The following is a 115,343-nucleotide window of genomic DNA, read 5'->3' on the forward strand; positions in this document are numbered from 1 at the left end:
GCTTGGAAATCTTTTCAGCATCTTTGGGATTCATCATGCCGGTAGTGCGCTTTGCTACCAATGAATCGATATCAATCCCATCAATGATGTCGATAGGATCGAGCACGTTACCTTTGGACTTTGACATCTTCTGGCCATGCTCATCACGAATTAGGCCAGTGATATAGATTTCTTTGAAAGGTACTTCGCCCGTGAACTTCAAGCCCATCATAATCATGCGGGCAACCCAGAAGAAAATAATGTCAAAACCTGTTACCAGAACGCTGGTTGGTAAGAAGGTTTTAAGTTCTGGAGTTTCTTGAGGCCAGCCTAATGTAGCAAATGGCCAAAGGGCAGAGGAGAACCAGGTATCCAGTACATCAGGATCACGCGTTAATTCTTGATCACCAAGGTTATGTTTTTCGCGAACCTCTTCTTCGCTACGTCCAACATAGACTTTGCCGTCTTTGTCATACCATGCAGGGATTTGATGGCCCCACCACAGTTGACGACTGATACACCAGTCTTGAATGTTCTCCATCCAGTGATAATAAGTATTGGACCAGTTGTCAGGAACAAATTTTATATCACCGTCTTTAACCGCCTTTAGAGCAGGTTCTGCAAGTGGTGCAATTTTTACGTACCATTGGTCAGTCAAATAAGGCTCAATCACAACACCACTGCGGTCGCCACGGGGTACTTTTAATTTGTGCGGTTCAATTTTTTCTAGTAAACCCAATTGCTCAAAATCTTCAACGATTCTTTTACGCGCTTCATAGCGATCCATGCCGCGATAAGCTTCTGGCGCAGTGTTACTAATGTGAGCGGTTGGTGTCAGGACGTTGATCATTTCAAGGTTATGCCGTTGGCCCATCTCATAATCATTAAAGTCATGAGCAGGCGTAATTTTTACACAACCGGAACCAAAGTCTTTTTCAACGTAATCATCGGCAATGATTGGAATGTCGCGGTCAGTAAGTGGCAGCTTGATGGTTTTGCCGATTAAATGCTGATAGCGTTCATCGTCTGGGTGAACGGCAACGGCTGTATCGCCAAGCATGGTTTCTGGGCGGGTAGTAGCAACTACTAAATGACCTGAACCATCAGTCAGGGGGTATTTAAGGTGCCACAAGTGGCCATCTTCTTCATGTGATTCTACTTCCAGATCGGATACTGCGGTTAGCAGTTTAGGATCCCAGTTGACCAGACGTTGGCCACGATAGATTAAGCCTTCTTCGTGGAGACGAACAAAAACCTCTAAAACCGCATTGGATAGGTCGTCATCCATGGTGAATGCTTCGCGCGACCAATCGCAGGAATCGCCTAAGCGACGCATTTGACGGGAAATAGTGCCGCCGGACTCTTCTTTCCACTCCCAGACTTTATCGATAAAAGCTTCGCGACCTAAGTCATGGCGGCTTTTGCCTTCCTTATCCAGCAAGCGCTCGACTACCATCTGAGTGGCAATACCGGCATGGTCTGAACCTGGCTGCCAAAGGGTGTTATCGCCTTTCATGCGGTGATAGCGAGTTAGCGCATCCATAATCGTATGCTGGAAAGCGTGGCCCATGTGCAAACTACCCGTGACATTGGGCGGTGGGATCATAATACAGTAGCTATCGTCACCACCTTTTGGGGAAAAGTAGTCGTTTTCTTCCCAAGTTTTGTACAAGTTTTGTTCGATCGATTTCGGGTCGTATGCTTTTTCCATGATATTGGTCTTAGCCGGTTGAACGTAATTCGAAGTGAAGCCCTGAATTATAGCGTCTGTAGCTTAGATATCTAGGATTTGTTGAACTTTCGGAGGGTTTTTGTGGCAACAAATCCTGGAATATAGATGTTATTTTGCCGGTTTGGCGATATAGACGAATGAGGGCGGGATATTGAGTGCAGTCCATTTGGATTTTGTCTCGGGAAAATACTCTCTAATCAGCTTCCGATCTTTCGGTAGATACTGATATTGTACAAATAATCCATTCGGTGACAGGACTTGATGAATCTGTTGTAACAGGTCGCGCTTCATTTTTTCATCGAATAAAGCAATCGGCAGGCAGGAAAGCACGAAATCGACGCTGTCAGCGGCAAAGTCATTGGTTAGCTCAAGCGCGGAGTGATTGTTGATGCTAAAGCCAGGATGTTGAATCCCCTGAAGTAGCGGTAGAAGTTGGTCTGATAGCTCATAGGCTGTCAATTGAGCATCAGGATCCATTGCTGCCAGTAAATGTCGGGTAATAACGCCATCGCCAGCACCCAACTCAATCAAGGTCTTAGCAGAAGGAGGGATGTTCTTAGCAATCTTTTTAGCTAGAAAGCGAGAGCTCGGAGCAATGCTTCCTGTGCTTCTTAAATTTTTCAGGGCGTATCGGGTAAACCCATTCATATCAATAATCTCGTTTAAATTATTAGAGTTATTATTTAATTCAGTGACTTATAGAGTCGGAGAGTGAATCACTAATGTTTTTTATGCTGCAAAGGATAGCCGTGGCCGCGATAGTATTTATAACGCTCTCTAGCGCTTTCTTTATGCTCGTCTTCATTCGGAACTATTTCGTAGCACTTGAGAAAATAACTGAAAAAAGGCTGCACGTCACGCGAAAGATTGATCAGGCAGTCATGTTGTTCCTCTGGAGGCTGAGTAAAACCGATCTGAACCGGTGGCGCTTTGGCCGGGCCTTCGCCCACCAAGTTATGAGGAATAAACTCATTCAGATCCAAAGCCCATAAATATTCGTCAACGGCATGTGCCTGTTTTTCATCATGAGCATGGATATAAACTTTGCGTCCTTGTTTATAGAGACTTTTGACGCACTGACCAACCAGACGAAGATAGGCTTCTTCGCCCGGCTGGCTTTCAAGGATATGAAACTCGACCTGTGTCATGGTTTATTTAATACGATTCAAGACGATTTGTGACAACAGCGGAACAGGGCGACCTGTTGCACCTTTTTTCGCACCACTATTCCAGGCAGTACCTGCGATGTCCAAGTGGGCCCAACGATACTTCTTGGTAAATTTAGCCAGGAAACAGGCCGCAGTAATCGAGCCAGCTGCGCGACCACCAAGGTTGGTAAAGTCTGCAACAGGACTCTTAAGCTGCTGGTGGTATTCTTCCCAAATCGGTAAACGCCAAACGCGATCATTAGTCACTTCGCTGGCTGATTCGATTTCATTGGCCAAGCCATTATGATTACTCATCATGCCGGACGCTTCATGGCCCAGTGCAATAATTACAGCGCCAGTTAGTGTGGCGATATCGATGACGATGTCAGGATCATATCGCTCGATGTAAGTGAGTGCGTCGCACAGAACCAGACGACCTTCTGCGTCGGTATTCAGAATTTCGATAGTCTGGCCAGATAATGACGTAACCACATCACCAGGACGAGTCGCGCGACCGCTGGGCATGTTTTCCGCAGCAGCAACCACGCCGACAACATTCACCGGTAGGTTCATTTCGGCAATGGCCTGCATGACTCCAAACACAGAAGCTGCACCACCCATATCAAACTTCATTTCATCCATTGATGCGGATGGCTTGATTGAAATACCACCCGTATCAAAAGTAATCCCTTTACCGACAAATACCACTGGTTTTTCGCCTTTGCCGCCGGCCATATATTCCATGCAAATCAGTTTGCCGGGTTGGTCTGAGCCTTGTGATACCGATACAAAAGCGCCTGCACCCATATCTTCTAATTCAGACTCATCCAAAATTGTAGTTTTCATCGCACTATAGTGCTTGGCTAATTCTTCAGCACGTTTTGCAAGATAGCTTGGGTTACAAATATTGCCGGGCAGGTTAGCCAGATCTTTGGTCAGTGACTGACCAAGACTGATCGCTTGTGCGTGTAAAATGGCTTTTTCGCCTTCAGGCAGATCAGCGCGTGAATCAACAAATAGTGTGATCTTGCGCAGCGGGCGACGGGTTTCGGACTTCTTGCTTTTCAGCTCTTCAAATTGGTACAGGCTGTCGTTAGCTGCTTCGACAGCAAAACGCACTTTCCAGTATAAATCTTGACCTTTAACATTTAATAAAGGTAGGCAGCTGATAGCATCAGTGGTGCCAGTTTCGTGCAAAAACTTGATAGTTTTGCTGGAGAGTTTTTTGTATTGAGAGCCGTCGAACTCGCGCTCTTTGCCACAACCGACTAGCAAAACACGTTCACAACTGGTGTGAGGTACATTGTGCAGTAACAGGGTTTGGCCAAACTTTCCTTCCATGTCGCCACGACGAACGATGGCGCTGATATAGCCGTCACTGATTTCATCAATATGCTGCGCTTGAGCGGATAATTTGCGAGATTCAAACACGCCAACAATAAGACAACCGGTTTTTTGTTTTTCTGGGCTGCCACTTTTTACAAAGAATTCCATAGATCACCTGCAAATCGTTGATTTTGGTTTATAATGCGCCATAGTTTAACCGATATGAGAATTAATACCAGCACAGCATCTTGCTGTTTGGCAGGGTATTAAAACTCCAGCATAGCCAGTAAAACCAAGGATTTCCTTTGATTTTAAGTCGTTATTTAAATCGCGAAGTGTTAACCAGCACCACCGCCATTCTGGGGGTGCTCTTCGCCATTTTTATGAGTCAGCGCATCGTAAAATATCTGGCGCAGGCAGCGGCTGGTGATATTTCCGGTTCAATGGTCTGGCAAATGGTTGGCTTATATAGTCCTATATTGATTGGCTTCTTGTTACCACTGGCCTTTTTCCTCGGTTGCTTATTGGCTTTCAGTCGCTTATACGTTGACAGCGAGATGGCGGTGTTACGTTCGGTGGGTGTTAGCGAGCGCTTTCTAATCAAAATGCTCGCGCCGGTAGCTCTTTTTATTGCGGTTGTTGGCGGCGCTGTTACTTTATGGCTGTCGCCCCAGGCCAATGAGCTGACCTACCAGATTCGTGATGAGCACGCCAGCAAGTTAGAGCTCAGTATGTTGACGCCAGGCCACTTTCAGATGTTCCAGCAAGGTCAAGGGGTGGTGTATGCCGAATCTTCCGAACGCCCAACCAAACTTGGGAACTTCTTTCTGGCGGAAATGCCAAGCGAAACTAATCCCAACACGCGCATTATTTCTGCGCAAAGTGCTGAGCGGTTTTATGATGAGTCTATCGATAAAAACTTTCTGCAACTCAATGATGGACATGTCTATGAGCTTGATGACAACCAGCAAGTCAGCAAGGTCACTCGCTTTGAGCGTTACTTTGCCAGGCTTGATGCTGAGCGCAGTATTGTTTCGCGTCGTAAAATCAGCGCCACCTCATCTCCAGAATTATTGGCCACTGGTGATGGCGCCAGCTGGGCTGAGCTTCATTGGCGTTTGGCGGTTCCCATTTCGGTTCCATTATTTATGTTTCTGGCGATTCCTCTTAGTCGCGTCCGCCCGCGCGAAGGCAAGTTCGCTAAAATGCTCCCCGCATTAATGGTCTACATTGGTTACATCGTTTTGATTGTCGTTTTCAGACGTGCGCTTGAGTCCGAACAAATTCCCGGTTGGCTTGGCTTTATTCCGATTTATATTGTGATGGGGATTTTAGCGGCAAGACTACTTTATTTGCATGGCCGATCTAACTCGCCCAAAGCAAAAAAGCAGACAGCTGATGAAAAGGGGGCGAAGTAAATGAATATTCTTCGTTTTTATATTGGTAAAACCATATTAGCCACCTCCATTATGACCTTGTTCACGCTAGCGATCATTCGAGTATTGTTTGCGTTGATTGATGAAAGCGGCGATTTCGGTAAAGGCAGTTATCAGTTTGTTGATGGGTTAGCCTATTCATTGTTACTTTCCCCCCAGTATATTTATGAATTTTTTCCGATGGCGATTTTGATTGGTTCAATCGCTGGCCTCGGCTTGCTGGCTTCTCATAGCGAGTTAACGGTGATGCGTGCCGCTGGCAAGACTACCATGCAAATTGTCGGTTCTGCTTTGAGCTATGGTTTGATTTTAATCGCTTTTGCAATCTTTCTGGGTGAATACGTGGCACCTAAAACTACCCGTATGGCTGAAGATATTCGTAACCGTGCTATTTTAGGTGACCAGTTACTTAAAGCCGAGCAAGGAGTCTGGGTTAAAGACGGCAGTAAGATGGTTCATATCGATGAAATGTTGGGCAGTGATCGGATGGATGGTGTGTCGATATATCAATTCGATTCTCAACAAAAGCTCGAGTCGATTATCCATGCTCCAAGCGCACTGATTTCGGAAGGTGTGTGGCGACTAAAAAATGGTTACCAGTCCTATCTGACCGACACCGGTATCAACCGTGAGCGTTTTGATGCTATGGAATGGCGTACCAATATTCAAATGGATAACTTATCGGTTCTGAGCGATGACCCGGAAACATTGGATATCATGAGTTTGTATCGTTATCGCGAATATCTGGCTAACAATGGTCTGGATACCCAAAGTTATGATCTGGCTTTTTGGCGCAAGATTATTCAACCCTTAAGCACCGCGATTATGATTATTCTGGCAGCATCGTTTGTGTTTGGGCCAATGCGAAGCGTTTCGATGGGCGCCAGGGTTTTAGTCGGCGTGTTAACCGGAATGGCTTACTTCTTCGCGGTACGAACCTTTGGCCCGGTCAGTCTGGTATTTGGTATGCCCGCCTTTTTCGGGGCTATTTTACCGCCGGCGATATTTGCTGCAGGTGCCTGGTATCTGCTTCGAAAAGCCGGCTAGTTCTGAATTACAGCTTTTTAAGACAAACACTTTTTATCGTTATTCTGTTGGAGATCGGTTAAAGTAACTACAAAGGTCAACGGACCTTCCTACTGAGACCTTACTATGCCTTCCTTACGTTTTCGTTACCAAACGATTGAATTTGGTGATCGCGGTCAAATGGATATCCACTTGCGCACCTTGCGCGATAAACAACAATTTTCCGACCGACAACAAGTTGCTGAAAATCTTGGCATTAGTTCAGCGACCTGGCCAATCTTCGGTGTGGTCTGGGATTCGAGCCGCGTGTTAGCCGATATTATGCATGATTTTGATATTCAGGGTAAACGTATACTGGAAGTGGGCTGTGGGATTGGGCTGGCCAGCTTGGTGCTGAATAAACGTCGCGCTAACATTACCGCAACCGATTATCATCCTGAAGTTGAAAACTTTCTTAATACCAACGCCTTATTGAATAACGACGCAGTGATCCCTTTTGTGCGCACTGGCTGGGCTGATGATGACTGCGGGATAGGGCAGTTTGATCTGATAATTGGCAGTGACTTGTTATACGAAGATGAGCATGTTGATCTTTTGTCCGAGTTTATTGATCAACATACTAAGCCGCAATGCGAAGTGATTCTTATCGATCCGGGCCGCGGCCATCATGCGAAATTTAGTCGCAAAATGGTGGGTCTGGGTTATCAGCATACGCAAACCGCAGCAATTCCTAATGAGGCAGTTGCTAAAGGCTATAAAGGTCAGGTTTTGCGCTACGAGCGTAATTAGTCTTTTTTCTTATCGGGTAGAGATACGACGCGAGTACCGCTGAGCATATCGTGCCAGCCGAGCTTTTTTGAGTTGAAAAGGCTAAACAACATGCCAAGGCCTAATACGGCAGTAATGTCACGAAGCATCGCTTGTCCAAACGTCACCGGCTTGCCATTGTTTTGCACTAGCATCAGTTTCCAGGAGCTCATGCCAACGGTTTGGCCAAAGCGAACGTGCGAACCCACAAAGTAAAATAGAATTAAAAAGGTTGGTAGGATTGAGTAGATTTTATAGGTCAGTGTATCCTGCCAGCCAGTATCAACCTGCATGTCTTCAACGCCCAGCAACCAGCGAATTAATGGGAAAGTAAACAAGCCCCACAAAAACCAGATAGCAATGCAGATTAGCGCATCATAAAGCCAGGCTCCTAATTTCTTGGTCAACGGCGCTGGCGTGGTGACTAATGGTTGAGACATGTTTTTCTCGTTAGTTATACCTATTTAAAGTGGCGCTAGTCTATCAAAAGCTACTCTTTGACTCCATATCTAACATTCGTCGCTGTATCTGCTTTATCCAGCCAGGAAATCTTGCTATAAAAGGTGCACGAACATTTCTTGGTAATGATAATGAAACTAATCAAAACATTCTTTATTTCGAGCATGATTTCCGGCAGCTTGTTGGTCAGCAGCATGGCCGCCAATGCTGGCGAAGATTATACCCAATGGTTGTATGAGTTTTTCGATAAAGTTGAAGAGTACAATCTTAAGCAGAATCCTTTATGGGCAGCCAGTCGTGGCGATGAATCTGCCAAAGGCAAACTGCGCGACGTGAGCTCTGAGGCTTATCAGGCACGCAAGCAGGAACTGCAAGAGTTGATTGACGAACTCAGCAATATCCAGCGTGATGATTTATCGGCGGAGGATCAAATCAGCTACGATATGATGAAGTCGCAACTGGAACAGCAGGTTGCTGAGATTGATTTCAAAACTTATGAAATGCCGTTAAATTCCGAGTGGGGCTTTCATGTTGGAATAGCAGGGTTGGCGCAGAGAGTCAGTTTTCGCACTTATGAAGACTATGAAAATTACCTGACGCTTTTGACTCAAATTCCCGGTCAATTCCAACAGAATATCAGTAACATGAAGGCTGGAATGGCACGTGGTTTTACAGTGCCCAAAGCGGTTCTGGACGGTTACAGCGATGGCATTCAAGCCTATATCAAGGACAATGCCACTGAAACTGCCTGGTTTGAGCCCTTCAATAATTTCCCAAAACATTTTACTGAACAACAGAAGCAAGAGCTGGTAAAGCAGGCGACAACCATTATTGGCAAAGTGGTGGTGCCTGAGTATCAAAACTACCTGAAATTCTTTGAACAAGAGTATTATCCAAATGCCAAGAAAACCATTGCTGCCTATGATTTTCCGGATGGTAAAGCCTATTACCAGAATCAGGTGAAGCTCTATACCACACTGGATATGACACCCGATGAGATCCATAAAATCGGTTTATCAGAAGTTAAACGTATTCGTGCGGAAATGGAGCAGGTTATCGAAGACAGTGATTTCGAAGGAACTTTCCCTGAGTTTCTGGAGTTCTTACGTACCGATCCTCAGTTTTATGCTGAAACTCCCGAAGAGCTTATTAAAGAGGCTTCTTACATAGCTAAAAAAATGGATCATAAGCTGCCACAGTTTTTCGGTAAGCTGCCTCGTCAACCTTATGGTGTTGTCCCGGTACCAGAAGCGATTGCTCCTAAGTACACCACTGGACGTTATTCAGGTGCACCATTAGACAGCACTCGCGCAGGCGAATATTGGGTAAATACCTACGCATTAGATAAACGTCCTTTATATAATCTTGAAGCATTAACTTTGCACGAAGCCGTTCCAGGACATCATCTGCAAACCGCTTTAGCCAAAGAGCTGGAGCATTTGCCTAGCTTTCGCCAGAACACCTATATCTCAGCTTTTGGAGAAGGGTGGGGCTTATACAGTGAAAAGTTAGGACTTGAAGCTGGTTTTTACCAAGACCCTTACAGCAACTTTGGTCGACTCACTTATGAAATGTGGCGTGCCATACGCTTGGTGGTCGATACTGGCATGCACACCAAAGGTTGGACGCGCGAGCAGGCAGTTAAAATGATGGAACAGAACACAGCGCTTTCAACTCACAATGTCCGCACTGAAATCGATCGTTACATAAGTTGGCCTGCGCAAGCTCTATCCTATAAATTAGGCGAGTTGAAAATATTGGAACTTCGTGCCAAAGCTGAAGAAGCGCTAGGTGCGGACTTCGATATTCGTCGTTTCCACGATGCTGTATTAGCTAATGGTTCAATTCCATTGAGCGTTCTAGAAGCTCAAATCGAACAGTTTATTAAAAATGAGAAAGCGTCAATTCAAAAGGACAGTTCGGAATAGTCGACTATCAAATTCCAATAATCTGGACAGTAAGAACCCAGCCGTTGTGCTGGGTTTTTTTATGGATGAGAAAACTCTTGACTTGGGCGTCAAAACTATCATAATGACACCTTAGGGTATCAGGAAGGGTTGCTAGATTGTCTTTTTGGAACTTAATGTTAACTTTACGGAGAAATAAATATATGAAACAAAATAATTGTGCAGAAACGGTTGATAGGATGCAAAGAGGTGTTGCCTGGGGCATGTTGCTATGCGGAATCACCTACTTAGTCATTATTGCAGAAGACTTAACTCCTAAGGGTACACTCAACAATATACTCGACATGGTTACTATGGGAGGTGTTTTCATTACAATGGCGGTAACCTTTGTGGCGATATGGCCCGCTCTAAAACAAAAATTGGATGGGCAACTTATTGGAGCCAAGGAACCAGAAGGCTTTGTGTCAGGGGCAATGCTGGTAAGTTTCAAGAATGGCTGGATAGCGACAACATTGTGTATCACAATTTTGCTCAGTTTCTCCTCCAGACTTGAGTTGCTGGAGCTACCAATAAGGTTCTATTTTACTGGATTATTTGCCATTGCAGTTCTTTCTGTCAGCCTCAGTTTCTTCTGGCTTACTCGTGAGGATGATCTGGAAAACATGGAGGAGTAGCTTATGCATCCCGAACTAGATAATAGAATCCGTGTGTTTAGGGCTGAGCATCGAATGAGCCAGAGCGAATTGGCTGAGGCAATAGGTGTTTCAAGAAAAACTATCAGCACTATTGAGGTTGGCAAATTCGTTCCTTCAACCATAATAGCCCTTAAAATTGCGGGATACTTTAAAGTCCCCGTTGAAGAAGTGTTTAGCCTGATTACATCGGAGCAGCAAACCGCTTAAAAAGGCGAACGCTAGTATTGCAAAAACAGCCTGTTGGTTTATAATGCGCCTCACTTTTGGGGCGTTGCCTCAATAAAAAGTTTAAAGCCAGAGTGGTGAAATTGGTAGACACACGGGATTCAAAATCCCGCGCCCTTAAAAGCGTGCCGGTTCGAGTCCGGCCTCTGGTACCACATCAAAGCCCTTGTTTTTGCAAGGGCTTTTTTTGTTTATGTCCTATCTTCTTATAAATTCCTAAAAACGTATTACAACTGTATGCATTTGTATCCAAGCTTCTGAGTTTGGTAAACCTGCTTGAAGCCTTGGTTAAACTACTTTCTAATACTAAGCTCATTATCACCTGGGTAGACAAATGCGTATATATTTACCGCTATTTTATTCATTGCTAGTCCTGCTCCTTGTGGCTTGCAAAAATGATGTGCAGTCTGAAGTTGAGGTACTTGAAGAGCAGCAAGGTACTGATTCCGATCTGCAATTCAATCCACACAAAGGTCCTGTTAAACCTGTCTGCAGTGCGCCAGCACCCATTCAAGACAGATGGAAGCTTGAGTCTATGTTGATAGATAAGGGCTTAATCACCGAGGATATGGATAAGGAGCAACGGGAAACTGTTATTAGAGATTATATTAAAAAGAAGAATTCAGCATACGATAAATGTTTAAAAGGTAGTTAAGATGAAACATTCAGTTATTTATAGTTTATTAGCGCTTGCACTTGCGACTCCTCTGGCGCAGGCAGCCAATGAATCAGTTACACCAAAAGATCCAGCTTTGGTGAATCAAGAAAGAATCTTATATTGGCTTGAAAAGCGTGGTGAGATTAAAGCCAATGCCAGCGAGTATGAAAAAGAACTAGCAGTAAAGCAGTATTTGGGCAACAGCTTGAGTATTCAGTCCAAGCAGCCAGCTTTGGTGGTTAACAGCCTCAAGCAAAAACATCAGTCGATTATTAAAGGTGTGAGCACAGAACAAAAAACTATCAACAACAAAACCGTTAAAGTTCTTGCTGTATTAATCGATTTTCCTGACTTGGCTCATGATGATAATCAATTAAGCTCTGGCGATACTGAGATGTACTACAGTTCATATCCTGTGTCGCATTATCAAGACTTAATGTTCTCACCATCAGGATTTACTGGTCCTTCAGGTCAAAACCTGGAATCCGGTTACAATTTTTATCAAGATGAATCAGGCGGTACTTTTTTCTTTGAAGGCGAAACATTTGGCTGGGTAACTGCCGATAATAATGCCTCTCATTATGGTGAAAATGATGTAGATACCGAGAACGATAAGAATGTTCCAGCTCTAGTGAAAGAAGCGGTGACCAAGGCTGTGCAAGAGCACGGGATTGATCTTGCTGATTATGATCTTGAAGATCCTTATGACTTAAATGGTAACGGTAATATTGATGAGCCGGATGGCCTTATTGATCACGTTATGATTTATCATTCTAGTGTCGGTGAGGAAGCGGGCGGTGGTGTATTAGGTGATGATGCGATTTGGTCACACCGTTTCTTTGTTGATGGACAGCAAGGTGGCTATACCATTCCTGGCACCGAGCAAAAGCTTTTTGGTTATACTATTCAACCAATTGATGCGGCTACAGGTGTTGTTGTGCATGAGTTTGGCCATGACTTAGGTTTGCCTGATGAATACGATATCAATGGTTCAGAAGAAGGTTCACCTGTTGGAATCTGGTCGGTCATGGCTTCCGGTAGCTGGGTGGGTAGCCCAGCAGGTACTAAGCCAACAGGTTTTAGTCCTTATGCTCGTTCCTTCCTTCAAAACACCTATGGTGGTGACTGGATTGATGAATTAGTGGTGAACCTAGATGACATCATGGGCAATCCGCAAGATGTAGACTTGGTCGAAGCTTCAAATCATTCAGGTACAGTCAACCAAATCAGAGTAAATCTTCCGGATCCGCTAATTGATTTCTTGCCTCCGTACACAGGTTCATATCAGTATTATTCTGGTAAAGGTGATATGAAGTCGAACAGTATGAGTTTTTCTCTTGATTTGCCGGCAACAGGTACTCTTGAACTGAGCATGAAAGCGCATTGGGATATCGAAGTTGACTATGATTATGCGCAAGTTAAAGCAAATGGTGATGCTCTTGCTGGAAATCATACCAAAAGCAATAACCCACAGCATAATGACATTAATAACTTTATTACAGGTAAGTCAGTTGATATTAGTGGTTCCGAAGGTACCGAAGGTTGGGTTGATTTAACTTTTGACTTAACAGCGTATGCAGGGCAAAGCGTAACCTTCAGTTTCGAATATGAAACCGATCAATATGAAGGTGGTTATGGCTTTATCGCGGACGACATCGCTGTTAAACAATCTGGTTCAACTATTTATTCTGATGGTGCTGAAACTGCCGATACAGCAACTTTAGATGGTTTTTCACGAGCTTCTGATAAAGCTCCAGGTTTGCCACAGAACTATTGGATACAGCTTAGAAGTGCTAATGGTCGTGACTCAGGTTTTGCTAACATGTTCAATAGCCCTGGCGTTTTGGTGTGGTTTGGAAATGAAAATTACAGTGACAACAAGGTAGGTGCTGTAGAAGACGGTGGGCACCCAGGTTATGGTTTTACCGGTGTTGTAGATTCTGACCAGAATATCATTATGAATGGCAGTAATCCTGGGAGCACATTAAGTCAAATTCGTGATGCTGCGTTCAGTATCTATAATCAAAAGACATCAAGTGGCGACAATCATTTATCAGCGATTTCGGTATTTGATGACTCAAATGATTACTCATCGCCTGAGCAACCGGCTTCAGGTCTCGTTCTACCTGAGCACGGTTTCAAAATGGAAGTGATTGAGCAAGCGTCTAACTCTAGCACTGCTACGGTTAAACTCAGCGCTACACCTCTTAAGTTAACAGCCAACTTTAGCTTTGCTCGTAACTTCCGTGAAGTGATCTTTTCTAATGACACTGTTGGTGGAACGCCGGGTTATACCTATGTGTGGAACTTTGGTGACGGTTCAGCGGTATCAACAGAAGAATCTCCAGTACACACTTATGCAGCTAGTGGAAGCTATACGGTGACCTTGACCGTAACCGATCAGGACAGCACGGAAAATGTTGTCGAGCAAGAGGTTGTGATTGGCGATGCCTTATCAATCGACTTTAACGAGACAATCAGTGGTGCAAAAGTCGATCTTGAAGCGATGATTACTGGCGGTGTTGAAGCTTATAGTGTTGAGTGGGATATGGGCGATGGTAATCAGATAACTGGCAACAGCGCTAGTCATAATTACAGCCTAACTGGTGATTACACTATAACCATGACGGTTACTAGTGGTGATAATCAGGAAGCTCAAGCGAGTAAGCAGGTTAGCGTGGTTGCGCCATTGAATGTGAACTTCGCTTCAAGTCGCAACAATTTAACGGTAACTTTCTCAAGCACAGCGACAGGTGGTGATGGTAATTATAGTTTTGAATGGGATTTCGGTGACGGAAGTAGCAGTACGGCCAAATCACCTTCGCATACCTACTCAGCCGCAGGTACTTACGAGGTTACTTTTAAAGCCATAGATAGCACCGGTGTTGAAAGAGAAATGACTCAGTCAGTCACTGTTACTGCTCCTCCATCAAGCGATGGTGGTGGTGGTAGCACTAGCTGGTTGCTACTTATGTTGTTAGGTTTTGTCTTATACAGAAGACGTTAATACCACTTAAGTTGTACAGCTCCAACGAAGAAGCCGTGCTTATGCGCGGCTTTTTTGTGCATATAATTAGTGACACAAATCACAAAATTATTAAATTCCTAAGTCATTAATGACTTGCTATAAACGCTTTGCGCACTACTTACTTCTACTAATGACTTGCCCTTTTCGGTCGGCTGTTTGAATGCGTGCATTTATATTTTAATCGCCTGTTTGAAAGTATGTTAAAAAATCTTAAATAACAATTGGTTGCATCTCTTTATTGGTATGAAAATGGCTAAGTTATTTAGCTCTGGTTGTTTAAAACTAGCGTTTTTTACAATTAGTAAAACTGATGCTATAACCTTCTTGCCTTATAAAAACTAATTAGAGGCGAAGAGAGGAATGCTTGTAGCCCTGCACAGACTATAAAAAGGCTATAAGCGTGCAGTCAGCTTAAAACCTAGGGGGTAGCATATGCTGAATAAATCTTTCCTAAACAAGCTCTTGTTGGGGGCGTCTTTGATTGGCGGTTCCTTGATGGCAGCTTCTGCGAGTGCGAATGTTGGTGTGGCTTTTGTTCATGGCACAGGCCAGCAAAGCGATGCTTATAACGATTACTGGACGGGCTCAATGATTCAATCGGTCATTCAAGGTCTTCCAAATTCAAGTAACTACACCGTCATTAACTGTGACTTTACTCAATACATGTGGGACAGCCGTGCATCAGGTTGTTTAGCAGGTCAATTAACTAACTTTATCAATAATAAGGGCATTACGCAGATGACCCTGATTACTCACTCAAACGGTGGTAACGTCGTCCGCTGGATCCTGTCAAACCCAACCTGGGACAGCCGATTTCCGAATATCATCAATAAAACTAAAGAAGTGATTGCCTTAGCTCCATCAAGTGGTGGTACACCGCTAGCACAAGCCGTGTTGAGCGGTAATGCCTTCGAACAATCGCTAGGTTGGTTGCTTGGTTATCAAAACGATGCGGTACGTCAGCAGCAGGAATCTTGGATGGCGAGCTATAACGCAAACTGGTTATACGGCACAGCAGGTCGTCCAAGTTTACCCAAGCCTTTTGTCAATGTTGTGGGTACCGATGTTGAGTCGGCGATTTGGGATGGCGACAGTTATTGCGGAGGCTATTCGCAAAATGTGGGGCTTGAGTTCACACAAAACTGGCTCGACAGCTGTTCCGATGGTTTCTTAAATTGCAGTTCGCAAAGTGCTGCTGGTTCAGTCTGGTTCTATGACAAATGGTATACCAAAGGTGGTGAGCCGCTTAGCCATGCGCAAAGCCGTCGCAACTGTTTCTACCTAGACTCATACCTTCGTAACCGAATTTAAGGAGCCCATCATGAAGAATATCGTATTAATTACTTCTACTACGCTGGCTCTTATGATGAGTTCAGCTGTTAGCGCGAATACTAATACCACAAGGCATGACGCAGCCAGCTATAGTTTTGCTGTTGTCCAGGACAACAAATTTAGCATTACTCAAAGCAACCATATTCCAGCAACACAAAGTCGTGAATACAGCCTGGACGTCAATGGGCAATCACTACAACGTGGTGTCTCATTAACCACCAGTGCACCGGGCGCTTTGGTTCGTATCTCTGCAGCCGATGGCCGTTCAGCCGTTGAGCCACAGATGATGAATATCAGCCAGAAGGGCGGCAAAAGCTTCGCTAAAGGCAGTGGTTTTGACATGTTGGTGGACAGCAATGCTATGCAAGCGCAAGGCGTTGGTTTCCAGCGCGGAACCACCGGCTTTAAGATTGCAGATAATCTGGGCCAAGGTGAATTTACTTTGCAGACCAACCAAAAGCTTAACCCTAACGGCAAATACCGCATCAATGTCTTTGAGAAAAATAGCGACACCGCTTTATATCTTAAATCACAACGTGGCGGCTATTTCAAAGGTGACATGCTGAATGTCGATGCCCATGTCTTCGATCAAGGTCAAGCGCAAACCATCCGCAATATCAAAGGACAGCTAGTATCGCCTTCCGGTCAAAGTTACCCAGTGATTTTCAAAAAATCAGGAGACGGTTATCAGGTTAAAATGCCCATGAAAATGGCGGCTGATAATGTTCCAGGCGCTTTGTGGGAACTACACACTGAAGTTAAAGCTCATGTGAATGGCAAGCTGGTTCAACGCAATGGTCGAGTACCATTTTCCTATGACGAAATGACAGCCTCAATGGGAGCCAATGTGCAAATTGTTGGCGGTGATAAGAACCTAAAAGCCATGGTGCCAGTGAACGTAAGTCAGGACAGCCGTTTTGAAGTGCGCGGTGTTTTATATGGCACAGATAAGGCCGGCAACATGAAACCTGTAATGGTAACTCACACCGCCCAGAAGCTTGGTCGTGGTGCAGGGCAGATCATGATGGAATTTGACTCAAATATCTTAGCGAAGAGTGGCCTAAGCGCACCTTATGAGCTGAGAAATGTAGAGCTGCGAGACCAAAGCCAAATGGCTATTTTAAAATAATCATCAATGTTTTGATTTTTTTCAGGCAGCTTCGGCTGCCTTTTTTATGCTTCAAAAATTTAAAGCGATCAAGTAGACTCCATTTATCACACTAAACAAGGACAGTGATGTGAATTATTTAATTGGGGCATTATTTGGAATTTTATTAGTATTGGTTGTACTTGGCGGCTTCACCTATCTGCATTACCTTGAAGTGGAGTCAATCAAGCAGGAAATTGAGCATAACAGCCAAAATCAACCAGTAAAACCAGTAGAAAAATCTTCTCAAAAACCTGCAAGTCAAAATGTCGTAAATAACAAGCGACAAAGCCTTACTGATCAAAAACAAGAAAACTCTACATCAACAAAACCCGTGATTTACACTTGGACAGACAGTAGCGGCAATAAACACCTTTCAGAAAAGCCACCATCAACAGGCAACTATCAAGTACAGGACCTATCAGGTGAAGGATTTAGCGTTATACCCATGGAGAGCACTAAACCAATCCAGCGAAGCACAGCCAGCAATCGACAAGCGAATAACAGCTATCAGGATCCAGCAATAATTAAGCAGCAACTAATATCCCAAAATCACACGCACTGTCGTTGGGTTGTTGGGCGAGCTTATGAAACTTATCTGAAAATAGAACAGCATGCAGGGCCAAATCGAAGCATTTACTGTGATGAGTATCGAGAGCGCTTAATAGAAATGCGAAAATTAGCCAGAGAAGGTGAAGCTTGTTATTACCCGTATGGGTATACATCCAAGTGTTAGAGAAAAAGTATTAAGTAGCGGTGACGAAAAGGTTAATCAATATTAGACATCTAAAATTCCTGGTCAGTTAGGCAAAAAAGGCCATCAATCGATGGCCTTTAAACTTTTCAGGTTAAACTAGATTCCCCAGCGGGCTTTGGTGCCTCTAACATCCACATGCACGAATGGACCATGAGCTGAGTTTGCGTTGTATACGCCAATGCCGCCGACTAAGTCTTCTCGGTGATCGTGAATGGCGTGATTGCTTGCGAATTGATACAGGTAATGAGCGTCGTTTTTATCCACTTTCCCGTCACCATTAATGTCGTTCATTTGGCCTTTTCCCATTGCATCAATAAAAATGTCTGAGGCATCGCCATAGACATGGCGGCTGTTTGCGACATTACCAATTGCTTTATTGTAAGCCGGTGTGCGATAGCCACTCATCACCACAAAGCTGTCGGTACGAATCCCTTCTTCATTCACACTGGCCAATAAGTTTTCCAGGTTTTCAAGCAGGTTTTGTTTCAGTACCATGTATTTCGGAAAGCCGCCCGCCTGTTTGCAGAGGAATTGGCCCAAGGTGAAGTGTGGTGTAATTTTGGTATTCATGTTTTCGGCTGTGACTTCAATGAAGCCTTTTGGCGCTGCGTAAGTTGGCAAGCCTTTTAGCGGTTGCGGATAGCTACCAATTTTGTAGCCATTAAGTACACCATTTTTCATTTCAGAAGCAGGACGCAACACAAATACGGACAATTGGATTTTATGGCCGCTCGCTTTGTCGGTTGTTTCAAGCGAATACAGCCCCGGCGTTTTCGGCGCTCGCCATTGCAACTGTCCATCCTTCCAGTCTAATGTTTGCCATTGCTGATTTAACCCCACCCGACTCGATAGTTGCGCGCGGCTGGAGGTTAAGCGTAATGTCTGTTCCGGCATTAAGCTGTGAAAAAATATTTCATAAGGAATATTTTTATCATTAGCATTGAGCTCGAATTGAGCCTTGCCACTTTGATAGTCCTGGAACTGGGTAACTGCATGGCTAGGATGCGGAGTTAAGACCCACAAGGTAGCAATCATCAGTAAAGCCCATAGCGATTGCCCTTTATAAAAATCATCTAGTCTAGTCATCGGTCAAAATAACTCCTACACTGAATTCAGTGTATAAAATTAATAGCAAAAATATGCCCTAGACCGTCCAGTTGGCCCGCAGAAGTTGAGTCCTTTGGGAGTTAGCGCAAGAGAAAACTTGCCGCTGGTTGTTGAAGTGCCTGATACAACTTGGAGTCGCGATTATAGATGTCCGCCCGAAACTGAATCGTGTGATTCTGATCTAAGTAAACAGTCCTATATTCCAACCGTATTGGCACGGATGTCTGTAAATATACAGTGTTTGTGTGTTTTTTGTGCAATTGATTTTTTATATCGATGTCGCTTAGTCCATCCGATCTAAGCAGCCACCAGAGTAATTCTATGGGCTCCTGAAGTCGAACACAGCCGGAACTAAAGGCCCTTAACTCATTGTTAAATAGCGACTTAGCTGGGGTGTCATGCAGGTAGACCTGATGGGTATTGGGGAACATGAATTTAACCTGTCCCAGTGCATTATTGAGTCCGGGAGCCTGCACTAATCGGTAAGGAAATCGAGATCTTGAGAACTGATTCCAATCGATATCGGTCGGATTTTCAATTTTCACGTCCTGTAAATAGACACTAAAATGATTATCCAGCAAGTATTGAGGGTTTTCCTGGATGAGCGGAAGTTTATCTTGCGTGGCCAATTTCCAGGGTACTACCCAGGTAGGATTCAAGACCAAATACTGGATTTCATCTTCAAAGATTGGGGTTGGGCGGTTGACCTGACCAACAATTACAGCTGCTCGCAGGCCTACCTCGCCATCCACCAACGCTACCAGTTCGTAGCTGGCTATATTCACCTTAATCAAACGCTTAACCGGTTTACGGTCATACCAACGGATCCGCTCAAGATTAACCGCGAGCTGTTCGATACGTTGCGGAGGAGGGATATTTAAAGTCGTGATAGTGTTTTTTCCCAAAACACCATCCACCTTGAGGCCGTGGCGTAATTGAAAAGTTTCCACCGCACGAATTAAATCATCCCCGTATACCAACTCGTAAGGCGCTTCATTCGTCCAATCTGCTGATAAATCCCCCCAAAACATCAGACGCTCGGCGATGGCGCTCAAGCGTGGGTCACTGGTTTGCGGTTTAATGGCTGGCATTAACGCCAGTTCAGGCCAAGCTGGAGGAGCGCGGCTGGAAAGTGAGGTCAAGTATTCTTTGAGCGCCTGGTACTCGCGCGAATCAGGTTCAACTTGTTTGAAATAGTCGGCAAGGCTTGACGCATTGAGCGCTCTATTTAACCAATGCACAGGATCAACCAACGGCTTAGTCACCTCCGTTTCATTAAAAATTAGGTTTGGATTAACTTTCCCGGATTGCAGATGTTGAGTCAGAGTTAAAAGGGCATCGGTTTGCAGTACATCGCACTCGGCAACCAGGTGTTGCGCCGGTATCAGACATCGGTCCCGCAGCAACCGCAAGTGGTAATCGCTCGCTAACAGACCGTGTAAATGGACTTGCTGCAAATAGGCTATCAGCTCTCGCAAAGGGCTATGCTCTCGATACAGAGGCTGCCAAAGGTGAACAAATCCCTTGGCATCATAAAAGTCATAAAGAGCAGGCGCATTGGCCAGGTAAGTGCCCAGTTGAGGCAAACGGCCAGTTATCAGGTGGTATTGTAAACTGGCTTGGATGGCAGACACAGGCCGCTGAGGATTTTCTGTATCAACAGACTTATTATCAGGAATAAACAACAAGGGAGGCGTTTGAGCCAATAGCTGAGGGCTAAAAACACAAATCGCGGCTAGGGCTGCCACTTTAATATAAAAGTAGCACCACGCAGCGCAAATCTTCAGCCCAAACGGCATATCAAAACTCCAATTTTTGTACCAGCTTCCCAGCTCTATCCAGTATAGACCTTTCCCAGTAGTTTAACGATCAGTCTCAGGAAAAGCTTTGTAAAATTTTTCTAAAATGCACAAGTGGTAGCGTGTTGTTTTGATGGGAAGAAGGGCTGCAAGGGCAGGGGCTGCTTAGTGACGAAACGGTAGAACAAACTTATAGATCATCTGGTGCGTCACGACGCACCCTACAAAGATTACGAACTCTCCAACACTGTCATCTGGCTCACAGGCAGTTTTTTGCTCCTGCAAAACCTCCAAACGCTGCCAGCCTGAATAGTGAACAACGGAAATCACCAAGCAGTTACAAAAAAACATCGACTGATTAAAAGTGTTTACTTGTTAGAGTGGGCACTATTGTATCTGGGACTTCTAAACTCGATAAGCTAATCCAAGCCTTTCAATGCTGATTGTTAACAGCGCATGTCACCAGGGCTTTAAAGATAGCTCGCTGAGATTTCATGTATAGCAAAAATTCGGGATGCCACTGCACTCCTAGCACAAATGGTATCGCTGGAGCTTCAATAGCTTGAACAATCTTATCCGCATCTCTGCCGGTAACTATTAAGTTTTGACCGACTTTATCAATACCCTGATTATGCAGGCTGTTAATTTTAGAAGGATTACTTCCCATAATTGACAGGAGTAAACTGTTACCTGCTTCTGGTGTGTCGGATTTGTAGAGGGTTTTTAACGGAAATATAGTCCACCGGTTTGAGGTTTTTACGCGATGCAGATGAAGCTGCTGAAACAATGTTCCTCCGCAAGCAACATTAAGCAGTTGAGCTCCTCGGCATATTCCTAGTAACGGCAGGTTTCGCTTCAAGGCATCTTTAATAATTTTCATTTCAAAAGCATCGCGAGCGCTATCGTATTTTGGCTCCACTTCCGGCTCTGTAGCATACAACACAGGTTCAACATCATGCCCGCCAGTGATCACCACGCCATCATATTCGTGCTGAAACTGTTCGTCGCCCGGTCGCAATTGTAGCGGGCGCCCACCGTAGAGACGAATGGCCCATGCCACCAATAACCTGGGGCCAAAGGCACCTTTATTGGGTCCAGTAATCGCAATTACGGGTTTAGCCATTGTTTCTCCAATATCTTGCTCCAGTCGGTAAAAAGTCGCTTCAAGGGGCTTCTCAAATATTCTTCATAAGCTTGGCAACAAGCTTGTAAGCGATTTTCATCGGCAGCAAGACGTTCTACCTCAACCCAGTCGTTCCATGCTTTGTATATTCCCCATTTAGGGTTATCAATATCACAATTGGGTAGCCGATAATGAAACGTTGGGCGTGCCTTTATCAGTTCATCATCGGTTTTATCAAGTACTCGCTGTTCATCCAAGTGCTTAAACAGAGGCAGCATATCAAGGGCTCGGTTGCGGGTTGGGTTATCCATCAGGTAGTCATCAATCAGATCTGTCAGCTCAGGCCTGTAATCGGTTTTGATGATCTTCTTAATGTATGCAGTAGGGAAGGGGTCTACATAGCTGGTTATCCGGCGCGTAAGATCAATATCGGCACGCTTATAAAGCCAATCATAAAGACACATGAAAGCCTTCAAACAAGCAGTAATATGGTTTGCTTCATGGCTGGCTAATTCAGGATTAAGTTGCAAGCCGAACGCATTAACAGCTCTGTCAGCCGTACCTTTAGCTCCTTTTTTGCGTAAACATTTAACTAAGCCCTCAACATCCTTCAATCTGTCCAAAGGTAGAGGTGGGCTGATAACTTCTACTGGCACCAGCGCTTTTGCTGCCCACGCCAACAGCTCTTCGCTAGAACGGTTAACCTTATCAGAAAATGTTTTATCTCCCAGCTCCTTGCGACCCATTTTTTTGAGCCGGTCGTAATCTAATTCGACAGTCCATTCTCCCGCATTATCACCTTTCAGTGTTCTAACATAGCGCCCATCAGAGGAAGTCGTGAGGTTAAAATGATTAGCGACCAACGATGCGATCGTATCAAGTTCGAGACCGCTCATTTCAAGCTCCACCCCAATCCGCCGAGTCTTACCATCGGCATTCTTAAGCCAGGGTGGCGATTTTAATTTCAGATCCGCATTAGGCATTTTGTACCCCTTAAACTAAATTCAAAAAGACGGATGGTCTTTACGCGCGATACCTTTCTGCTAAGCATGGGCACCGGTAAAAATTCTACTAGCTTATGGCATTGATACAGCCAAGTTATCCTCATCTATTAGTAACGACTTCATTCATTAAGACTAAATGATTAACCTCAGGGCAACAACCTTAAAACTAACTGAATTAAGATTTAGAACATGCCAATATAGTTGTCTAATGCCTGTATCCTGCTTATCCATGCTGAAACAGCGGGGTAGTGGCTCAGATCGAATCCACCTTCATGAGCGACATGAGTATAACCATAAAGGCTAATATCCGCTGTGGTGAATGATTCGCCGGTCAGATAAGGTGTAGTGGACAGCTGCTTTTCCATGATCGATAAAGCCTTATGGCCACCCGCTTGTTTTGCCTCATACTCATCGCGTCGATCGTCAGGTAACCCGAGATACTTTGCGATAAAGCGGGCAACCGCAATATAAGGCTTATTGATGCACAAGCCTTCTTTTAAAAGCAAAAGGAGCCTTATTATCGCTCACTTATTGAGCTAACTATTGAACATCAGCGCGACTTGGCTCATATGAATCATAGCGGGGCAAATCAGTATCCAGATCATCCCAATTAGCTTTTGATGAAACAAAGTTATGGGAAATCGGACGCTCAACGATGTCTGAATCCAAAATCCCCAATCGTAAACGGAGTCGGTCGGGTGATTGCTCGTTGCTACTGTAAATGGGCGACGCACAGGTCTTGCAAAAGTGGCGTTTTTTACCGGGCGATGTTTCGTAAAACGTTAAAGAATCTTGTCCAGTTTTAATGACGAGATCTTCTGTGTTAATGAAGCCGTTTGTAGCGTAAGCCGTACCGCTATTTTTTCTGCACTTTGAGCAGTGGCAATGAATAATGGACTCTATTTTACCGTGAACTTCTATCGTCACGGCGCTGCATAAACAGCTACCTTGGTACATAATGCTATCTTTAGTCATAACGCAAATTAGGCTTGAATGAATTGTTATGCGCTAAGCCAGAAAGTAAGGCGGAAAGAGTCTAACGAACTCTGTTGAAGGGGTTGGCAGCGATCTTTGTAACTGCTCATTCCGCGTCGTCTGTGTTTGGAGTCTTCTTCTTAAGTAGCCCGCTTATGCCAATAATGCAAAACATAGCGCCAATCCCATAGAAGGAAATGTCGTTTCCGATGTATCCCGCAATTAGAAACAGGATGCCGGCGACCCCAAAAAAAGCTGGGGCATATCGATTCGAAGGGGTAGAACTCATAGCGTTGTTCCTATCAGATTGTGGGCGCATGTCAGAGTGCCCTAACATTATATTACCAGACATCGCTGATAACCTTTTGATTTTAAATTGTTTATTTTAATTCTAGTTTCCCCAGCTAATACCCTATTAAATCGAACATGTCTATTCTGGTATCGCTTACTTTTCTCAGACTGCTTTTTACCGGAGGAGAGTAGATAAGGCTTTATAATAGTTAGGTTTTTTGGTATTGCAATGAGTTTGTGGGATTAGGTGCAAGGGAGCAGTAACAAAATTTCGATAGGGAGAGGCTGAATAACTGGATCTTTTTGGGTTGTAATTTCGATAACAATAATCGATTACCGATGTATAATCGGCAATTATATGTATAATTGACAATATACATCTTAAAGCGTATAAAATAGCTTATGAGTACAAAGAATATACCTACAGTCGCGGTTATTACCGGTGATATTATTAATTCTAGAGCCAAGAAGGATTCTAAGGATTGGCTTGAGCCTTTGAAACAGGCGTTGGCGACTTTGGGTGAGTCTCCTCGTCAGTGGCAGGTTTACCGTGGTGACAGTTTTCAGCTACGGCTGGATAAGCCTGAGTTTGCTTTAGACATTGCGGTCTGGTTGAAAGCGGTGGTGCGTTCGACCAAAGGTCTGGATGTACGTATGGCGGTGGGGATTGGTGATATGTCTTATAAGGCCGATTCGATTCTTGAGTCGAATGGATCGGCTTTTGTTCATTCCGGTGATCTGTTCGACAGCCTTAAAAAGCGGACCTTGGCGATTAAGACGCCTTGGGATGAGGTGGATGAGTTGTTGAACCTGAATCTCAAGCTGGCCTTATTGACGATGGATGGCTGGTCCGCGTCCAGTGCTGAGGTAGTGCGCGCCAGTATGCAAAAGCCGAATGCGACGCAGACAGAAATTGCAGAAGTGTTAGGTATTACTCAAAGTCGAGTCAGTGAGCGACAGAATCGGTCGGGGTTCGATGCTATTATGGAGATGTTGGCTTACAGCCAGAAGCTGATTAAGCAGCACTTATAATTTCACCCTATTCTAAGGATTCAGTGGGTACCCTATGACATTACTCTTCTTAAAATTATTACTGGCGCATCTGGTCGCTGATTTTGTCATTCAACCGTTAAAGTGGATTAAGGATAAGGAGCAGAAGGCGTTTGCTTCGACTGGTTTGATTTATCATGCCGGTGTCCATGCTTTACTTTATGCCATCGCTTTTTCGTTTAATCCGCAATACTGGTTAGGCTTTACTATTCTGGTGGTGACGCACTATCTGATTGATGGTTTTAAGTGTATTGCAGGGCGCTATGCCGATAACTATAGCGGTCCTGATTCTTTGATGAACCGACGGACGTTCTTTGTGATCGATCAGATATTGCATCTGGCGATTATTGCTTTTGTGGTGTCTTTGTATTTCTCAGGCATAAGCGAGTGGGTCATTCCACAGGAAAAGATCTTGGCGTTAGCCATCGCGGTGCTTCTTTTAACCCGTGTCTCTTCGATTATTATCAAAGTGGTTATTTCACGCTGGGCGCCATTGAATGTTTATGATGGTGATCACTCACTGGCCAATGCCGGTAGTTTTATCGGAATGCTGGAGCGCCTGTTTATCTTTGTGTTTATTCTTTCGGGTAACTGGCATGGTATTGGCTTTTTGCTTGCCGCCAAATCGGTGTTCCGCTTTGGCGATTTAAAAGAAGCTCATGATCGAAAACTGACTGAGTATATTTTGATTGGTACTTTAATCAGCTTCGGATTGGCGATAACTGTTGGCCTTGCTTATTTGCACCTGATCTAATCATCGATCAGGTCTTCAAAATCTTCGCGATAGTCTTCAATTTCGCTGATTACGTGACGTTTTTGTTTGGCACTTAATGTGCGGTACATTTTTAGCTGGTATTCTTTATAAATATTACCGTTATAGTCACGTATCGCATTCATCTCTTCGCCGCCGACCTGGTATGGGTCAGTAATCAGGCTTTTAATCGCTGCTTGTCCGGATTCGCTTTTGCGTTCAGCTAGTGCAGTACGGAAGGCATCACGCCATTTTGCTCGATATTGGTGGGTGGCTTCGCCGGAAGATTTAAGCAAGCTGGCCATTTCTTTGATCAATTTTTCTTGTTCATCGGTAAGGCTTCCAATCCATTCATCAAAGCTATCTTCGAGTCGCTCGAGTCTTTCTTCCTGTCGCTCTTCATCGGTGAGTTCTTGGAATTCTTCGTATTGTTCTTTAGCTTCTTTGTCGAGATTATCCATCAACTGCTTAATCTGTTCATCGGTCAGGCTGGCAGTCTGAGCGACTAGATCGTCGCTTAGCTCATCAAGCAGGGTATCATAAAAGCCGCGAATATCTCGGCGGTAGCGGTCATAGGTTTGGTGTATGGCGCCGGACTTAATATCGGCTTCCATGCGGTTGAGCATGGAGACATATTTTGGCAGTTCATTGGAACGATGCCATTCGGTTTTCAACTCTAGCAGTGTTTCGAGTGTGTCTTCCTGCTGACTACTGAGCTCAACGTAATCATCTAAATACCAGGGCACCACCCAGTCCATGCGGTTATACCAGAACTTAATACCACAAGCTTGTAACAAGAATATGGACAGAAGTACTATTAGCAAACGTGAACTTTTATTGTGGATGGTCATGTTTTTCCTTGGTCTAGTTTTATACACTTTGTTTGTGTCGTACGTTAACGCACTTAACTATAAGCGATTCGAGTGAAGAATCTGTCAATTAGTTCCATGTTTCACACTATAGGCCTATAGGGTAGAATAAGCAGGTTTTTTTGAATCATAAATTAAAGACTTAATGACCATAACAAAAGAGGGAATAGAATGAAGCGTTTTGTTGGAGCCTTTGCGGCAAGTTTAGTGCTTTTTGTGGCGGCTTGCTCAGACGATAAAAAAGAGACGGTTAAACCAGCCGACAAACCATTAGTTCAAGCAGCCTGGTTGCAGGCGTCACTTCCGGACAGCACTGTAGCTTATTCGCGTGTGCCAACTGCCTGGTTCCTGTTCACAGGGCAGGAAAATGGTTTCAAATTAGCTCAAAATAACCAAGCTCACAATCAGCAGGTTCAAGCCATTCAAGCTGCGCTGAACCAAAATATCTTGAGTCATCTTGAAGCACCAGTGGATGCCGTGGCGAAACTGTTTGTTGAACATATGACTTCGCCACTTGAAGTCGCCTTTATTCAAGAGTCAGCAGGAAAGCCAATGCCAGTTATGGTGTATGCAACGCGCTTTAACTTTGCAGACAACAAGGCATTTAATGACACTTTGGTAGCGCTAACCACAGACTTAAAGTCTCAGGGAATCCAGCACACGGCTAATGATGATGGTACCGGTTCTTTCTCCATGCCAGGCGCTATGGCACGTTATCAATATGATGCGAAAACTCAGCAGTTTGTTATGGCAACTGGTTTCGCTACCTCATTTACGGTGTTGAGCAACGTGATGGAGTCTCTGAAAGACAATCCGCAACACGCCATGCAGGATATTCATAACCAGATCGATAGTAGCGGCAAAGGCTTATTCGGCTGGGTTAACACCAAGCAGGTGATGCCGATGCTGACCATGAGCTTGCCACCTCAGCAGCTAGAAGAACTTAAGGAGTATGGCCTAGACCAGATGAATGCAATTGGTTTCGGTTATGGCGTCAGCGAAGGCAAAACACGTTTGACCATGCTGGTTGATATGCCAAAGGTGGGGATTCGCGATTTTATTCCTGCGGTTAATAATGATTTCGACATCAAAACAGTGGGAACGCCACGCACCATGGCGATGTTGTCGATTCCAACCTATGAAGAGCAGGTGCGTTTATTCAACAGCATTAATAAAGCCAAAGGCGATAGTGCAAGCCTGGAAGAACTGAACCGGCAGGTAGTTGAGAAACTGGGCTTTAACCTAGAGCAGTTGGGCAGTGTGTTTGGTCCTGAACTGATTTATTTCAGAGATGACGTTGGTGGTTTCACGGCGACTAAAGTGAATGATCCTGAATTGATGCAACAGATGATTGATAGTCTGATCAAAAATGTACAAGGCGACTATCAGGTTACTAAGCATCAAGGCAAAGAAATTCACGGATTAACCTTTAAGGCGATGGCACAGGATGATTTTGCCGATCTGTCTTCGGCAACGCCATTAAGCTTTGAGAAAACTTTTTCCAAGCTTAACTCACGTCTTTACTGGACTATCGAAAACGGTTATCTGATTTACTCATCGGTGCCACAACCACTGATGGAGCGCGCCAAACGTAAGCCAAATATTTCTTTGGCTGAGTGGGTTAAAGAGAAGCAGGGCCAGGATGTGACACATTCACTTTTTGCAGCAACGACTTCGGTCCGTGATTTGTCGCGAAATTCTTACCATTATTATTTAGAAGCCTTGCTGATGGTGGCGGATCTTACCGAAGCTGATTTCGATATCATGGCACTGCCAACTGCTGACCAAATGGATTTTGCTGAATATGGCGCTGTCGGTTTCAAGTTGGATTCGAGCGATAAGTATCTGGGCGTTGAGTTTACTTTTGAGCAAAGTGCCAGTGATATTTTATTTGCCGGTGGTGGTATGCAATCTGCAGCGGTGGTTGGAGTGTTAGCAGCTGTAGCAATTCCTGCTTATCAGGACTATACCAAGCGTGCCAAGTTGGTTCAGGCTACAGCGACTGCCAATAGTTTAAAAAGTCAGGTTGCCTATGCACAAGCGATGGGTGAATCACTTGAAGAGTTGGATTTAGGCAAGCATGGCATTGGTGCTGATTTGTCGTCAGCAGAAGCTATTGAGTATGTTGATGTGGAAGATGGTGTGGTCACTATTTATCTTAATCCCATGACTTTTGGAAATGGTTATTCTGATGTTTATGCAAAATTTGAGCCAATTGTTGAGAAAGATATTATTGTCGGCTGGAATTGCGACTCTAATCTAGACCTCAAATTGCGCGCACGAATTTGTGGGCTTTGATAGGTAAAGCACCAGACTACGAAAGACACACAAAAAAGCCCGCAAAACCTGATGGTCTTGCGGGCTTTCTGCTTTCTCATTAATCAAAAAGCAGAGAGTACTTACTCAAGCTTATGAAACGATATCCATTAATTCAATCTCGAATATCAAAGCCTGGAATGGGCCAATCGCGCCGCCAGCACCTTGTTCGCCATACGCCAACTGATAAGGAACATATAGTTTCCACTTAGAGCCAACAGGCATCATTTGTAAAGCTTCGGTCCAGCCTTTAATCACGCCGCCGACTGGGAATTCCGCTGGTTCGCCACGCTTATATGAGCTGTCGAATTCCTGACCATTAACCAAAGTACCTGCGTAATGTGTACGAACGGTTGAGTCAGCTGTAGGCTTATCGCCAGAACCTTCGGTGATGACTTCGTATTGCAAACCGCTTTCAAGCACAGTCACTTCATCACGCTTGGCATTTTCTGCTAAGAAGGCTTCACCTTCTGCTGCATATTTCTTAGCCATCTCAGCTTGTTCTGCTTGTAGACGCTCTTGCATTGCCATAAAGGCGGCATTGATGTCGTCAGCAGGGATTTGAGGTTCTTGACCAGCGAAAGCATCTTGAATACCGGCAACAACCGCGTCGATTGATACGCCTTCAAAGGCACCTTTCACTTGCTGACCCATTTGTAGACCAATACCGTATGAGGCTTTGGCTTCAGTAGACGAGAAGTCTGGAGTGGACATAAATAATTTCCTAAATTACGAATCAATTAGCTATGTGGGGATGGTTTGTTGAAATTAAAGGCTTTTTGGGCAATTCCTTGATTTGAGACCCCTGAATCAGCAATTTGCTTCTTGCTAGCTATGGCGGACAGGGGCGAATTTCGCCATAATACGCCCCCTAATTCTTGCGCAAATGTAGTCCTCATGTGGTTTCGTAATTGTTATATTTATCACCTCACATCTCCATTTCAACATTCACCCGAAGAGCTGGCAGAGCTTCTTGAAAATCAACGCTTTAGTTCTGTTGGCAGGCAGGATACCGAAACTTTAGGCTGGATTTCTCCATTAAATCGTCAGTTTGAACACCTAGTTCATTCGGCCAATGGCTGCATCTTGCTGTGCCTGCGTAAAGAACAGAAAGTGATTCCGGCCAGTATGGTCAAAGAAACACTGGAAGAACGCGTGTCGACTATTGAAGCCGAAGAAGGCCGCAAGGTGTTTGGCAAAGAAAAAACGGCGCTGAAAGACGATATTCTCAGTTTGTTGAAGCCGAAAGCCTTGAGTAAATCCAGCCACACCTTCGGCTACATCGACCCTCGCCACAAACTGTTAGTCATTAATGCTGGCAGTAATGCCGTTGCGGATAGCTTTATCGAGCTATTGATTGATAGTCTTGGCACGTTGGGTGCCGTTCGATTGATGGGCGAAGAAAGTCCTTCAGCGATTATGAACCGTTGGTTGAAAGAAGGGCTGCCGCATGACTGGACACTAACCGGCCAATATGAATTTAAAGATCCGCAGAATGATCGCGTGGCAAAATTCAAAGACAGCGAAGAATCGAATCCATTGATTGATGATTTACTGGAAGATGGATACTGGGTAGAAAAGCTCGGTATTCGTTATAAAGATCAATTTAATGCAGTGATTCAGTCTGATATGCTGGTAAAAAGCATCAAGTTCGACGATGAGTTGCTCAAAGAAAACGAAGAGATCGACGATATCGAACCGTACGCCAGACTGGACGCCGATTTAGTCTTAATGAGCCAGACGCTGGCAGAATTTATTGCAGAACTGAAAACTGAATTTAAAGTGATTACCGAGAAGGAATAAATTGTGGTTGAACACGATAAAACCCTAACGACCGAACAGAAGGCCCTGGCGGTCAATCTGAATCCTACTCAGTACGGAACCATTGTAGAAATTGGCGCAGGACAAGAAGTCGCGCGCCAGTTCTTCTCAGCAGGCGCTGCCGCCGGAACCATTGCTAAGACCATGTCTGCCTACGACATGCAGGTGAGTGATGATATTTATGGTAAAGCTGGGCGCTACGTTAGCCGTGAGCGCGTTGAGCAGATGCTGGTGCATGAATATGACCTTCTGCATTCGCGACTGGATGAAGTGCGCGCTGAAGATACGCAGTATTTCAGCTATGCAGCAACAGTGACTGCTCGTAGTTACAGTCAGAAGAATGAATGCCATGGCTGGATTGGTATTCGTTTGCAGCTAGATGCCAAAGCACCGCCAAGTGAAATTGTCATGCACGTTCGAATGCTGGATGAAACCAATAAAGAACAATCTGAGGCGCTGGGTATTTTCGGCGTTAACGTGGTTTATGGTGCATTCAATTATCACGAGAATCCAAAAGTTTTTATCGAGTCCTTGCTTGATAATTTGGTCAATGATCTGGGCCAGAAACGCATCGAAGTCGATCTGATTCATTTTGCTGGCCACACCTTTGAAAAAGTCGAAAATCGTCTGATGAATTTGCATCTGGTTCGTTCATGGTGCTGTCGTGCGGTGATGTTCGATGCGAAAGGTAGTTCGGAAGTTCCTGGTAGCATGTTACGTAAAAAGGACGTGCTGGTTATTCGTGGATCCTTCAAGCCACCAACCAAGGTTCACGTCGACATGACCCAGGCCGCTATGAAGCAGTTTCTAGAAGAAGAGGGCGTGCAGGGCGATGAGGTTTTTACGGTAGCTGAAATCACCATGGCAGAACTGGCCAATGATGGTGAGACAGATGATGCAGGTTTTCTGGCGCGTGTCGACTTGCTTAATAAGCTTGGTTACAACGTACTGATTTCCGATTATTTACGTTTCTTCCGTTTGCGTTCCTGGATGCGTCGCTATACACAAAATCGAATTGGTATCGTGCTTAGTATTCTCGACTTCGATCAGCTGTTTAATGAATCCTACTATGACGGCCTTGAAGGTGGCATCTTAGAAGCGATGGGAAAATTGTTTTCCGGCAACACCAATGTTTATGTGTACCCAACTCGAATTGGTGGCCAGTTAGTCACTCTCGACAATGTTGAAGTTGCAGAAAACACCCAGTATTTATTAAAGCACCTGACCGAAAACAAACACCTTGTCGCCACTAAAACCTGGAACGATGAAAACTTACACATTTCCGCGCGCAATATTGCTAAAGAAATACCACTGGGCCAAGGCGACTGGGAAAAGCAGTTACCCGACCCCATACGCGATGAAATCAAAGCCCGCTGCATGTTTGGTTATTGTGAGCTGCCGGAAGAGTAGGGGGTATACGATTAGATAGGTTTGTAGGGTGAGTCATGACGCAGATCCTACCCATAGGGCAACCTCTTTTAGCGCCAATTAATTCAATGGTGCGTCACGACGCACCCTACCAATTATAATAAGCGACTTTATTTTGACCACTCTAAAAACTCTGCTTGGCACAATGCGTTTACCTTTTCTATTACTGACACCCGCGTGTGTGGCGGTTGGTATTGGTACTGCATTTTGGCAAAGCGGTACCCTAAATGGTTTGCACGTATTGCTGATCTTCCTTGGTGCTTTGTCAGGACACATCAGCGTTAATGTTTTCAATGAGTATTTCGATTATAAAAGCGGTTTAGATTCCAAAACACAACGCACGCCTTTCAGTGGTGGTAGCGGTGCTTTGCAGGCTAATCCTGAAGCGGCTAAGGCTACTTTATGGTTTTCCTGGATTACTTTTGCGATTACTGGCTTAATCGGTTTCTACTTCATAGGTGTGCATGGCTGGCAGTTGCTACCGCTTGGTGTGTTTGGCTTGTTATTACTCATCACTTATACCACTTGGTGGGTTTATAATCCTTTGCTGTGTCTTATTGCTCCCGGTCTAGGTTTCGGTATTTTGATGGTTATGGGCACGCACTTTGCTTTAACCGGCGAATATAGCATTACGGCTTTTGTGGCATCATTGCCTGCGACTTTTTTAGTCAGTGGTTTACTGTTGCTGAATCAATTTCCTGATGTGGAAGCTGATCAGTCGATTGGGCGAAAACATTTACCGATAACCATTGGCTTTAGAAAAAGCGCATTCGTCTTGGGTTGCTCCTATCTTTTAACTTACCTGATGATAATCTTAAGCGTGCTAGTGGAAATGCTCCCCATTTATTGCTTGTTGGCATTGACAAGTTCTCCATTGGCTTGGAAAGTATTTCGTGAAGCTAAAGGCTTCAAAGGGGACATTTCTCAATTAATCCCTGCAATGGGGATGAATGTTGCTGTGACTCTTTTAACGCCCGTTTTACTAACTACTGGATTATTTTTAGGATAGATATGAACTCTACCTGCCCCTGTCGCATTAAAGAAAACACTAACCTTCTGGCTTATAGCGATTGCTGTGAGCCTTTTCATTTGGGAAATGCTTTACCCGAAACTCCTGAGCAATTGATGAGATCGCGCTACAGTGCTTATTTCTTGGCGCTGGGTCAGTATATTTTCGACACACATCATGCTGATTACCGAGGTAATGTTTCGGTAGAGGATTTCGAGCACAGTGCTAACTCAACGCAGTGGTGTGGTCTTGAGATTGTTCGAGTGGAGCAGGACGGTGACAGAGGGATGGTCGAGTTTAAAGCCTACTTTCTGGATAAGGAGAAGTTGCATTGCTTACATGAGGCTTCGAACTTTGTACGTGAAAAGGGTCGATGGTTGTATACCGATGGTGAGTTCAAGCCGAAACAGGTAGTTAAAGTATCCAGGAATGATCCTTGCCCATGCGGCAGTGGCAAGAAAGCAAAAAAATGTTGTTTAAATTTATAATTGCACTAAACCTTTTGTGAATTACTTGCATCTAAAGCAAGTTAACGATCAATTAATAAGCTGCTAAAACAATAAGTTAGGAGAAGGGATGATAGAAGTTCGGGGTATTTCTAAACACTACGGTGATCTCAAAGCTGTAGATAATCTTTCGATTACCATTGAGAAGGGACACATTTTTGGTCTGCTAGGGCCCAATGGGGCTGGCAAAAGTACTACTATTTCGATGATGTGTGGCTTGATCAGTCCTGATCAGGGCGCTGTTCAACTCAATGGTGAACAACCTACTGATAAAGCAACGAAACACAAAATTGGTCTGATCCCACAATCGATTGCTCTGTATGAAGAGCTGACGGCGTTGGACAATTTGAGCTTTTTTGCTGACTTATACGGTTTGTCTTCTAGCCTGAAAGCTGAACGTATGGAATGGTCTTTAAAGTTTGTTGGCTTACAGGATCGCGCTAAAGATACTGTGAGCGAATATTCTGGTGGCATGAAACGTCGCTTGAATTTAGCCGCTTCTTTATTGCATGACCCAGAGTATATTTTCATGGATGAACCCACTGCTGGTGTCGATCCTCAATCCCGCAACAAGTTGTTTGAAAGTGTCTTTGAATTAAAAGATTTAGGCAAAACTATTATTTACACCACCCATTACATGGAAGAAGCCGAAAAGCTTTGCGACCGAGTAGGCATTGTCGACAACGGACGCTTGTTGGCGCTGGGAACCGTTGATGAACTGATTGAACAGCATGGTGGTCACTCAAGCGTGAACATTAGTTCTGAGCAGGGAGAAGAAAGCTTTATGACGGCCAATCCGGTGAATGATCTGATGGCTCGCTTAAGAGACTTAAACACGGTGGAGAATTTAAGTTTGCAACGACCAAACCTTGAAACCGTCTTTTTGAATTTAACTGGCAAACAACTGAGGGATTAATGATGAAAGCTGTTATAGCCTTAATGAAGAAAGACTTGAAGTTATTGTTCAAAGATAAAATGGCAGTGTTTTTTACATTTGTTTTCCCTTTACTGTTTGCCTTTTTCTTTGGCTCAATATTCTCTAGTGGTGGTGGTTCGCAGGGTTTGAAAATTGCTGTAGCTGATTTAGATAACACTGAAAAATCACAGGCTTTTGTAGAACAACTCAATGAAGCCAGTGAGTTTGTTGTCACCGAAACGGACGAAGCCAACGCTAAAGAGTTGGTTAGAACCGGTAAGCGGGTAGCCTTTATTATTTTGCCAGAAGGGTTTGGTGAGAATTACGGTGGCATCTTTAGTGGTGAAGCTCCTGAGATCCTGGTTGGCATCGACCCAGCACGCAAAGCTGAAGCGGGTTATCTTGAGGGTTCTTTGATGAAGTTAGGTATTAAGCGCTTCGAGCTTGCCTTTTCAAATGCCAATGAAATGATTAAGCAACTGGATTTCTCGATAGATGATATTCAACAAAGTGATGAAATGCCCGCTGAGTGGAAGTCACTGCTGGGTGATTACTTGCCTAAGTTTAAAGAGCTAACCGAGCAGGAACTTGCTAAGCAATCTGATGGCACTAGTTCGACAGGGTTAAGCTTTGGCGCGGATGGCGACAATCCGATGATGCCGTTGAAGATAACCAAGGAGGAAGTGATGGTGCAGAAGACTGGGCCACGAAATGCTTTCTCCATAACTATTCCGCAAGGCGTTATCTGGGCGATTATGGGCTGTGTCATTGGTTTTGCCATTAGTCTGGTGCGTGAAAAAACGCTCGGGACGTTAGACAGATTAGCGATTGCCCCTATCAGTCGGACTCAGATTTTGGCCGGTAAAGCGTTAGGTTGTTTCGCAGCACAAGCTATGGTGGTGACATTACTGTTTACCATTGCCTATTTCGTGCTCGATGTGCGATTTGATTTTATCAAGCTGTTGCTGGCAGTTCTTGCTGCTGGAATATGTTTCGTCGGCTTCATGATGTTTTTCGCATCGATTACCAAAACAGAACAATCGGTTGCCGGTATGACCAATGCATTCCTGATTATAATGGGGATGATTGGTGGGGCCATGATACCGCTGTTCGCGATGCCAGGCTGGATGCAATCCATCAGTCATATTAGCCCAGTGAAGTGGGCTATTCTGGCGTTTGAAGGAGCCATCTGGCGCGACTTTAGTTATATCGAAATGATGACACCTCTGGCTATTTTGACTGCGATTGGCGTTGTAACCTTCTTTATTGGAACTCGTATGCTAAAATTGAAACAGGCATAAGAGTTAGTACGTCTTATGTGATCTGGATGGTGGGCCAAGGCCCACCCTACGAAAAATCCTTTCAGGGTGCATTATGAGTTCCATTGAAGACTTACAAGAACAAATCCACGAACTGCAAACCAAGCTGGCATTTCAGGACGACACTATTGATCACCTGAATAAGATGGTGACCAAACAGGATGACATTATTCGCGCTCTTGAGCGTCGCTTTATGAGTCTTGGCGAGAAGATCGCTGATATTAGTTCTCAATTACCAGAGAAGCCTTTTAATCCGGCAGATGAAATCCCTCCGCATTACTAGACTTTCTGCCTTGTTACTTAGTTGGTTGAATGTTTGTTGTGTTGCCTGTTACCTTGTAAGTATTGGACTTCAAAGAAAACGAGGTGAGTAATGAGCTTTCGTATCGAAAAGGACAGCATGGGAGAGGTTAAGGTTGCAGAGGATGCGCTGTATGCTGCACAAACTCAGCGTGCGTTGAATAACTTTAATATTAGCGACCTGAAAATGCCGTTGACATTTATCGACAGCATTCTTGAAATCAAACTGATAGCAGCCGAAACCAACCATGAGCTTGGGCTTCTCTCCAAAAATAAATTCCAGGCGATTACTAAAGCCATCAAAAAAATCCGTAAGGATAAATTAGTTAATCACCAGAATTTCCCTCTGGACATATTCCAAACGGGTTCTGGCACCAGCACTAATATGAATGTGAATGAGGTGGTCGCAAACCTGGCTTCAAACTCAAAACTGAAAGTCCATCCTAATGATGATGTCAATATGGGGCAGAGTAGTAATGATGTGATTCCAACGGCCATTTCTGTGTCAGCGACCAAGTCTTTGGTGCATGAATTAATTCCAGCTTTGTTGACTCTGAAATCTACGATTGAAAATAAAGGAAAGCTGCACAAGAAGGTCATTAAAACTGGACGTACGCATTTAATGGACGCCATGCCATTGAGTCTGCAGCAGGAGCTTTCCGGCTGGGCGCACCAGGTTCAAATAAGTGTTGATAACTGCCAAAAAATTGTACCAACCATGGGGCAAGTTGCTCAGGGAGGTACCGCAATTGGAACCGGCATTAACAGTTCAGCAAAGTTCCGCAGTCTTTTTTCGCAAAAACTCAAAGCACATAGCGGATTGCCATTCAGCAAGAGTAAAAACACCTTCGCCAGTATTGCAGGTCAAGATGCTAGTGTGGCGTTATCGGGTGTGTTGAATACGCTGGCAACTGCGTTAATGAAAATCAGCAATGATCTACGCTGGATGAATAGTGGGCCAGTCAGCGGACTAGGAGAAATACAGCTCAAAGCCATTCAACCAGGCAGCAGTATTATGCCGGGTAAAGTTAATCCAGTGATTCCTGAAGCGGTAGCCATGGCGGCTGCGCAAATCATGGGAAATAATACGACCATTACGATCGGTGCTCAGTCCGGAAATTTCCAACTCAATGTGATGCTGCCGGTAATTGCTTACAACCTGCTGCAATCATTACATTTAGCTACTACCTCTGCAGAGCATTTATCAGAGACTATTGCCCACTTTGAAGTTAATGAGAAAGCATTGACTGATAAGCTCGATAAGAATGCTATTTTGGCAACAGCGCTAGCACCGGAAGTTGGTTATGAGAAAGCTTCTGAGATTGTTTACAAAGCAAGACGTGAAGAGCGAAGCATTTTGGATGTGGCAGTAGAGCTAACAACGATTTCAAAAGCCAAACTAAAGAAAATCTTAGACCCGAAAAAGCTGACATAAACTTACTGGAGCAATTGCGGTCTAACTTTAAATTGGTATGCACTTACCAAGGTGAGGTATAGGTATGATAAATATTAAAGCAACTGCGCTCTGTTTTGCTCTAGGCTTAACTTATGGAAGTAGTTTAAGTGCTTATGAGGGTGCTCCTTTGTTAATATCGGAAGTTCCCCACAATCAAGTATATACAGAGGAACATATAGCGCAGGTAAAAAAGCTAAGTGTTGCAGCTCTAAAGGGAGGGGCGGAAGATTCCTTAGTTAACGAATATCTTCTTTTCAAGAAAGTCAGTGACCTGAATTCTGAGGAACTGTCCCAAGATGACATTAATTTTTTAAAGCAGGCCACAATACATAAAGTCACTGCCTATAAGCAACATCCTGAAGGTCCCATTGCCATTCCTATCTTTGATATTTCATCGTTGGCCAGACATAAGCTATTCATGAATGAGGTCCATTCTAAGAAGCCAGAGTTAGCGAGTTTGTTGCAAACCAATTCTGTACTTTTTGCTGAAGCAAGCACAAAGAGTTTGGTTAATCTGCACGCTGCAAAGAGCTTACTGCAAAACTCCCCATCATTGCCGATATCAACAATTGATTTGCTGGTAGCTAATTATAAGGTTCATGACAGTCCCGATAGTTTGAAGTTACTAGAAGTTTTAGTCGAGAACAGTGGTAGTTACAAGGCTGCTCAAGCCTTATTAAATTCACCTTACAACTCTCCAGTGAAGCATCAGCTTTTGATTCGCTTGGGTCAGTATTTTTCAGATCATGAGCGAGAGGCTTTGCTAAAAGAGCTCATTTCGAACCGAACGGCGCTAGCGCCACAGGCGCTTATAGAGTATGGGAAGTTGCCACAAAGCGTACTTAATAGAGATATTCTTTACTCTCACCTCTCCGACGAAACGTTAGGAGCAAGTAGCGCTTTCGCTTTATCACAATTTATTAAAGACAATTCTGACTACTCCAGTATTGTAGATTTTCTAAGGCAACATCCAGCTTCCCGTTATGCGGTTGCAAATTGTTTGCTCGCGCTGAAGCTTGCCAATACTCCCGAGTCAAAAGCTCTGCTTAGGGATATTCTTGAGCAGGGTTATATTCAGTTTGAAGATATTAAGGCCGAGGTGGGCACATGGTTAAATTAACAGCATGTTTGATAACCTCAGCTTTAGCCATTTTCTCAGTGAGTGTCGGAGCAGAGGTCTTAAGCTACACTGAAAATACCAATTCGAGTAATCAATTAGCAATTGGCTATCCCGTTCCTATTCCTGTTGACTCACTGACAGGTGTTGATGGCTTTAGAACTTATGACAGCTTGCATAGCCAACATCAAGCTTTGGCAGTTACTCACGCTGAAGTAAGAAGTAGCGTGGTTGGTCAAACTCATAATAACCGTGATATTTACGCCTATCGTTTCGGTGATAGTGATAATCAAACTAATGATGGACGTACAGAGCCAGCATTTTTAGTTAACGGCACGATTCATGCTCGTGAGTGGCAAAGTCCGGAGGTGGTTACTGAGTTGATGGAGCAGCTGACAGAAAAGAAAAATGATCAGAGTGTGGTTCAATATTTATTAGAGAACACAAACATCGTTATCCTGCCTGTTATGAACATCGATGGTTTTTTGCAGACTCAGCGCTTCCCTACAGAAGTGACCCAATCACCCGGAACGAACTCAGGCTCGTCACCTGGACAGAAGTTCGCAGAGCCAAGAGATGGGCGTATGCGCCGCAAAAACATGCCCAATGTTGATGAGGTGTTATCAACTGAAACTGATCGTTTGCGAGGCGTCGACTTAAATCGGAATGGGCCTGTTTTCTTTGGAGTACAAGCTGGCAATAGTGATCCAAACAGTTTGATCTATGGTGGTGCTTCAACACAGTCTGAGATTGAAACTCAGGCTCTTCTAGCTGCCGCGCAACTGGGTCCAAGAAATCGTCTACGTTTTTATCAGGATACGCATTCTTTTTCACGAGTATTGTTTGTGCCGCAACCCAATAACAACCGCCTCAATGCGATTACCAAAAGTTTAGCTTCAAAATTTCAAAATACGACACAAGCGCAAGGCGCAGATTACGTCCCTGTCTACAATCAGGTAGGGAGCGGGATACCGGCTACCGCGGAGTACTTTGCTTACACCGATTTAATTCCAACCTGGACCTTAGAACTGGAACCACCGCAAGGTTTTGCAAATGAGCCAAGTGGGGGAGCTTTTTATGGTGGCACTGGTGCGAGCCATTCAGGCTTTATTATGCCGGACAGTGAAATTGCACGTACTCGAGATCAACTTGCTCCTGCCCAGATGCTGATGTTTTACCATCAGGCTGGACCGGCTTATGTGACTAAAGTCCAGCTAGTAGATAGTGATGGGAATGATGTTTATGCGGCAGCCTGGACTAGCGGTGCGAGCAGGAGTTTGAATGTTACCGCTAATAATGCGCTAGAAGGCGGGCAGGCCTATTCTTTATATGTCAGTTTCAGTAAGCCAATGCGAGTGAGGAATGCCTCTGGTGTTATTACTCAATACACAGGGCAGTCAGTAACCTTGTCGCCTTCGGTAACTATAAGCGGGAATGGGGGAAGCGGCAATTTTACGCGCACTATTAGTACCAATAGAAGTGTTTGGTTAGACCAGGAAGTTGATGGTTTTACGTTTGATCAATACCATGATGATGCTTTTAAGGTCGATTTTACACTACCGACAGATATTCCTGTCAGTTCGACAACGGGCACAACCAACATCACAATAAATATTTCAGTTCAAGATTTAGCAGGGTTAGCATTGGATGCCAATCCTGCTACAGCAGTTGACTGGAATAATGGAGCATGGACTAATTATGAGAATACTAATGGACAAGCGGGTGACTCCGGGGGTACAGATTCCTCGTACACACTGATAGTGTCGAATCAAAATTTAACACTCTCAGAGCCACAGTCTAGCGGCGGGGGAGGCGGTGCTCTGCACTGGTTCTTATTGCTAGGGTTGAGTGTTTTCGGGTTCGCACGCCGATATAAGACTAAGGGCTTAGCTTAATGATGTATTGCTAAACGAGCTTTCAGGGGGCGGGTCGCACTCGCCCTCAACAAAATTATTGCTTCACCTGACACACCAGTTTCGAGTGAATTTTCAGTTCACCCATTAAGGTTCTATGCACGGGGCACTTGTTGGCTATCTCCAACATTCGCTCCTGTTGCTCTCGATCAAGTTCACCTGTGACCTTGATATGTCGCTCTAAAATATCGATATAGCCTTTGTCGCTTTCGCATTCTTCACAATCTTCAGCTTTAATTTTCTTGTGAATCATATTCACTTTGATTTGTTCAACCGGCCACTTTTTTCGAGTGGCGTACATATTCAGAGTCATGGCGGTACAGGTGCCTAAGGCGGTGGCCAGATAAAGATAAGGGTCGGGACCTTTATCATGGCCGCCAAGATCCTCAGGTTCATCAGCGACCAGCTTATGTCCGCCAGCATCAATATTGCAGAATAATCCATCTTCGAAATTATTGATGATGGTTGCTTTATGCACTTTGTCTTCAAGCATGATAGCTCCTTTATTTCTTCTTGATGTCTTCTCGGTTTATCACAAACACATTTCCCAGTCCAATCAGCAAAATACCGCCGGCGATAATCCAGGTCCAGACAAAGTCTTCAAAGAAAGTTGAGATAATTAAGGCAACAGCGGGGAAGAGAACCACTGCATAAGTTGCTTTATGGATGCCGATGCGTCTGAGTAAGGTCAGATAGGCACCAAAAGCCAACACTGAACCAAACACCGACAGGTAGATTAAGCTAATCGTGTAACCTGGGGTCATGTCGAAGATCAACGTCTTGCCTTGAACTATTCCTACCATCAGACTGAACAGGGAGCCATAACCCATGGCGTAGGCGTTCATTTGAATGACCGGCATATCATACTTTTGAGTCTGTACCGAAACCATATTACCAATCGATGCACAGAGCACACCAAGCAGAGCAATCAACAGGCCATACAGCTTGGCATTTTCCAAGGTGAAGTCGGTTAATTCATTCCAGAAAATCATCACCATACCGAGCAAGCCTAGCGCGGAACCAATAATGACACGGGCAGTAATTTTGGCTTTGAAAAACAGCCATGAGTTGAAGATGTTAACGATCAGGACCGCTGAGAATATAACCGAGGCCATAGCGGAAGTCAGGTATTCCTGAGCTTCGTAAACTAATAAGTAATTAAGGCCGAAGAAGGTGATGCCCATCAGGATAAGCCAGGCATGTTGCAGCAAGCCATAGCGCATGGGAAGTTTTTTAAACCAGCAGAAAGCGAATAATAATAAGGACGCCAGCCCAAAACGATAAAAGGATGAGTATTCGTGCGGCACAACACCGAGCTGAAACTCGATTGCAAACCAGGTGCTGCCCCAAATGAGAACGCAGAGAGCGTACAACACTGGGGTGCTCATAATAAAGGCCATAACGAGGTGTAACTTTTGGATGAAGAATAATGTTGTGATGATGCCACAAATGCTAGAATTGTTCCGCATGATTTTTTCTATGGGCTGATTGGGCTCGCTTGATAAGGTTGGGGAATGCAAAAGAAAGACGTAATTATCATCGGCGCTGGCGCCGCGGGCTTGATGTGTGGCATAACGGCAGGCCAGCGTGGTCGTTCAGTTGCGATCCTTGATCATGCTAATAAAGTCGGCAAGAAAATTCTGATGTCGGGTGGCGGGCGTTGTAACTTTACCAATTATTATACCGAGCCAGCGAATTTTCTTTCGCACAACCAACACTTCTGCAAATCAGCTTTAAGTCGCTATACCCAATGGGATTTTATTGGCTTGGTAGAAAAGCACGGTATTCCTTACCACGAAAAAAAGCTGGGCCAGTTGTTTTGTGACAACAAAGCTAAAGACATTGTGAATATGTTACTTGACGAGTGCGCTCAGGCGGGTGTTGAGGTCAGAACAGAGTGCTCAGTGCGACAGGTCGACAAAGTGGATGACGGCTTTATTATTCAGACCAGTCAGGGCAAGTGGCAATGCCTGTCATTAGTGATTGCCACTGGCGGCCTGTCAATTCCCACTATGGGCGCGACTGGTTTTGGCTATGACATTGCCAAGCAATTTGGACTCAAGTTGTTTCCAACTTACGCTGCGCTGGTGCCTTTTACTCTGACTCCAAAGTTGCTGGAGCAGTTTGCCGGTTTGTCTGGGACATCTGCAGACGCATTAGTTAGCTGCAATGGGCAATCTTTTCGCGAAAATATTCTGTTTACCCACCGGGGCCTAAGCGGGCCATCTATTTTGCAGATATCGTCCTACTGGCAGCCAGGCGACGCCATTTCAATCAATTTATTTCCTGACCTTGAGCTGTACGAACATTTAAAACAGCTGCAACAGGAAAGACCAAAAGCCCATATCAACACAGTGCTTGCTGAGCAACTAACCAAGAAGTTAGCCGATAGATTATGTGAAATCTGGTTTGCCGATTTTGGTCAAAAGCCGTTAGCCGAATTGTCCAACGAGGCTTTGCACAGCATCGCAGAGCAACTGCAGAACTGGCAGCTCAAACCCACTGGCACAGAAGGCTACCGCACAGCTGAAGTGACTATGGGGGGCGTTGATACAGATGAAGTGTCATCGAAAACCTTTGAAGCTAAAAAGGTTAAAGGGTTGTATTTTGTTGGTGAAGTCCTAGATGTCACCGGACATTTAGGCGGCTTTAATTTTCAATGGGCCTGGGCCAGTGGTTATGCCGCCGGACAGTATGTATAAAAAATAGTCCACATCAACAGCAGTATTCATGTGGACTATTTTTTTGTGCTTATTTACTTGCTTTAAGATCTTCAACCGGAATCATGATGTGCGCATAAGGTGTCTCACCCCACATCACATAGGGCCCGCCTTCCGAAGGGTCGTCTGTGATGCCTGCGAGCATTTCTTTCGGTACAATGATCATCAAATGAGGCCCAGTTTCAACATAGTCCTCTGCGTTCATGTGATCGTGATGGTGTGGGTTGGAGTTGCTCACTCCAGAGCCTTGGTCACCCTGTAGCATGTAAGAAATACCAATCTTATCGGCTGTGAACTCTTCTTTTTTGCCCATCGCCTGCATCATTTTCATCCAGACGGAATCAACGCAGATTGGAGCATTGTCGCCAGGGAAAGTATCTGGCATGCAGGTCCAGCCATTATTACCTTCCACCAGTACTTTATCACCATCAACAATAGTTGCCTCGGCGCTCACCGATGGAGGTGCTGCTGAGCGGGCCTGCTTGATTCGTTTCTGGTCGCTAGCGGTAGCTGCGTGACTGAGAATTAAAAGAGTTGAACAGCATGTTAGGGTTAAAGCTTTGTACATTCGAGATCGGGTTTTCATAACATATCTCCCTGATATAAAAAGAAAAAAGAACCGATCTGGCAAGGAAGTGGTGTTAGGTTATAGAGATTCCATTGACAGATTATAAATACCTAATCTGTCAATTCTGTCGCGGTTTGATTTTTATGCCGCTGGCAGGCCCAGATCCTTGTCAGCCCAGCCTGCCATTATAGCAAAACAACCAAAGAATCGGTTAAAAAACAATCAATTTGTTGACTGGTTACCATTCCGCAGGATCGAGGCAGTAGTACTGCCGAAATTCTTGATAGAGCTTTGGATGAAGACTTTTTAGCTCCTGCGGCTTCTCAAAGAAGATTTCGGTAGCAACTGCGAAAAACTCAGCTGGGTTTGTGGCTCCGTATTTATCCAATAGAGTTTGCTCCCCTGTAGAAGCTTTTCGTTGCAGCTCCTGGAATTCCTGAGACATAACCTTGGCCCATTGCTCATAATCCTGTTCGGCGGATAGAGGTGGTGCACCATTGGTTACGCCTGATTCGCCATCAAGTTGATGAGCAAACTCATGAATCACCAGATTATGGCCATCTTCAAAGTCTGCACCGCCATTAGCGGAGTCAGTCCATGACAGAATGACTTGGCCGCGATTCCATGATTCGCCAAGTAATACGCGGGGCTCTTCGCTTTGAATACCTGATGCGTCATAGCGATTATGGCGTGTAATAAAGGCAGCAGGGTAAACCACTATGGTTTTAAGGAAAGGGTAAAAGTCGGTGCCACGATTAAGCAGCAGCATGCAAGCCTGAGCGGCGATAGTGACTTTGACTTCATCGGTAATGTCCTGACCTTTACGACCAACAAAGTCTTTTTCAGCCAGAAAGATCTGCATTTTGTCTTTGAGCTGTAACTGCAGGTCAGTGGGCATCTTATAAAAGAAAGGCAGGTTGTTACGTAGGATCTGGCGCCACTCCTTGGGGAATGGTTGGCTGGCAACCTGTTGTCTCTTGCGTTTTTTCCGGTAATTGGAACTGAGAATCCAGATAATGGCGAAAGCAGAGGCAGTAAGGACTATATAGAGTGCAGTCATAGGTCATTATTCTTGATTGTGTTTAATCAAGATTGGGGTGGTTGTTTAATTTTCAAGCACACTCATACTTTTCAAGCATATAGATGGTTCTAAATGGCTGATAAGACCTGAGTTTGCTTGAATATGGCTTGCTAGATAAGGTATAACTTTGCACTTGGCTTAATTTGAGGAAATGAGAATGGATAATAACAATGGGGCTGCGCCGACTGGGGCTATCGCTCGTTTTTTGAATGGTATCGAGCGAGTCGGTAATAAACTGCCCGATCCGGCAATGATTTTCTTATCAGCAATGCTGATAATCTGGGTGCTTTCATGGATGCTTTCTAGCATCAGCTTTGATGCCATTGACCCACGCACTGGCGAAACAATCATCGTTAATAACCTATTAACCGGTGATGCATTAGCCAGCTTCCTGTCGAATATGGTCGTGACCTTTACCAGCTTTGCACCGCTTGGTGTGGTGTTAGTAGCAATGTTAGGTGTTGGGGTTGCTGAGCATTCTGGCTATATCAATACCGGCATTAAATTGATGCTTAAAAGAACACCACAGTTCTTATTGACGCCAACGATTATCTTGATTGCGATTGTCAGCCACACAGCCACCGATGCCGGTTATGTATTGGTTATTCCATTAGCGGGTGTGATTTATTACGCGATGGGCCGCCATCCATTAGCGGGTATTGCTGCAGCATTTGCCGGCGTCAGCGGTGGTTTCAGCGCTAACTTTATTCCATCTGGTATTGATCCGTTACTGCAAAGTTTTACCCAGTCTGCGGCTCATATTATTGAGCCAGGCATGTCGGTTAACCCTTTGAACAACTGGTTCTTTACCGGTATTTCGAGTGTCTTCATTATTCTTCTGGGTTGGTTTATTACCGCTCGTATTGTTGAGCCGCGCCTGCAAAAAACGCCGGTTGATGGTGATACCGATGACTTGCCGGAATTCCATGAAATTACTCGTAAAGAGAAAAAAGCATTCGTGATTTCAACTTTAGTGATGTTGGTTGGTATTGGTGTACTTATTTATGCATCTTTAGGAACTGACTCTTCACTACGCCACGATGGTTCATTGACTTCCTTCCAGGCTCCGTTGATGAAATCCATTGTGCCTTTGATCTTCTTATTATTCTGGGTTCCGGGTGCTGTTTATGGTTTCACAGCAGGCACCTTTAAAACCACTAAAGACATGATTGATGCCATGAGTAAAGCAATGCACGGCATGGCTTACTACATCGTAATGGCCTTCTTCTGTGCGCTTTTCATCGCAGCTTTCTCGCAATCAAACCTTGGGGCATTACTTGCCATCGAAGGTGCGCAGGTACTTAAAGCTATGGCTCTGCCGAGCGCTGTCACTATTGTCGGTATTATTTTCTTAACCGCCTTCGTGAACTTGTTTGTTGGTTCTGCTTCTGCAAAATGGGCATTATTGGCACCAATTTTTGTACCCATGTTAATGCAGTTAGGTATCTCTCCAGACTTAACTCAAGCAGCCTACCGTGTCGGTGATTCAAGCTCGAATATCATCACGCCATTAATGCCATACTTCCCATTGGTGGTGGTCTACTGTCAGAAATACGTTAAAGGCACTGGTATCGGCACCTTGGTTGCTATGATGCTACCGTTCTCTATTGCATTCCTGATTGGTTGGAGCTTGTTCTTGTTAGCATACTGGTGGATTGGTATTCCGCTAGGCTTACAGGCTAGCTACATTTATCCAGCAGGATAGTTGTTAGTCTGTTGATTAAAATGCCGCATTTAAGCGGCATTTTTTTTGTGGTTCTAAAAAAGCACCAACGCTCATTTCATGTCATTCACCATATAAAAACGGCATCAGGTAACACCATAAAAACCTATAAATGCAGACTTAACCTTGAGTCTATTAGGTTTATAGGATGGGTTGGCGCTAAAGAGCGGAATCCATCAGTTCTATGAGGTTATATCTATTCCGCTGGTTTGTTTTTTCTTGGCAAAAAAATGCCGCCCCTTAGGACGGCATCTAGATTAACTCAATTCATGAGTTGGTTTTATTGCCAGTCAATCTGCAGAGTTACACTTGAATAAGAAGAGTAACCTCGGATGCTGATGTACCAACGATCTTGAGCTGGGTTTGAAAAAGAGCAAGTTTCATTGTTGCCCCATCTGTAAGGACGGCAGTCATAGCTTGAAGTCGTTGGCTGTGCGCCGCGACGAACATACAAGTCGCCGTCACCTGAACCACCGCTCATTTGAACATCCAGGCTGCTCATGCCAGCAGGAATATCAACGTAGAAGTGAGTCCAGCTACCTGAAGCACCTGAAAGGTTCTCATGTGTTTCACTACCGCCTCCTGGTGGAGGGTTTGTGTCATCGCCATCGTGCGTTGCTACCAAGCTTACATTGGAGAAGCTGGTGTAACCACGAACCATCACATAGTAAGTACCGGTTTGTGCTGAGAAGTCACAGCTTTCGTTGTTACCGTTACGGTATGGACGGCAGTCATAGCTAGACGTGGTTGGTTCGCTACCGAACTTAACATACAAGTCAGCATCACCAGTGCCACCAGACATATCGAAGCTCACGTTAGAAGCAGCGGATGGAACTTCAAAAGTGTAATCAGTTTCTGAATACTGAGCACCAGAGAAAGTTACCGACACACCATTTTCTAGCTCGTCACCTGGAGGTGGAGGAGGAGGAGGTGTGCCATCAAACAAGCTATACAACAACAAGTTAGGAGAGCCTGATTTAGCATCTGAAACGACACCCGGTGTTGCAGCGTCTGTGATCGCTGTATCAACCTGGCTTGGTGTCGCGGTTGGGTTGTCTGCTAAATAAAGAGCAGCAACTCCCGCTACGTGTGGAGAAGCCATTGAGGTACCGCTGATAGTGTTAGTACCACCATTTGACCAGGCTGAAGTGATGCTAGAACCTGGAGCATAGATATCCAAGCAAGAACCATAGTTCGAGAAGCTTGAACGTGAGTCGCTTGAGGTAGTTGAGCCTACAGTAATAGCGCTTGGCTCACGCGCAGGCGAATAGTTACAGGCACTGCTGTTATCGTTACCCGCAGCTACCACTACTGTGACACCGGCAGAAACCAGGTTGGCAACGGCGGTATCGATCGATGATGAAGCACCGCCACCTAGGCTCATGTTAGCAACAGCTGGTTTGGTATGGTTGTTAGCCACCCAGTCGATGCCATCGATTACTCCGGATAAGGTACCGCTACCACTACAATTCAATACGCGAACACCAATTAAGTTAACGCTTTTTGCAATACCGTAAGTAGAACCACCTACAGTACCAGCTACATGCGTACCATGACCGTTACAGTCAGTTGCGTCGTTATCATTATCGACAGTATCGATACCGCTGACAGATCGACCACCAAATTCACTATGCGAATTTAGGATACCGGTATCGATAATGTAAGCATTTACGTTACTGGCAGTGGTGTTGTAAGTATAGGTGCCGCTTAACGGTAGGTTACGCTGGTCAACACGGTCAATTCCCCAGGTGGCATTGTTTTGGGTCGCATTAAGACTAATGATTTGGTCTTCTTCAACCAACAATACATTTGGATCCTGAGCAAGCTTTTGTGCTGCTTTCTCAGACAAAGTGAAAGTACCACCCTTTAATGCCCTTGTGTAAGTACGCTGAACTTGTGCCTGATATTTGCGGCTCAAGTTCTCAGTCATCATTTGAATGGCTTGCTCTGAAGCATTACTGGAAAATTGCCCCATGTTTTGAGCTACAGCATCATCCTTTAGGACAACAATGTATTGTCCTTTGATAGCTTTACTTGCTACTGAAGCAGTTTTGAACTCACCAGCATAGACGCCTGTTGCGCCAGTCGCTAGTAGAACTCCTGCAACTATATGGTTTAGTTTCATTAAAAATTCCCCTTAGTATTGTTTTTGAGTTATCCAGATTCAATCTGGACTTAGTAAATTTATAAAAGGGATGTCTTCGCATCAATATTGCTAATGTAAAATCACTCTAATGGATGTGCGAATTAAGAGCTGGGTCAAGTTATTACAAACCGATACAAACCTCCGAAAAAATCAAGTGAGTGTATGCTATCACTCTCTTTGTTGTATCAAGATGCAAATATGGGAAGGCAAATAGTTAGAAAGTGTTTTATGACTAATGATTTTGACAAAAGAAGCTTGTCAACGCTATCTCTCGATAAGAAAAAATAATGGTGTTTGACCTTTTAAGCTATGGCATTCAACATCTTAGAGAGGATTTTTATAGATATTTATGATCGATACAAAGTTAAGTCGTTTTTGAATTAAGCAAGAGTTGGCTTGAGCGTGCCTTAGAAAAGGTGTTCCATATAAAGCAGGAACACCCTTGTAAGAGCAAGTCTTTATGTATTTGCCTTGAGTTCGACAGCCGCTTTGATGATGTCTTCTTTGCTGGGAAGAACGTACTGCCAAGAGGTGCCAATCGGGATAAAGGTGTCATGGCCGGTAATGCGTTTGATTTGTGGTAGTTTGTTCAGGCGTTCGACCAGGCCAGTGATGACTTCTTCGCTGACAGAGCCCGTTTTTCGGCACTCATCAACAATCAATACATTCTTGTATTGGCCGGCAATTTTGGCAATTTGGTCATGGTTAAGTGGTGCTAACCAGCGCAGGTCCATAACGGTGGCGTCTATTTTGTGTTTCTCGCTTAAGTCTTTTTGCGCCTGTGCTGACAGGTAGTAACCATTTCCATAGCTGATGATCAGCATCTCCTTGCTATCGATATCCTTGCCTTTTTTGTTGACCGGTTTGCGAATGCCGGGCTCACCAAAAGTGACGACTTCACTTGGCTCCGGGTATTCAAATAGCCAGCCATTGTCGCCGGCTTCATGCAGGTCTTTGGCGTGATATAGGGCAATCGGTTCCAAGAATATCACCACTCGTTTTTGCTCGTCAGCCAGACGGAAAGCTTCACGCATCATTTTAGCTGCATCCACGCCATTGGAAGGGCACGCCAAAATCACACCTGGAATTTCGCGCAGGAAGCCAATGCTGTTGTCGTTATGGAAGTGACCACCAAAGCCTTTCTGATAGGCTAAACCTGCTACTCGAACCACCATTGGATTGGTGAACTGATTATTTGAGAAGAAGGACAGGGTAGAAGCTTCGCCGCGGATCTGGTCAATCGCATTATGGGTATAAGCTAAAAACTGAATCTCTGGTACGGGTAGATAACCTAAGTGGGCCGCGCCAATGGCAGTGCCTAAAATACTGGTTTCATCTAACAGTGTGTCGAACACTCTATGTTCGCCAAAACGGTTTTGTAAATTGGTCGAAATACTGTAAACACCACCTTTCTTACCAACATCTTCGCCAAACATGATGGAGTTTGGATACTGATCCATCAGATCGGTCAACGCATAGTTGATCAATTGCGCCATGCTGCGAGGCTTGTCCAGAAACTTAAACTGGCGACCAATCTCGAACAACTCCTGACGGCGTGTGATTTTAGCCACTGGCGGCTTATCTTTAGCTGGAAGCTTCGGCGCAATGGAAGCGCAGACTTCTTCGGCAGTAGTGATTTTCGGCAGTGTAATCGCTTGCTCGGCTATTTTTTCTACTTTAAGACGGGTGTTCTCGTACAGGTCGAGCACGTCTTCGGTAGACATGTAGCCTGCTTCAATACAGATTCGAGCCGAATGCAATAAAGGGTCTTGTGCTTCATTTTGCTCAATCTGTTCAATGCTGTGATAAATACTTTCGGTGTCATTGCCGGCATGGCCCATCAGACGCACGGTTTTCATGTGCAGGAACACCGGGCGGCGTTCGTAACGAGCAATTTCTTCGGCTTCTAAAGCGGCCAGGTACACATCAGGCAGGTGCAGGCCATTACAGGGAATATATTCAATGCTATGGCGATTTTTAACGTTGTTTTCGACCCAGTTTGGCGGCGTTGAAACCGAAATGCCGATGCCATTGTCTTCGCAGATAAAAACCAGCGGCAGTGGCTCACCTTTATAGGATAAGTACTGAGCAGTGTTCAATGCAGACTGTGCGGTGGCGTGGTTAAAACTGGCGTCACCAAAGTTACATAGAATGACGCTATCGCCAGGAATAGCCGCATCAAAATCATTACGTTCGGCACGACCCAGTGACCAGGCGGCCCCCATCGCTTTCGGCAGGTGCGAGGCAATGGTGCTGGTTTGCGGTGGCACAAATAATGGCGCACTACCAAAAACCTTGTGGCGGCCTTGTGAAATGGGATCATCTTTGGCTGCTACCAGCGATAACATTTGATCACGGATGGGATCAATGTTCGGTAACTGGCGCGAGCGTTGGGTCATCAGTGCGCCGGAGCGGTAATGCAAAAAGGCCATATCAGTATGACGGAAGACTTTGCCTAAGACCGCATTACCTTCGTGGCCACTACTACCAATGGTGTAGTAGCCAATGCCTTGATCTTTAAGGATCCGGGCACGCAAATCCAGATGACGACTAATGACCTGAGATTCGAATAGCTCGACGAATTCGTTAGGGGAGAGCTGCGTCACTGACGCCTTGATATTACTGACTTTTTCCGGAAATTTGGCTGTTTTCACAGCAATCTGAAAATTGTTATCAATGACACTGGCACGATCTAACATTTTATAGCTTTTATATTCGATGAAAAATTGGCGGTTAGTATGCGTTATGGTTATAAATATGTCACTGATGTGACAACTGGTTGGATCTGATCAAATGGGTTTATTCGATTGTGCAATATGGTAAAGTAGCGGCCATTCTACAAATAACCGGTTGTTATAACCAAACGCGAAGGTTTTATGAAGGTATACAGCAATATTCTTGAGATGATTGGCAATACGCCAATGGTGGAATTCCAGAATCTGGATACGGGCAAATGCCGTCTGTTCGGCAAGATGGAATCGCAAAACCCAGGCGCTTCGATTAAGGATCGCATTGCGGTCAGCATGATTGAAGCCGCTGAAAAAGCGGGCCATATCAAACCGGGCGATACGCTGATTGAAGCGACTGCCGGTAATACCGGTTTAGGCTTGGCTTTGGTGGCATCTCAAAAAGGCTACACCTTGAAGATCGTTATGCCGGACAAGATGAGCATGGAAAAAGAATACAACTTGCGTGCTTTTGGCGCGGAAGTGCTTCGCACTCGCTCCGATGTCGGCAAAGGCCATCCAGAATATTACCAGGATGTTGCTAAGCGTTTATCGGAAGAAAACGGCTGGTTCTTCATCAATCAATTTTCTAACGATGCCAATATTCAGGCGCACTACGAAACTACCGCCCCTGAAATCTGGGAACAGCTGGATGGCAAAGTTGATGCAGTGGTTATCGGGGTCGGTTCTGGCGGTACTATTACCGGTATTGGCCGTTACATGAAAGAAAAGAATCCTGATATTGAAATGGTTTTGGCTGATCCGGAAGGCTCGATTCTGGCGGACTATATGAAAACCGGCGAAATCAAACAAGCCGGTAGCTGGGTGGTAGAAGGTATTGGCGAAGACTTTATTCCAGATATCTGCGATATGAGCCTGTTTGATAAAGCTTATACGGTTAGCGATAAAGAAGGCTTGGACGCTGCACGCGATTTGATGCGTAAAGAAGCAGTGATGGGTGGTTCTTCAACCGGTACTTTGTTAGCAGCTGCTTTGCGTTATTGTCAGGATCAAACGGAACCAAAGAATGTCGTCACTCTGGTCTGCGATACCGGTAATCGTTACTTATCGAAAATGTATAACGACGAGTGGATGAAAGAGAAAGGGTTTTTGTAATGACTCAACCCTCGGAACAAAAAGTGCAACAACCAGAAGTATTCAAACTTTCTCCGATTGCATTGTTACTCGATATTATTGGCATGGCGTTAGTGGTTTTCGCCGGCTATGAAATCTATATGAACAATGAGCAGGGTGGTGGTTTGTTGATGAATGCTATCAGTTGGCCCTATTACCCTTGGGTCATAATGGTGGCAGGTGTCTTATTGATGATCCCATTCCACAAACAAATATTTAAAGCCTATCGTATTGTAAAACAATACAAGAAAGAGCAGGCCAAAGCTGACCGTCCTCGATTTTAAAAGTAATCCTTAAGGTTTAAAGGTAAAGAATTCTATGTCTGATAAAAAATTGAAATTTGGTAGTCGCGTGATTCACGCAGGTCAATCTCCAGAGCCTATTACTGGCGCGGTTATGCCTCCTATTTTTACTACCTCGACTTATGCTCAACCAAGTCCTGGTGAGCACACGGGTTATGAGTATTCTCGTAGTCAAAACCCAACGCGTATGGCGTATGAGCGTTGTGTGGCGGATCTGGAAGATGGTAAGCAGGGTTATGCATTTGCTTCGGGCATGGCGGCTACCAGCACCATTCTTGAGTTACTGGATGCCGGCTCTCACGTTATTGCCATGGACGACCTTTATGGTGGTACTTTCCGTCTGTTCGACAAGGTTCGCAAGCGTACGGCCAACCTTGATTTCACTTTTGTTGATTTGTCTGATTTAAGTAATCTGGAAAAGGCACTCAAACCAAACACCAAAATGATCTGGGTTGAGAGTCCGACTAACCCAATGTTGAAAGTCGTGGATATGAAAGCAATCGCTGATTTTGCTAAGAAGCACAACTTGATTGCTGTAGCTGATAACACTTTTGCCACACCTTACAATCAACAACCTCTGAATTATGGTTTTGACATCGTTATGCATTCGGCGACTAAGTATTTAAACGGCCACTCTGATATGGTAGGCGGTATGGCAGTTGTTGGTGACAATGATGAGCTGCGTGAGCAAATGGCATTCCTGCATAACTCAGTGGGAGCCATTCAGGGACCATTCGATAGCTACCTTGCCTTGCGTGGCCTTAAAACCTTAGCACTACGTATGAAGCAACATAATGCCAGTGGTCAGATTATCGCTGAGCATTTAGCCAAGCACCCACAAATTGATGCGGTTTATTTCCCTGGTCTTGCTTCGCATCCGCAGCATGAACTGGCTAAGAAACAGATGAAAGGTTTCGGCGGTATGATCTCGATTCTGGTCAAAGGTGACACCGAAGAGCAGGCAGCTAAGAACTCATGCACCTTTATGGAGAAGTTGAAGCTATTTACTTTGGCTGAAAGCTTAGGTGGTGTGGAAAGCTTGTCTAATCACCCTGCGATTATGACCCACGCTTCAGTACCTTATGAGATTCGTCAGGAGATCGGCATTCTTGAAAACCTGGTGCGTTTGTCAGTGGGTATTGAAGATGTTGAAGACCTTATTGCTGATATTGATCAGGCGTTAAAGTTTTAACCGAGCCATTATCAGGTAATAACAAAAAGGCGCATTAAGCGCCTTTTTTTTGGTTACAGTTTTTAGCGTTACCAGATTTTATCTTTATCGCCTTTGCGTACTGTCCAGGCACCGAGGTAAGCACTCAGGAAGAGAGCTGGTGTCACCGGCATCAGTTCTGGTTTGAAAAAGCTGCTAATCCAAAACAGGAATCCCAATGCGATACAGATACCTTCTATAACAATTAAGTCTTTACGGCGTTTGATGCCAAACATATTGAATCGCATCCACCATGGCTGTGCTTTCCATTCTTCTGTTTTCTTGTCTATCACGATAATCTCCTTTTGTAATGTTTCGATATTAGTTTCGAAAACAGCAGCGAGAGACTTTAATGATTCCAAACTGGCGCGATTGCCACTTTCAATCCGTTGAATTGTACGGATGCTTAAACCACTTAAGGTGGCTAATTGTTCTTGTGACCATTGTTTTTGTTCGCGTAGTTTTTTGATAACCATTAATATCTCCGTTTGCTGTGTTTTCGATTAGAGATTATCCATAGAAGTGTCACTGGCGGTGACGTCAAAAGCCCGCCAGTGGGGTGACAGCATAAAAATTGACCAGAATATGCTAACTATTTAAGCAAATTAGCAGGTGAATATTGGTCAGTTAAGACTCTAGCCTCAGTATCCCAGTTGACCTCATCACTGATCGCATCAAGCAGGGCGAGGGTGTCTACACCATATATTTGCAATACGCCTTTCATCTGATTGGCTTTCTTCAACAGCTCACGTTTTCCTGGTAGCTCTTTGTTGCTAACCACGATAACGCGGTTAGTTTTCTTATCCTTGAAGTTGATTTGATACATTGGCCCAAAAACTTCAGCATATGTGGCTGACTCGTGATGAAACAGGTCGCTGGTACTGAATGTGTTCGCCATGATGATGCCATCGTCTTTAGCGAGCTCTTTAACTTCTTCCAGATATTCCTTTGTCATCATATGTTCTGGAATATAGTCGCTGTTAAAAGCATCCAGCAAAATCAGGTCATAGCGCTTGTCGTCTTTTAGAGCACGTTTGACAAAGACTCGACCATCACGAATATGAGTTTCGAAGTTTGGCTTGGAGTCGTCATAAGAAAAGTATTTCTTAGCCATTTTGGCGACGACTGGGTCAATTTCCACCGAAGTGATATGAGCTTCAGGATAAAGTTCGCCAAAGGTATTCGCTAACACGCCACCGCCCAGGCCAATAATCAAAATTTCTTTAGGGTCTTCAACAAAAAAGGTGACGCCCATGGCTTGTTTGTAATAATCGAAGACAAAAATTTCGGGTGCATCAAGAAATATGCAGGACTGGCTGAGGTCATTTTTATTTTTCTTGCGAAAGCGCATACAGTGCATGCCATACTCTTCAACCATATAGACATTCTGATAAAGTGAGCGCTCTTGCTCAATAATTTTGGCATCGGCTTTTTGAGCAACGGCGAGCAAAAGGATTGAAGCCGTTAGCGAAGCCAGAATTGTTTTTATGATAAATGATTTCATAAACATCCTATTCGGCCTTTTCGTTAGTGGAAACTGTTCTTGCGGACAGAGGCGGTTGTGGGAAGAAAAAAGCAATCACACCAATAGTAAATAGTATCAGTGCTGAGCCGTACAAAATATGATCAATCTTAAACCATAGTACTAGATAAAATGAGGTGGCTAAAGTGCCACCTGCGCTACCTAGGGTTGAGACAAAGTAAAGAAAGCCTGCAGTTTGGCCACTGCTGTGTGTGGTTCTCACCAGTAATCGGACCGAGTAGGGCGCGATCATGCCTAAAATGATGGTTGGGATTAGAAACAGAATGGTCGAAGCGAGTAAAGAACCGTATCGAGGATCTTCAGTAAAGTCGAACACCCACTCCGAAACAGCCACGTGCCCCATGGTTAAGGGGACAACTGTAAGTGCTGCCAACATGAATATGATGCCATATTTACGTGTGTTTGGATTATTTAATGACAGTTTCCCGCCTAATAGGTAGCCAATGGAAAGAGCCAACATAAAGACGGTAATGATACTTCCCCAGACATAGACGCTACCGCCGAAGTAGGGTGATAGAATTTTGCCCCCAAGCAATTCTATCGTCATAATCAAAAAGCCACACGTGAAGGCGCAAGCCAAGATTAATATTTGCATAGTTGTCTTTTATTATTGATGAAATGAACAATGATAATAAGGGAACGGCGGAGAAAGTCAAAGCCGATTAAAGGACAACAGACTCGACAAATTTGGTCTTACGATAGCTTGGTTCTATTGGGTCGTAGAATTGATCGTGTTAGAATGTATGCCCTTTACAGTGACGTAATAACTAATTTTTTATAACCCATTTTTCAACCCAGGAGAGAAACATGGCAATTGAACTTCCTGCATTACCCTATGACCGTGATGCGTTAGCGCCACATATTTCAGAAGAAACGATCAATTATCACTACGGCAAGCACCATCAAGCCTATGTGACTAACTTGAACAAGATGATTGACGGCACTGACTTTGCTGGTAAATCATTGGAAGATATTATCCGTACGTCTGAAGGTGGTGTTTTCAATAATGCTGCTCAGGTATGGAACCATACCTTCTACTGGAACAGCTTGAGCCCAAATGGTGGTGGTGAACCATCAGGTGCACTAGCTGACGCGATTAACTCAGCATTTGGTTCATTCGCTGACTTTAAAGAGAAATTCACAGCTAGCGCTACTGGCAACTTCGGTTCTGGTTGGACTTGGTTAGTGAAGAACTCAAGCGGCGCTTTAGAAATTGTTAACACTAGCAATGCTGGTACGCCAATCACTGACGCAGGCATGACTCCCTTGTTGACCGTTGACGTCTGGGAACATGCTTACTATGTTGATTACCGAAATGCCCGCCCAGAATACTTGAATCATTTCTGGAAATTAGTTAATTGGGATTTTGCAGCGAAAAACTTCGCGTAAGCTCAATATAGCTAGACATAAAAAAGCCGGCAGTTGCCGGTTTTTTTATGCTTAACAGTGTTTAGTTCGAGTGTGGTTTTATCCAATGCTTTTGCATCTCAATGTAAAGCAGAGACGCCGTCCACGCTATAAAAACTAGCCCTATAACCGCTTCAATACCTGACATAAATCGAATCGGCCCCTCTGGAACGATATCACCAAAACCTAAACTGCTGTATGAAGCAAAGGAAAAGTAGATACAGCTAAAAAAATCATTGATGATTTGCCCATCCACATTAACCAACCGGTCGGGACTTTCGTGGTAATTCCCGAGCAGATAGTAAGCTATCCCAAATATCCATATTTCTATGAAATGTGCCATCAAGGCCAGCAGCACACCCAGCATTACCTTGTAGCGTCCGGCTATTTTAATGCGCTCGAGAAATATTGAAATGCTATATAGGGCCTGGTAGTGGACTCCTACAGTTAGCATGATCAATAAAACCGTTACAACAAGGATAAATATCATGGTTAAAGCCTTTGTTTGTCAGCAACTTACATTACTTTAGCAGAAAAAATAGCCAATAGGCATCCGTTAATCTCAATGCTATAGTGTTGGGTAAACGATAAACGGAAGGACCTCATGGAACCTAAACAGTGTACTAAAAACCAAAAAAACTGGCTTGAGCGCGAATCTGAGGATTGGGTAGAGCAGGGAATTCTTGCGGAAGAACAACAAGCCCAAATATTGAGTCGATATTCCACCAGCCATGTCGACAGTTTTTATTCAAGCTGGAGCAGCTTATTGCTCATCTCGTTGGGCGCCATTTTGATTGGTGGCGGTATTATTTTATTAGTTGCGCACAATTGGGAAAGCTTTGGTAAGGGGACGCGAACTGTTCTATCTATCCTACCATTGCTACTCGCGCAGGCTCTTGCCTGGTATTCTGTACGTTATAAGCCGCAACTAGCGGGGTTAAGAGAAGCTTCAGGTGTTCTGTTATTCTTTGCCGTTGCAGCGAGTATTGCCCTGATCAGTCAGACCTACCACATCTACGGTGATCTTGAACGCTTCTTAGTAACCTGGCTGGTGATGGGGATTCCCATTCTTTATTTAATCGGCTCGGCAGGAGTCCTAATCCTTGTCTGCGCCTTAATATTATGGCTGTGTGGCTTAGAGCGTGAACCTTACTGGCTTTATTATCTGTTGCTTGCCCCTTATTTATATAGCCTTTATAAGCATCAGAGGTATGTCCTATTCCAATGGGCGTTGTGGTTTGTGGTTATTGGTAGTACCTTCTCGATAGTTTATAGCGTTGGCTGGAAATCGCCTATAGACGACTGGATGATATACATCCTACTTGCTCTTTCGGTTTTATATTACTCATTAGGGAAGTGGTTCTTTGGCTTTAAAGAGCAAGGCTTTTGGGCCAATCCTTTGTCATCGGCGGGTGCTTTGGGTATTGCCAGCATCAGTCTAATGCTGACATGGGAAGGCTTTTATCGATACAGCAAGTTCGATACGGACTCAAAGTTTGTATTTAATGATTATTTAATTTTGCTGGTGTTTGCAATATCGGTATTGGCAACAATTGGTTTTGTAGTCGTCAAGTTTAAGCGTCTCGGGATCAATCAGTGGGCCTTAACGACGAGCATGTTGCTAGCAATATTAGGAGTCATCGGCATTCAAATAAAATTGCCAGAACTGGTCTATATCACTCTTGCTAATCTGTATGTCTTGATTGCCTCTGTAGTCATCATGTCGCAAGGTATCAATCAACACAGACTAATGTTGCTTAATGCAGGCCTGCTCTGGTTCTCCTTCCTAGTGTTATTCCGTTTCTTTGATAGTGATATCCCTTTTGTACTCAAAGGGATTGTATTTATCTTTATTGGTAGCGCCTTCCTTGGAGTTAATATTTGGTACAACAAAAAGCTCAAAGGGCATGTATCAGCACAACAGGAGGATGTAGCATGAAACCAACATTGATTCTATTAATTGTACTGTTTGCCATTCAACTTGCTATTCCGGGTTATATGATTTTTGAGCAAAATCAAATTTTGACAGAAGGAGCGGCTTATAAATTTAAAACGCGCCCAATCGACCCCTACGATCCATTTCGCGGGCGCTATGTGACTCTAAGTTATGCTGCTGACCAGGAAGTGATCCCTGTTATGGAAGGATCAAATATTGAAAGTGAAGACTGGGTATACGCATTAGTCGGAGTGGATGATGATGGTTACGCCGTACTGGAAGTTTTAACCGATGTTAAACCGGAAGAGGGGCAGGACTATCTGTACCTTGAAACCTTTTATCGAGGTTATGACGGGGGCTTTTTGGTCAGTTTACCGTTCGATCGCTATTTTGCCTCTGAGGAAAATGCACCAAAGATTGAATCAGCGGTGTGGAGACGACAAAGGGAACAGGTTGAGGATGTTTATGCCAAAATTCGGATACTCAATGGCAAGGGGACGATAGAAGACTTATACGTGAATGATATTCTGATAAGAGAATACATCGAGAAACAGGCAGAGAGTCAATAACCGAAATCTATGAAAGAGTCACAGATTCACAGAAGGATCACCATAGTCCTGCAACTTATTTTGTTGCTTGAGGTGATTGTCGCATTATGGAATCAGCAATGGTTTACAGCAACTATCACCACGGGGATTATACTAGTCACTTTAGCACCCTTTGTGCTGGCAAAGTTTTTTCATGTATACATCCCTCCCATTTTTGCTTTGATGGCCATTGCATTTATTTTTGCAGCATTATTTTTAGGTGAGATTAGAGATTACTACACACGCTTCTGGTGGTGGGATATGGCATTACATACCACATCAGGATTCTTGTTAGGCATCATTGGTTTCCTAATGGTTCATATACTCAATGAAACTGAAGAAATCGGTTTACATATGAAACCTGGTTTTGTCGCCTTCTTTGCTTTTCTTTTTGCAGTGGGGTTCGGTGTCATTTGGGAAATATTTGAATTTACTATGGACAGTCTTTTTGGCATGAATATGCAGAAAGCTATGCTGGGCGATCCATCGGGCTTGACCGATACTATGTGGGACTTGATTGTTGATGCCGTTGGTGCATTAATCATTACTATCATTGGCTATTTTTATATTAAGAAAGGGAAGAAGGCATCCTTTTTAGAACGCTGGGTTACAGTGTTTGTCAGGAGTAATCCTCGAATGTTCAAACGACGTAAAAACCGCAAAAACAGGTTCTAGCTGAGCGGCTTTATGCTATTTCATTTTTTAATTTGTCTTGTAAAAATCAAGAAGTAGCACCATTGATTGGCGCTACTTTGTTTATCTTGAGCAATATAGCTCACACTAACTATTTTGCTTCGGTTGCTTGCTTTAATAGAGTAACCCAACCATCAACCGTGACGATTCCTCTTAGATCATGCTCAAGTAAAATTGCGTCATCATCAGATTGACTCAAAGCTTCCATGACATGGATGAAGGCTTTTCCGTCCTTGTGTTTATTAACCATCTCCAGTACATACTCATCAATATAATTTTCGGCTTTCTTTTGTTGCCTTGCTAGTTCCTTGTTATTTGATTGTACAGCCGGCTGTGAAAAAACTGCTTCATTCGCCGCATACAAAGCTTTCGATACGAATGAGGGTGACTGAGCAATAAACTGTATCATTCTTGGCTGGACTTCCTTAGGAACCGAAGTTAAATAGACCCAGGCATCTTTGTCAGTTTGTGCTAAATAGTCTTCCTGGGCTGACAGAGTTGCTTGTATCAAGGGGCGATAGAGCAGTTCTCCATTTGAGCTGTTGGTTAAAATGACCAGGCCTTCTCCGGTTTCTGTCGATACGGTGGTAAAAGCTCGTACGCCAGGTTCGCGCCCGTCATGCATCAGAAAAGTCTGCCTATTAAATTCAATCAATCGCCAGCCCAAACCATAATACTCGACAGGGTTGTCATGCTGGGATTGCAAGGTTTGAACTTCCGATAAAAGCTCATCAGATAGTCCAGCACCTTGCGCAACCCAGGCAATGAATTTTGAATAGTCTTTAATGGTTGTCAGGGTGCAGCAGGCTGCAGAATGACTGTCTTTATAAAAAGATTTGCGCTCTATTGCTTGAGCTGCTTCATCGTAGCGGTTGGCAATATTAGCATCCATATCCGGCTGCCAGCCAAAGTAAGTATTATCCATTGCTAGCGGTTTAGTGATGTAGTCAGTCATGTGTTGAGGCATTGCCGTTTCAGTTTTTATTTCAATCGCTTTGCGTAAATAATCAAAGCCTTCTCCTGAATACTCATGACGTTGACCTGGACTGAACATGAAAGACAGTGGGTTACTGCCGCGCCAGTTAGTAAAGCCGGCTTGATGGCTGAGCGCCAATCTTGCAGTTAATTGAGTGTGTCTTGGATCGTCTTTAACGTCCGGATCAATCCAGTATGGTGAAAGCGATTCGTCAAGCGATAGTTTGCCTTCATTTACTAACTGCAAAGTCAGCATGCTAAATACCGGCTTGGTTAATGAGGCGACATTAAATAAGGTGCTCTCTGTGACAAGGGATGATTCATTAGCCACACCATAAACGGTTACCCATTGAGTTTTGCCGTCTTTGATATAAGCAACCGCAACGCCAGGGATTTGGGCTTGTTCAGCATAGTGCCTAATGAGCTTTTCAACCTGGGGCGGGGCCGAAAAATGGTCGTCTACTTTATGTTTGTCAGAGATATTACTGCTTGCCGTGCAGGCTGTTGTGCAAATCATGCAGGCGAGCGCGAGCGTATGTTTTATAAACATAGTAAATTCCTTTATGTGGTGGAAGTTAAAGTTTTTTGGAGGTTTTTAAACTAAGTTAAAAATGCTGTGGTTATAGTTACCGCTTGACCCTCAAAAACTGATGGCAAAATAGTAGGGCTAGACCCGCAGCAATAAAGATAATGCCGTAAGCTAGAGGATCATCTGCGCTAAGCTCGAAGATACCGATAACGACCATAGCCATGCCAGCCATTAGGATGGAGAAGCCCCAGCAAAATAATGAGCGCCTGGTTTGTTCTGCCTGGCTGTCGAGCAGTGAATCAACAACCTCTTTTTCGGTTTGTGTTTCTGCAAGGCGTTTTCGTAAACTGGTATCATTAATAATTCGCACAATAATGACGATACATATTGCTAGTATGACTGGGATAAGTATGGCAATAATGTCGAACATAAACGCCTCTCAAAAAGGATTTCGGTGAATTTCTATAACAATAGATACCACATACTCAGATTCGGTTGCACTTTTTTCAATAAGTTGCAACCGATAGACGATTAGTTGCATCTATTTAGGTATGAATGACTTAACTCTTGTCAAAAGAGTTTTGAATAATGAACCCGGAAGCTTTGAAGTTTTGGTTAAGAACTATCAAAAGCTGGTCTGGCACATTATCTCAAGACTGGTGCAAAATTCTGAAGATACCCTTGAGTTAAGTCAGGAGGTGTTCTTGCAGGTGTATAACAAGTTAGGTCAGTACAAAGGCGAGAGTCAATTATCCACCTGGATTGGTCGGATAGCTTATCATTTTGCGGTACGCTTTTTACAAAAGAAGGGTAGGCAGCTTGAAGAATTTTATGTTGAAGCAGAGGCAGCTGAAGACGAGACTGGTCATTCACAGTTTGAAGACCTTCAGAAGCAACAACTACAAAAGCAGATGCAAACTGCCATGAGACAGCTTCCAGTTCTCCAGCAAACCATAGTGAGTCTATATCACCTTGAAGAGCTGACCTTATCCGAAATTTCTGAAATAACCGATTTACCCCAAGGCACCATTAAAAGTCATCTGTTTCGCGCCAGGAAGCGCTTGAAACAAATACTGCATGCCAAGAGAGAGTACTTATGAGTAACGATATCGATAAAAAATTGTGGCGTATCCAGGAACAGGCTATGGATAAAGCTGTAGCCAGTGAATATTCTGATCTTGAAGAGCTCAGGGAGTACCAGAGCCTTTATGAGCTACTGGAGCAGCAACCGGAAGAACAACCATCGCCATTGCTGGTAGAGCGCATCACAAAACACATTAGCCAACGCCATTGTAAGCAGCAGACCAGCAAGTTGCTAACTTATTTACTCTGCTCATTAATTGCTGCTGCTATGATAGTGGGTCTTATTATGTTGTTGCCGCAGTCTGCGCTGTTAAATAAGTTAAGCCAATCGATTCCATTACCGCTTATATTAAGTGCCTTGTTTGCATCAGGCTTAAGTGGTTTTATTTTAAGAAGATTGATAGAGAGAAATATTTCGCCTCAATAAGCTCCTACGAGATAGTGATCGCAGTCGCAACTTATACTCTCCTCTATGCGTGAGATATGTCTCAATTGGTCGTCCGTAATTGGCTATTCACTGTTCTCATATTTGCATTTCAAAAAAGTATATTTATACGCTATTGATGAAGGAACATGCTTATTATATTGAATATAAACATATTCAGAAGAATAATGGCTAGTAGTTATAACTGTATGTTATATATGAGTATTTACCTACTTTATTAAGTAAAGCTTAGCTCCTTCAACAGCAAGCTGGCTATTTACTATCCGCAATAAATTCTAAGAAAGTCTCTCAGGTTTTTGTATAACTTTCAGCACTTACCTCTAATGACACTCCATTAAGGTCTTCTTGTTTATCCATTATAAAAATTTAGTATGAACAACGTAAATGGAACTGCAACTGCAACACAACAAGGAGTCTATATGCATATCAAGTCTGAATATTCAGATCTTAGAAGTTACATCAAAGAAGAGATCGAAATGGAGAGGGTTACCAAGAGAGGTAGCCGAGGTAATGCAGCGAAGCGAGTCCAGGAATGGCTCTGTTATCATAACTTTGGAGTAGTAGTTGACGGTGCCTATGGCTATGTTACTGAAGATGCTGTCATGAACTTCCAATATGCTAATGATATACCTCCTACGGGAGTTGTTGATGAGCACACCTTTAGAACGTTCGTTGCACCAATGGAAGCTGTTCTCGAAAATCAGATCAATCAATCAATGCCTTTTAATCAAGCTGTAGCAGAATTTGCTGTAGCTCATCTAAAAATGCACCCAAGAGAGTTCGGTGGCGATAATAAAGGACCTTGGGTAAGGCTTTATATGAAGGGAGCGGATGGTCCTTATCAATATTGGTGCGCTGGATTTATTAGTTTTTGTATGAAGCAAGCTGCTGAAGCTTTAAATATTGAATTGCCTATACAAACGTCTGGTAGTTGTGACACTCTCGCTGCGCAAGCACAAAGAGAAGGAATATTTGTCTCTGAAAGAGACATTGATCATGAAAATTTACCTGAAGGATCAATCTTTTTGGTACGTAATACTTCTACCGACTGGACTCATACCGGAATTGTTACAACTGCAGGTGAGCGAGTATTTAGGACCATCGAAGGTAATACTAACGACGATGGTGGTAGTAATGGATATGAAGTTTGCGCTCGTAGCAGAGGTTACGGCGATAAAGATTTCATAATATTTAAATAAAATAAACTGTAAAGGAGTTACAACATGCCTAAATTAGCTAAAGACGAAATAAAGAATCTTACCGCTGCAGATATGCGCGACCACATGTATGGTGAAATTCAATCTATGATTGAGGGTAATGCACCAGATAATGCAGCTTTTCACTACTTCATGCCACCGATTCCTTTTGGACCTGAGCTGGCTGCCTTTATGGATATTGGGCCTAAAGCGCAGGAATGGAAGGATAAAGGGTTTACCAATAATGACCTGATGCGTTCTGCAATAAATTTTGCTTCTATTGTTGATTATGTCCCTGAAATTAGTAAAGACCAAAAAGGTGAGATTATTGATATTAATACCCTTATTGCGAGTGGTCAGAAAATATCAAATGCCTACGAATCAGTGCTAAGTAACTGCCGCGTAGTCAATAATTCTCGTTCAGAAGAGGATAAAGAAAAGCTTAGTAAACTTCGTGCTCTATTATACAAAGAGCCTGCCGAAGAAGATAAAGTTGATGCTCCAGTAGCTGAAACCGATGATATCGATTCTCTTCTAAATGACTCATCGTCCTCTGATGATTTGTCTGATGATGAGTTGCTATCTTCTTTAGATGATGAAGACTTTAACCTTGATGATGTTCTATCTGATGGTGCATCTCAAGGAGATTTTGTTACCGACCCTAACACTATCTCCGAAGAGACAACAGCAATGAAGCTTTATGATGCTCTATCAATTAATTATGATACGGTGGTTATGAGCGCTTTGGATGAGCTGAAAAAGATCAGTCCTAATGATCCTAATGCCGGACTGCGTAAAAAGATCTTGATGCGTAAGATCAGAGCGGCAAAACAACGCTGGGAAGCGCAAGGGCGTAAAACTTTAGTGGAAAGCATACTTGCTCGTATCGAGCAACTTTCGCAAGGAGGTATGCCTGAGTATTTATCTGAGTTACGTGAGCGTTTTGAAGGTAACCAAATTTTAGCATCGCTTTTTGCTGATGAAGAATTAGGTTCATCTCTTTTGTCGGAGTCTGCTTACTACACGGCACTACGCCCGAATGGTATTCTTAACTCCAAAGGGATGATGGAAGTTACTATTAGCTCCGATAGTATGAGCAATGAGCGTAAGTTTAAGAATTCTAAGACATCCGGGGGAGTAGATTTACCTTTCAGCTTCGGGACAATCGACGCCAGTGCCTCTCATGAAAAGACGAAACGTAATGCAGAGTTCTTTTCAGAGTACTTTGAAATCAGCTTTGAGATAGTTCAAGGTCTTATTGACCGCCCATGGTTTGCGAAAGACTTTATCGAGTCACGAGCATACACAACAGTTGATCCAAGAACGAATCAACCTATTGATCCAGTGGCTCAAATAACCAAACTATCGGATGGTAAAACCCCACCAGAAGAAGGGCTTTTGAAAGCTATTCCGATGACGGTTTACTTCATTAAAAACCTTGTTGTTCGCTCAAAAGCACTCGCCAGACTATCAGAGAGAGAGCGAGAGGAAATTTCTGGTAAAGCCGGTGTTTCTATTTTTGGTTTTGGCGCAAGTGCGGAGCATGAAAATACTACTATTAATACCAGCTATTCACGAGCAGGAAGTTTCGGAGAGATTCGTGCTGATGGTATCTACCTGGTAGGGATGTCTAGTATTTACCTTAAAAACTCGCCAAACCCTGATTTCGACTCTTTCCCTGAAGAGCAGTGGATATAGGAGCTAAGTATGAGTGATTATATTGAGCTCTCTGGAGCAGGGAGTAAAGTGATAAGAGCCGCCTTTGCGGCGGCTCTTTCCGAGCGAGAAGGGCTTGATATCGCAAGCCACTCAATCGATGAGGTCAAGTTAACATTCCAAAATCAATTTTTAACTTTCATGGATTACAGTCCAATGGGCTATCCGATGGGCGATGAGCTTATCCCTTTAGCTGAGCTGTACTCTAACGGCAATGGAGCAGCACCTTCATCAGATAATGATGACAATGAACCTGATACGACTAATCTTGATATCCAGCTGGATGATACTAAAGCTCACCTGCACGACAAACTACTTAACATCAGTCCAAGATTTAGTCCGACGGTTTCTCTGACGGATGAATATCCTATATTAAATAGGGTTTATGAGAAGGTATTACGTCATTCTGAATTTGCTGGTAAAGTCGGCTCTGATTCAGAGGAGTTGCTGGAGGCCAAGAAGTTTCTATTCCCAGACAATGAGTCGGGCATCCCTGTAGCAAGTGATGCTTATACCTTGTATGAAGAATATGCAAATAAATACTTGGATATGCAGCTAGAAATTTCGCAAGCCCGATCTTCAGGTGACAATACCGTAGTGGAGTTATTGCAGCAAAAGCTGGAGCGTATTCAGGCTGAATGGATTGCAATCGGTAAAAAGAACCAGGTAGAAGCAGCGCTAAAGGTTTTGAATACATCAGATGCCGATGCCGGTTTCGAAGACGAGAGAAATAAGTATCTACACTTACTCCAGTCAAGACTTAGAACAAGGCTAAGTTCAACTGAAGACTATGCCGCAGTTACTTTATCACCTCTTAAACCTCTATTAGAGCCAGAGGAAAAGGGATATTGGCAAAGGTTGGTGTTAACCAAAGAAGATATAGAGGAGTACATTACCCCTGAGATCTGTTTTCTTTTTAAGGTTGATAATGAAGAGCTTGATTATGTATTGAAGAACTTCAGATCAGCATCGATCGAATATGTTCGTGTGCTTGTTACCCGTGAGTGGCTTAGTAAAGACTTCCTGCAGGCAAGATACTGGAGAAGCTTAAACTCTACTTTTTCAAACGGAAAAGGGGATGGGGAAGCTCCAACAGCGATATCCAGTGTTTACTTCATAAAGAATGCACTGTTGAAGATGCATGATGGTGTTGATATTAAAGAAGTTGGACAGGTAGAGTCAAGCGATGAAAAGCAGAGCACAATCATTGCTTATGAAGCTGCCAGAACACCATTAATTCATGCTTTAGTTAAAAAAGAGGCACAGGAAAATGCTAGCAAAATAACCAGTAAGCTCCTGAATGTAAAAACTATTAATAGAATCAAAACCGTTAACCGGCTTCAGACAACTGAAACAAAAAAACTTAAATCAGCAAAGAGAATTAAAGTCTCTCAAGGTTTATTACACAAGAAGTTTAAAGCCCCTGAGAAAAAAAGATCGACTAAACTTATCAAGGCAAAAGTAAGGTTAAATCCAAGATTATCTGTAGTCAGTCGACTTAAAGGCATCAAGTTACATCCTGGGCTTGTCATAAATAAGGATAAGAAAACCAGCAATGAAAAGAAAATTCGTGTCACAGGTAGAATCAAGCACAATAATTACACTTCCAAAGATGACTTATTAATTAGTTATACTTTGTTAGATCACAATGGTGCTGAGTTGGAAACCCAGGGTATAAACATTTCTTCGAGAGCTGATGAACTAGTCTTTAGTACTGAAATAAAGAATATGGTACGGAAGTCAGGTTCTAAAATTCAGGAGGCGAAATCGGTTATTATCTTAATTTCAGATGTTGAGGGTAACCAGCTGCTAACAAAGTCACTAGCATTTGGCAGTAAGGATAAGACTGTTAGTCTTGCTTTAGAAGCTAAGGCAGGATCGGTTGATATGGAACTTTCGAGCCATGTTACCCCAACTTTGTTTGCTTACAGTATTGAGGTATTGCCCAAAGCACCCAACCCTGATCCCTATTTATTTTAAAGCGTCTAGTAATACTGGAGGTTAGCATGAACCTTCAGTATTTTTTACGGCATGATTATAAGTTGCTCAAATTATTTCTATGAATGCGGTTAGTTCTTGCTCCAGCAGGCAGTTTGTTATCTTCAATTTTGCATCTCACTTCAAAGAGTTGACTATCCTTTAATAGTACATCATCAAACCTGCTTATATAGTTATTTAATTGATAATCTCTAATGATATTGGCAGGCAAGCTGGTTTTGAAAGCCGAGTTATCTGCAAAGACAATCACTGAATGAAAATATTGAATGGGTAGTTGCAGAAGGTCTCGAAGTACTTTGATATGTTTGTAGTTTTGGAATAAAGGGTTTTGAAACTTGTTCTTGTTTTTATAAATTACCTGTGTCCAAAAGCGGTCCTTTTCTGAGCCAAATATCCAACCTGAATAGTTTTTGGTCTCAATAACAAAAATACCTTGCCTGGAAATAATGATGTGGTCAATTTGGGTGGTTCCATCGTGGGTCGACAAAGTAACATCGTGGAAAATAGTATAACGGCTAGGGTCTAATCTAGATGAAGCCGACTTTACACGCCTTTCTCCAGCCTTGCCTTTGATGTAGGGCGATTGCAGGAAACCCAGTATAAATAATACAGGAATCAGCCACCAGAGCTGAACTAAGATCTGAAGAAAGTTGTTAAAGAAAACGCTCGGTAAGTCCATTTAATTTTATATCCTATTTTAGCCAATAAAAAAGCCTGACAATTGCTTGCCAGGCTCTTGGAAGAGGAGTTAGACGTCTCTTAGCTCCTCTGTTCCCCCAACTGTTAAATGCGTAAGCCGACACATAAGATGAGATTGCCATTATTTGAATTCAATATGTTATGAGCATCTGCGACAAATAAAGTGAGATTAAGCGACATATAACAAGAGATTTTAAATAGGCAAATATCTTGTTAACCAATTGAATTTTAATAACAATTCAAGATATCAATTTGCTTTATAAAAGTCCACAAAGTATTCCGGTTGGTGATAAGATATTGTGCAATCCAATAGATTTGACTCAGTGTAAATCGTGATGGTTAACAACACTATTATTAATGAAATGGAAATATTGACAACAATAGGTACGAATAATGAGCAAAAAAGATTCATGGAAGCATGTGTTTTGTATTGAAGGGCTTTGGGATTCAGATCTAAGGTCAACCATTACGATTAAACCTGGTTTAGACTTGCTTCAAACAAACGGTCTTAAATACATATATAAGGATGCTGCAACTAAAGAAGAGCTAAAGTTTTATCTTAAGAAGTTTAAGCAAAAGAGGTATAGCAATTATCCTATACTTTATTTGGGGTTTCATGGAAAGGAGCAGTTAATTGAGCTATCAAATGGCGACTTTAGTATTGATGAACTAGGGCAAATACTACAAGGTGCTTGCAAAAACAAGGTGATCATACTTGCATCCTGCAGCACATTAAACACTACGGATAAAGGGATTGAAGCTTTTAGAGAAATAACTCAAGCTTTAGCGGTTATTGGCTATAAATCAGATGTAGACTGGTTTGAGGCCACAGCATTTGAGATTATGCTAATTGATGTCTTATATCATAATGCTTTTGATGGCCGCGGACTAAAGGGCATTGTTAAGAAGTTTAAAGAATTAAACAAAAGGTTTCCTAAGATAGGAGCTACAATACATCCTAACCCAAAAGCCACGCCTTCTAAAAATTAAGTCCAAAGTAGTCAATTAATACTACATAAGGATTACGCATTGAACTGGAATTTTCTAACACAGGCTTTGATTGCACTTCTAGTTGAGGCTGGTGTGTTCTATATCGCTGCTCCGCATAGCTGGGGAATCGGTGTTTTCCTATCAGAACCTTTCTATGGCGCCATATCTCTTGGCATTAATTAAACTATTAACAAGGAGGCAAAACGTTTTAAGCATTAAAGTTGGAGGGGTTTATATAATCAAATCCTGTACGAGCTCTTTAAAAGCTTTAATACTATTAAAGTTATAATGATTGACCACATAAGAAACCTTATCAAACATATCATATTGCTCTTCTGGCTGGATATCTAAACTCTCCAGGAAGCTGATTAGCTGCTTAAAAAAGAAATGAGATTCACAAACTTCTGATAGTAGTCCAATTGGTGACACTAGCTCATTTCCTAGTACTAAGCCGGCAATATTGAGTTGAGCTGTATTTCTCTGTGCATTAATGTCGTACTTGTTAGCAATTATTCTTAACATTCTAGTATGTTTTGTATCTAAAGTGACTTTAATATGCTTATATTTAACTATAGGATCTTTTTTCAGCACTCTTTTCAAGTAATCTAGACTCACAGTGTTATTTACTAAAAGTAGCTTTTCAGCAATATTTCCTTGTTCAAACAAGCTCAAAACTGACAGCTCAGACACTGTCAGTTCACCAAAGAAATTACGCGCAAGCTCAAAATTGTTTCCTCGAAGCTTCGCCTTTAATTTTAAAAATAATGTTTTTATGCGTAGGAGATGGACTGATGACCAAAGACTAATATAAGCAATGATTTCTTGTGTATTATCAAAAAACAAATGCTCTTCTTTTGGTGCTTTGTTTGATAGGTTAAGATTACATGTAAACTTAGTGTCTAACTCTTTTATTTTTTCTATTATTTGATACCTTTCTTTATGTATATAGCTTATCGCTATGTTAATACATACTACTGTTGATATTATTTCTTTATCAGTTAAACCTACTTTCTTGAAAGCTTTATAAGCATTTGTATTTTCTATTCTGTCAACTAGCTCTTTCTGGTAGGTAATAAAAATATAATTGGTTATATATAATATTAAGTTCAAGGATACTGCTGAAACTTCTGGCATCAGGTCTGCAACTTGGCTTTGGGGGGCTATGTCGTGTAGGCCTTCATAGTCAATAGTTAACTCTTGTAAATTGGGGATGTTGGAGTGTATATCTCTCAATAATCTTTCTTGGAGGGTAACACCATTACTATCAGCTTCATTCAACATGCAATATATTAATCGACGCTCAACAGCTCGCCCACAAAAAACTTTCAACTCCTCCTTGACATTAAATGTAGAGCTTATTGATTTATAAGAAAAGTTTAGCCAGTCATACAGCTGCTTTATAACTTTAACCTGTATACGGTAATCATTTCTTATTACTCGTTTCTTAAGCCTGACAGACAGATTTATAACTCCTTGATATACATAGTTTTCTAGTGGCTCTAAAATTGTTTAATAAGATTTTAACCTAGTATAATTCAAATTCGAAACTATTAATTAGGAGATTCTATTATGAACAAATTCAATAAAAAGCTGGCCGGTTTAGTTGGTTCCGTAGTAGGTAGCTGTAGTTCACTTGTTTTGGTATCAAAAGCGGGAATTGTAAGTGGTCTAGGAGCAACAGGAATTACATCAGGGCTTGGGAGTGTTGGGGGAGCTATTGGTGGTGGTATGGCCACTGGGTTGGGTGTAGTGGCTACTGCACCCATACTGATAGGTTGTTTATCTTATGTTGGTTACAAATACTTTGTTGATGATAAGTAATTTACATCAGATTTAAGGCCTTGGTGATTCGGTGGTTGTTATTCATTTAGGGCATCTCCTAGATGCCCTAAGTGTCATTCAATGGATGTTTTCAGGGGTGATAACCTATAGATACTTATTGATTAGAGTACACATCTAATGGATTAAAGAGTCTCGGCACCATTTTCAACGGCCCATTTTGCCTGTTGAAAGGTCAGTCCTTGATACATGAAATCATAAATCTTGAAGTTATCCGTTTCATGGAACTCACCTTCACCTACTAGACCATATAACGTATTTTTGGTCTGGACTATATTCTTATCAAAATTCTCATAAATGATCGGGGTACTGCACACCCAGTATCCCGGTTCAAAGGGGCGCCTGCAGTCATCAATAATAATTCCTCGAACGACTTTGTGTTTGGCATCGTCATGGATAAAGGTCACTACTTGCCAGTGCTTAATACTACAATCTACATTATTCATCTTTGTGCCTCTCTGTGTGGTTTGAATTTACTGCTGTGAAAGAAAATTAATTACCTAGCAAGTTGCCGTCTTTGGCTACCAGCATGGCATTGGTTGCATCATCGGCAGCACTATGGTGCTTGCCGACCATTTCAAGTTCGATGATTTCGCAGGCTTTGAATAAGCCGACGGGTGGAATTTTTACCGGTCGTGATTTTCGGAAGGCTTTTTTGAGGTCAACAAAGGGGATGTTGAAAAAGTCAGTGGCAATGCCGTAGCGTTCAAGTTGGCTTTTGAGATAGGTTTCATCCGAAACGCCCCAGGCCGCTGTTTTAGTGATGGGATATTGCTGCCGCCACTCTTCAAATTGTTCCCAAACTACCGGCAAACTATCGGCTTGTTCAATGTGTTGCTGGATACCGTCTAAGAAGTCATTACACTCGGGTGTTAGCGAGTAAAACTTCAAAGCAACATAAGATTGGAACGAATCAATGAGGTTATAGTCTTCATCCATAATCACTGCGCCAATTTCCAGCAGTTCTCGGAAATCCTTAGGGCTGTCTACATCGTTGCTAAAGCTGCTTTCCAAGTCATAAATTAAGTACATTGGCTACTCCTTCATAAGGTCATTGAGATTCAACGCTGCTAGTTTTGATTTTCGGTACAGGTTAGTGATCCCTCTATCGGTAAACGGTTTTCCTTCGGGGCGAACACCTGCTCTCCTTAGCCTCGCTGCAACTGCTTGTCCGCTTAGGCCAAAGTTTTTAGCCAGTTGTGTAGAAAACACATAAGAGTGAAAGAATCGCTCAACTTGCTCTGGGAGTAGAAAGGTAGCATTGCTAGTGTCTTTAATTTTTATGGGGTTAAATACACCGAGCTTGATGAGCTTTCTCAAAGACTCATATGGAATTTGAGTTTTTTCAGCCAGGTCGAGTAATGCGATATATCCTTTAGTGTCTGGAGTTGTCTTCACTGGCTTAGTGATTTTGGATGATAGAATTCCTTTATCCAGCCGCATTGGTTTCAAGGAAATGGTTTGTGACTTAACTGCCTTTAGGATGTCCGAAACACTCAGTTTAAACTTGGGATGTTTTAGCAAATAACCGACTTCTTCAAAGGCGTTATTTGAATTCTTAGCGGTGCTTTCTTGGCTGAATGCCCACAGCAATTGGTTAATTGGTTTAAAGGTGACAAAAAACTTCGACTCTCCGCGTTTGAGAAAGCCCTGTTCGATTAGCTTTTTTACAATGTGAACGCTACAACCCAGTGTGATGGCTGCCTGCTGTGTTCGCATTTGTGTTACAAGTTGCTTCTTGCCAGAAGAAAGCGCTCTTGTTTGATAGTTCAGTTTGATAGTTGAAAGTAAGCGGCTACAAATATCGTGGGCCAGCGAGCTTTTCATTGTTAGCAGTGGCCATAAACACAGCCTGGGGTGAAGCCCAAGCTCTGCATGATGATTAACAAATTTCTGTAACCGCTTAAATGCGGGAGATTGAATACCGGATGTTGTCAACTGATAAGCGTCAATTGCATATTGATGCTGCATCTCAAGTGACTGGTTATCACCAGTCACTGTCAGCAATGCATTAAACAGGCATTCAATCAATTGAGTGTGTTCGTGCTTGCCTGCCTTCAAAAGGTTGTAGATGTGCTTAGTCTCCTGGGTATCGACTGCTGTTACAGAATTGTTTAAAAAAGCATGCCCACAGCCACATTGATTCAATTTGCCACGATAGTGTTGAATTTTTTCCCCACATTTGGTGCATTGCTCAATCAGCAAGCGGCTATGCTTGGGGCAGGCTGTAATAAATCTTAAGTCCCATCGGTAATCCAGATAACCGTTTTCATCAACGCACTCCGGACATAGGGCGCTGAACTTTTGTCGAATATATGGGAGCCTGGTGAAGTGCCCGCGAACATTAATCGGCGAGAGGTTGTAGTTCTTCTGTTTGTGATAGGGAATACCTTTATCGATTAGATAGTCGGCGTTAAAGCTCGCAACCAAGGCATTCCATTTTTCGTTATCAACGAGCCAGCTAAGAACAGCACCCTTATCGGATTTTCCAAAGCCAATACTGGATAGAAAGTAGCCTAGCTGCTTCCATCCATTTTGCTCGCTGGTTCGAATTAAAATGCTCGATGGGGACTCATCGGCAATAAACTTCGGGGTATGCAATAACTTCATTGGATGGAATCGTGCATTTCAATGATTTCATGCAGTTCTTCAAGGCTGAAATCAAACGCTGAGTCATCCCCGCATAAATCATAAGGTAATTTTAACGACTCATAATTTTCAGCCAAAAACTTCAGTTTGATTGTCCGTTTATTATTTACTATGCATCGATAGAGGCTGGCTTTAAAGATTTGCTCGATATCAGATGGGTTGCCCCCCGTCGCAGCATAAAGCGCTAACAAAGTATGGCTATCCTTCAAGTTGAGCTGGACATCAATGTTTAAAGTATCACTAATGATCTTCATGACGGTAGCCATATAGCTACCAAACTCATTACTGTGTAGTGGCGAAGTAAGGTTGCCTAGGCGGAACCGCCTGACAAATCTTCGTGCATGCTGCTTGTCACTATCAACCACTCTTTCACACTCAGGGGTGCCGACTGCAATGATCGGAATTTGGTAATCGTTGAGCAGGGATTTAATCCATTCAAATACCTCTTTATTGGAACTTTTGGGTTGTAGGAGGTGTTGCAGCTCATCTAATAAAATCACCTGTGTCCGACAGTTTTTCAAAAGTACCCCCAAACGATTCTTGACCTCAACAGAAGTGCCTCTGTGGGCATCTCTAACCCCCAGCGACTTCAACATATTGATCGCCGCCCCCTTGGTCGTTGCTGGCGATGGGATACTCGTGTAAAAAGCTGGCACGATGGTTCTCTCGAATAACCTGTCTTCTTCAACGGTTGGAGGGTATTGTTTGAGGATTGCTGTACAGACTTTGGTTTTACCCGTCCCGGCGGGGCCCGATAAAATCACGCTTTCTGCTTTTCCCGTAGCTTTGGACAGCTCAATTGCATCGATGATGCCTTGCTTTGCCTGTTTAAATTTTGAGTGTGGAATGACAAAGTTTTCAACTTTTTTAAGATCTGCAATTTTCATCAATCTAAGTTCTCCGGATTATGGGCATCAAAATTCATATCAATTTTCAACTCTTTATTGGTTGAGTTAGATAGCGTTTCTGGTTGAGGCACATTAGATAATAGTTTGGCTTTTTGACGTTCGCGTTGTAATTTTTTGCGAACATTCTTCGCCAGACGACGGCTCTGTGGGTCATTCAGTAGCTCAATCTCCATTGACATTTTTTTTCTGAATTTAATTAATTGCTCGGTTGGATATCGCTCCAGATCTGAACTTGTTCTCAATTTCAGTTTCTCTTTCACTTTTTGGTATTCTTCCAAACTTAAAAGCTCAGTAAATTCAGGTCGGGTTGAATCTGCTCGAATAAAGTTATTACGCTTGAGTGGATCCTTAATCAAAACATAACTGAGATTTGTGATATCAATATAAACATCAACTTTACGGGTGACTCTTTTAGCGATTAACTCAGCTTCAACCGCTGCAAGCACGTGTGAATACCAGGTTAGTCCTTGGTAGCGAACTCGCCCTTTGCTGATTTTCCGTCGTTCTACTTTTCTTGCCAGCATGTCGATGTGTTCCATTGGATAAACATGCACTGGGTGCTCACTGGCACTTTCTTGCCACAACGCTGAAGGTGCACGTTCGGTGCCCTCATGAATCCGTTTATGGTAGTCGTTATCAATCCATTTTTTGACGAGAGACTGAAGTTGGTCTAAGGTCACAACAGCTTTTTTCTCAGACGGATAGTTGTCTCTATGCTCAGGGTTAGACCATGTGGTGCCAGGTAAATGGTGAATTAGCCCTGTATTTAAAGACTTAAAAAAGCGTTCAATTTGCGCCTTCAAATTAGGTTCATTGGGTGCTGCATAGTCGATCTGAATGCCCAAATTATTGGCAAGATTTTTCATTGATTGCGAGGTATAGTCAGCACCATTATCAACATGTAATGTTTCAATGTGCCCGCCGAAGCCAGAGTAGCTACCTGTCAGAGCCAACTTTAATGCCTGAAGCACGCTGCCGGCACTAAATCCTCGCATACTGATGACCACGGAAATAATGCAGCGGGTATAGACATCAATCAAAATGGTTGCATTTGGACGCCCAAGGATTTCCCCTGTTTGGTCATCAACAATCAAGATGTCCATTACTTGCCCATCCGCCTGTACAGCTTCTAAAGGTCTTGAATAAAAAGGGCTGGCACCAGCGGCTCTAAGAAGCTTGCTGGCTTTGAGCGAACCGTAGCGTGCCCGGATCTTTTGGTGTTCGCTGATATTTTTTACATAACGCTCAAATGTCCGCAATGAAGGTACCCTAGAAATCTCACCATTCAAATATAAGTTGCACATTTCATTGTATGCGTAGCTAACTGAATGTCGCTGCTTACTCAGGTAGATATTTTTCACGACCTCGTGCATGGCGACCTGGGCCTGGTGGCATAGCTTTTTGATTCTGTTGCCCTTTAAGTGATTGTTATCGACTAAAGAGTTAGGCCGGTAACCCGAGCTAGTGTACCTTTTGATCCATTTACCGACGGTTGAAAAACCAGGTGCTGCTTCTTGGCGTTCATCCGCAATGCTTTTAATCAGTGGATTGACGACAGATCTTTTGGTGGGCTTGCTGGTCGAATTTAGAATTTTTTGAACATAAGCCAATCTTCTATCCCGCTCTTTGATCTGTTCGTCTGTAAGGAGTAGCTGTTCGTCACTGCCCATTAGTTCAATATTGTGGAGTTTAATTTCGCCAGAGGTTACCAGCGAGTGAAACCTCTCTGATGCCAACATGTTCGGTGCTCCTCCCTTGCTTCGCTTATACAAAATTTCACTCTCTGTAATGTGGATAATTTCGTAGTCTTGCCCGGAGAAGGTAAATCGCTGACCTCGTCTAATTTGATTTAGATTATTCATGCTTAATCTCCACTTGTGATTGGCTAGTAATTGGCTTTTTGAGGTTGATGGATAATTGTCCTTGCAGAATTAAATGTTCTGGCAATAGTAATGGAAGCTGATTACTTGATAGCACCTGCCGAATTTCTTGCAGTGAGCGAACTTTCAAACTTGCAATTAATTCATAGGCCTTTTTGCATTCGATTGGAGTAAAGGGCAGTTTGGCGGCTCGATATAGGTAGCGGTAGTTGTCTAACATGGGGCTCTTGTCTGTGAGCTTTTCTGTTACAATCTCAAAAGGGATTTGATTTTTTGTAAAATATTTCCTTGCTAAGGATAGCCTGGCCACCACTTCTTTATTTTTAAGTTCTCCCATTGGCTTAATTTCGACGACTTTGTAGGTGTTATGCGTCGTACGAAGAATAAAGTCAGGTGTGTATTTAATATCCCCAGTATCAAACTGAATCCCCTGCGTTCTGTATTCTTTGACTGCGTCATCGAACTCAAGGTGATAGCAGTAATTCTTTTCGAGGCTACTCTCGCAAGGCATGGAAAACCCATTCTTTCTGCTCGCGAACATGGTAATGCGTTTGCTTTTTTTGCCCTTCATCAGTTTGCGATGCCCCTGCCAGTGCCCGGGGGTATAGGTTTCCCGATTAAAAAGCTCTTTGAATTCTTTCAGCACTACTCTTCCTCCTTCCTCTCAGCTATGCTTTGAATGCTTCTTTGCAATTGATGCACTCGATAATTTACCGTAGCACATTAAAAATTCCATTGGCAAGTGGTTTTTAAGCATCAATGGTGATAATGTTGTCACCCATGAATATAAAAAACTTAATAGACATACACCTCGGACACCCTTTTAGAGGGAAGATAAAAGAGTCGCCAGGCCTTGATACGCTGGTGATCCAGTTCAAAAATGTGGATCCCGAATATGGTGTGGACTGGAGCGATGTCACTTCTTCCGAGGTAAAGGGACGGTTCGAACCGAAGTGGCTTGAAGAGAAGGATTTGCTCTTCCCCAATAAAGGCTCAACCTTCTTTTCAGCATTGGTGAAAGGGATCCCGAAGGGAAAGAAAGTGGTGGCATCGCCCCATTTTTTTGTGATTCGTTGTACCAATAAGCAGTTAATATTGCCCGAATACCTGAATTGGTACCTTAACCAGGCACCTGCCCAAGCCTTTTACAACCAATCGGCCAGTGGTACGATTGTGAAAAGCATCACAAAAACTAGACTATTAGAAATGGATATCCCACTGCCACCTCTCGTTGAGCAGAAAACAATTGCTGAACTCTATAAAACCACACAGCAGCACACTCAGGCACTTCAGCAACAAATATCCAACAACCAGAATTTAATGGGTCAACTTGCGTACGACATTAAACGTCGCTTGGCCGAGTAGAATAGATAATAGTGAAATATCAATAATATTGGTATTCAAGAGGGTACAAGAACAATGACTGACAAAATCGACCAAAACGAAATCAATAAAACGCTGTGGAGTATCTGCGATACCTTCCGTGGCACTATTTCTGCTGATACCTATAAAGATTTCATTCTGACCATGCTGTTCTTAAAGTACATTTCGGATGTGTGGCAAGACCATTACGAAGAATACCAGAAGGAGTATGGCGATAATCCGGAAGTCATCAAGGCGATGATGGACTCTGAGCGCTTTGTTCTACCGGAAGGAACTAGCTTTTATGCGCTCTATGAAAAGCGTCATGAAATGGGCAATGGTGAGCGGATTGATAAGGCTCTGCATAAGATTGAAGAAGAAAACGGTAAGAAGCTACGCGATGCCAGTAAAAGTGTGTTCCAGGATATCTCCTTTAATACGGACAAACTGGGCGACGCTAAGCAGAAGAACACGATTTTGCGTCATTTGCTGGAAGATTTTGCCCGCCCGGAAATGAACCTTAAACCGAGCCGCGTTGGCGACCTTGATGTGATTGGCAATGCCTATGAATACTTAATCGGTAAGTTTGCTGCCCAAGGCGGTAAAAAAGCCGGTGAGTTCTATACCCCGCCTGAAGTGTCGGAAGTGATTGCCCGCCTGTTGGCTCCGAAAGAAGGCGAAAGCATTTGTGACCCGGCCTGTGGCTCCGGCTCGCTTCTCCTGAAATGCAGCAACTGGATTAAAAAGCACTACAGCTCCAAGCGCTATGAGCTCTACGGTCAGGAAGCTATCGGTTCAACCTGGTCGCTGGCTAAGATGAACATGTTCCTGCATGGCGAAGATAATCACAAAATTGAATGGGGAGATACCATCCGTAGCCCTAAGCTGCTGGATAAAGACGGTAATCTAAAGTTATTTGATATCGTGACCGCCAATCCGCCATTCTCTTTAGATAAGTGGGGCCATGACGAAGCCGAACATGATCCACACGGTCGTTTCCGTCGCGGCGTTCCGCCAAAAACCAAAGGCGACTACGCCTTCATCACCCACATGATAGAAACCCTTAAGCCTCAAGGCAAAGGCGCTAAAGGCGGTCGTATGGGCGTTGTGGTGCCGCACGGTGTTCTATTCCGTGGTTCCAGCGAAGGTAAAATCCGTAAACAACTGATTGATGAAAACCTGCTTGATGCGGTAATTGGCTTACCGGAAAAACTGTTCTATGGCACCGGTATCCCAGCCGCCATTTTAGTGTTTCGAAAAGATCGCAAAGATAATAAAGAAGGCAACAAAGTCCTATTCATCGACGCTTCCAAACACTTCAAAGCAGGCAAAAACCAGAACCAACTAACCGAAGACGACATCAGTCGCATTATCCAGACCTACCGTAAGTACCGCGAACTGCTCGGCGCAGAAGACGGCCATGACCCAATTGGCATGGACAACGGCACAGACAGCTCAAAAGAACTGACCAAGCAATTTGAAGAAGCCATGAACGGCGAAGGCTTCGACCAGAAGGCCAACGCAGGCGTTCTGGTCGATAAATACGCCTTTATTGCCACCTATGAAGAAATCAAAGAAAACGACTACAACCTCAACATCCCACGTTATGTCGACACCTTCGAAGAGGAAGAAGAAATCGACCTCATGGCCGTCAGAGAAGAACGCCTCAATCTCAACCAGGAGCTCAGCAAACTGGAAAGCGAAATGGAGAAATACCTAAAGGAGCTTGGGTATGGTGCCTGAGGGTTGGAAAAAAGGAGATTTAGGTAACCTAGTTGATACAGTAATGGGGTACGCATTTAAAAGTAAGGACTTCGTGGAAAATGGAATACAGCTTTTAAGAATGGGCAACTTATATCAAAACTCATTAGACTTGAGCAGAAACCCTGTATTTTTGCCTAAGTCATATAAATTAGAGTTTGATAAGTATGTAGTTAAACCAGGTGATCTAGTTATGTCTATGACGGGTACTATGGGTAAACGAGACTATGGTTTTACGGTAGAAATACCGTTAGAAGCACCTGATACGTTATTGAATCAACGTGTTATAAAGTTAAACCCAAAGAAAAAAACAAGTTCTGTCTTCGTCATTAATTTACTCCAAAGTGAGGTTGTTTTAGCAAAGTTGTATTCATATCCTGGTGGGACTAAGCAAGCAAATTTGTCTGCAAAACAAATTCAAAATCTAAATGTTTTAATTCCTCCTTTTCCAGAACAAAAGAAAATTGCCCAAATCCTATCCACATGGGACAAAGCCATCACAACCACCGAAAAACTCCTAAAAAACAGCCAACAACAAAAAAAATCCCTCATGCAACAACTCCTCACCGGCAAAAAACGCCTCCTCGACGACAACGGCGTTAGGTTTAATGGCAAATGGAAGAAAGTTAATCTAGAAAATCTGTGTACTGTAAACCCCAAAAAGGAACCTGAGCCATCGAATAGGATGGTTTCTTTTATATCTATGGATTCTGTATCGGAAGATGCTAGATTAAAAAGTTTTGAAAATAAGACGTATGATGTGGTTTCGAAAGGATATACGGCATTTAAAGATAACGATGTTATCTTAGCGAAAATAACGCCTTGTTTTGAAAACGGTAAGGGTGCATATATTTATGACTTAACAAATGGAGTAGGTTTTGGAAGTACCGAGTTTCATGTTTTAAGGGCTAAAAAGGGTATAAGCTCAAGGTATATCTATTACATCACGTGTTCTTATGAATTTAGAACACGTGGTGAGGCTAATATGCAAGGATCTGCTGGTCAAAAAAGGGTCACAACAGATTACATAAAAGCTTTAAAAGTTTTTTTACCTGCTTTATACGAAGAGCAACAGGCAATTTCAAAAGTTCTTTCGAAAGCTGATTTAGAAATTGATTGTTTGCAGCAGAAGATAGATTACCTAAAGCAAGAGAAAAAAGCTCTTATGCAGCAGCTTTTAACGGGTAAGCGAAGGGTTAGAATAGATTGAGGGAGTTAAATTATGTCATCTGTGTTTAAAATTTCTATTAGAGATGTTAGTGGAATTACATTTGAATTTTCGAGTTTAAAGAGTTTTATAAAATTTGCTAAGTCAGAAATTGAAAAGTGGGAAGAGTATGCTGAAAGGGTTAAAAGTAGCAATAAGCGTCCGCACGGATTAATTAATTTCTATAATAACTTTCACCAGGCCCTCTCAACTATAGATAATTGGGGAGAGAGTGTTGATAAATGGTCAGAACAAGACTTATTACAAAACTTTAACACTCATATAACAAACCAAAGTATGCGTCATGCTGCTACTCATTGGCTATCTGCAACCAATGAGGGTGCAGAAGTTTTTGTAGGTTGTAATTGCGATTATGATTTAGATGGTGCAGATGCATTTTATAAAATCTTATATTTAAACCAAGTGCATCATCCTTTAAATAATCGAAATGTTTTCATGGGAACACTGATTGGATATGAGTTTATTCAAAGTGATTCTGAAATGGTTTCGAGACGAAATGGTGAGAAGATATCATTAGGCCATCTTAGATCTCAATTCCTCAAAGAGACAGATGAGCTAATAGGTGAAGTAGATGATATTAAGCATAATTATAATGAGTGGTTTGATAAAAGCTTAGATAAAGCTAAGCAAGCTTTAAAAGTCAGTAATTATTTAGGCATACGTCAAAGAAGTAGACATGAAAAACAATTTGATGAAAATCTAAGAAGCTGGTCTCAATCTGTTAATACTCTTGAAGAAACCTATTATGAAAAATTAAGACTTGATGGCCCTGCTAAATATTGGAATAGATCTGCAAAAAAATACCGTAAACAGGGTTTTTGCTGGCTAGCAGTTTTAATCGTATTTTTAGCATGCGGTATATTTGGCATATACACGAATTTTAATAACTGGCTCCTTGGGAAAGCGTTAGAAGTTAACCTAAGCTCCCTCCAGGGTATTGTGATCTTCGGTACCCTTGCAACCATGTTTGCTTATTTGATTAGAACTTTTAGTAAATTAGCTTTCAGTTCCTTTCATTTGATGCGTGACTCGGAAGAGAGAGAGCAACTTACTTATCTTTATTTGGCCTTAAAGAACGAAAGTGCGGTTGAAGAGCAAGATAGAGCTTTAATACTGCAATCCCTTTTTAGTAGAACAGATAATGGCCTTTTGGGTGGGGATAGCAGCCCTACTATGCCAGGGGCTGCTGATATTGTTAATTTAGCCTCAAGACTAGGTAAGAAATAAGGACTGTTATGTTAGATCAAGAATTAACTTTTGATTATAGAGATGAGTTTGGTCGGCGGAATATAGCCGAGAAAATTAAGTCTTTACTTGAAGGTGATATTGATATCTCTCCAATGCTCTTAGATGGCGGCTGGGGAGCTGGTAAGTCTGAGTTTTGCCAAAAGCTTGTTAACTTAATCAACTCAGAGGAAGAGCCACCTCTAAAAGCCATATATATAGATGCATTTGAAGCAGATCATGCTGATGAACCATTATTGACCATTCTTTCTTCAATTCTCAATGCCATTGATGATCCTAATGAAAAGAATAGCTTAAAAGATAGAGCTCTGCCTGTTTTAAGATATGCATTAGGTGCTGCAATGAAGATTGGTACATCTGCGTTTCTTTCCAGAGCGGGAATAGACGCAGATACTTTAGTAGATGAAATCCAAAATGCTAGTAATGATCTTATAGATAAATCGGTAAGCCGTTTACTTAAAGATCATGAGAAAGTTGAAGAGAGCTTAAATGCACTAAAAGTATTGCTTGAAACGGTGGGGCAAGAGCAACCTTTGGTCATCTTTGTAGATGAATTAGACCGTTGTAGACCAGATTACACTGTAACGATGCTAGAGAATATTAAGCACATCTTTGATGTCGATAATATTCAGTTTGTGTTGGTGGCTAACTCTAAGCAAATATGCTCGTCGGTAAAGCATCGGTATGGCATTGATGATGACGATGCGCAGAAGTATTTGGATAAGTTTATTAAATATACAATTCAACTACCAGAAGTTTGTTCAGTAGATAACAATTCAATTTTAGCCTCACAGCATCATTACAATTTAAAAATTGATCAAAGCGAGGTTGTCAGAGGAACATTCTTCGAAAATGAAGGTTGTATTTCGTTTGTAAATGAACTTATTGAAAAGAATAAACTTTCTTTGAGAGATGTTGATAAATTTATTAGATTGATTGAAGTATCTATTACTCTGAATCCCACTCTGTTTGTGTCAAATTTAATATTCCCATATGGTTTATTACGTGTGTATGGTGTCTTTCTATATTGTTTCGATCCAGTCGTTGCTGAGGTTTTTTGTAACAATGAACAGCCAGTAGAGGAGATGATTCGCCCGCTAACGGATGCTAATATCTTTGGAGACTTTGATGATTGGCCAAGCCATGCAGAAGTTATTGCCGCAGGGATAATGCATGATTTATTTGGTATGGGGTATGCACATGTAGGAATCTTTGATCAGAATCATATAGAAAAGTGGAGAGAGGCAATCAATCATTACTTCCGTGGAAGAGGGACTAATAAAATTAAATGTGTTAAAGACTCAATTTCACTTCTAAAGCTAGTTTAAGCTGAGATAAATTTATGTCGCAACTACAATTCCAAGAAGAATACAGCGCCAAGATCCCGGCACTGACATTGTTGGCCAATATGGGTTGGACGTTTATTAGCCCTGAGCAGGCGTTAAAGCTGCGCGGCAATAGCCAGAATGAAGTGGTGCTGGTTGACGAGTTGCGCAGGCAGCTGCAAAAGCGTCAGTTTGAGTTTCATGGGGAGCAGTATTCTTTAAGCCAACAAAGCATTGATACGATTGTTGCTAATCTCCAGCCGCAGCTTAACGAAGGCCTCACTAAAGCCAATGAGAAGATTTATAACGCTTTGGTGTATGGGGTTTCGGTTACTGAAATCATTAATGGCAAAAAAGCCCATCCGACTATTTCTATCATTGATTGGGATTTAATCGACAATAACAGTTTCCTGTTTACCGATGAGTTTAGCGTAACCCGAAATGGCGGGGTTGGTAGCAAGCGTCCCGATATTGTCTGTTTCGTGAATGGTTTGCCGTTGGCGGTTATTGAAGCCAAGCGCCCCGATGGACATGCCAGCAAAGGCCCTACGGTTAAAGCAGGCATTACTCAGTCCATTGGTAACCAGCATCCTGATGAAATCCCGCATCTGTTTGCTTACAGCCAGGCGCTACTAAGCATCAGTGGCAATGATGGTCGATACGCCACCTGTGGGACGCCTTATAAATTCTGGGCAGCTTGGCGCGAAGAAGACTTTAGCGATGAACAGATGGCTGGGTTAAAGAATAAGCCTTTGGCGCAAGAATCTTTTAATGCCATATTCGACTGCCGCGAAGCTCGCTACCGCAACTGGTATCAAAGTCTGATTGCTGGCGGTGAGTTGGCGTTGACTCAACAAGACAAGCTTCTGATCAGCCTATTAACGCCAGCCCGTCTGTTAGAGATTAGTCGCTACTTCGTATTGTTCGATAGCAAGATTGGTAAGATTGTCGCTCGCTATCAACAGTTCTTTGGCACCAAAAAACTCATGGAGCGGGTGCAGCAAAAAGATACCGATGGTTCACGTCAGGGAGGCGTTATCTGGCATACCACGGGATCGGGTAAGTCTCTGACCATGGTGTTCCTTTCCAAGGCGCTGCTCCTTAATGAATCGCTGAAACAATGCCGCATCGTGGTGATTACTGATCGGAAAGATCTGGAAACTCAGTTGAGCGCTACCTTTACTACTGGCGGCGAGCTTGAGGGCAAAAAGGACAAGAAAGACTCACTTGCAACATCTGGCCGAATGCTTGCCAAACAGATTGGAAAGGGCCATCAACGGATTATCTTTTCACTGATTCAGAAGTTTAACTCGGCGGCTCGTTTACCAGAGTGCCACAACGACAGCCCGGACATTATTGTTCTGATTGATGAGGGCCATCGTAGTCAGGATGGAGAAAATCACATCAGAATGCGTCAGGCGCTGCCTAATGCGTCCTTTGTGGCCTTTACCGGTACGCCACTGCTTAAAGATGACAAGACTACCAATAAGTTCGGTTCCATCATCCATGCTTATACGATGCAACGTGCGGTTGAGGATAAGGCGGTGACGCCATTGTTGTATGAAGAGCGGATACCGGATTTGAACGTCAATGAGCGTGCGATTGATGCCTGGTTTAAACGAATTACTCAAGGCTTGAGCGAAGAACAGGTTGCTGACCTCAAACGTCAGTATGCCAAGAAAAGCTCAGTCTATGGCTCAGAAGACCGCATCAAGCTGATTGCGGCGGATATCGCGAGTCATATTCAGGCCAACCTTCCCGAGGGCCAGAAAGCTCAGTTAGCCTGCGATAGCAAAGCCTCTGCCGTTAAGTACAAGAAACAGTTTGATGAGTTGGGAGTATTCGAGAGCGCCGTCGTCATGAGTGCACCGGACATGCGCCAGGGCCATAAAAATATTGATGATGTACCTGAAGTGATCCAGTGGTGGAACGATAACATCGGTAATCAAGATGAAGGGGCGTACACCAAAGATGTAGTCAAACGCTTTGATGAAGATCCCAATCTAAAGCTACTCATCGTAGTCGATAAATTGCTGACCGGCTTTGATGAACCCAAGAATACCGTGCTCTACATTGATAAGCCTCTGAAAGAGCACAACCTGATCCAGGCGATTGCCCGAGTAAACCGTTTGCATCCCGATAAGAAGTTTGGCTACCTGATTGACTATCGTGGGATATTAGCAGAGCTGGATACTGCGATTGGAAAATATCAGGACTTGGCTGCTCGAACACAGGGCGGCTACGATATTGAAGATATCGAAGGCCTCTACTCGCACATGAACACCGAGTATCGAAAACTGCCTCAGCTCAACAAGAACCTGTGGAATTTCTTTGCCAGTGTTAAAAATAAAGGTGATAACGAACAGTACTATCAGGTGCTCTTGCCGAAGATTAAAGAAATCAACGGTGAGATGGTCGATACCAACCAGAAGGTGCGTGATGAGTTTTATGATGCCTTAAAAGAGTTCTCCTCATGCCTGAAAGTGGCTCTGCAATCGGCAAACTTCTATGAAGACAAAAGCTTTAGCGAAGAAGATCGCAAGGAGTATAAGCAGACCCTGAAGAAGATGACTGCGATCCGTCAGGCCGTACAAAACTCTTTAGGTGAAACCATTGATTACAGTGAGTATGAAGACAGTATTAAAAAGCTATTGGATAAGCATGTGGTCGGGGTTGAGGTGCGTGAGTCCGAAGGTGTTTATGAGGTAGGCAAAATGGGACTCAGCCAAAATGTCGACGACTGGACGGCTGATAAAACTCGCAATGAAACCGATATCATCAAAACCCGCGTCACTAAAACCATTGAGCAAGACTTACGCGATGACCCTTATGCTCAGGAAGCCTTCTCCAAATTGCTAAGAGAAGTTATTGAGCAGGCGGAAAGCCAGTTCGACCACCCCATGAAGCAGTACATGCTGTTTAAGGAGTTCGAAGAAAAGGTTAATAATCGTGAGCTGGATGATATTCCAAGTGAACTAAAAGAATACAAGCGAGCGCAGGCCCTGTTTGGGATTTTCAAAAAACAGCTGCCGGAAACCTTTGCAACCATCCATGAAGATGACCTGCGAAGCTGGATAGATTTTGCGGTAGAGTGCGATGAGGCAGTTGATACAGCCATCCATGAGAACTCACTCAATCCAGAAGAGATGGAAAATGCCATCAGGAAAAAGCTGATACCTAGCACCATGATGATGTGTAAGAACGCTGGCGCTGGCTTTGAACATGCAAACGCCATCGTAGAGTCCATCATTCACACTGTTCGCGTTGGGACAGGGCAAGGATAATAGGGATTGCCATGACCAAGAAATTGCTGAGTTTTTACTATGGCGACGAAGCGATTGTCTTTGAGCGAAAAGACAAACAACAGTCCAGCCCCAAAGTCAGCATTAAAGTGCACTCAGACTGCACCGTGCAGGTCTATGCCCCAAAAGATGTATCTGACAAGGATGTAGTAGAAGCCGCCAAGAAACGCGGCCAATGGATTAACAGAAAGCTCACCGAGTTTAAAAAACTCAACGAAGAGCATAGCCCAAGAGAATATATCAGCGGTGAGTCGCACTTCTACCTAGGGCGGAGATACATGCTAAAAGTGCATGCTGATAAAAAGCACATGCCAACAGTCCGATTGTTCCGTGGCACCCTAGAGGTTTACTGCAAAGATAAATCAGCCGATACGGTCAAAGCCTTACTCGACGACTGGTACAAAGACAAAGCCAAACAAGTCTTCAAAGAGCGGCTTGAAAAAGTCGTCCAGAAAACACCTTGGGTCACAGAGCCACCTCTATTCACCGTCCGCACCATGAAAAAGCAATGGGGAAGCTGTAGCCCCAAAGGACGACTACTACTTAACACCCATCTAGTGAAAGCATCCAAAGAATGCATCGACTACGTCATCTTGCATGAACTTTGCCACCTGGTAGAGCACAACCATAGCAAACGGTTTTATAAGCTTATGGGACAGGTAATTCCAGAGTGGAAGGCAATTAAATCGAAAGTGGATGGGCTATCTGGTCAGATGATTTATAACTAATTTAGGATTAAAAGCAGGAGAATAAAATGGCATTTAAGAAAAAAGAATCAAGTAACCAAGTTCCTGAATCGCCTGACTTATTATTTAGGGAGTTAAGCAGAAGACGGTTCCCTGATGTTCTTCCTCACCAGAAAGAAATGATGGTTAAATATACGAATGAAGGTCAGACATGTAGCGATGTTGCCTTACAACTGCCAACAGGAAGTGGCAAAACCCTTGTAGGATTATTAATCGCAGAGTGGAGACGTAGAAAAAATAACGAGAGAATTGTTTATGTTTGCCCAACAAAGCAGTTAGTAAACCAAGTAGTAGCTCAAGCAAAAGAAAAGTACGGTTTAAATGTTGTAGGCTTTACTGGTACTAAAAGGGATTACAATCCAGGTGATATTGTTAAATATAGACAGGCTCAATCAGTAGCGGTAACTACATACAGTAGTATTTTTAATACAAATCCATTTTTTGATGATCCTGATGTAATTATTATTGATGATGCCCATGCAGCTGAAAATTATGTCTCGACTTTATGGTCGGTGCAGATAAATCATAGTGATCATCCTCATGTATTTCAGGCTATAGCTAATATATTGAAGGAGCACATAGGATCCAACAATCATGGCAGGCTATTGGGTGAGTGGGATGGCCCGTCCGATAAAGCGTGGGTTGATATGCTTCCAACACCAGTGATGGAGGAAGTAAAGCAGGACTTAATGGAAATAATTAGCCTTTATTCAGAGGGTAGTAGCTATAAGTACTCGTGGTCTTTGCTAAAAGACCATTTTTCAAGCTGTAACTTGTATTTATCTCCCAATAACATGCTTATAAGACCAATTATCCCTCCTACTTGGACTCATGAAGCATTCTATGAAGCGAGTCAGCGTATCTATATGTCTGCTACATTGGGAGAAGGTGGAGATCTAGAAAGATTGGTTGGAAGAGAGAAAATTAAGAGATTGGAGGTTCCCGAAGGTTGGGATACACAAGGAGTGGGCCGAAGGTTTTTTATATTTCCAACTTTTTCTTTAAGTGATGAAGAATATGAAAGTTTTTACTGCAAGCTAGTTGAGAGCAGTGATAGAAGCTTATTTTTAGTCCCAAGTGATTTTCAAAGTCAGAATAAGATAGAAATTCTGACCAGTAAAACAACATCAAGAATTTATGAAGCAAGGGATATTGAGAATTCAAAAGAACAATATATAAACGATAATGATGCTGTTGCTATTGTTGCGAATCGATATGATGGTATTGATTTTCCTGGTGATGAATGTCGATTATTGATAATTGATGGTCTTCCTAAAACAGTAAATTTACAGGAACAGTTTTTAATGTCTAAGATGGGGGCAAATACCCTATTTAATGAAAGGGTTCAAACCCGGGTTTTACAATCTCTAGGGAGATGTACACGGTCGCTTGAAGATTTCTCAGCGGTGGTTGTTTTAGGAGATGAACTCAGCTCATACTTAACAGATATAAAGCGTAGAAAATATTTTCATCCAGAGTTACAAGCTGAGATAACCTTTGGAGTGAAGCAGTCTACAGATGTATCAATGGACGATTTACTAGAAAATTATAAGATTTTTATTGAAAATGATGAAGATTGGGAGGCAGCTAATCAGCAAATTCTAGAGTATCGAAATGAGGCTCACCAAGATAAGTTGCCAGCTGTAGATGATTTAAGTGCAATTGTCCACCTTGAAATAAAATATATGAAAGCTTTATGGAAAGGGGATTATTTAACAGCATTACAATATGCAGAAGAGATTTTTGACTCTTTGCACGGCCCAGAACTTAAAGGTTATAGAGCATTGTGGGCATATTTATCCGGTTCAGCTGCATATCTGGCAACTGAAATTAATGGTGAGGATTTAACTTCTAAGGTATTGGCGCACTATTCAAAAGCTAAACAAATCGCTAAAGATATACCTTGGTTATCTAACCTTTCAAAATTTATTGGTAGTGAGGACTTATCTCATGAAGAGCTCAGTAATCACCTTGCCTTGAAGCAAGTTGAAAATATGGAGTCTGTTCTTGTTAACCTTGGCCTATCAACTAACAAAAAGTTTTTGAATCATATATCAAAAATAAGAGACGGATTAGAAGAGGCTAGTTTATTTGAAGAATCGCATAGGTTAATTGGAGAGCTTTTAGGGTTTAATGCTAGAAAGATTGAGGTTAATGGTTCCCCAGACCCTTGGTGGCAATTGGAAAATGGCTTTATAGTTTTTGAAGATCATGCTAATGCTAAAAATGAAAAGCTTAGCGTAACAAAGGCACGGCAAGCTGCAACGCATCCTAATTGGATGATGAAAAACGTTGAGGGTTGCGATGGGAATTCAGAAATAGTTACTGTTTTAGTTTCATCTGTTACAAATGCAGATGACGGTGCTTTTCCACACCTTAGCAATGTTATGTTTTGGAATTTAAATGACTTTAAAAGCTGGGTTATTAACGCTCTAGATGTAATAAAAGACTTAAGAACCAGCTTCAAGCAGGATGATCTTGTATGGAGAAATGAGGCTGTTAGTCGGTTACAAGGTGAAGGCCTTGATTTTCAATCAATTATGACAAAGTTGAAGTCTAATCCAGCGGATAAGGCACTAAGTGCTTAGTATTTTTTTTGTATGTTGTATTTTTTTTAGTGATGAGTGTGTGCAAAGATCATTAATCAACTTTATCATGGCTCGTCTATTATGCTTCGTCCATTTTGTATTTTTAAACTTAAGTAATCAGTTGATTGTTAGATGGATATAATCAAGCAAAGTCTTCATCTTATAAGAGCGTAAGTAGTATGGATACTTCCCGGGTTGATTGTATGGCACGATAAACCCAGTTCTTTGAATCGCAGCTACTACCGATATACTTTCATCAAATGAGATGTTTAGTTGGCTCGAAACACTCTTGTAAAGTTTTTCGGAGGATTCATTTACCTGTTTTCCGCTTGTATCTGATGAACTATGGATTAAGTGCTGGCTGCATAAGCTGAGCACTATTATTTCTTTGTTTGACAACTCTGAAATAGATGAAAGAAGTTCGTTTACTTCATCCGTATCCGTAATGATTTTATTTTCTTGAGCACCTTTTACAAATATATCGATTAGATAATTTATTTTTTGATGTCCACTGGCTTTTTGTAATGCATCAGCAGTATAAATTAGTGTTGATATAAATTCTTCCTTTTCGACTTCAGGTGAATCAAGGTTGATTCCTCCTGTTTTGAGCTTTTCTAACAACTCATTTATCCTTTTCTTTCTCCAATAACTAATGCCTTGTTTTAGGGCTGTTGTCAGCACTGAATTAATGGCAGTCGTTGTTAAACTCATTCCTAGTTCCTTTCAGTATTTATGTATTATCTCAGTCTTTTTTTCCAGAAAAAAAGCCTGACAATTGCTTGTCAGGCTCTTGGAAGAGGAGTCAGACGTCTCTTAGCTCCTCCGTTCCCCCAAGATGCTTGATTTAAAAATAGTCTATTTTCAAATCAAGGATATTTAATTTGATTTATTAAATTAAATATCAATCTTCGCGGTTTACACAAATTTAAATTATTATCAATAATCTCTCTTTATGTGTCGCAAATCTCTTCTTATGTGTCGCTTTACGAAATGTGGTGTTAGTCCCAAGACAGGGCGCCACCAGTTTGATATTCAATAACACGGGTTTCGAAGAAATTTTTCTCTTTCTTCAAGTCCATGATTTCGCTCATCCAAGGGAATGGATTTGAGACATTTTTGAACTGCTCGGGCAAGCCTAATTGGGCAAGACGACGGTTACAGATGAACTGTAGGTATTCTTCCATCATGCCGGCGTTCATGCCTAATACACCGCGTGGCATAGTGTCACGTGCGTATTCAATTTCGAGCTGTGTGCCTTCAAGAATCATTTGCAGGACTTCTTGCTTGAATTCAGCTGTCCACAAGTGTGGGTTTTCCAGCTTAATCTGGTTGATGATGTCAACGCCGAAGTTTAGGTGCATTGATTCATCGCGCAGGATGTACTGGAACTGTTCAGCAACACCGGTCATCTTATTGCGGCGACCCATAGACAGAATCTGAGTGAAGCCACAGTAGAAGAATATGCCTTCGGTTACGCAGTAGAAGCCGATTAGGTTGCGTAGTAATTCCTGGTCCGCTTCGTCTGTACCGGTTTTGAAGGTTGGGTTTGAGATACCTTGCGTGTGTTTAATGCTCCAAGCCGCTTTTTTAGCGATGCTTGGCACTTCACGGTACATGTTGAATACTTCTGCTTCATCCATGCCTAACGACTCTACGCAGTATTGGTAGGCGTGGGTGTGGATGGCTTCTTCAAATGCTTGACGCAAAATATACTGGCGGCACTCAGGGTTGGTAATCAAGCGATAAATCGCCAGTACCAGGTTGTTGGCAACCAATGAGTCAGCGGTTGAGAAATAACCCAAAGAACGCATGACGATTTTTCGCTCATCGTCAGTTAAGCCATTTGGATCTTTCCAGGTGGCAACGTCTTTAGTCATGTTGATTTCTTGTGGCATCCAGTGGTTCGAGCAACCATCCAGATATTTTTGCCATGCCCAGTCGTACTTAAAGGGTACTAACTGATTCAAATCAGCGCGGCAGTTGATCATTTTCTTATCATCAACTTCGATACGGGCCGCACCCATTTCTAATTCTTCTAAACCCGGAGCTACGTCGAGCTCTTCCAAAGCGGCTTGTGCTTTAGCAAGATTGTCTAACGCTTCAGGCTCAATATACTCTTCTTGAGTTGCTTTTGGCTCAGCGGCAGCTTGTGTCGCTGGCGCAGCTTGCTCTTGCTTCTCTTCGACTACGGGAGCAGGAGTGGGTTGTGCTTTCTTCGGCGCTTCGGCCTTTTCCTCTTTGTTGTAATCATCCCAGTTGAACATGTTTACCTCTCTTAAATTTGGTTGTGCTTTTCACGCTTTTGCATTGCCATTTTATTTTCGTGAAAAAAGGGGCGAACTTTCGTTGCGACCCCATTCCGTTGTCGTCACTTCTCTTTTTAGTTATTCACTTAAGCGAAAAGCTTGCCGTTATTGGCAAGCCTCGCAATCTGGGTCATCAAGTGAACAAGCAGCTGGTGCTGCCGAGCCGACTGGTGCAGGACCAGAGGATACGGCGTTGAGCTTGCCATCACTGATGGTTGATTTCTCAGTACTGGTTGCACCTAGTGAGCGCAAGTAGTAAGTGGTTTTCAAGCCACGGAACCAGGCCATGCGATAAACCATATCCAATTTCTTACCGGATGGTTCACTCATGTATAGGTTGAGCGATTGTGCCTGGTCGATCCATTTCTGGCGACGGCTTGCCGCTTCCACTAACCATTTTGGTTCAACTTCAAAGGCGGTTGCGAACAGCTCTTTCAGTTCACTTGGGATGCGGTCAATGTGTTGCAAACTACCTTCGTAGTATTTCAAGTCATTAACCATCACAGAATCCCACAACTTACGCGCTTTCAGCTCTCTCACCATGTATGGATTAACTACGGTGAACTCGCCTGATAGATTCGATTTCACATACAAGTTCTGATAGGTCGGTTCAATCGATTGCGAAACGCCTGAAATGTTAGAGATGGTTGCGGTTGGTGCAATCGCCATCACATTTGAGTTACGCATACCGACTGTTTTTACACGCTCGCGTAATGTGTCCCAATCCATTGTTGAACTGGTGTCCACTTCGATAAACTCAGCGCCACGCTCTTCGATTAACTTCTCAATCGAGTCAATCGGTAGAATGCCTTGCGACCATAGTGAACCAGCAAAACTTTCATAAGAACCGCGCTCTTCAGCAAGGTCAGTTGATGCTTGAATGGCGTAGTATGAAATCGCTTCCATCGCATTGTCAGCAAATTCAACCGCTGCTTCGGAGGTGTAAGGGATTTTCTGTAAGTACAGAGCGTCCTGGAAGCCCATTAGGCCAAGACCTACCGGACGGTGACGCATGTTTGATTTACGTGCAGTTTCTACTGGGTAGAAGTTAATATTAATCACGTTATCCAGCATACGAACCGCAGTCGAAACTGTTTTTTCCAGCTGTTCAGTATCTAACTTGCCGTCTTTCATGTGCTTCGGCAGGTTGATTGAACCCAGGTTACAGACCGCAATTTCTTCGCCCGCTTTGGTGTTCAAGGTGATCTCAGTACACAAGTTCGAGCTGTGTACCACGCCAACGTGCTGTTGTGGCGAGCGCAGGTTACAAGGATCTTTGAAAGTAATCCAAGGGTGGCCTGTTTCGAACAACATCGACAGCATCTTGCGCCATAGAACATTCGCTGGAATGGTCTTAGCGGTTTTGATTTTGCCGTATTTGGCCATCTCTTCGTAGTATTCGTAACGCTCTTCGAATTCTTTACCGTACAGGTCGTGCAAATCAGGCACTTCGTTCGGGCTGAATAGCGTCCAATCGCCATCGGAGCTGACACGCTTCAAGAACAAGTCAGGCACCCAGTTGGCAGAGTTCATATCGTGGGTACGACGACGGTCATCACCGGTATTTTTACGTAGCTCAAGGAACTCTTCAATATCGATGTGCCAGGTTTCAAGGTAAGCACAGACTGCGCCTTTACGCTTGCCGCCCTGGTTGACTGCGACCGCAGTGTCGTTAGCCACTTTCAGGAAGGGCACAACACCTTGTGATTTACCGTTAGTGCCTTTGATGTAAGCACCAAGGCCGCGTACTGGTGTCCAGTCGTTACCTAAACCGCCGGCAAATTTCGACAATAATGCGTTATCTTTAATCGCGCCATAGATACCGTCAAGGTCATCAGGAACATTGGTCAAGTAGCAGCTTGAAAGCTGAGGACGCAAAGTACCTGAGTTGAATAGAGTAGGGGTTGAGCTCATGTAGTGGAATGTGGATAACACATCATAGAACTCAATCGCACGCGCTTCACGATCATCTTCGTTGACGGCCAGGCCCATTGCCACACGCATCCAGAATACCTGTGGTAATTCGATACGGACTTCGTCTTTATGGATGAAGTAGCGGTCGAACAGGGTTTGAATGCCAAGGTAAGTGAACAGCATGTCGCGCTCAGGCTTGATGGCGTTAGCGATTTTGTCGAGGTCAAAGCTCAAAAGCTCCGGACTTAACAATTCATTTTCAACACCAACGCTTAAATAAGCTTTGAAGGCTTCTGGATAGATTGCCGTCATTTCGCTTTGCGTCGCGCGTTTAGCGACGCCTAGCTCTCTTAAGGCTTCAGAACGAATGCTGTCCAGCAACAAACGAGCCGTTACGTAAGTGTAGTTCGGCTCCTTTTCGATCATGGTGCGAGCAGTCATCACCAACGCTTGGTAAGCGTCTTTAATGGCAACACCATCGTATAAGTTACGCATGGTATCTTTAAGAATCTGGTCTGGTTCAACGTCAGACAGGTCTTTACAGGCTTCAATCACAACCGTATGCAAACGCTCAACATCCAGAGGACGCTTGCTACCGTCTTCAACCGTTACCATTACCTGATTTTCGCCAACCAGCGCATCAAGCTTGGCTGAATCACGAGCGGCACGTTCGCGCGAACGTTCTTCACGATATAACACGTAAGAACGCGCAACTTTTTGTTCGCCATTACGCATCAAGGCCAGTTCAACCTGATCTTGGACGTCTTCAATATGGATGATACCGCCACCGGGCATTCTACGTTTGAACGCTTCAGTGATCTGCTTGGTTAATTGACGTACCGTTTCGTGCACACGGCTGGATGCTGCTGCTGCTCCACCTTCCACTGCTAGAAACGCCTTGGTCATGGCGACTTCGATCTTGTTGTCGTCATAAGGCGTGACTTTTCCATTGCGGCGAATAACACGAATCTCACCAGGTTTGGTAGCTTCGATTTCCGGACCGGATGATGGGTTAGTTGATGGTGTTTTGGCAGCTGATTGTTCAGGTTTGCTGACTTCGGTTTCCATTATTCCTCCACAGACCTCTTTGCATTATTGCCGATTGGCTGTTTTTTGTTCGTTTTTTGACTGAGATAAACAGAGAATCAACAAGTTAGGCGAACTTCTTGATTCACTATATATAGTTAGTTGCTGTCGCAATGGATACAAGATAGTGCGTTTTTACACGCTTGGCAAGAGTATATCTTGGGGAATTTTCTGTGGATAAATTGTTAGCAAATGGTGGGTAACTCGGCAGGCCTTGTGGGGCTTGGGCTTGCGCTGGATCAAGCGTTTTAAGTCATATTTGCATTTTTTTTAAATTGATTAAAAATTTTACAAAGAAATGTGATCTGGATACACGATCAGGTGCTTAACATCCAGGTCGAACCCTATATCTTGTGATAGCGGATAGTCATGGTGACTAGGGAAAATGGCCTTTAATTGCTCTTTATTAGCTAATTCCAGCTCATATTCAATAATTGCGCCTTTAAACACCTTGTGGGTGATTTTGCCGCGTAAGGGCGAGTTCATATTGGGTTTGACGTCATCGGGGCGCATCAGCACCAGAACGCTGTCATTGGGTGCAAATTTTTGCCCGTTGGCAATGGTGAAATTACCGAGTACCGTATTAACGTGCTGCTGATCTGAAATTTGCCCGGCAATGAAATGACCTTCGCCGATGAATGAGGCAATTTGCGCATCCACAGGTTTGTGGTAAAGGTTATAGGGTCGGTCCCATTGCAATAGTTTGCCCTGATGCATAACGCCAATGTAATCAGCCATGGCAAAAGCTTCTTGTTGATCGTGAGTCACCAGCAGGCTGGCGATGTTCTGTTCTTTCAGCAGACTCTTTAATTCGCGAGCCAATGAGCGGCGCAAATGAGTATCCAGGCTGGAGAAGGGCTCGTCTAGCAGGATAAGCTCGGGACGCGGAGCGATGCTACGCGCCAGGGCCACCCTTTGTTGCTGGCCACCAGACAATTGATGCGGGTAGCGCTTTTCCATATTCTCAAGCCCAACCAGCTCCAGACATTCTTGAACTCGCTCACGTCGCTGTTTACGCGGTAAATGGCGTAAACCAAAAGCTACGTTATCGAAGATGTCTAAATGAGGGAAGAGGGCATGGTCCTGAAACACTAAACCTAAATGACGGTTTTCTGGTGCCAGGGTGAAATCGGGTTTCGAGCAGAACTGGCCATGGATGCTGATAAAGCCTTCATAAATTGGCTCGAGTCCGGCAACAGCACGTAATAGAGTCGTTTTACCGCAGCCACTGGGGCCCAAAAGACAGGCGCTGTCGCCGGCTTTGAGCTTAAAACTGATATGGTTAACAATGATTTGATCGCCGTGGCGACACTGAACATCGTCCAGTTGCAGAATAGGGTGGTCGCTAAATTCGCTCATAGGAAGGTGAATTATTTACCTTTAACAGTGCTAATTGAAACTAATTCTCATTTAGTAATGCATTGTAGCGACAAGATTTCGACTTGCATAGATGCAGATCAAGTTTTCTTACGATTAACGGTGCTCATCGGCCTTGAAAAGCGTTATAATCGCCGCCATCTGATACTGGCAGGGCGCCCAATTAACAAAATTCGAGGTCTTACATGAGCGACACTATTGAGCAAATCAAACAACAGATTGCAGACAACAAAGTTTTAATTTACATGAAAGGTTCACCGAAACTACCAATGTGTGGTTTCTCAGCTCAAGCAGTGCAAGCTTTGATGCAGTGTGGCCATGAATTTGCTTATGTTGATATTTTGCAAAACCCAGACATTCGTGCGGAATTGCCAAAATATGCTAACTGGCCAACATTCCCGCAGCTATGGGTTGATGGTGAGTTGGTCGGCGGTTGTGACATCATTCTTGAAATGTTCCAACAAGGTGAGTTGCAGGAAACGCTGAACGAGTCTTATGGTAAGCAACCTGAGTAAAACATCGTTTTACCAACACAGCTTATATGATTAAATGCCGCTATATGCGGCATTTTTTATGGAAGGAAGAACATGGAACAGAATAAGCACATTGCATTATTTGTCGACGCGGATAATGCCTCGAGTAAATACTTTGATTTGATTTTATCGGATCTTGCTAACCACGGCATGGTCATTATCCGCAAGGCCTATGGCAACTGGAAAAATGCCAATCTGAAAGGCTGGGAAGATATCTTGCTGGAGTTTGCCATTCAGCCGATCCAACAATTTGATTTAACCAAAGGCAAGAACGCTACCGATCTGGCTATGGCCATCGATGTGATGGACGTTCTTTATGGCAAAGATGTTGATATCTTTTGTCTGGTAACCTCCGACTGTGACTTTACTCCCTTGGCCACTCGTTTGATCAATGAAGGTAAGCTGGTTTTTGGTTATGGTGAATCTAAAACACCGGATGCTTTTCGTAATGCCTGTACGCGCTTTTTAGAACTCGGTGCCAAACTGGATAAGACGGGAGTTTCGAAATTTTCACCCAGCAAGCTTAAGCAAGATACCAAACTTATCGAGCTAATCAGAAACGCGATTGAAATGACGTCCGATGATGATGGCTGGGCCTCATTGGGACCGATCGGCTCATTTATAGCCAATAAGTCCTCAATCGATATTCGTAACTATGGTTATAAAAAATTAAGCGACCTAATTAAGGTCATTGATTTGTTTGAGACCAAATCTTTTGGCAGCAACTTGAAAGTTAGAGACAAGAAGCAAAAAAGCGGCAAATAGCATGAAAGTCATCGGCCACCGCGGTGCTATGGGACTGGCGCCTGAGAATACACTGCTGTCGTTTCGCAAGGCGCTTGAGCTTGGTGTCGATGGTGTTGAATTTGATGTGCAAAATATCGATAGTCAGTTGCTGGTTTTTCATGATGATACATTGGATAGAACGACCAATGGCTCGGGGCTATTACTCGATCAATCAGTAGACTATTTACGCAGTCTGGATGCAGGGCAGGGTGAGAAGATTCCTTTTCTGCACGAAGTGATTGAGCTGATTGATGCTGATACCTTTATCAATATTGAATTAAAAGGTGTTCGAACCGCCAGCCTGGTTATCGAGTTGGTCAAGATGCTGGATAAAGACCGTTATAAAAAAGAAAATTTTATTATATCGTCCTATTTGTTTTCTGAGTTGTTTATGGTGCGCCAGCTTGATCCGGATATTCAAATTGGCGTTATAGCTGATGAACAACCGGATGTAGCCTTAAGCTTTGCCCGTGACGTTAATGCCTATAGTTTTCACCCCAGTTTGAGTCTAGTGACTGAAGAGTTAGTCCAAGAAGTACATCAGGAAGGTATGTTGCTTTATGTTCATACGGTGAATGAACCCAGTAATATTGCTAAAGTAAAAGCGATGGGTGTTGATGGTATTTTTACCGATTACCCTGATAGAGTTAAACAAGGTTAAAAGCTGTCCACAAAAAAGGGCAACCTATTGTTGCCCTTGAATGTTTTAAAGTTAGACGTTTTTAATTACCGCCTTCCTTCATTTTTTCAGCTAGATAATTCTGAATTCCAATTTTTTCAATTAAGCCTAATTGAGTTTCTAGCCAATCAACGTGTTCTTCTTCACTTTCCAGAATGTCGTTGAGAATATCACGACTGACATAATCACGAACCTCTTCGCAGTATTTTATGCCATCGCGTAAGTCTGGAATCGCATCAAGCTCTAACGCTAAATCGCACTCCAGCATCTCTTTGGTATTTTCACCGATGCGTAAGCGGCCTAAATCTTGCAAGTTCGGCAGGCCTTCCAAAAACAGAATGCGCTCAACCAGCATATCCGCATGCTTCATCTCATCAATCGACTCTTCATACTCATGATCGGCCAACTCTTTTAAGCCCCAATCTTTATACATGCGTGCATGTAAAAAATACTGGTTGATAGCAACTAACTCATTGCCCAATGCTTGGTTAAGAATTTCTATAACTTTTGCGTCGCCTTTCATTGCTTTTAATCCGATAGTTAAGAATGTATCCAATGATTGTACGACTTTGACCTGGATCAAGCAAGTTTGGGGTAATGTAACTTATTGAATTTAAATGTAAATTAGAATGATTGCTAAATGGTATGAGTTCTTATTTGAGAGTGATTGTTGATATAAGGAGCTATTGTTTGGGATGGTTTTAAAAGGACAGGCACAAAAAAGCCGCTCAAGATGAGCGGCTTCTGAAGCAGTTTTCTTACTTTAAGGCTTTGCCTAAAGTTGCATCGACAAAGCTGGGTGTTGTTTGCGGGTCGAACTGTGTGACCTGGCTATGATGCTCGCGCAATATCTGTTTTGCGGTTACTGCACATTTACCACACTGGGTAGCGACGCCGAGCTCTTTATTCAAGCAGCGCATGCTGGATGCACCGTTGAAAGCGGCGTCTTTAATTTGCTTATCTGTGATAGCTTTACAAAGGCAAACGTACATAAGAATAGATTAAATAGTGTTCGATAATTGAGATTATATCTAAATGCGAATGATTGTCAACTGCTCTTGCGTTGGCATTTAGAGTTTTGTGATTATGAACAATAGGAGACCTATAGGCAGCTGATTGTCATACAGGCAAAAAAAAGGCCACACGAAGTGGCCAGGGGAAGTGTCACAAATAACCTCCTTGTTTCAGACGAGTCTGTTGAATACAGGTTTCAATAACAAGACTGCAACAGTACGCTTTGCAACAACACAGTTGGGAACTGATAGTGTTACCCTAACCTAATGTCCGTGAAAGTGACGTGAAAATCAGATTAAAGACACTAACTAATTGAATTTTTTAGCTATCTCAGCCACACGAACCCCTAATAAGCGTGCTGTTTCGCGATCACTTTGTGGTGGCGCTACGTCTGCGCCTTGATCAGTATTGCTTTGCGCCATAGCACCCAGATAGCCGCCAATGCGGTTTATGTCGTCAGGCGATCCTTGAGTGCTGTTATTACCCGGCATTAATCCCAGGCTGACCCACAGCATGCTCTGTTGTGCGGCGAACACTGATAGCTGAATCAAGGTATTCAGTTTGTCACCACTCATAGAGCCTGAATTAGTGAAACCTGCCGCTAACTTGTCTTTCCAGCCTTGCTCAGCCCAGACTTTGGAAGATTTATCCATGAAGGCTTTGAAATCAGCACTGACGCTACCCATGTAGGTTGGGCTACCAAAAATGATGGCATCGGCCTTTGCCAAAGTATCCCAGTGCTCATCCACATCACCAACGGCAACTAATACTGCTTCTGTACCTGCGTCGAGTGCGCCCTGATGAACTTGCTCGGCAAGTACTTTAGTGTGGCCATAACCACTGTGATAAACCACAGCAACTAGTTTCTTACTCATATTTAACTCCAAATTAAATCTACTGACTTGATGGGGCGACTGTAACTGGTTTATAGTTATGCTTGAAATGCATTGAACAGATATTAGTTATGCAAACTGAGAATATTCGTTCGTTAGATATGAATCTACTGGTGTTGCTGGATGTGTTGCTGGAAGAAAAGCACATCTCCAATGCCGCTGATCGACTTCACATGAGCCAACCGGCAGTCAGCCGCTCGCTACAAAGATTGCGCGAAATGCTGGATGACCCTCTACTCGTGCGGGTTGGTAACGGTTATCAGCTAACCGATAAAGCGACGGAGTTGCAACCCCGACTGAAAGGCTGGCTAGCCGACTTTATGTGTATGATCCAGCCGGAAAAGTTTGATCCAGCCAAGGCCAAGGGTGAAATCAGCATCATGTCGATGGACCTGGAAATGAGCCTGTTCATGCCCAACTTATGGCAAGACCTGCAAGCCCAGGCACCCAATGTCGCGTTACGCTCGTTCAATATTCGCCCGGATGGTATTTCACTGCTGGAGCAGGGCGATATCGATTTTCTGGTCAGTGAAGAAGATAAGTCTCTGGAAAGTACCAAATATCATAACTTCCACCTGATCCAGCACGACTTTGTCTTAGTCATGTCAAACCAACATCGATTGGCAAAACAGAAGTCGATCAGCCTCGACGAGTATTTAAAGCAACGACATGGACTGGTGACTGTTACGGGTAAAGGAAAGCCTTTCATTGATCGCACTCTCGAAAAGCAGGGACTGTCACGAAAAATCGCACTGTATGTTCCTACTTTCCACTTAGCGCTGGATATCTGTAGCCGCACCGATCTGATGTTTTCGATGCCGCGTCTGGTCGCGGAGAAAGAATGTGATCGCTATGGTGTGGTTATGAAGGAAATGCCCTTGAAACTGCCACTTCTGGACATATATCTCTACTGGCATGAACGACAACACCAGACCGCATTGCATAAATGGTTCAGAGTCCTGATGCGAGAAAGTTTTGAGCAAACCCGTAAAGTGATTAGTGATTGCTCAATAAAGCCCAGCTAGTGAGCGAATAAGCATCATCGTTCAAGTTTTAATCGATTTAAATAAGACTTTTAATCTTTTGTGAAAGGTCTTAAGAATTATTGCCATATCAGCGTATAATACGCACACCTAAAATTGAATAAACACACTCTTGGAGGAAATAATGGGAGTATTAGTAGGCCGCAAGGCACCAGATTTCACGGCAGCAGCAGTACTAGGCAACGGCGAGATCGTAGAAGACTTTAACTTTGCCGAAACAACTAAAGGCAAGCCAACGGTTGTCTTTTTCTACCCGTTAGACTTCACATTCGTATGCCCATCAGAACTAATCGCATTCGACCACCGCTTAGAAGAGTTTAAAAAGCGCGGCGTCGAAGTGATCGGTGTTTCAATCGATTCTCACTTCACTCATAACGCATGGCGTAATACCGACATCAACAACGGTGGTATTGGTCAAGTAGGTTATACTCTGGTAGCTGACGTAAAACACGAAATCTGCCAAGCATTCGACGTAGAGCATCCAGAAGCAGGTGTAGCTTTCCGTGGTTCATTCCTAATCGATAAAGATGGTGTTGTTCGTCACCAAGTCGTTAACGACCTACCACTAGGCCGTAACGTTGATGAATTAATTCGTATGGTTGACGCGCTACAATTCCACGAAGAGCACGGCGAAGTTTGCCCAGCAGGTTGGAACAAAGGTGATAAAGGTATGGATGCGACGCCTGAAGGTGTGGCTAAGTATCTATCTGAATCTGCCGACAAACTATAAATTACTGGTTAAATTATCCAATTTCTTTGTTGCCTGCCTGTTTTTGATGCTCAACGACCCTAAAGGTCGCCTCCGCTAAAAAAACAGTCAGGCGCCGCGAACTTGAATAATTTTCCTGCGTAATTGTTTGCAAGAAAGCCCAGCAGTTTTGCTGGGTTTTTTTGTGCTTTTGATTACTGGTTAAAATGCCCAACTTCATTGTTGGTTAATCATTTTTAATGCTCAATGAACTAATTGGTCACCTCCGCTGAAAATGATTAATCGCCTCGAATATGGACAATTTTTCTGTGTGATTGGTTGAAAGAAAGCCTGGCGTTTAGTCAGGCTTTTTTTATGTTCAATAAAATGGCAAGAAGGTTATTGTTCTAGCTTTATAGCTAAATCCTGCGCAAATCCACACATGGTTAAAGTTGGATTCCATGAACCTGAAGTGGGGAATAATCCTGCTCCAGTAACATAGACATTGTTGACACCATGCGGGCGGTAATCGAGACCGACCACAGAATCATTTGGATCGGTTCCAACCCACAGCTGAGAAGCTTCATGAACAATGATGTTGAGTCGAATTTGATCCTGTGGTGGCTTATCGGTTGTCCAGTATCCGCTACCGTCAGGTTTATCAATCCAGTATTCAATTTCAGGAGTTGATTGTTTCGAAGATAGCGCAGCAATTGTTTGATAGGTAGCTTCGTCGAGCTCGTCCCACAGCTGTCTATCCTCATCGCCCAGTAATAACTGAAGGTTGATGTTGGTAGTAGCGTCTTGGCCCTGATTAAGTTTTATCCAGTTATTATCATTTTTCTCACTGACTTCGCCTAAAGTGGCGCAGACAAAAACAACATAGTCTTCAGAGCCCAGCATTTGTTTTTGGGTTGGAGCTGCTGCTGCGTCAGGACATTCGCGGGCAAGCGTCGTGCTATCTTCAGCCGGTTTTTGTTCGGCAAAAACACTGGCCTGAACATGGTACTGAAGGCCATTGCTGGCTTTGCCATCAAGATAAACTGCGCCAATTTCTAATTCAGATAAATTATCAAAAGCTGAGCGTTTCACCCGTGCAGTAACGTGTGACATAAAGTGCCCAGTATATCTTTGTCCCGCATTAGGAAGCTTATCTTTGAAGGAGTTCATGAGTAGTGTTGCCGGTGGAATTGCACCCATAGCTAAAATAATTTTTGCGTTAGCAACATTAACACTTCCTCTGCTAGTGCTAATGGCTATGGCCTGGCCTTCATCGTCATGGATTAGGCGCTCAACAATACATTGATCAGCAATTGTTAGTGCTGTACCAGCGCCTGCTTGTGCTAACTTTTGTTGTTCTTGGTGAATATTCAATAAGGTGCCTACCGTCGAGTATTTGTAAAATTTGACGGTTTTCCACTCTGGGTTGGCAACAGCTATCGGTGCTGGAAAAGCATTCTCTGCGGATGGAACAAACTGCTTAAAGTTATCGGCAATATTGGCATCCAGTTGAGACTGCAGATTGCCGTAGACACCATCATTGATGTTATCCATAGAAGTGACATGCAGAAATTTTTTGGCTCTCTCCCAAAAGTTTGGTTGCAAGGTTACATCGATCATTTCCTGTGGCCAGTCTCTCATCAGATCGGGAGTGGGCGAAGGACTCCAAGCACTCCAGTAAGTAGAACGACCTCCTACAACTGGAATGTAGCCGGCTTGAAAAAAGTCTGGTGAGGTGGTGACCATCTTTCGAGTTCTTGACCAGGGATACGTAGTTGGGGGAGAGCCTGTGGTTTGTGCGAAAGCATCGGGTAACATTTGATAATGAACCGGCAACCAGAAACCGCCTCGCTCCAGCATCAGTATTTTTGCTTTTGGGTTAATTGAATAGATTTGCTCGATAAAGGCAACGCCAGTTGGCCCTGTTCCAATTACTATGTAGTCATATTCTTCATTAACGACATTTTGCCAGTCACACTGAGAAGCAAAAAAAGCATTACCTGCGATTTCATCGGCTGTCGCAGACTGACGGCCCGGGACCGGATAGCCTTGAGATTCGCCGGCTGGTTCTGAGCTGCTGCCTTTAAAGAATTTTGAATAATTGAATGACATGTGAAGTTCCTTTTAGCTATGGTGAGATTGTTATGGTGATACTCAAGTTACTTATTATTGATTTCTATTTAGAACTAACTTGAGTGACTTAATAGTACAGTAGAAATGCACAAATGACCGCTTCATTTATGCATTAAACTGCATGAAATTTAAGGCATTTTTGAATAAGGAGGCAGTGAAGGCAGGAGCAAAAGATGAGGCTAGGATAGCTAAGAGTGGAAGGGTATAGGACTAGCGTTAAACTTGGCTCAAGGGCAGCTGGTTAGATGAATAATACCTAACAGTTTTTGTGGATGCAGCCTGCTGAGTTCATCTTTGTCTGTTTGAATTTCACCAACTAATTCGACCATCAATATTTGCTCATCATCTTGCGTTAAAGCAAGATAAGTTGAATGAAGTAGGCCGTCATATTGGTTGATATCAATGGTGTATTCCTTACCTGTTTTGCAATCTTTAAATGTACCTTGCCCATTGCTCTCGGAGTAGAGACCAATCTTTCTCTCGCCATTTTTGTGAGTTTCTAAAACGGGTTCTTCCAGGTAGGGTTCCAGCACTCCAACCTCATCATCATTTTGGACTTCTGATTGTGGATTGCTGGATTCTTTTGATGAGTCATCGCTGCAGGCGCTCAAGAGGCTGGAAAGCATTAAGATGCTGATGATGGCCAGTGTTTTTGTGTTCATAAAAACTCCTATTCGCGCCTGCTGTGGACTTTACTTTTGTTGGTAGATTTCGATAGTGATATTGCCATCAACGTCGATAGCACCGCGGTACATACCGGCCGTGTTGAAGCTCATCATGATATTGCCATCTTTATCAAGACCAATCACGCCACCGTCACCGCCCATTTTTTTGAGTTTGTCGAGGATAACAATGTCAGCAGCATCCTGAATGGTTTCGCCTTTGTATTCAACTAAAGCACAAACATCGTAAGCTACAGCCGCTCTAATGAAATACTCGCCATGGCCGGTTGCTGAGATACCACAATAAGTATTAGCGTAAGTGCCAGCACCAATAACCGGTGAGTCACCAATACGTGCGTAACGTTTGTTGGTCATGCCGCCAGTAGATGTGCCAGCGGTGATTACGCCTTCTTTATCCAGTGCAACAGCTCCTACGGTACCAAACTTAGAGTTCTTGGCTTCGTCTTCTGAAAGCTGCATTTTGTCCGGATCTTCTTTTAGAATTTTTTGTAGCTGGTCCCAGCGGCTTTGAGTAAAGAAGTACTTAGGATCAACCAGCTCAAATCCTTGCTCTTTAGCGAATTCTTCAGCGCCTTCGCGCGCCATCAATACGTGCTTGGAGTTAGTACGAACTTTATCCGCCAGCAAAATAGGGTTCTTAATATGGCTAACACCCGCTATGGCACCAGCTGATAAATCATTGCTGACCATGATCGAAGCGTCCAGCTCATTTTTGCCGTCATGAGTAAATACCGCGCCTTTGCCGGCATTAAACAGTGGAGAGTCTTCCATAGTAACAATGGTCGCTTTGACTGCCTCAGTACTGGAACCGCCTTTTTGCAGGATGGCATGCCCAGTTTTCAGTGCATACTCCAAGGCCTCGATGTAGGCTTGTTCAAGCTCCGGCGTCATTTTCGACTTTAAGATAGTTCCGGCACCGCCATGGATGACGATGGCGGTTTTGGCCTTTTCATTTGCAGGTTTATCCATAGCGTTGGCTCCAACTGCTAATCCTGTCAGCAGGGTAAAAGCGGTAAGCGCTTGTTTTATCATCGTTAATTTAACCCTATCGAGTTGAAAAGATTTCTCTAAGCATAAGTGCAAATTTATCGGATTGCACCCCGAGTTGTGAACTTTTTAGTAAAAATGCTGATTTGCTATTGCAAACCATATAAATGATAATTATTCTCATTTGCATGGTTTGGAGATATTTTAGCGATACGATAACAAAAAGGGTAAAGAATGACTTATATGATCAATGCTTGGTTGGATAAACCACAGCCAGAGCTACAACTGGTGGAGCCGGTTTCTGGTGCCGTGGTGGCTTGCTGGAAAGGGAGGAGGCTGAACGATTTGTTTGAGTCGGGCCTGGTGAGTTATGAAGAATTAAGAGCTTCCACTCCAGAGCGATTGAAGCTGGTAGAGAAGGCGCTTATTTTACAGATGACCTGCGAGGAGTTGTGTGGCCGTTGTTTATACAACAGCCAATAATTTAGAAACGGTTGCTAAAATTGATTGGCACGATTAACCAGCAGGCAAAATAACTCCGCAGTTTTAGTCGCGTCATACAGCGCTGAATGGGCTTCTTTTTGGCTGAATTCGATGCCAGCCAAATCGCAAGCCTGAGCTAACACGGTATGCCCAAGCATTAAAGCGGACAAAGAGGCCGTATCAAAACTGGTGAAAGGGTGGAACGGATTGCGCTTAATGTCAGCACGTTCGGTGGCAGCGTTTAAGAAACTCAAATCAAACCAGGAGTTGTGGCCGACCAGAACGCATCGATTACATTCAGCATCTTTTTGTTCATTGCGTAAATCTTTAAACAAAGACTTTAAAGCTTTTTGTTCAGCAATGGCTCCGCGCAAGGGGTTGTCAGGATCAATACCAGTAAAATCTAGTGCCTTTTGCTCGATATTAGCGCCTTCAAAAGGCTCAATATTGAAGTGATAGCTGTTTTTAATTTCCAGCTTACCTTGTTCATTAAAGCCGGTAGTAACAGCTGCTAGCTCTAGTAAAGCATCGGTAGCTGCATTAAAACCACCGGTTTCGACATCGATAATTACAGGGAAGAAGCCTCTAAATCGTTCCTTCATGCTCAGATTAATCATTGTTTCTGATTTTCCATTCGATAGTTTCGCCTGCTCGGAATGGAACCAGAGTATCGTTACCAAGACACAGCTTTTTCGGCACTTTCCATGACTCTTTGACCAATGTAATGGTGTCAGTGTTGCGTGGTAGGCCATAGAAATCTGGACCGTGGAAACTGGCAAATGCTTCTAACTTATCGAGCGCATTATTGAATTCGAACACTTCAGCGTATAGCTCAATGGCTGAATAAGCGGTGTAAACTCCCGCGCAACCGCAGGCAGTTTCTTTTTTCTCTTTCGTATGAGGAGCGCTATCGGTGCCTAGGAAAAATTTCGGAGAACCTGAAGTGGCCGCTGCAATCAAGGCCGACTGATGTTCCTGGCGTTTGAGGATAGGTAAGCAATAAAGGTGAGGGCGAATGCCACCAACCAGCATATCGTTGCGGTTAAGCAAGAGATGGTGCACGGTGATTGTGGCAGCTACATTAGGGCCTTGCGATGACACAAACTCAACCGCGTCTTTGGTGGTGATATGTTCCAGCACCACTTTGAGGTTGGGAAACTGTTCAACAATCGGACGCAGTTTGGTGTCAATAAACACTTTTTCGCGATCAAACACATCAATCTCAGGTGACGTCACTTCTCCGTGCACCAGCAAAGGCATTCCCAGCTCAGCCATCTTTTCAAACACTGGATACGCTTTTTCGATATCGGTCAGACCTGAATCTGAGTTGGTGGTGGCACCGGCAGGGTAAAGCTTGCATGCTTTAACAAAGTCCGACTGAGCCGCCTCTTCAATGTCTTCTACTGAGGTGTTATCCGTGAGGTATAAAGTCATTAAAGGCTCAAATTCAGCGCTGTCGGTCTTATAACGCAAGATGCAATCGCGATAGCTTTTGGCCTGCTCAACATTGGTTACAGGGGGTACAAGATTCGGCATCACAATTGCGCGCGCAAATTGGCGAGCGACGTCTTTTACCGTATGTTGCAAGGCTGCACCGGAACGCAGGTGGATGTGCCAGTCGTCTGGACGAGTTATTGTAATGCTTTGCATAAAGTTCGTGCCTTAAGGCGCTTAACCATTTACTTGCTATAATGGCGGGCTATTATACGCAAGTCATGCTTGCAACTAAAGCGTAACCGATAAATAACCTTAGGAGGAATTATGAGAATCTTACATACGATGCTTCGGGTTCGAGATCTGGATAAAGCATTAGACTTTTACACCACCGTCTTAGGCATGAAGCTGATTCGCAAGCACGATTATGAATCTGGCCGCTTTACATTGGCTTTTGTGGGTTATGGCGAGGAAAAAGACAATACCGTGCTGGAACTTACCCACAACTGGGATACCGACGATTACGAGATGGGCAATGCTTTCGGTCATATCGCCATCGCGGTAGATGATGTGTATGAGGCTTGTGAAAAAATACGTCAGGCTGGAGGTAATATTACGCGCGAACCAGGGCCCATGAAACACGGAACCACAGTATTGGCTTTCGCCGAAGATCCGGACGGATACAAAATAGAACTATTAGAAGACAGACATAATCAGTAAGCTCTAAAACCGAATGATTCAATGGTATTTACAATCTGTAATTAATAAAAAGGGGATAACATGAAATTGGCTTCTAGCGTGATGGTTTTAGGGGGAGTTTTTGCGGTAACTTTGTTGTTCGGTTGTGCGAATGACTCAGGCAGGGAAGATAGTTTGAATGATAACGATACTGCAGAAACTAAAGATACAGTCTCGCCAAAAGAAAGCAGACCGATAAGTGAAATTTCTGCAGAGACCGAATTAAAAGAGCAGGATTGCGAAGACCAATTCAAAAATGAACACGGCGTATGCGAAGTGCCTAATCCTGAACACCCCAAAGAGTTAATCGATAAAAAATACAAGGAAGAAGATACAGAATCTGACCAATAGATTGAATTTAGCCCACCTTGAGTCATTAAAAAAATATATAAAAACTTAGCATCATGATAGCTACAAATAACTACAACTCTCTACAGTATGTCTGTGAGAGTTGTGCTATAAAATTGTGGCTCAGGAAAATCACCTAGCCAAAAGTAAGGTGATGGGGGGGAGCTGAATACTCATCAAATAATCAAATCTATTCAAGGAGTTATTGTGTCAAATACCAATAAAACTTTGGTCAGGTTATGCATAGCAGGTTTGTTAGGAACCACTGCTATCTTTGGGGGAGTTAATGTTGCCGAGGCAGGAGATCGTGATTCTGTTAAGGTCGTATTGTCAAAACCAAAACTCAGTAAGCCTTTGCTTACTGTGGCGAAACCGTTACCAGAAATTACCAACGCACGTAAGTATAAGTTAAGTCAATCAGGTGAAAGAATACCTGGCGTTGATTTGATTAGAGAAGTTCCCAATCAAAACCATCCTTTTGCAAAAGAAATACTACAAAAAAATGTAGACTTTGCAGGTGATCCAGTTCTTCAGACACAACAAAAGCGTGATGCTTTTTCTCCTTTAATTCCTTCAGTCGAAACGGGTTTCGATGGCATGGGCAACGTTACTGGTGCTGTTCCGCCAGATACGGTTGCTGATGTTGGTCCTAACCATGTTGTGCAAATGGTTAACACCGCTTTAGCGATTTGGGACAAAGAAGGCAATCAATTAGCAGGCCCAATTGCAATTAACCAGTTGTGGTCAGGTTTTGGTGGTTTGTGTGAATCAACCAATCGCGGTGACCCGATTGTTTTATACGATAGTGCAGCCGATCGCTGGATGCTGAGCCAATTTGCATTCACTGATGGATTTACTGATAACAGAGAATGTATTGCAGTTTCTCAAACTAATGATCCTACGGGTTCTTATTATCTGTATGACTTCGCATACAGTACTACCAAGTTTAATGACTATCCTCACCTTGGTGTATGGACAGATGCCTATTATATGGGCGTTAACCAGTTCTCAGGTAGTCCATTATCTTTCGCAGGCTCAGGGGTAGTTGCTTATGAGCGTGACAAGATGCTTGCTGGTCAACCTGCACAACAGGTGATCATTGATCTTGAAACGTCTCATCCCAATACCTTCACGCCAATGCCGGCCGATATTGATGGTAGCTTTTTGCCGCCAGAAGGCATGCCGGGTTACTTTGTCACATCAGGTGCGGCTCTAAATACCATGGATGTATGGACCTTTGACGTAGACTGGGATAACCCAGCCAATTCAAGTTTCAACCTGAAAAACACGTTGGCAGTTGCAGAATACAATGGCGGTGTTTGTGGGTTTGGACGTGACTGTATTGTCCAGCCTAACGCTCAAAGACTGGATGCTATTGGCGAACGTATGATGTTCCGCTTGGCCTATCGATATTTGAATGGCACTGATCATAAGTTAGTGGCTAACCATACTGTAGTCGGCTCAGCCACTGATTCGAACATTGCCGGTGTACGTTGGTATGAGTTTGATATCGATGGCACTACTGGTGATGCTTCTGTTGCTAACCAGGGTACTTTCAACTTAAACGACGGTAATTCACGTTGGATGGGCAGTGCTGCAATGGATGCAGTAGGTAATATTGGTGTTGCTTATAGTGTATCCGGTCCAGCAACATTCCCTTCAATCCGATTTACTGGTCGTTATCAAGATGACCCAGCTGATACTTTGACCGTCGCTGAGCAAGAGCTCAAAGCCGGTGAGGGTTCTCAATCAGGAGCTAATCGTTGGGGTGATTACAGTAGCTTAAGTGTTGACCCAGTTGATGATTGTACTTTCTGGTATACCACTGAGTATTACAAAGCAGCCAATGATAACTCTTCCGGTTGGTCAACCTATATTGGTAGCTTCAAGTTTGATAACTGTGTAGCTGGTCCAAAAGGTTATATCGAAGGTACGGTAACCGATAGTGCTGGTGACCCGATTGAGGGTGCTAGAGTTGCTACCGGTGGTGTAACTGCTACCACTGATGCTGGTGGTAATTATTCATTAACATTGCCTGCTGATAGTTTTTATGATCTTGAGATTACTAAGTACGGCTATCTTGCAGAAAGTGTCACCGATATTGACCTTGCAGAAGATGAAGTTGAAGACGTTGATGTGACTCTTGATGATGCTGACGAGGTTGTGGTTAGTGGTGTTGTAACCGATGGTTCGGGTCTTGGAACTCCGCTTTATGCCGAAGTGACTATTACTGCACCAGGAGCAACAATTTCTACCTTTACCGATCCTGCAACTGGTCAATATTCTTTAGAAGCCTATGAAGGTACCTTAGTGAAAATTGAGGCTACTGCGATTGACCCAGGCTATCTAAAAGAAAGCTATGACATCCTTCCAGAAAACACTCCTGTTCGCGACTTTGCATTAGCAATTGATACTAACTGTACTGCGAAAGGTTATGTCTGGAATACTTTCTTCGAAGGTTTTGACGGAGGAGTGCCACCAACAGGCTGGACCGTTCAAGATATTACTGGTTCAGGTATGGAGTGGCAGGCAGCCTCTACAGCACCAAAAGGTAACCTGTTGAATGTCAGCGGCGAAGCGGCAGCGATTGATAGTGATGCAGCAGGCGCTGGTAATTTGGTCAGTTCAGTGCTGGTTTCTCCCGTTATCGATGTAGCTGATATTGAATCTACAACACTTTCTTTCAGCAGTTTATTTAGAACTTTTGCTGGTAGTGACGTGTATACAGTGGACGTCAATGTTGACGATGCTGGCTGGGTATCAGTTTATGATTTTGTACCAACTGGCACTGTAGATAGTATTTCTATTGATTTGTCTGCAGAACTGTCTGGCGCAACCAGTTTCCAGATTCGATTTGCCTATGAAGCTGACTACGAGTGGTACGCTTACATTGATAATGTAGCTTTTGGAACACCAAGCTGTGTAGCTGATGGTGGCTTCTATGCCAGTGGCTATGTTGTTGATAATAACACTCAGCTGGCTCTTAATGGAGCAAGTGTTAGTGGTTCTTCATATTCAACCAGTTCTGTAGCAACTCCTGATGATGAGAGCTTGGTAGACGGTTTCTTCAGACTGTTCATTGGTTCTGATGGAATTACTGAAGTAGAAGTTTCTGCTAGTAATTACCAGAGTCAAACAGTTGATCTTTCTCAGTTTGATTTAGGACAGCCAGTGATGCTTGATGCGGGCTTGTTAGAAGTTGGGGAGATCGTGTTAGAGGTTGCTGCTGAAGTCGAGGAAACGGCAAATGTTTCTCTTGAAAATATTGGTAACGCAGACGCCAATTACGAGATTTCATTGTACCTCACTCGTGACGTTGACCAGGTGAGCAAGCCATATGGTATTTATGACCAGGCGACTCGTCGTTTTGGTCCTAAAGCGTTACAAGAGTTCGATACCAGGAAAATTCGTTATCGTTCTTACGCAGCAAGTGCTCCAGAAGTTGCGGTCGATTTTGTTGAGCAATTCCCCACAGACCTGACTTTGGGCTGGGGTATTGGGTTCGATAAGTCAGCTTCAGATATCTGGGTCGGTGATGTTACCGCAGGTGGTGCAACACTTGATGCATTGCATCAATTCGCAACTGACGGTACTAAGACTGGTGAGTTTATTGATACCAGCGCGGTCACCGTAGGCTATGCAGCGGATCTTGCATACAACGCACGTACTCAGACCTTATGGCAGGTTGCTGTAACAGGTGATACCTGTATTCACGAAATTGATCCGGTTGCTCAAACGGTAACAGGCAATAAAATCTGTCCAGAGTTTGGCACATCGCAGCGTGGCTTAGCTTATGACCCTATTTCAGGAACTTTTTATGCCGGTTCCTGGAACGACAGTGTGGTTCATCAGTTTGATGCGGAAGGTAATATTCTTCGCTCTATCAATGTTGATTTAGCTGTTTCAGGTCTTGCATTAAACCCATCTACAAATCATTTATTTGTGATGTCTAACGATGCTGCTGGAAGTATTGAGCCAGATATTATGGTTTTAGATGCTTCGACACCAGAGTTAGATCCAATTGGTCAAATAGTTTTCCCCTCAGTTGATACTGATGGTGATGAAGTTCTTGAAGACTTAATGGATGGTGGACAAGCAGGCCTTGCCATAGATTGTGATGGCAACTTATGGGGCGTTAACCAAACCAGACAAACTGTGGTGGGTATTACTTCGGGTGAAACTGGTGTGTGTGACATTACGCCAACTTGGGTAACTCTATCCGCTGCAACCGGTACAGTTGGTGCTAATAGTGCTGCTGATCTAGAGTTTAATATTTCAACTCTAGACTTACCTCTTGGTACTTATGAAGCTCAAGCAATTTTCAGTAATGATACTCCATATGGAACCATTACTAAGAATATTAGCTTGACCGTAAGAGAGCCTGTATTTGGTGAGCTAGGTATCAGTGGTGACAGTGGTGCTGTGAGAAATGGTAGTTCAATTCAGGTTACCGTATCTCGTGTTGATGGTTCTGATCATCAGGTGACTGTTGATTATACAACGGTCGATGGCACTGCTACGGCAGGAACTCACTTTACTGAAGCATCAGGTACCTTAACCTGGGCCCATGGTGAGACGGCAGACAAAGTTGTCACTATCGAAACGATTGATACCGATCAGGAATCAGACTTGAACTTTGAGTTTGAATTATCAAATACTGGTAAAGCCGACTTGGGGGCAAGTCAAGCAAGCTTGACTATCAATAAAGACCCTTCTCGAGGTGGTGGTAGCACTGGGTTTGTTATCCTGGCGCTATTAGCAATTGCTGGTCTAGCACGACGCAGAAAATACCTTTCTTAATAGTATTTTCTAAAACAAAAAAGCACTGATGGTTTCCATCGGTGCTTTTTTCATGGTGATTTATTTTTTCAATACGTGATAGAAATGAACAAACAGTTAATATTCAATTTACTTTTAGCAGCTTCATATAGTGGCACTGCAAGCGCAGGCGAATTTTATGAAAAAGTTTCAGAAAAAAAATCGCAGCAACATGTAGTTGCTGAAAAAATAACATCCTTATGTAAGAAAAACGCTGATGAGATTTGTGGAAAAGAAGATGTTCATAGTTCTGGTGGTACCGAGAAAATAACCATCCTTGCAACATCTGCACCTCAGCATTTCACTGATTTGAACACAGCTTCAAGTTTGATATCTCCAACACAATTAACGATTGATCCATCCACTATTTTAGATATGCTGGTAGAAGTTCCAGGTGTGGCAGAAAACGGCCAGGCCGGGTTATTTCA

103 protein-coding genes, 1 tRNA gene and 1 pseudogene (2 of these 105 running past the window's edge) are annotated in these 115,343 nt (G+C 43.4%); 60 read left to right on the forward strand and 45 right to left on the reverse strand.

The features are described 5' to 3' along the window. The 4 genes from ACN0VI_RS05635 to ACN0VI_RS05650 all read right to left on the reverse strand — a co-directional run. Positions 1–1,690, reverse strand: the 5' portion of a protein-coding gene (locus tag ACN0VI_RS05635; RefSeq protein WP_417446059.1) for a valine--tRNA ligase. Its footprint begins 1,082 nt before the window's first position; 1,690 of the gene's 2,772 nt are visible here — the first part of the coding sequence; the start codon lies at positions 1,688–1,690; its stop codon lies off the left edge, out of view. A gap of 129 nt (positions 1,691–1,819) precedes the next feature. Further along, positions 1,820–2,359 carry a methyltransferase domain-containing protein gene (locus ACN0VI_RS05640; protein ID WP_331891087.1) on the reverse strand — a complete coding sequence of 180 codons (540 nt, stop codon included), beginning with the start codon at positions 2,357–2,359 and terminating at the stop codon, positions 1,820–1,822. A 71-nt stretch (positions 2,360–2,430) separates the two neighbouring features. After that, positions 2,431–2,859, reverse strand: a complete 429-nt coding sequence (locus ACN0VI_RS05645; RefSeq protein WP_331891085.1) for a DNA polymerase III subunit chi — start codon at positions 2,857–2,859, stop codon at positions 2,431–2,433. A 3-nt stretch (positions 2,860–2,862) separates the two neighbouring features. Then, on the reverse strand, positions 2,863–4,353 hold the full coding sequence (locus tag ACN0VI_RS05650) for a leucyl aminopeptidase (RefSeq protein ID WP_331891084.1): 1,491 nt from the start codon (positions 4,351–4,353) through the stop codon (positions 2,863–2,865). Between the two features lie 137 nt (positions 4,354–4,490). On the opposite strand from ACN0VI_RS05650, the gene lptF reads away from it, so the two are divergent. The 3 genes from lptF to ACN0VI_RS05665 all read left to right on the forward strand — a co-directional run bounded on the left by lptF (position 4,491) and on the right by ACN0VI_RS05665 (position 7,436). Further along, positions 4,491–5,603: an LPS export ABC transporter permease LptF gene (gene lptF / locus ACN0VI_RS05655; protein WP_417446060.1), complete on the forward strand. Its 1,113-nt coding sequence runs from the start codon at positions 4,491–4,493 to the stop codon at positions 5,601–5,603. After that, a complete protein-coding gene (gene lptG / locus ACN0VI_RS05660; RefSeq protein ID WP_417446061.1) occupies positions 5,604–6,668 on the forward strand; it encodes an LPS export ABC transporter permease LptG in 1,065 nt (354 codons plus the stop codon). Positions 6,669–6,773: 105 nt separating this feature from the next. Continuing rightward, positions 6,774–7,436 carry a methyltransferase domain-containing protein gene (locus ACN0VI_RS05665; protein ID WP_331891078.1) on the forward strand — a complete coding sequence of 221 codons (663 nt, stop codon included), beginning with the start codon at positions 6,774–6,776 and terminating at the stop codon, positions 7,434–7,436. Here ACN0VI_RS05665 and ACN0VI_RS05670 read toward each other — a convergent pair. After that, positions 7,433–7,894, reverse strand: a complete 462-nt coding sequence (locus tag ACN0VI_RS05670) for an RDD family protein (RefSeq protein WP_417446062.1) — start codon at positions 7,892–7,894, stop codon at positions 7,433–7,435. The two genes, ACN0VI_RS05665 and ACN0VI_RS05670, sit on opposite strands and share 4 nt — an antisense overlap. Positions 7,895–8,044: 150 nt before the next feature. Between ACN0VI_RS05670 and ACN0VI_RS05675 the strand changes: the two genes are divergently transcribed. The 9 genes from ACN0VI_RS05675 to ACN0VI_RS05715 all read left to right on the forward strand — a co-directional run bounded on the left by ACN0VI_RS05675 (position 8,045) and on the right by ACN0VI_RS05715 (position 17,641). Further along, the gene (locus ACN0VI_RS05675) at positions 8,045–9,841 is read left to right on the forward strand and encodes a DUF885 domain-containing protein (RefSeq protein ID WP_417446063.1); all 1,797 of its coding nucleotides are present in this window, start codon (positions 8,045–8,047) and stop codon (positions 9,839–9,841) included. A gap of 182 nt (positions 9,842–10,023) precedes the next feature. Then, on the forward strand, positions 10,024–10,494 hold the full coding sequence (locus ACN0VI_RS05680) for a hypothetical protein (RefSeq protein WP_417446064.1): 471 nt from the start codon (positions 10,024–10,026) through the stop codon (positions 10,492–10,494). A 3-nt stretch (positions 10,495–10,497) separates the two neighbouring features. Beyond that, positions 10,498–10,722: a helix-turn-helix transcriptional regulator gene (locus tag ACN0VI_RS05685; protein WP_331891073.1), complete on the forward strand. Its 225-nt coding sequence runs from the start codon at positions 10,498–10,500 to the stop codon at positions 10,720–10,722. A gap of 86 nt (positions 10,723–10,808) precedes the next feature. Beyond that, positions 10,809–10,895, forward strand: a tRNA-Leu gene (locus ACN0VI_RS05690). A gap of 179 nt (positions 10,896–11,074) precedes the next feature. After that, positions 11,075–11,395, forward strand: a complete 321-nt coding sequence (locus ACN0VI_RS05695) for a hypothetical protein (protein ID WP_331891072.1) — start codon at positions 11,075–11,077, stop codon at positions 11,393–11,395. Position 11,396: 1 nt separating this feature from the next. Continuing rightward, on the forward strand, positions 11,397–14,405 hold the full coding sequence (locus ACN0VI_RS05700) for an immune inhibitor A domain-containing protein (protein WP_417446065.1): 3,009 nt from the start codon (positions 11,397–11,399) through the stop codon (positions 14,403–14,405). A 516-nt stretch (positions 14,406–14,921) separates the two neighbouring features. Then, complete coding sequence (locus tag ACN0VI_RS05705) at positions 14,922–15,737, forward strand: hypothetical protein (RefSeq protein ID WP_417446580.1); 816 nt, start codon at positions 14,922–14,924, stop codon at positions 15,735–15,737. Between the two features lie 10 nt (positions 15,738–15,747). Continuing rightward, complete coding sequence (locus ACN0VI_RS05710; RefSeq protein WP_417446066.1) at positions 15,748–16,887, forward strand: DUF4785 domain-containing protein; 1,140 nt, start codon at positions 15,748–15,750, stop codon at positions 16,885–16,887. Between the two features lie 109 nt (positions 16,888–16,996). Next, entirely contained in the window at positions 16,997–17,641 is a 645-nt protein-coding gene (locus ACN0VI_RS05715; protein WP_417446067.1) for a hypothetical protein, read from the forward strand. A 117-nt stretch (positions 17,642–17,758) separates the two neighbouring features. Here the strand turns inward: ACN0VI_RS05715 and ACN0VI_RS05720 are convergent, their stop codons facing one another. The 6 genes and pseudogenes from ACN0VI_RS05720 to ACN0VI_RS05745 form a co-directional block, all read right to left on the reverse strand. Next, complete coding sequence (locus ACN0VI_RS05720) at positions 17,759–18,748, reverse strand: D-Ala-D-Ala carboxypeptidase family metallohydrolase (protein WP_417446068.1); 990 nt, start codon at positions 18,746–18,748, stop codon at positions 17,759–17,761. 101 nt (positions 18,749–18,849) lie between these two features. Continuing rightward, complete coding sequence (locus ACN0VI_RS05725) at positions 18,850–20,568, reverse strand: L,D-transpeptidase family protein (RefSeq protein ID WP_417446069.1); 1,719 nt, start codon at positions 20,566–20,568, stop codon at positions 18,850–18,852. A 433-nt stretch (positions 20,569–21,001) separates the two neighbouring features. Next, positions 21,002–21,691, reverse strand: coding sequence for a gamma-glutamyl-gamma-aminobutyrate hydrolase family protein (locus ACN0VI_RS05730; RefSeq protein WP_417446070.1), 690 nt, complete (start codon positions 21,689–21,691; stop codon positions 21,002–21,004). Next, positions 21,676–22,674: an amidoligase family protein gene (locus ACN0VI_RS05735; RefSeq protein WP_417446071.1), complete on the reverse strand. Its 999-nt coding sequence runs from the start codon at positions 22,672–22,674 to the stop codon at positions 21,676–21,678. The genes ACN0VI_RS05730 and ACN0VI_RS05735 overlap by 16 nt, the downstream gene beginning before the upstream one ends. Before the next feature lie 203 nt (positions 22,675–22,877). Further along, positions 22,878–23,174, reverse strand: a pseudogene (locus ACN0VI_RS05740) (glutathione binding-like protein); the annotation flags it as partial. A 61-nt stretch (positions 23,175–23,235) separates the two neighbouring features. After that, a complete protein-coding gene (locus ACN0VI_RS05745) occupies positions 23,236–23,652 on the reverse strand; it encodes a GFA family protein (protein WP_417446072.1) in 417 nt (138 codons plus the stop codon). Positions 23,653–24,363: 711 nt separating this feature from the next. On the opposite strand from ACN0VI_RS05745, the gene ACN0VI_RS05750 reads away from it, so the two are divergent. Continuing rightward, the gene (locus tag ACN0VI_RS05750; protein ID WP_417446073.1) at positions 24,364–24,993 is read left to right on the forward strand and encodes a SatD family protein; all 630 of its coding nucleotides are present in this window, start codon (positions 24,364–24,366) and stop codon (positions 24,991–24,993) included. 34 nt (positions 24,994–25,027) lie between these two features. After that, positions 25,028–25,765 carry a DUF3307 domain-containing protein gene (locus ACN0VI_RS05755; RefSeq protein ID WP_417446074.1) on the forward strand — a complete coding sequence of 246 codons (738 nt, stop codon included), beginning with the start codon at positions 25,028–25,030 and terminating at the stop codon, positions 25,763–25,765. Here the strand turns inward: ACN0VI_RS05755 and ACN0VI_RS05760 are convergent. Next, positions 25,762–26,613 (reverse strand): DUF6279 family lipoprotein, encoded by an 852-nt coding sequence (locus ACN0VI_RS05760; RefSeq protein ID WP_417446075.1) that lies wholly within the window; start codon positions 26,611–26,613, stop codon positions 25,762–25,764. The genes ACN0VI_RS05755 and ACN0VI_RS05760 overlap by 4 nt on opposite strands. A gap of 189 nt (positions 26,614–26,802) precedes the next feature. Here ACN0VI_RS05760 and ACN0VI_RS05765 point away from each other — a divergent pair, with 189 nt between their 5' ends. Further along, on the forward strand, positions 26,803–28,929 hold the full coding sequence (locus ACN0VI_RS05765; protein WP_417446076.1) for a pilin: 2,127 nt from the start codon (positions 26,803–26,805) through the stop codon (positions 28,927–28,929). 111 nt (positions 28,930–29,040) lie between these two features. On the opposite strand, the gene ACN0VI_RS05770 is transcribed toward ACN0VI_RS05765, so the two are convergent. After that, positions 29,041–29,661, reverse strand: coding sequence for an FKBP-type peptidyl-prolyl cis-trans isomerase (locus ACN0VI_RS05770; protein ID WP_417446077.1), 621 nt, complete (start codon positions 29,659–29,661; stop codon positions 29,041–29,043). Positions 29,662–29,844: 183 nt separating this feature from the next. On the opposite strand from ACN0VI_RS05770, the gene ACN0VI_RS05775 reads away from it, so the two are divergent. From ACN0VI_RS05775 to ACN0VI_RS05820, 10 genes are all read left to right on the forward strand, one after another. Then, the gene (locus tag ACN0VI_RS05775; protein WP_417446078.1) at positions 29,845–30,750 is read left to right on the forward strand and encodes a recombination-associated protein RdgC; all 906 of its coding nucleotides are present in this window, start codon (positions 29,845–29,847) and stop codon (positions 30,748–30,750) included. 3 nt (positions 30,751–30,753) lie between these two features. Continuing rightward, positions 30,754–32,178: a TonB-dependent receptor gene (locus ACN0VI_RS05780; protein WP_331892903.1), complete on the forward strand. Its 1,425-nt coding sequence runs from the start codon at positions 30,754–30,756 to the stop codon at positions 32,176–32,178. A gap of 133 nt (positions 32,179–32,311) precedes the next feature. Beyond that, positions 32,312–33,205: a prenyltransferase gene (locus ACN0VI_RS05785; protein ID WP_417446079.1), complete on the forward strand. Its 894-nt coding sequence runs from the start codon at positions 32,312–32,314 to the stop codon at positions 33,203–33,205. 2 nt (positions 33,206–33,207) lie between these two features. Beyond that, complete coding sequence (locus ACN0VI_RS05790; RefSeq protein WP_417446080.1) at positions 33,208–33,693, forward strand: YchJ family protein; 486 nt, start codon at positions 33,208–33,210, stop codon at positions 33,691–33,693. Positions 33,694–33,781: 88 nt separating this feature from the next. Beyond that, a complete protein-coding gene (locus ACN0VI_RS05795; protein ID WP_331892906.1) occupies positions 33,782–34,627 on the forward strand; it encodes an ABC transporter ATP-binding protein in 846 nt (281 codons plus the stop codon). A 2-nt stretch (positions 34,628–34,629) separates the two neighbouring features. Further along, a complete protein-coding gene (locus tag ACN0VI_RS05800; RefSeq protein WP_417446081.1) occupies positions 34,630–35,928 on the forward strand; it encodes an ABC transporter permease in 1,299 nt (432 codons plus the stop codon). 73 nt (positions 35,929–36,001) lie between these two features. Further along, the gene (locus ACN0VI_RS05805) at positions 36,002–36,229 is read left to right on the forward strand and encodes a SlyX family protein (protein ID WP_331892908.1); all 228 of its coding nucleotides are present in this window, start codon (positions 36,002–36,004) and stop codon (positions 36,227–36,229) included. A gap of 90 nt (positions 36,230–36,319) precedes the next feature. Further along, a complete protein-coding gene (locus ACN0VI_RS05810) occupies positions 36,320–37,681 on the forward strand; it encodes a class II fumarate hydratase (protein WP_417446082.1) in 1,362 nt (453 codons plus the stop codon). A 64-nt stretch (positions 37,682–37,745) separates the two neighbouring features. Beyond that, positions 37,746–38,822: a hypothetical protein gene (locus ACN0VI_RS05815; protein WP_417446083.1), complete on the forward strand. Its 1,077-nt coding sequence runs from the start codon at positions 37,746–37,748 to the stop codon at positions 38,820–38,822. Then, entirely contained in the window at positions 38,810–40,714 is a 1,905-nt protein-coding gene (locus ACN0VI_RS05820) for a M14 family zinc carboxypeptidase (protein WP_417446084.1), read from the forward strand. Before ACN0VI_RS05815 ends, ACN0VI_RS05820 begins: the two co-directional genes overlap by 13 nt. A gap of 55 nt (positions 40,715–40,769) precedes the next feature. Here the strand turns inward: ACN0VI_RS05820 and ACN0VI_RS05825 are convergent, their stop codons facing one another. Both ACN0VI_RS05825 and ACN0VI_RS05830 read right to left on the reverse strand, forming a co-directional pair. Beyond that, positions 40,770–41,225 (reverse strand): OsmC family protein, encoded by a 456-nt coding sequence (locus ACN0VI_RS05825; RefSeq protein ID WP_331891954.1) that lies wholly within the window; start codon positions 41,223–41,225, stop codon positions 40,770–40,772. Between the two features lie 10 nt (positions 41,226–41,235). Then, complete coding sequence (locus ACN0VI_RS05830) at positions 41,236–42,201, reverse strand: DMT family transporter (RefSeq protein WP_417446085.1); 966 nt, start codon at positions 42,199–42,201, stop codon at positions 41,236–41,238. A gap of 45 nt (positions 42,202–42,246) precedes the next feature. Here ACN0VI_RS05830 and ACN0VI_RS05835 point away from each other — a divergent pair, with 45 nt between their 5' ends. Next, positions 42,247–43,434, forward strand: a complete 1,188-nt coding sequence (locus ACN0VI_RS05835) for an NAD(P)/FAD-dependent oxidoreductase (protein ID WP_417446086.1) — start codon at positions 42,247–42,249, stop codon at positions 43,432–43,434. 49 nt (positions 43,435–43,483) lie between these two features. Here the strand turns inward: ACN0VI_RS05835 and ACN0VI_RS05840 are convergent, their stop codons facing one another. Both ACN0VI_RS05840 and ACN0VI_RS05845 read right to left on the reverse strand, forming a co-directional pair. Beyond that, the gene (locus ACN0VI_RS05840; RefSeq protein ID WP_417446087.1) at positions 43,484–44,038 is read right to left on the reverse strand and encodes a hypothetical protein; all 555 of its coding nucleotides are present in this window, start codon (positions 44,036–44,038) and stop codon (positions 43,484–43,486) included. A gap of 220 nt (positions 44,039–44,258) precedes the next feature. Next, positions 44,259–45,080, reverse strand: a complete 822-nt coding sequence (locus ACN0VI_RS05845; protein ID WP_417446088.1) for a zinc-dependent peptidase — start codon at positions 45,078–45,080, stop codon at positions 44,259–44,261. A gap of 178 nt (positions 45,081–45,258) precedes the next feature. Here ACN0VI_RS05845 and ACN0VI_RS05850 point away from each other — a divergent pair, with 178 nt between their 5' ends. Then, entirely contained in the window at positions 45,259–46,806 is a 1,548-nt protein-coding gene (locus ACN0VI_RS05850) for an AbgT family transporter (RefSeq protein ID WP_417446089.1), read from the forward strand. Between the two features lie 298 nt (positions 46,807–47,104). Here ACN0VI_RS05850 and ACN0VI_RS05855 read toward each other — a convergent pair whose 3' ends face one another. Continuing rightward, on the reverse strand, positions 47,105–48,949 hold the full coding sequence (locus ACN0VI_RS05855; protein WP_417446090.1) for a S8 family peptidase: 1,845 nt from the start codon (positions 48,947–48,949) through the stop codon (positions 47,105–47,107). Between the two features lie 479 nt (positions 48,950–49,428). Continuing rightward, complete coding sequence (locus ACN0VI_RS05860; RefSeq protein ID WP_417446091.1) at positions 49,429–51,669, reverse strand: thiamine pyrophosphate-dependent enzyme; 2,241 nt, start codon at positions 51,667–51,669, stop codon at positions 49,429–49,431. A gap of 177 nt (positions 51,670–51,846) precedes the next feature. On the opposite strand from ACN0VI_RS05860, the gene ACN0VI_RS05865 reads away from it, so the two are divergent. The 3 genes from ACN0VI_RS05865 to ACN0VI_RS05875 are packed head-to-tail and all read left to right on the forward strand — an operon-like array spanning position 51,847 to position 54,324. Further along, positions 51,847–52,812: a PLP-dependent cysteine synthase family protein gene (locus tag ACN0VI_RS05865; RefSeq protein ID WP_417446092.1), complete on the forward strand. Its 966-nt coding sequence runs from the start codon at positions 51,847–51,849 to the stop codon at positions 52,810–52,812. Continuing rightward, positions 52,812–53,114 (forward strand): hypothetical protein, encoded by a 303-nt coding sequence (locus ACN0VI_RS05870; RefSeq protein WP_417446093.1) that lies wholly within the window; start codon positions 52,812–52,814, stop codon positions 53,112–53,114. Before ACN0VI_RS05865 ends, ACN0VI_RS05870 begins: the two co-directional genes overlap by 1 nt. A gap of 34 nt (positions 53,115–53,148) precedes the next feature. Beyond that, a complete protein-coding gene (locus tag ACN0VI_RS05875) occupies positions 53,149–54,324 on the forward strand; it encodes a trans-sulfuration enzyme family protein (RefSeq protein ID WP_417446094.1) in 1,176 nt (391 codons plus the stop codon). A gap of 68 nt (positions 54,325–54,392) precedes the next feature. Here the strand turns inward: ACN0VI_RS05875 and ACN0VI_RS05880 are convergent, their stop codons facing one another. The 3 genes from ACN0VI_RS05880 to ACN0VI_RS05890 all read right to left on the reverse strand — a co-directional run bounded on the left by ACN0VI_RS05880 (position 54,393) and on the right by ACN0VI_RS05890 (position 56,480). Further along, complete coding sequence (locus ACN0VI_RS05880) at positions 54,393–54,818, reverse strand: helix-turn-helix domain-containing protein (RefSeq protein WP_331890758.1); 426 nt, start codon at positions 54,816–54,818, stop codon at positions 54,393–54,395. Between the two features lie 116 nt (positions 54,819–54,934). Beyond that, positions 54,935–55,846, reverse strand: coding sequence for a spermidine synthase (locus tag ACN0VI_RS05885; protein ID WP_417446095.1), 912 nt, complete (start codon positions 55,844–55,846; stop codon positions 54,935–54,937). A 7-nt stretch (positions 55,847–55,853) separates the two neighbouring features. After that, the gene (locus ACN0VI_RS05890) at positions 55,854–56,480 is read right to left on the reverse strand and encodes a fused MFS/spermidine synthase (protein WP_417446096.1); all 627 of its coding nucleotides are present in this window, start codon (positions 56,478–56,480) and stop codon (positions 55,854–55,856) included. Positions 56,481–56,692: 212 nt separating this feature from the next. Here ACN0VI_RS05890 and sodB point away from each other — a divergent pair, with 212 nt between their 5' ends. Beyond that, a complete protein-coding gene (sodB, locus tag ACN0VI_RS05895) occupies positions 56,693–57,274 on the forward strand; it encodes a superoxide dismutase [Fe] (RefSeq protein WP_331890761.1) in 582 nt (193 codons plus the stop codon). 61 nt (positions 57,275–57,335) lie between these two features. On the opposite strand, the gene ACN0VI_RS05900 is transcribed toward sodB, so the two are convergent. Beyond that, positions 57,336–57,782, reverse strand: a complete 447-nt coding sequence (locus ACN0VI_RS05900; protein ID WP_417446097.1) for an ion channel — start codon at positions 57,780–57,782, stop codon at positions 57,336–57,338. Between the two features lie 114 nt (positions 57,783–57,896). On the opposite strand from ACN0VI_RS05900, the gene ACN0VI_RS05905 reads away from it, so the two are divergent. Genes ACN0VI_RS05905 through ACN0VI_RS05915 form a run of 3 tightly spaced genes read left to right on the forward strand, consistent with a single transcriptional unit; the run spans position 57,897 to position 60,490 of the window. Further along, positions 57,897–59,231, forward strand: coding sequence for a DUF2157 domain-containing protein (locus ACN0VI_RS05905; RefSeq protein WP_417446098.1), 1,335 nt, complete (start codon positions 57,897–57,899; stop codon positions 59,229–59,231). Next, positions 59,228–59,797 carry a GDYXXLXY domain-containing protein gene (locus ACN0VI_RS05910; RefSeq protein ID WP_417446099.1) on the forward strand — a complete coding sequence of 190 codons (570 nt, stop codon included), beginning with the start codon at positions 59,228–59,230 and terminating at the stop codon, positions 59,795–59,797. Before ACN0VI_RS05905 ends, ACN0VI_RS05910 begins: the two co-directional genes overlap by 4 nt. Positions 59,798–59,806: 9 nt before the next feature. After that, positions 59,807–60,490, forward strand: a complete 684-nt coding sequence (locus ACN0VI_RS05915) for a hypothetical protein (RefSeq protein WP_331890766.1) — start codon at positions 59,807–59,809, stop codon at positions 60,488–60,490. Between the two features lie 109 nt (positions 60,491–60,599). On the opposite strand, the gene ACN0VI_RS05920 is transcribed toward ACN0VI_RS05915, so the two are convergent. Both ACN0VI_RS05920 and ACN0VI_RS05925 read right to left on the reverse strand, forming a co-directional pair. Next, positions 60,600–62,033 (reverse strand): serine hydrolase domain-containing protein, encoded by a 1,434-nt coding sequence (locus tag ACN0VI_RS05920; RefSeq protein ID WP_417446100.1) that lies wholly within the window; start codon positions 62,031–62,033, stop codon positions 60,600–60,602. A gap of 76 nt (positions 62,034–62,109) precedes the next feature. Next, positions 62,110–62,442, reverse strand: coding sequence for a hypothetical protein (locus ACN0VI_RS05925; protein ID WP_331890768.1), 333 nt, complete (start codon positions 62,440–62,442; stop codon positions 62,110–62,112). Positions 62,443–62,563: 121 nt separating this feature from the next. Between ACN0VI_RS05925 and ACN0VI_RS05930 the strand changes: the two genes are divergently transcribed. The 5 genes from ACN0VI_RS05930 (at position 62,564) to ACN0VI_RS05950 (ending at position 68,432) form a co-directional block, all read left to right on the forward strand. Continuing rightward, a complete protein-coding gene (locus ACN0VI_RS05930) occupies positions 62,564–63,112 on the forward strand; it encodes an RNA polymerase sigma factor (protein WP_417446101.1) in 549 nt (182 codons plus the stop codon). Continuing rightward, entirely contained in the window at positions 63,109–63,522 is a 414-nt protein-coding gene (locus ACN0VI_RS05935; RefSeq protein ID WP_417446102.1) for a hypothetical protein, read from the forward strand. The genes ACN0VI_RS05930 and ACN0VI_RS05935 overlap by 4 nt, the downstream gene beginning before the upstream one ends. Before the next feature lie 437 nt (positions 63,523–63,959). Then, on the forward strand, positions 63,960–64,739 hold the full coding sequence (locus ACN0VI_RS05940; protein ID WP_417446103.1) for a peptidoglycan-binding domain-containing protein: 780 nt from the start codon (positions 63,960–63,962) through the stop codon (positions 64,737–64,739). A 24-nt stretch (positions 64,740–64,763) separates the two neighbouring features. Then, a complete protein-coding gene (locus ACN0VI_RS05945) occupies positions 64,764–66,434 on the forward strand; it encodes a hypothetical protein (RefSeq protein WP_417446104.1) in 1,671 nt (556 codons plus the stop codon). 9 nt (positions 66,435–66,443) lie between these two features. After that, on the forward strand, positions 66,444–68,432 hold the full coding sequence (locus ACN0VI_RS05950; RefSeq protein ID WP_417446105.1) for a hypothetical protein: 1,989 nt from the start codon (positions 66,444–66,446) through the stop codon (positions 68,430–68,432). Between the two features lie 55 nt (positions 68,433–68,487). Here the strand turns inward: ACN0VI_RS05950 and ACN0VI_RS05955 are convergent, their stop codons facing one another. After that, on the reverse strand, positions 68,488–69,129 hold the full coding sequence (locus ACN0VI_RS05955; RefSeq protein ID WP_417446106.1) for a nuclease-related domain-containing protein: 642 nt from the start codon (positions 69,127–69,129) through the stop codon (positions 68,488–68,490). 413 nt (positions 69,130–69,542) lie between these two features. Between ACN0VI_RS05955 and ACN0VI_RS05960 the strand changes: the two genes are divergently transcribed. Continuing rightward, positions 69,543–70,139, forward strand: a complete 597-nt coding sequence (locus tag ACN0VI_RS05960) for a DUF6642 family protein (RefSeq protein ID WP_417446107.1) — start codon at positions 69,543–69,545, stop codon at positions 70,137–70,139. A 39-nt stretch (positions 70,140–70,178) separates the two neighbouring features. Beyond that, complete coding sequence (locus ACN0VI_RS05965) at positions 70,179–70,322, forward strand: hypothetical protein (protein WP_417446108.1); 144 nt, start codon at positions 70,179–70,181, stop codon at positions 70,320–70,322. A 48-nt stretch (positions 70,323–70,370) separates the two neighbouring features. Here the strand turns inward: ACN0VI_RS05965 and ACN0VI_RS05970 are convergent, their stop codons facing one another. Continuing rightward, the gene (locus ACN0VI_RS05970; RefSeq protein ID WP_417446109.1) at positions 70,371–71,420 is read right to left on the reverse strand and encodes a hypothetical protein; all 1,050 of its coding nucleotides are present in this window, start codon (positions 71,418–71,420) and stop codon (positions 70,371–70,373) included. A 288-nt stretch (positions 71,421–71,708) separates the two neighbouring features. On the opposite strand from ACN0VI_RS05970, the gene ACN0VI_RS05975 reads away from it, so the two are divergent. Beyond that, the gene (locus ACN0VI_RS05975; RefSeq protein ID WP_417446110.1) at positions 71,709–71,960 is read left to right on the forward strand and encodes a hypothetical protein; all 252 of its coding nucleotides are present in this window, start codon (positions 71,709–71,711) and stop codon (positions 71,958–71,960) included. 143 nt (positions 71,961–72,103) lie between these two features. Here ACN0VI_RS05975 and ACN0VI_RS05980 read toward each other — a convergent pair whose 3' ends face one another. The 6 genes from ACN0VI_RS05980 to ACN0VI_RS06005 are packed head-to-tail and all read right to left on the reverse strand — an operon-like array spanning position 72,104 to position 78,061. Next, positions 72,104–72,424: a DUF6957 family protein gene (locus tag ACN0VI_RS05980; protein ID WP_223671189.1), complete on the reverse strand. Its 321-nt coding sequence runs from the start codon at positions 72,422–72,424 to the stop codon at positions 72,104–72,106. A gap of 46 nt (positions 72,425–72,470) precedes the next feature. Beyond that, positions 72,471–73,010 carry an exonuclease domain-containing protein gene (locus ACN0VI_RS05985; protein ID WP_417446111.1) on the reverse strand — a complete coding sequence of 180 codons (540 nt, stop codon included), beginning with the start codon at positions 73,008–73,010 and terminating at the stop codon, positions 72,471–72,473. A 3-nt stretch (positions 73,011–73,013) separates the two neighbouring features. Beyond that, entirely contained in the window at positions 73,014–74,588 is a 1,575-nt protein-coding gene (locus ACN0VI_RS05990; protein ID WP_417446112.1) for a TniQ family protein, read from the reverse strand. Next, positions 74,585–75,514 carry a TniB family NTP-binding protein gene (locus ACN0VI_RS05995; RefSeq protein ID WP_417446113.1) on the reverse strand — a complete coding sequence of 310 codons (930 nt, stop codon included), beginning with the start codon at positions 75,512–75,514 and terminating at the stop codon, positions 74,585–74,587. The genes ACN0VI_RS05990 and ACN0VI_RS05995 overlap by 4 nt, the downstream gene beginning before the upstream one ends. Next, positions 75,514–77,397: a Mu transposase C-terminal domain-containing protein gene (locus tag ACN0VI_RS06000; protein ID WP_417446114.1), complete on the reverse strand. Its 1,884-nt coding sequence runs from the start codon at positions 77,395–77,397 to the stop codon at positions 75,514–75,516. The genes ACN0VI_RS05995 and ACN0VI_RS06000 overlap by 1 nt, the downstream gene beginning before the upstream one ends. Next, complete coding sequence (locus tag ACN0VI_RS06005; RefSeq protein ID WP_417446115.1) at positions 77,390–78,061, reverse strand: TnsA endonuclease N-terminal domain-containing protein; 672 nt, start codon at positions 78,059–78,061, stop codon at positions 77,390–77,392. Before ACN0VI_RS06005 ends, ACN0VI_RS06000 begins: the two co-directional genes overlap by 8 nt. Before the next feature lie 134 nt (positions 78,062–78,195). Between ACN0VI_RS06005 and ACN0VI_RS06010 the strand changes: the two genes are divergently transcribed. Genes ACN0VI_RS06010 through ACN0VI_RS06045 form a run of 8 tightly spaced genes read left to right on the forward strand, consistent with a single transcriptional unit; the run spans position 78,196 to position 90,972 of the window. Further along, complete coding sequence (locus ACN0VI_RS06010; RefSeq protein WP_417446116.1) at positions 78,196–78,780, forward strand: restriction endonuclease subunit S; 585 nt, start codon at positions 78,196–78,198, stop codon at positions 78,778–78,780. 54 nt (positions 78,781–78,834) lie between these two features. After that, on the forward strand, positions 78,835–80,520 hold the full coding sequence (locus ACN0VI_RS06015) for a type I restriction-modification system subunit M (protein WP_417446117.1): 1,686 nt from the start codon (positions 78,835–78,837) through the stop codon (positions 80,518–80,520). Continuing rightward, positions 80,510–81,748 (forward strand): restriction endonuclease subunit S, encoded by a 1,239-nt coding sequence (locus ACN0VI_RS06020; protein ID WP_417446118.1) that lies wholly within the window; start codon positions 80,510–80,512, stop codon positions 81,746–81,748. The genes ACN0VI_RS06015 and ACN0VI_RS06020 overlap by 11 nt, the downstream gene beginning before the upstream one ends. A gap of 12 nt (positions 81,749–81,760) precedes the next feature. After that, a complete protein-coding gene (locus ACN0VI_RS06025) occupies positions 81,761–82,993 on the forward strand; it encodes a DUF6161 domain-containing protein (RefSeq protein ID WP_417446119.1) in 1,233 nt (410 codons plus the stop codon). 8 nt (positions 82,994–83,001) lie between these two features. Next, the gene (locus ACN0VI_RS06030; protein WP_417446120.1) at positions 83,002–84,339 is read left to right on the forward strand and encodes a KAP family P-loop NTPase fold protein; all 1,338 of its coding nucleotides are present in this window, start codon (positions 83,002–83,004) and stop codon (positions 84,337–84,339) included. Between the two features lie 14 nt (positions 84,340–84,353). Continuing rightward, positions 84,354–87,620 (forward strand): type I restriction endonuclease subunit R, encoded by a 3,267-nt coding sequence (locus ACN0VI_RS06035; RefSeq protein WP_417446121.1) that lies wholly within the window; start codon positions 84,354–84,356, stop codon positions 87,618–87,620. Positions 87,621–87,631: 11 nt separating this feature from the next. Next, positions 87,632–88,366: a M48 family metallopeptidase gene (locus ACN0VI_RS06040; protein ID WP_417446122.1), complete on the forward strand. Its 735-nt coding sequence runs from the start codon at positions 87,632–87,634 to the stop codon at positions 88,364–88,366. A 26-nt stretch (positions 88,367–88,392) separates the two neighbouring features. Continuing rightward, positions 88,393–90,972 carry a DEAD/DEAH box helicase gene (locus ACN0VI_RS06045; RefSeq protein WP_417446123.1) on the forward strand — a complete coding sequence of 860 codons (2,580 nt, stop codon included), beginning with the start codon at positions 88,393–88,395 and terminating at the stop codon, positions 90,970–90,972. A 117-nt stretch (positions 90,973–91,089) separates the two neighbouring features. On the opposite strand, the gene ACN0VI_RS06050 is transcribed toward ACN0VI_RS06045, so the two are convergent. The 4 genes from ACN0VI_RS06050 to ACN0VI_RS06065 form a co-directional block, all read right to left on the reverse strand. Further along, on the reverse strand, positions 91,090–91,683 hold the full coding sequence (locus ACN0VI_RS06050; RefSeq protein ID WP_417446124.1) for a hypothetical protein: 594 nt from the start codon (positions 91,681–91,683) through the stop codon (positions 91,090–91,092). 287 nt (positions 91,684–91,970) lie between these two features. After that, positions 91,971–93,236, reverse strand: coding sequence for a ribonucleotide-diphosphate reductase subunit beta (locus ACN0VI_RS06055; RefSeq protein WP_417446125.1), 1,266 nt, complete (start codon positions 93,234–93,236; stop codon positions 91,971–91,973). A gap of 147 nt (positions 93,237–93,383) precedes the next feature. Beyond that, positions 93,384–96,260, reverse strand: a complete 2,877-nt coding sequence (locus ACN0VI_RS06060) for a ribonucleoside-diphosphate reductase subunit alpha (protein ID WP_417446126.1) — start codon at positions 96,258–96,260, stop codon at positions 93,384–93,386. Between the two features lie 306 nt (positions 96,261–96,566). Next, entirely contained in the window at positions 96,567–97,637 is a 1,071-nt protein-coding gene (locus ACN0VI_RS06065) for an ABC transporter ATP-binding protein (protein ID WP_331890773.1), read from the reverse strand. A gap of 203 nt (positions 97,638–97,840) precedes the next feature. Between ACN0VI_RS06065 and grxD the strand changes: the two genes are divergently transcribed. The 3 genes from grxD (at position 97,841) to ACN0VI_RS06080 (ending at position 99,635) form a co-directional block, all read left to right on the forward strand. After that, positions 97,841–98,170, forward strand: coding sequence for a Grx4 family monothiol glutaredoxin (gene grxD / locus ACN0VI_RS06070; protein ID WP_331890774.1), 330 nt, complete (start codon positions 97,841–97,843; stop codon positions 98,168–98,170). Between the two features lie 72 nt (positions 98,171–98,242). Beyond that, positions 98,243–98,953, forward strand: a complete 711-nt coding sequence (locus tag ACN0VI_RS06075; RefSeq protein ID WP_331890775.1) for an NYN domain-containing protein — start codon at positions 98,243–98,245, stop codon at positions 98,951–98,953. Position 98,954: 1 nt separating this feature from the next. Further along, positions 98,955–99,635 carry a glycerophosphodiester phosphodiesterase gene (locus ACN0VI_RS06080; protein WP_417446127.1) on the forward strand — a complete coding sequence of 227 codons (681 nt, stop codon included), beginning with the start codon at positions 98,955–98,957 and terminating at the stop codon, positions 99,633–99,635. A 61-nt stretch (positions 99,636–99,696) separates the two neighbouring features. Here the strand turns inward: ACN0VI_RS06080 and bfr are convergent, their stop codons facing one another. The 3 genes from bfr to ACN0VI_RS06095 all read right to left on the reverse strand — a co-directional run bounded on the left by bfr (position 99,697) and on the right by ACN0VI_RS06095 (position 101,542). Continuing rightward, complete coding sequence (gene bfr / locus ACN0VI_RS06085; RefSeq protein ID WP_331892366.1) at positions 99,697–100,176, reverse strand: bacterioferritin; 480 nt, start codon at positions 100,174–100,176, stop codon at positions 99,697–99,699. A gap of 235 nt (positions 100,177–100,411) precedes the next feature. After that, complete coding sequence (locus ACN0VI_RS06090) at positions 100,412–100,645, reverse strand: bacterioferritin-associated ferredoxin (RefSeq protein ID WP_331892368.1); 234 nt, start codon at positions 100,643–100,645, stop codon at positions 100,412–100,414. Positions 100,646–100,975: 330 nt separating this feature from the next. Beyond that, positions 100,976–101,542, reverse strand: coding sequence for a flavodoxin family protein (locus ACN0VI_RS06095; protein ID WP_417446128.1), 567 nt, complete (start codon positions 101,540–101,542; stop codon positions 100,976–100,978). Positions 101,543–101,631: 89 nt separating this feature from the next. Between ACN0VI_RS06095 and ACN0VI_RS06100 the strand changes: the two genes are divergently transcribed. After that, positions 101,632–102,585 (forward strand): LysR family transcriptional regulator, encoded by a 954-nt coding sequence (locus tag ACN0VI_RS06100; RefSeq protein ID WP_417446129.1) that lies wholly within the window; start codon positions 101,632–101,634, stop codon positions 102,583–102,585. A 142-nt stretch (positions 102,586–102,727) separates the two neighbouring features. Continuing rightward, the gene (locus tag ACN0VI_RS06105; RefSeq protein ID WP_015780755.1) at positions 102,728–103,333 is read left to right on the forward strand and encodes a peroxiredoxin; all 606 of its coding nucleotides are present in this window, start codon (positions 102,728–102,730) and stop codon (positions 103,331–103,333) included. A gap of 357 nt (positions 103,334–103,690) precedes the next feature. On the opposite strand, the gene ACN0VI_RS06110 is transcribed toward ACN0VI_RS06105, so the two are convergent. The 3 genes from ACN0VI_RS06110 to ACN0VI_RS06120 all read right to left on the reverse strand — a co-directional run bounded on the left by ACN0VI_RS06110 (position 103,691) and on the right by ACN0VI_RS06120 (position 107,139). Beyond that, positions 103,691–105,403: a GMC oxidoreductase gene (locus ACN0VI_RS06110; protein ID WP_417446130.1), complete on the reverse strand. Its 1,713-nt coding sequence runs from the start codon at positions 105,401–105,403 to the stop codon at positions 103,691–103,693. Positions 105,404–105,651: 248 nt separating this feature from the next. Next, complete coding sequence (locus ACN0VI_RS06115; RefSeq protein ID WP_417446131.1) at positions 105,652–106,086, reverse strand: hypothetical protein; 435 nt, start codon at positions 106,084–106,086, stop codon at positions 105,652–105,654. 30 nt (positions 106,087–106,116) lie between these two features. Next, a complete protein-coding gene (locus ACN0VI_RS06120) occupies positions 106,117–107,139 on the reverse strand; it encodes an isoaspartyl peptidase/L-asparaginase family protein (protein ID WP_417446132.1) in 1,023 nt (340 codons plus the stop codon). 189 nt (positions 107,140–107,328) lie between these two features. Here ACN0VI_RS06120 and ACN0VI_RS06125 point away from each other — a divergent pair, with 189 nt between their 5' ends. Continuing rightward, positions 107,329–107,577: a hypothetical protein gene (locus tag ACN0VI_RS06125; protein ID WP_417446133.1), complete on the forward strand. Its 249-nt coding sequence runs from the start codon at positions 107,329–107,331 to the stop codon at positions 107,575–107,577. Positions 107,578–107,591: 14 nt separating this feature from the next. Here the strand turns inward: ACN0VI_RS06125 and rnt are convergent, their stop codons facing one another. Further along, positions 107,592–108,194 carry a ribonuclease T gene (gene rnt, locus ACN0VI_RS06130; protein ID WP_417446134.1) on the reverse strand — a complete coding sequence of 201 codons (603 nt, stop codon included), beginning with the start codon at positions 108,192–108,194 and terminating at the stop codon, positions 107,592–107,594. Beyond that, on the reverse strand, positions 108,187–109,227 hold the full coding sequence (gene pyrC / locus ACN0VI_RS06135; RefSeq protein WP_331889786.1) for a dihydroorotase: 1,041 nt from the start codon (positions 109,225–109,227) through the stop codon (positions 108,187–108,189). Before pyrC ends, rnt begins: the two co-directional genes overlap by 8 nt. 111 nt (positions 109,228–109,338) lie before the next feature. On the opposite strand from pyrC, the gene gloA reads away from it, so the two are divergent. From gloA to ACN0VI_RS06155, 4 genes are all read left to right on the forward strand, one after another. Beyond that, positions 109,339–109,731: a lactoylglutathione lyase gene (gene gloA, locus ACN0VI_RS06140; RefSeq protein WP_417446135.1), complete on the forward strand. Its 393-nt coding sequence runs from the start codon at positions 109,339–109,341 to the stop codon at positions 109,729–109,731. Positions 109,732–109,791: 60 nt separating this feature from the next. Continuing rightward, positions 109,792–110,100: a hypothetical protein gene (locus tag ACN0VI_RS06145; protein ID WP_417446136.1), complete on the forward strand. Its 309-nt coding sequence runs from the start codon at positions 109,792–109,794 to the stop codon at positions 110,098–110,100. Positions 110,101–110,304: 204 nt separating this feature from the next. After that, the gene (locus ACN0VI_RS06150) at positions 110,305–114,897 is read left to right on the forward strand and encodes a carboxypeptidase regulatory-like domain-containing protein (RefSeq protein WP_417446137.1); all 4,593 of its coding nucleotides are present in this window, start codon (positions 110,305–110,307) and stop codon (positions 114,895–114,897) included. A gap of 84 nt (positions 114,898–114,981) precedes the next feature. Next, positions 114,982–115,343 carry the 5' end (the start) of a TonB-dependent receptor gene (locus ACN0VI_RS06155; RefSeq protein WP_417446138.1) on the forward strand. Its footprint extends 1,633 nt past the window's final position, so the window shows 362 of its 1,995 coding nt (coding positions 1–362); its start codon is at positions 114,982–114,984; its stop codon lies beyond the right edge, outside the window.

Origin of the sequence: Kangiella sp., from assembly GCF_048265365.1 — a bacterium.
GTDB lineage: Bacteria > Pseudomonadota > Gammaproteobacteria > Enterobacterales > Kangiellaceae > Kangiella.

Excerpts from the sequence above, each read along its gene's own strand:
- ACN0VI_RS05640 (WP_331891087.1), bottom strand. The coding sequence starts at position 2,359 with ATGAATGGGTTTACCCGATACGCCCTGAAAAATTTAAGAAGCACAGGA.
- ACN0VI_RS05645 (WP_331891085.1), bottom strand. The coding sequence starts at position 2,859 with ATGACACAGGTCGAGTTTCATATCCTTGAAAGCCAGCCGGGCGAAGAA.
- ACN0VI_RS05650 (WP_331891084.1), bottom strand. The coding sequence starts at position 4,353 with ATGGAATTCTTTGTAAAAAGTGGCAGCCCAGAAAAACAAAAAACCGGT.
- lptG (WP_417446061.1), top strand. The coding sequence starts at position 5,604 with ATGAATATTCTTCGTTTTTATATTGGTAAAACCATATTAGCCACCTCC.
- ACN0VI_RS05665 (WP_331891078.1), top strand. The coding sequence starts at position 6,774 with ATGCCTTCCTTACGTTTTCGTTACCAAACGATTGAATTTGGTGATCGC.
- ACN0VI_RS05670 (WP_417446062.1), bottom strand. The coding sequence starts at position 7,894 with ATGTCTCAACCATTAGTCACCACGCCAGCGCCGTTGACCAAGAAATTA.
- ACN0VI_RS05675 (WP_417446063.1), top strand. The coding sequence starts at position 8,045 with ATGAAACTAATCAAAACATTCTTTATTTCGAGCATGATTTCCGGCAGC.
- ACN0VI_RS05680 (WP_417446064.1), top strand. The coding sequence starts at position 10,024 with ATGAAACAAAATAATTGTGCAGAAACGGTTGATAGGATGCAAAGAGGT.
- ACN0VI_RS05685 (WP_331891073.1), top strand. The coding sequence starts at position 10,498 with ATGCATCCCGAACTAGATAATAGAATCCGTGTGTTTAGGGCTGAGCAT.
- ACN0VI_RS05695 (WP_331891072.1), top strand. The coding sequence starts at position 11,075 with ATGCGTATATATTTACCGCTATTTTATTCATTGCTAGTCCTGCTCCTT.
- ACN0VI_RS05700 (WP_417446065.1), top strand. The coding sequence starts at position 11,397 with ATGAAACATTCAGTTATTTATAGTTTATTAGCGCTTGCACTTGCGACT.
- ACN0VI_RS05705 (WP_417446580.1), top strand. The coding sequence starts at position 14,922 with ATGGCAGCTTCTGCGAGTGCGAATGTTGGTGTGGCTTTTGTTCATGGC.
- ACN0VI_RS05710 (WP_417446066.1), top strand. The coding sequence starts at position 15,748 with ATGAAGAATATCGTATTAATTACTTCTACTACGCTGGCTCTTATGATG.
- ACN0VI_RS05720 (WP_417446068.1), bottom strand. The coding sequence starts at position 18,748 with ATGACTAGACTAGATGATTTTTATAAAGGGCAATCGCTATGGGCTTTA.
- ACN0VI_RS05725 (WP_417446069.1), bottom strand. The coding sequence starts at position 20,568 with ATGCCGTTTGGGCTGAAGATTTGCGCTGCGTGGTGCTACTTTTATATT.
- ACN0VI_RS05730 (WP_417446070.1), bottom strand. The coding sequence starts at position 21,691 with ATGGCTAAACCCGTAATTGCGATTACTGGACCCAATAAAGGTGCCTTT.
- ACN0VI_RS05735 (WP_417446071.1), bottom strand. The coding sequence starts at position 22,674 with ATGCCTAATGCGGATCTGAAATTAAAATCGCCACCCTGGCTTAAGAAT.
- ACN0VI_RS05745 (WP_417446072.1), bottom strand. The coding sequence starts at position 23,652 with ATGTACCAAGGTAGCTGTTTATGCAGCGCCGTGACGATAGAAGTTCAC.
- ACN0VI_RS05750 (WP_417446073.1), top strand. The coding sequence starts at position 24,364 with ATGAGTACAAAGAATATACCTACAGTCGCGGTTATTACCGGTGATATT.
- ACN0VI_RS05755 (WP_417446074.1), top strand. The coding sequence starts at position 25,028 with ATGACATTACTCTTCTTAAAATTATTACTGGCGCATCTGGTCGCTGAT.
- ACN0VI_RS05760 (WP_417446075.1), bottom strand. The coding sequence starts at position 26,613 with ATGACCATCCACAATAAAAGTTCACGTTTGCTAATAGTACTTCTGTCC.
- ACN0VI_RS05765 (WP_417446076.1), top strand. The coding sequence starts at position 26,803 with ATGAAGCGTTTTGTTGGAGCCTTTGCGGCAAGTTTAGTGCTTTTTGTG.
- ACN0VI_RS05770 (WP_417446077.1), bottom strand. The coding sequence starts at position 29,661 with ATGTCCACTCCAGACTTCTCGTCTACTGAAGCCAAAGCCTCATACGGT.
- ACN0VI_RS05775 (WP_417446078.1), top strand. The coding sequence starts at position 29,845 with ATGTGGTTTCGTAATTGTTATATTTATCACCTCACATCTCCATTTCAA.
- ACN0VI_RS05790 (WP_417446080.1), top strand. The coding sequence starts at position 33,208 with ATGAACTCTACCTGCCCCTGTCGCATTAAAGAAAACACTAACCTTCTG.
- ACN0VI_RS05795 (WP_331892906.1), top strand. The coding sequence starts at position 33,782 with ATGATAGAAGTTCGGGGTATTTCTAAACACTACGGTGATCTCAAAGCT.
- ACN0VI_RS05800 (WP_417446081.1), top strand. The coding sequence starts at position 34,630 with ATGAAAGCTGTTATAGCCTTAATGAAGAAAGACTTGAAGTTATTGTTC.
- ACN0VI_RS05805 (WP_331892908.1), top strand. The coding sequence starts at position 36,002 with ATGAGTTCCATTGAAGACTTACAAGAACAAATCCACGAACTGCAAACC.
- ACN0VI_RS05810 (WP_417446082.1), top strand. The coding sequence starts at position 36,320 with ATGAGCTTTCGTATCGAAAAGGACAGCATGGGAGAGGTTAAGGTTGCA.
- ACN0VI_RS05815 (WP_417446083.1), top strand. The coding sequence starts at position 37,746 with ATGATAAATATTAAAGCAACTGCGCTCTGTTTTGCTCTAGGCTTAACT.
- ACN0VI_RS05820 (WP_417446084.1), top strand. The coding sequence starts at position 38,810 with ATGGTTAAATTAACAGCATGTTTGATAACCTCAGCTTTAGCCATTTTC.
- ACN0VI_RS05825 (WP_331891954.1), bottom strand. The coding sequence starts at position 41,225 with ATGCTTGAAGACAAAGTGCATAAAGCAACCATCATCAATAATTTCGAA.
- ACN0VI_RS05830 (WP_417446085.1), bottom strand. The coding sequence starts at position 42,201 with ATGCGGAACAATTCTAGCATTTGTGGCATCATCACAACATTATTCTTC.
- ACN0VI_RS05835 (WP_417446086.1), top strand. The coding sequence starts at position 42,247 with ATGCAAAAGAAAGACGTAATTATCATCGGCGCTGGCGCCGCGGGCTTG.
- ACN0VI_RS05840 (WP_417446087.1), bottom strand. The coding sequence starts at position 44,038 with ATGAAAACCCGATCTCGAATGTACAAAGCTTTAACCCTAACATGCTGT.
- ACN0VI_RS05845 (WP_417446088.1), bottom strand. The coding sequence starts at position 45,080 with ATGACTGCACTCTATATAGTCCTTACTGCCTCTGCTTTCGCCATTATC.
- ACN0VI_RS05850 (WP_417446089.1), top strand. The coding sequence starts at position 45,259 with ATGGATAATAACAATGGGGCTGCGCCGACTGGGGCTATCGCTCGTTTT.
- ACN0VI_RS05855 (WP_417446090.1), bottom strand. The coding sequence starts at position 48,949 with ATGAAACTAAACCATATAGTTGCAGGAGTTCTACTAGCGACTGGCGCA.
- ACN0VI_RS05860 (WP_417446091.1), bottom strand. The coding sequence starts at position 51,669 with ATGTTAGATCGTGCCAGTGTCATTGATAACAATTTTCAGATTGCTGTG.
- ACN0VI_RS05865 (WP_417446092.1), top strand. The coding sequence starts at position 51,847 with ATGAAGGTATACAGCAATATTCTTGAGATGATTGGCAATACGCCAATG.
- ACN0VI_RS05870 (WP_417446093.1), top strand. The coding sequence starts at position 52,812 with ATGACTCAACCCTCGGAACAAAAAGTGCAACAACCAGAAGTATTCAAA.
- ACN0VI_RS05875 (WP_417446094.1), top strand. The coding sequence starts at position 53,149 with ATGTCTGATAAAAAATTGAAATTTGGTAGTCGCGTGATTCACGCAGGT.
- ACN0VI_RS05880 (WP_331890758.1), bottom strand. The coding sequence starts at position 54,818 with ATGGTTATCAAAAAACTACGCGAACAAAAACAATGGTCACAAGAACAA.
- ACN0VI_RS05885 (WP_417446095.1), bottom strand. The coding sequence starts at position 55,846 with ATGAAATCATTTATCATAAAAACAATTCTGGCTTCGCTAACGGCTTCA.
- ACN0VI_RS05890 (WP_417446096.1), bottom strand. The coding sequence starts at position 56,480 with ATGCAAATATTAATCTTGGCTTGCGCCTTCACGTGTGGCTTTTTGATT.
- sodB (WP_331890761.1), top strand. The coding sequence starts at position 56,693 with ATGGCAATTGAACTTCCTGCATTACCCTATGACCGTGATGCGTTAGCG.
- ACN0VI_RS05900 (WP_417446097.1), bottom strand. The coding sequence starts at position 57,782 with ATGATATTTATCCTTGTTGTAACGGTTTTATTGATCATGCTAACTGTA.
- ACN0VI_RS05905 (WP_417446098.1), top strand. The coding sequence starts at position 57,897 with ATGGAACCTAAACAGTGTACTAAAAACCAAAAAAACTGGCTTGAGCGC.
- ACN0VI_RS05910 (WP_417446099.1), top strand. The coding sequence starts at position 59,228 with ATGAAACCAACATTGATTCTATTAATTGTACTGTTTGCCATTCAACTT.
- ACN0VI_RS05915 (WP_331890766.1), top strand. The coding sequence starts at position 59,807 with ATGAAAGAGTCACAGATTCACAGAAGGATCACCATAGTCCTGCAACTT.
- ACN0VI_RS05920 (WP_417446100.1), bottom strand. The coding sequence starts at position 62,033 with ATGTTTATAAAACATACGCTCGCGCTCGCCTGCATGATTTGCACAACA.
- ACN0VI_RS05925 (WP_331890768.1), bottom strand. The coding sequence starts at position 62,442 with ATGTTCGACATTATTGCCATACTTATCCCAGTCATACTAGCAATATGT.
- ACN0VI_RS05930 (WP_417446101.1), top strand. The coding sequence starts at position 62,564 with ATGAATGACTTAACTCTTGTCAAAAGAGTTTTGAATAATGAACCCGGA.
- ACN0VI_RS05935 (WP_417446102.1), top strand. The coding sequence starts at position 63,109 with ATGAGTAACGATATCGATAAAAAATTGTGGCGTATCCAGGAACAGGCT.
- ACN0VI_RS05940 (WP_417446103.1), top strand. The coding sequence starts at position 63,960 with ATGCATATCAAGTCTGAATATTCAGATCTTAGAAGTTACATCAAAGAA.
- ACN0VI_RS05945 (WP_417446104.1), top strand. The coding sequence starts at position 64,764 with ATGCCTAAATTAGCTAAAGACGAAATAAAGAATCTTACCGCTGCAGAT.
- ACN0VI_RS05950 (WP_417446105.1), top strand. The coding sequence starts at position 66,444 with ATGAGTGATTATATTGAGCTCTCTGGAGCAGGGAGTAAAGTGATAAGA.
- ACN0VI_RS05955 (WP_417446106.1), bottom strand. The coding sequence starts at position 69,129 with ATGGACTTACCGAGCGTTTTCTTTAACAACTTTCTTCAGATCTTAGTT.
- ACN0VI_RS05960 (WP_417446107.1), top strand. The coding sequence starts at position 69,543 with ATGAGCAAAAAAGATTCATGGAAGCATGTGTTTTGTATTGAAGGGCTT.
- ACN0VI_RS05970 (WP_417446109.1), bottom strand. The coding sequence starts at position 71,420 with ATGTTGAATGAAGCTGATAGTAATGGTGTTACCCTCCAAGAAAGATTA.
- ACN0VI_RS05975 (WP_417446110.1), top strand. The coding sequence starts at position 71,709 with ATGAACAAATTCAATAAAAAGCTGGCCGGTTTAGTTGGTTCCGTAGTA.
- ACN0VI_RS05980 (WP_223671189.1), bottom strand. The coding sequence starts at position 72,424 with ATGAATAATGTAGATTGTAGTATTAAGCACTGGCAAGTAGTGACCTTT.
- ACN0VI_RS05985 (WP_417446111.1), bottom strand. The coding sequence starts at position 73,010 with ATGTACTTAATTTATGACTTGGAAAGCAGCTTTAGCAACGATGTAGAC.
- ACN0VI_RS05990 (WP_417446112.1), bottom strand. The coding sequence starts at position 74,588 with ATGAAGTTATTGCATACCCCGAAGTTTATTGCCGATGAGTCCCCATCG.
- ACN0VI_RS05995 (WP_417446113.1), bottom strand. The coding sequence starts at position 75,514 with ATGAAAATTGCAGATCTTAAAAAAGTTGAAAACTTTGTCATTCCACAC.
- ACN0VI_RS06000 (WP_417446114.1), bottom strand. The coding sequence starts at position 77,397 with ATGAATAATCTAAATCAAATTAGACGAGGTCAGCGATTTACCTTCTCC.
- ACN0VI_RS06010 (WP_417446116.1), top strand. The coding sequence starts at position 78,196 with ATGAATATAAAAAACTTAATAGACATACACCTCGGACACCCTTTTAGA.
- ACN0VI_RS06015 (WP_417446117.1), top strand. The coding sequence starts at position 78,835 with ATGACTGACAAAATCGACCAAAACGAAATCAATAAAACGCTGTGGAGT.
- ACN0VI_RS06020 (WP_417446118.1), top strand. The coding sequence starts at position 80,510 with ATGGTGCCTGAGGGTTGGAAAAAAGGAGATTTAGGTAACCTAGTTGAT.
- ACN0VI_RS06025 (WP_417446119.1), top strand. The coding sequence starts at position 81,761 with ATGTCATCTGTGTTTAAAATTTCTATTAGAGATGTTAGTGGAATTACA.
- ACN0VI_RS06030 (WP_417446120.1), top strand. The coding sequence starts at position 83,002 with ATGTTAGATCAAGAATTAACTTTTGATTATAGAGATGAGTTTGGTCGG.
- ACN0VI_RS06035 (WP_417446121.1), top strand. The coding sequence starts at position 84,354 with ATGTCGCAACTACAATTCCAAGAAGAATACAGCGCCAAGATCCCGGCA.
- ACN0VI_RS06040 (WP_417446122.1), top strand. The coding sequence starts at position 87,632 with ATGACCAAGAAATTGCTGAGTTTTTACTATGGCGACGAAGCGATTGTC.
- ACN0VI_RS06045 (WP_417446123.1), top strand. The coding sequence starts at position 88,393 with ATGGCATTTAAGAAAAAAGAATCAAGTAACCAAGTTCCTGAATCGCCT.
- ACN0VI_RS06050 (WP_417446124.1), bottom strand. The coding sequence starts at position 91,683 with ATGAGTTTAACAACGACTGCCATTAATTCAGTGCTGACAACAGCCCTA.
- ACN0VI_RS06055 (WP_417446125.1), bottom strand. The coding sequence starts at position 93,236 with ATGTTCAACTGGGATGATTACAACAAAGAGGAAAAGGCCGAAGCGCCG.
- ACN0VI_RS06060 (WP_417446126.1), bottom strand. The coding sequence starts at position 96,260 with ATGGAAACCGAAGTCAGCAAACCTGAACAATCAGCTGCCAAAACACCA.
- ACN0VI_RS06065 (WP_331890773.1), bottom strand. The coding sequence starts at position 97,637 with ATGAGCGAATTTAGCGACCACCCTATTCTGCAACTGGACGATGTTCAG.
- grxD (WP_331890774.1), top strand. The coding sequence starts at position 97,841 with ATGAGCGACACTATTGAGCAAATCAAACAACAGATTGCAGACAACAAA.
- ACN0VI_RS06075 (WP_331890775.1), top strand. The coding sequence starts at position 98,243 with ATGGAACAGAATAAGCACATTGCATTATTTGTCGACGCGGATAATGCC.
- ACN0VI_RS06080 (WP_417446127.1), top strand. The coding sequence starts at position 98,955 with ATGAAAGTCATCGGCCACCGCGGTGCTATGGGACTGGCGCCTGAGAAT.
- bfr (WP_331892366.1), bottom strand. The coding sequence starts at position 100,176 with ATGAAAGGCGACGCAAAAGTTATAGAAATTCTTAACCAAGCATTGGGC.
- ACN0VI_RS06090 (WP_331892368.1), bottom strand. The coding sequence starts at position 100,645 with ATGTACGTTTGCCTTTGTAAAGCTATCACAGATAAGCAAATTAAAGAC.
- ACN0VI_RS06095 (WP_417446128.1), bottom strand. The coding sequence starts at position 101,542 with ATGAGTAAGAAACTAGTTGCTGTGGTTTATCACAGTGGTTATGGCCAC.
- ACN0VI_RS06100 (WP_417446129.1), top strand. The coding sequence starts at position 101,632 with ATGCAAACTGAGAATATTCGTTCGTTAGATATGAATCTACTGGTGTTG.
- ACN0VI_RS06105 (WP_015780755.1), top strand. The coding sequence starts at position 102,728 with ATGGGAGTATTAGTAGGCCGCAAGGCACCAGATTTCACGGCAGCAGCA.
- ACN0VI_RS06110 (WP_417446130.1), bottom strand. The coding sequence starts at position 105,403 with ATGTCATTCAATTATTCAAAATTCTTTAAAGGCAGCAGCTCAGAACCA.
- ACN0VI_RS06115 (WP_417446131.1), bottom strand. The coding sequence starts at position 106,086 with ATGAACACAAAAACACTGGCCATCATCAGCATCTTAATGCTTTCCAGC.
- ACN0VI_RS06120 (WP_417446132.1), bottom strand. The coding sequence starts at position 107,139 with ATGATAAAACAAGCGCTTACCGCTTTTACCCTGCTGACAGGATTAGCA.
- ACN0VI_RS06125 (WP_417446133.1), top strand. The coding sequence starts at position 107,329 with ATGACTTATATGATCAATGCTTGGTTGGATAAACCACAGCCAGAGCTA.
- rnt (WP_417446134.1), bottom strand. The coding sequence starts at position 108,194 with ATGATTAATCTGAGCATGAAGGAACGATTTAGAGGCTTCTTCCCTGTA.
- pyrC (WP_331889786.1), bottom strand. The coding sequence starts at position 109,227 with ATGCAAAGCATTACAATAACTCGTCCAGACGACTGGCACATCCACCTG.
- gloA (WP_417446135.1), top strand. The coding sequence starts at position 109,339 with ATGAGAATCTTACATACGATGCTTCGGGTTCGAGATCTGGATAAAGCA.
- ACN0VI_RS06145 (WP_417446136.1), top strand. The coding sequence starts at position 109,792 with ATGAAATTGGCTTCTAGCGTGATGGTTTTAGGGGGAGTTTTTGCGGTA.